The 114,657-nt window shown below is 44.4% G+C and carries 121 protein-coding genes and 2 pseudogenes (2 of these 123 only partly in view); 39 read left to right on the forward strand and 84 right to left on the reverse strand.

The window, feature by feature from the left end; genetic code table 11:
* Both metL and metB read right to left on the reverse strand, forming a co-directional pair.
* Window positions 1-399: the beginning of a bifunctional aspartate kinase/homoserine dehydrogenase II gene (gene metL / locus ACRRSY_RS20155; RefSeq protein WP_432463883.1), read on the reverse strand. The gene continues 2,016 nt to the left of window position 1, outside the view; 399 of the gene's 2,415 nt are visible here — the first part of the coding sequence; it begins with the start codon at window positions 397-399; the stop codon falls past the left edge of the window.
* A 20-nt stretch (window positions 400-419) separates the two neighbouring features.
* Window positions 420-1,586: a cystathionine gamma-synthase gene (metB, locus tag ACRRSY_RS20160; RefSeq protein WP_432463884.1), complete on the reverse strand. Its 1,167-nt coding sequence runs from the start codon at window positions 1,584-1,586 to the stop codon at window positions 420-422.
* A 153-nt stretch (window positions 1,587-1,739) separates the two neighbouring features.
* Between metB and metJ the strand changes: the two genes are divergently transcribed.
* The gene (gene metJ / locus ACRRSY_RS20165; RefSeq protein WP_432455783.1) at window positions 1,740-2,039 is read left to right on the forward strand and encodes a met regulon transcriptional regulator MetJ; all 300 of its coding nucleotides are present in this window, start codon (window positions 1,740-1,742) and stop codon (window positions 2,037-2,039) included.
* Window positions 2,040-2,143: 104 nt separating this feature from the next.
* Here the strand turns inward: metJ and ACRRSY_RS20170 are convergent, their stop codons facing one another.
* From ACRRSY_RS20170 to rpmE, 4 genes are all read right to left on the reverse strand, one after another.
* Entirely contained in the window at window positions 2,144-2,509 is a 366-nt protein-coding gene (locus ACRRSY_RS20170) for a PEP-CTERM sorting domain-containing protein (RefSeq protein ID WP_432463885.1), read from the reverse strand.
* 12 nt (window positions 2,510-2,521) lie between these two features.
* Window positions 2,522-3,622 (reverse strand): ISAs1 family transposase, encoded by a 1,101-nt coding sequence (locus ACRRSY_RS20175; protein WP_432452595.1) that lies wholly within the window; start codon window positions 3,620-3,622, stop codon window positions 2,522-2,524.
* A gap of 44 nt (window positions 3,623-3,666) precedes the next feature.
* On the reverse strand, window positions 3,667-4,026 hold the full coding sequence (locus tag ACRRSY_RS20180) for a hypothetical protein (protein ID WP_432463886.1): 360 nt from the start codon (window positions 4,024-4,026) through the stop codon (window positions 3,667-3,669).
* A 941-nt stretch (window positions 4,027-4,967) separates the two neighbouring features.
* The gene (gene rpmE / locus ACRRSY_RS20185; protein ID WP_432455781.1) at window positions 4,968-5,180 is read right to left on the reverse strand and encodes a 50S ribosomal protein L31; all 213 of its coding nucleotides are present in this window, start codon (window positions 5,178-5,180) and stop codon (window positions 4,968-4,970) included.
* A 205-nt stretch (window positions 5,181-5,385) separates the two neighbouring features.
* Between rpmE and priA the strand changes: the two genes are divergently transcribed.
* From priA to rraA, 9 genes are all read left to right on the forward strand, one after another.
* Window positions 5,386-7,623 (forward strand): primosomal protein N', encoded by a 2,238-nt coding sequence (gene priA, locus ACRRSY_RS20190; RefSeq protein WP_432463887.1) that lies wholly within the window; start codon window positions 5,386-5,388, stop codon window positions 7,621-7,623.
* 173 nt (window positions 7,624-7,796) lie between these two features.
* Window positions 7,797-9,551: an arginine--tRNA ligase gene (gene argS / locus ACRRSY_RS20195; protein WP_432463888.1), complete on the forward strand. Its 1,755-nt coding sequence runs from the start codon at window positions 7,797-7,799 to the stop codon at window positions 9,549-9,551.
* 2 nt (window positions 9,552-9,553) lie between these two features.
* Window positions 9,554-10,120, forward strand: coding sequence for an SPOR domain-containing protein (locus ACRRSY_RS20200; RefSeq protein ID WP_432463889.1), 567 nt, complete (start codon window positions 9,554-9,556; stop codon window positions 10,118-10,120).
* A 315-nt stretch (window positions 10,121-10,435) separates the two neighbouring features.
* On the forward strand, window positions 10,436-10,738 hold the full coding sequence (locus tag ACRRSY_RS20205) for a PilZ domain-containing protein (protein ID WP_432455777.1): 303 nt from the start codon (window positions 10,436-10,438) through the stop codon (window positions 10,736-10,738).
* Between the two features lie 108 nt (window positions 10,739-10,846).
* Entirely contained in the window at window positions 10,847-11,515 is a 669-nt protein-coding gene (locus tag ACRRSY_RS20210; protein ID WP_432455776.1) for an AAA family ATPase, read from the forward strand.
* A complete protein-coding gene (locus ACRRSY_RS20215) occupies window positions 11,502-11,825 on the forward strand; it encodes a replication protein RepA (RefSeq protein WP_432455775.1) in 324 nt (107 codons plus the stop codon). The genes ACRRSY_RS20210 and ACRRSY_RS20215 overlap by 14 nt, the downstream gene beginning before the upstream one ends.
* Window positions 11,826-11,933: 108 nt before the next feature.
* Window positions 11,934-12,464, forward strand: coding sequence for an ATP-dependent protease subunit HslV (hslV, locus tag ACRRSY_RS20220; RefSeq protein ID WP_432455774.1), 531 nt, complete (start codon window positions 11,934-11,936; stop codon window positions 12,462-12,464).
* A 19-nt stretch (window positions 12,465-12,483) separates the two neighbouring features.
* Window positions 12,484-13,815 carry an HslU--HslV peptidase ATPase subunit gene (gene hslU / locus ACRRSY_RS20225; protein WP_432455773.1) on the forward strand — a complete coding sequence of 444 codons (1,332 nt, stop codon included), beginning with the start codon at window positions 12,484-12,486 and terminating at the stop codon, window positions 13,813-13,815.
* Between the two features lie 173 nt (window positions 13,816-13,988).
* Window positions 13,989-14,477, forward strand: a complete 489-nt coding sequence (gene rraA, locus ACRRSY_RS20230; protein ID WP_432463890.1) for a ribonuclease E activity regulator RraA — start codon at window positions 13,989-13,991, stop codon at window positions 14,475-14,477.
* A 26-nt stretch (window positions 14,478-14,503) separates the two neighbouring features.
* On the opposite strand, the gene zapB is transcribed toward rraA, so the two are convergent.
* Window positions 14,504-14,710: a cell division protein ZapB gene (gene zapB, locus ACRRSY_RS20235; protein WP_432455771.1), complete on the reverse strand. Its 207-nt coding sequence runs from the start codon at window positions 14,708-14,710 to the stop codon at window positions 14,504-14,506.
* Window positions 14,711-14,900: 190 nt separating this feature from the next.
* Here zapB and ACRRSY_RS20240 point away from each other — a divergent pair, with 190 nt between their 5' ends.
* Window positions 14,901-15,119 carry a DUF1653 domain-containing protein gene (locus tag ACRRSY_RS20240; RefSeq protein WP_432463891.1) on the forward strand — a complete coding sequence of 73 codons (219 nt, stop codon included), beginning with the start codon at window positions 14,901-14,903 and terminating at the stop codon, window positions 15,117-15,119.
* A 1-nt stretch (window position 15,120) separates the two neighbouring features.
* On the opposite strand, the gene cysE is transcribed toward ACRRSY_RS20240, so the two are convergent.
* The 3 genes from cysE to ACRRSY_RS20255 all read right to left on the reverse strand — a co-directional run bounded on the left by cysE (window position 15,121) and on the right by ACRRSY_RS20255 (window position 17,414).
* Complete coding sequence (gene cysE / locus ACRRSY_RS20245) at window positions 15,121-15,846, reverse strand: serine O-acetyltransferase (RefSeq protein WP_439033359.1); 726 nt, start codon at window positions 15,844-15,846, stop codon at window positions 15,121-15,123.
* Window positions 15,847-15,937: 91 nt separating this feature from the next.
* A complete protein-coding gene (locus ACRRSY_RS20250) occupies window positions 15,938-16,840 on the reverse strand; it encodes a cation diffusion facilitator family transporter (RefSeq protein ID WP_432455769.1) in 903 nt (300 codons plus the stop codon).
* A gap of 46 nt (window positions 16,841-16,886) precedes the next feature.
* A complete protein-coding gene (locus ACRRSY_RS20255; RefSeq protein WP_432455768.1) occupies window positions 16,887-17,414 on the reverse strand; it encodes a Spy/CpxP family protein refolding chaperone in 528 nt (175 codons plus the stop codon).
* A gap of 159 nt (window positions 17,415-17,573) precedes the next feature.
* Here ACRRSY_RS20255 and ACRRSY_RS20260 point away from each other — a divergent pair, with 159 nt between their 5' ends.
* Genes ACRRSY_RS20260 through ACRRSY_RS20275 form a run of 4 tightly spaced genes read left to right on the forward strand, consistent with a single transcriptional unit; the run spans window position 17,574 to window position 20,309 of the window.
* Complete coding sequence (locus ACRRSY_RS20260; RefSeq protein WP_432460270.1) at window positions 17,574-18,260, forward strand: response regulator; 687 nt, start codon at window positions 17,574-17,576, stop codon at window positions 18,258-18,260.
* A gap of 2 nt (window positions 18,261-18,262) precedes the next feature.
* Window positions 18,263-19,600, forward strand: a complete 1,338-nt coding sequence (locus ACRRSY_RS20265) for an ATP-binding protein (RefSeq protein WP_432463892.1) — start codon at window positions 18,263-18,265, stop codon at window positions 19,598-19,600.
* Window positions 19,601-19,626: 26 nt separating this feature from the next.
* Entirely contained in the window at window positions 19,627-20,091 is a 465-nt protein-coding gene (trmL, locus tag ACRRSY_RS20270; RefSeq protein ID WP_432455765.1) for a tRNA (uridine(34)/cytosine(34)/5-carboxymethylaminomethyluridine(34)-2'-O)-methyltransferase TrmL, read from the forward strand.
* A 23-nt stretch (window positions 20,092-20,114) separates the two neighbouring features.
* A complete protein-coding gene (locus ACRRSY_RS20275; protein ID WP_439033333.1) occupies window positions 20,115-20,309 on the forward strand; it encodes a hypothetical protein in 195 nt (64 codons plus the stop codon).
* On the opposite strand, the gene dinF is transcribed toward ACRRSY_RS20275, so the two are convergent.
* The 6 genes from dinF to ACRRSY_RS20305 form a co-directional block, all read right to left on the reverse strand.
* Window positions 20,268-21,611 (reverse strand): MATE family efflux transporter DinF, encoded by a 1,344-nt coding sequence (gene dinF, locus ACRRSY_RS20280; RefSeq protein WP_432463893.1) that lies wholly within the window; start codon window positions 21,609-21,611, stop codon window positions 20,268-20,270. The two genes, ACRRSY_RS20275 and dinF, sit on opposite strands and share 42 nt — an antisense overlap.
* Window positions 21,612-21,770: 159 nt before the next feature.
* Window positions 21,771-22,682: a heme o synthase gene (cyoE, locus tag ACRRSY_RS20285; protein WP_432455763.1), complete on the reverse strand. Its 912-nt coding sequence runs from the start codon at window positions 22,680-22,682 to the stop codon at window positions 21,771-21,773.
* Window positions 22,651-23,673 carry a COX15/CtaA family protein gene (locus ACRRSY_RS20290; protein ID WP_432460274.1) on the reverse strand — a complete coding sequence of 341 codons (1,023 nt, stop codon included), beginning with the start codon at window positions 23,671-23,673 and terminating at the stop codon, window positions 22,651-22,653. Before ACRRSY_RS20290 ends, cyoE begins: the two co-directional genes overlap by 32 nt.
* A gap of 30 nt (window positions 23,674-23,703) precedes the next feature.
* Entirely contained in the window at window positions 23,704-24,228 is a 525-nt protein-coding gene (locus tag ACRRSY_RS20295) for a hypothetical protein (RefSeq protein ID WP_432463894.1), read from the reverse strand.
* Window positions 24,225-24,356: a hypothetical protein gene (locus tag ACRRSY_RS20300; RefSeq protein ID WP_432463895.1), complete on the reverse strand. Its 132-nt coding sequence runs from the start codon at window positions 24,354-24,356 to the stop codon at window positions 24,225-24,227. The genes ACRRSY_RS20295 and ACRRSY_RS20300 overlap by 4 nt, the downstream gene beginning before the upstream one ends.
* Complete coding sequence (locus ACRRSY_RS20305) at window positions 24,353-25,081, reverse strand: SURF1 family protein (protein ID WP_432463896.1); 729 nt, start codon at window positions 25,079-25,081, stop codon at window positions 24,353-24,355. Before ACRRSY_RS20305 ends, ACRRSY_RS20300 begins: the two co-directional genes overlap by 4 nt.
* On the opposite strand from ACRRSY_RS20305, the gene ACRRSY_RS20310 reads away from it, so the two are divergent.
* Window positions 25,074-25,277, forward strand: a complete 204-nt coding sequence (locus ACRRSY_RS20310; RefSeq protein WP_432455758.1) for a DUF2909 family protein — start codon at window positions 25,074-25,076, stop codon at window positions 25,275-25,277. The genes ACRRSY_RS20305 and ACRRSY_RS20310 overlap by 8 nt on opposite strands.
* Window positions 25,278-25,285: 8 nt before the next feature.
* On the opposite strand, the gene ACRRSY_RS20315 is transcribed toward ACRRSY_RS20310, so the two are convergent.
* The 5 genes from ACRRSY_RS20315 to lexA form a co-directional block, all read right to left on the reverse strand.
* Window positions 25,286-26,161 carry a cytochrome c oxidase subunit 3 gene (locus ACRRSY_RS20315; protein WP_432455757.1) on the reverse strand — a complete coding sequence of 292 codons (876 nt, stop codon included), beginning with the start codon at window positions 26,159-26,161 and terminating at the stop codon, window positions 25,286-25,288.
* Window positions 26,145-26,726: a cytochrome c oxidase assembly protein gene (locus ACRRSY_RS20320; protein ID WP_432463897.1), complete on the reverse strand. Its 582-nt coding sequence runs from the start codon at window positions 26,724-26,726 to the stop codon at window positions 26,145-26,147. The genes ACRRSY_RS20315 and ACRRSY_RS20320 overlap by 17 nt, the downstream gene beginning before the upstream one ends.
* 1 nt (window position 26,727) lies before the next feature.
* Window positions 26,728-28,317 carry a cytochrome c oxidase subunit I gene (ctaD, locus tag ACRRSY_RS20325; protein ID WP_432455755.1) on the reverse strand — a complete coding sequence of 530 codons (1,590 nt, stop codon included), beginning with the start codon at window positions 28,315-28,317 and terminating at the stop codon, window positions 26,728-26,730.
* 103 nt (window positions 28,318-28,420) lie between these two features.
* On the reverse strand, window positions 28,421-29,488 hold the full coding sequence (gene coxB / locus ACRRSY_RS20330; RefSeq protein ID WP_432456132.1) for a cytochrome c oxidase subunit II: 1,068 nt from the start codon (window positions 29,486-29,488) through the stop codon (window positions 28,421-28,423).
* 349 nt (window positions 29,489-29,837) lie between these two features.
* Complete coding sequence (lexA, locus tag ACRRSY_RS20335; protein ID WP_432455754.1) at window positions 29,838-30,479, reverse strand: transcriptional repressor LexA; 642 nt, start codon at window positions 30,477-30,479, stop codon at window positions 29,838-29,840.
* Between the two features lie 408 nt (window positions 30,480-30,887).
* On the opposite strand from lexA, the gene ACRRSY_RS20340 reads away from it, so the two are divergent.
* Entirely contained in the window at window positions 30,888-31,592 is a 705-nt protein-coding gene (locus ACRRSY_RS20340) for a DUF3800 domain-containing protein (RefSeq protein ID WP_432460280.1), read from the forward strand.
* On the forward strand, window positions 31,586-32,128 hold the full coding sequence (locus tag ACRRSY_RS20345) for a hypothetical protein (protein WP_432460282.1): 543 nt from the start codon (window positions 31,586-31,588) through the stop codon (window positions 32,126-32,128). Before ACRRSY_RS20340 ends, ACRRSY_RS20345 begins: the two co-directional genes overlap by 7 nt.
* Window positions 32,129-32,548: 420 nt before the next feature.
* Here ACRRSY_RS20345 and ACRRSY_RS20350 read toward each other — a convergent pair whose 3' ends face one another.
* The 7 genes from ACRRSY_RS20350 to ACRRSY_RS20380 all read right to left on the reverse strand — a co-directional run bounded on the left by ACRRSY_RS20350 (window position 32,549) and on the right by ACRRSY_RS20380 (window position 37,566).
* Complete coding sequence (locus ACRRSY_RS20350; protein ID WP_432460283.1) at window positions 32,549-33,052, reverse strand: hypothetical protein; 504 nt, start codon at window positions 33,050-33,052, stop codon at window positions 32,549-32,551.
* Between the two features lie 550 nt (window positions 33,053-33,602).
* Window positions 33,603-34,574 carry a reverse transcriptase family protein gene (locus ACRRSY_RS20355; RefSeq protein WP_432463898.1) on the reverse strand — a complete coding sequence of 324 codons (972 nt, stop codon included), beginning with the start codon at window positions 34,572-34,574 and terminating at the stop codon, window positions 33,603-33,605.
* Window positions 34,552-34,797 carry a helix-turn-helix domain-containing protein gene (locus tag ACRRSY_RS20360; RefSeq protein ID WP_439033334.1) on the reverse strand — a complete coding sequence of 82 codons (246 nt, stop codon included), beginning with the start codon at window positions 34,795-34,797 and terminating at the stop codon, window positions 34,552-34,554. The genes ACRRSY_RS20355 and ACRRSY_RS20360 overlap by 23 nt, the downstream gene beginning before the upstream one ends.
* A gap of 68 nt (window positions 34,798-34,865) precedes the next feature.
* The gene (locus ACRRSY_RS20365; RefSeq protein WP_432463900.1) at window positions 34,866-35,117 is read right to left on the reverse strand and encodes a hypothetical protein; all 252 of its coding nucleotides are present in this window, start codon (window positions 35,115-35,117) and stop codon (window positions 34,866-34,868) included.
* Entirely contained in the window at window positions 35,114-35,515 is a 402-nt protein-coding gene (locus ACRRSY_RS20370) for a hypothetical protein (protein WP_432463901.1), read from the reverse strand. The genes ACRRSY_RS20365 and ACRRSY_RS20370 overlap by 4 nt, the downstream gene beginning before the upstream one ends.
* A 270-nt stretch (window positions 35,516-35,785) precedes the next feature.
* Window positions 35,786-36,870 (reverse strand): IS3 family transposase gene (locus ACRRSY_RS20375; RefSeq protein ID WP_432463855.1). Its coding sequence is split into 2 segments (ribosomal slippage): window positions 35,786-36,621 and window positions 36,621-36,870, totalling 1,086 coding nucleotides; the frame shifts between segments, so codons are not numbered across the junction.
* Window positions 36,871-37,146: 276 nt separating this feature from the next.
* Window positions 37,147-37,566, reverse strand: a complete 420-nt coding sequence (locus ACRRSY_RS20380) for an Lrp/AsnC family transcriptional regulator (protein ID WP_432455742.1) — start codon at window positions 37,564-37,566, stop codon at window positions 37,147-37,149.
* A gap of 185 nt (window positions 37,567-37,751) precedes the next feature.
* Between ACRRSY_RS20380 and lysA the strand changes: the two genes are divergently transcribed.
* Window positions 37,752-39,020, forward strand: coding sequence for a diaminopimelate decarboxylase (gene lysA / locus ACRRSY_RS20385; RefSeq protein ID WP_432463902.1), 1,269 nt, complete (start codon window positions 37,752-37,754; stop codon window positions 39,018-39,020).
* 340 nt (window positions 39,021-39,360) lie between these two features.
* On the opposite strand, the gene ACRRSY_RS20390 is transcribed toward lysA, so the two are convergent.
* The 6 genes and pseudogenes from ACRRSY_RS20390 to ACRRSY_RS20415 all read right to left on the reverse strand — a co-directional run.
* Window positions 39,361-39,675 carry a transposase gene (locus ACRRSY_RS20390; protein ID WP_432460286.1) on the reverse strand — a complete coding sequence of 105 codons (315 nt, stop codon included), beginning with the start codon at window positions 39,673-39,675 and terminating at the stop codon, window positions 39,361-39,363.
* Window positions 39,676-39,777: 102 nt separating this feature from the next.
* Window positions 39,778-39,918, reverse strand: a pseudogene (locus ACRRSY_RS20395) (IS256 family transposase); the annotation flags it as partial.
* Window positions 39,919-40,003: 85 nt separating this feature from the next.
* Complete coding sequence (locus ACRRSY_RS20400; RefSeq protein WP_432463903.1) at window positions 40,004-40,468, reverse strand: hypothetical protein; 465 nt, start codon at window positions 40,466-40,468, stop codon at window positions 40,004-40,006.
* Window positions 40,469-40,472: 4 nt separating this feature from the next.
* On the reverse strand, window positions 40,473-41,834 hold the full coding sequence (locus tag ACRRSY_RS20405) for a hypothetical protein (RefSeq protein ID WP_432463904.1): 1,362 nt from the start codon (window positions 41,832-41,834) through the stop codon (window positions 40,473-40,475).
* Between the two features lie 486 nt (window positions 41,835-42,320).
* The gene (locus tag ACRRSY_RS20410; protein ID WP_432455737.1) at window positions 42,321-43,226 is read right to left on the reverse strand and encodes a bifunctional helix-turn-helix transcriptional regulator/GNAT family N-acetyltransferase; all 906 of its coding nucleotides are present in this window, start codon (window positions 43,224-43,226) and stop codon (window positions 42,321-42,323) included.
* 415 nt (window positions 43,227-43,641) lie between these two features.
* Window positions 43,642-44,118: pseudogene (locus ACRRSY_RS20415) on the reverse strand (transposase); the annotation flags it as partial.
* A gap of 179 nt (window positions 44,119-44,297) precedes the next feature.
* On the opposite strand from ACRRSY_RS20415, the gene ACRRSY_RS20420 reads away from it, so the two are divergent.
* Together ACRRSY_RS20420 and ACRRSY_RS20425 are read left to right on the forward strand one after the other, a co-directional pair.
* A complete protein-coding gene (locus tag ACRRSY_RS20420; RefSeq protein ID WP_432463905.1) occupies window positions 44,298-45,185 on the forward strand; it encodes a hypothetical protein in 888 nt (295 codons plus the stop codon).
* Between the two features lie 8 nt (window positions 45,186-45,193).
* Window positions 45,194-45,754: a hypothetical protein gene (locus tag ACRRSY_RS20425; protein WP_432463906.1), complete on the forward strand. Its 561-nt coding sequence runs from the start codon at window positions 45,194-45,196 to the stop codon at window positions 45,752-45,754.
* A 146-nt stretch (window positions 45,755-45,900) separates the two neighbouring features.
* On the opposite strand, the gene ACRRSY_RS20430 is transcribed toward ACRRSY_RS20425, so the two are convergent.
* The 8 genes from ACRRSY_RS20430 to ACRRSY_RS20465 form a co-directional block, all read right to left on the reverse strand.
* On the reverse strand, window positions 45,901-46,467 hold the full coding sequence (locus ACRRSY_RS20430) for a class I SAM-dependent methyltransferase (protein WP_432455732.1): 567 nt from the start codon (window positions 46,465-46,467) through the stop codon (window positions 45,901-45,903).
* A 50-nt stretch (window positions 46,468-46,517) separates the two neighbouring features.
* A complete protein-coding gene (locus ACRRSY_RS20435; RefSeq protein ID WP_432463907.1) occupies window positions 46,518-46,982 on the reverse strand; it encodes a MarR family winged helix-turn-helix transcriptional regulator in 465 nt (154 codons plus the stop codon).
* Window positions 46,983-47,138: 156 nt separating this feature from the next.
* Entirely contained in the window at window positions 47,139-47,936 is a 798-nt protein-coding gene (locus ACRRSY_RS20440) for an MBL fold metallo-hydrolase (protein WP_432463908.1), read from the reverse strand.
* A 576-nt stretch (window positions 47,937-48,512) separates the two neighbouring features.
* A complete protein-coding gene (locus ACRRSY_RS20445) occupies window positions 48,513-48,725 on the reverse strand; it encodes a hypothetical protein (protein WP_432463909.1) in 213 nt (70 codons plus the stop codon).
* Window positions 48,709-49,056 carry a hypothetical protein gene (locus tag ACRRSY_RS20450; RefSeq protein WP_432463910.1) on the reverse strand — a complete coding sequence of 116 codons (348 nt, stop codon included), beginning with the start codon at window positions 49,054-49,056 and terminating at the stop codon, window positions 48,709-48,711. The genes ACRRSY_RS20445 and ACRRSY_RS20450 overlap by 17 nt, the downstream gene beginning before the upstream one ends.
* A 310-nt stretch (window positions 49,057-49,366) precedes the next feature.
* Window positions 49,367-50,014, reverse strand: a complete 648-nt coding sequence (locus ACRRSY_RS20455) for an START domain-containing protein (protein ID WP_432463911.1) — start codon at window positions 50,012-50,014, stop codon at window positions 49,367-49,369.
* Between the two features lie 407 nt (window positions 50,015-50,421).
* Entirely contained in the window at window positions 50,422-51,003 is a 582-nt protein-coding gene (locus ACRRSY_RS20460; protein WP_432460295.1) for a rhomboid family intramembrane serine protease, read from the reverse strand.
* A gap of 122 nt (window positions 51,004-51,125) precedes the next feature.
* A complete protein-coding gene (locus ACRRSY_RS20465; protein ID WP_432455725.1) occupies window positions 51,126-51,533 on the reverse strand; it encodes a PH domain-containing protein in 408 nt (135 codons plus the stop codon).
* Between the two features lie 423 nt (window positions 51,534-51,956).
* Between ACRRSY_RS20465 and ACRRSY_RS20470 the strand changes: the two genes are divergently transcribed.
* Window positions 51,957-52,976 (forward strand): patatin-like phospholipase family protein, encoded by a 1,020-nt coding sequence (locus ACRRSY_RS20470; RefSeq protein ID WP_432463912.1) that lies wholly within the window; start codon window positions 51,957-51,959, stop codon window positions 52,974-52,976.
* 337 nt (window positions 52,977-53,313) lie between these two features.
* Window positions 53,314-53,916 (forward strand): alpha/beta hydrolase, encoded by a 603-nt coding sequence (locus ACRRSY_RS20475; RefSeq protein WP_432455723.1) that lies wholly within the window; start codon window positions 53,314-53,316, stop codon window positions 53,914-53,916.
* A 99-nt stretch (window positions 53,917-54,015) separates the two neighbouring features.
* Here ACRRSY_RS20475 and ACRRSY_RS20480 read toward each other — a convergent pair whose 3' ends face one another.
* On the reverse strand, window positions 54,016-54,501 hold the full coding sequence (locus tag ACRRSY_RS20480) for a MarR family winged helix-turn-helix transcriptional regulator (RefSeq protein WP_432455722.1): 486 nt from the start codon (window positions 54,499-54,501) through the stop codon (window positions 54,016-54,018).
* A gap of 124 nt (window positions 54,502-54,625) precedes the next feature.
* On the opposite strand from ACRRSY_RS20480, the gene ACRRSY_RS20485 reads away from it, so the two are divergent.
* The 7 genes from ACRRSY_RS20485 (at window position 54,626) to ACRRSY_RS20515 (ending at window position 61,119) form a co-directional block, all read left to right on the forward strand.
* Window positions 54,626-55,531, forward strand: coding sequence for a DMT family transporter (locus tag ACRRSY_RS20485; RefSeq protein WP_432455721.1), 906 nt, complete (start codon window positions 54,626-54,628; stop codon window positions 55,529-55,531).
* A gap of 2 nt (window positions 55,532-55,533) precedes the next feature.
* Window positions 55,534-56,127 carry an NADPH-dependent FMN reductase gene (locus tag ACRRSY_RS20490; protein WP_432460297.1) on the forward strand — a complete coding sequence of 198 codons (594 nt, stop codon included), beginning with the start codon at window positions 55,534-55,536 and terminating at the stop codon, window positions 56,125-56,127.
* 333 nt (window positions 56,128-56,460) lie between these two features.
* On the forward strand, window positions 56,461-57,462 hold the full coding sequence (locus tag ACRRSY_RS20495) for a LysR family transcriptional regulator (RefSeq protein WP_439033335.1): 1,002 nt from the start codon (window positions 56,461-56,463) through the stop codon (window positions 57,460-57,462).
* A 74-nt stretch (window positions 57,463-57,536) separates the two neighbouring features.
* Complete coding sequence (locus tag ACRRSY_RS20500) at window positions 57,537-58,562, forward strand: TRAP transporter substrate-binding protein DctP (protein ID WP_432463914.1); 1,026 nt, start codon at window positions 57,537-57,539, stop codon at window positions 58,560-58,562.
* A 55-nt stretch (window positions 58,563-58,617) separates the two neighbouring features.
* On the forward strand, window positions 58,618-59,091 hold the full coding sequence (locus ACRRSY_RS20505) for a TRAP transporter small permease (protein WP_432455717.1): 474 nt from the start codon (window positions 58,618-58,620) through the stop codon (window positions 59,089-59,091).
* Entirely contained in the window at window positions 59,091-60,368 is a 1,278-nt protein-coding gene (locus ACRRSY_RS20510; protein WP_432456131.1) for a TRAP transporter large permease, read from the forward strand. The genes ACRRSY_RS20505 and ACRRSY_RS20510 overlap by 1 nt, the downstream gene beginning before the upstream one ends.
* Before the next feature lie 4 nt (window positions 60,369-60,372).
* On the forward strand, window positions 60,373-61,119 hold the full coding sequence (locus ACRRSY_RS20515; RefSeq protein ID WP_432463915.1) for a M15 family metallopeptidase: 747 nt from the start codon (window positions 60,373-60,375) through the stop codon (window positions 61,117-61,119).
* Between the two features lie 14 nt (window positions 61,120-61,133).
* Here the strand turns inward: ACRRSY_RS20515 and ACRRSY_RS20520 are convergent, their stop codons facing one another.
* On the reverse strand, window positions 61,134-61,847 hold the full coding sequence (locus tag ACRRSY_RS20520) for a PEP-CTERM sorting domain-containing protein (RefSeq protein ID WP_432463916.1): 714 nt from the start codon (window positions 61,845-61,847) through the stop codon (window positions 61,134-61,136).
* A gap of 222 nt (window positions 61,848-62,069) precedes the next feature.
* Between ACRRSY_RS20520 and plsB the strand changes: the two genes are divergently transcribed.
* On the forward strand, window positions 62,070-64,463 hold the full coding sequence (plsB, locus tag ACRRSY_RS20525) for a glycerol-3-phosphate 1-O-acyltransferase PlsB (protein ID WP_432455714.1): 2,394 nt from the start codon (window positions 62,070-62,072) through the stop codon (window positions 64,461-64,463).
* A gap of 6 nt (window positions 64,464-64,469) precedes the next feature.
* Here the strand turns inward: plsB and ubiA are convergent, their stop codons facing one another.
* Both ubiA and ACRRSY_RS20535 read right to left on the reverse strand, forming a co-directional pair.
* A complete protein-coding gene (gene ubiA / locus ACRRSY_RS20530) occupies window positions 64,470-65,309 on the reverse strand; it encodes a 4-hydroxybenzoate octaprenyltransferase (RefSeq protein ID WP_439033360.1) in 840 nt (279 codons plus the stop codon).
* 31 nt (window positions 65,310-65,340) lie between these two features.
* Entirely contained in the window at window positions 65,341-65,895 is a 555-nt protein-coding gene (locus tag ACRRSY_RS20535) for a chorismate--pyruvate lyase family protein (RefSeq protein ID WP_432455713.1), read from the reverse strand.
* Window positions 65,896-66,118: 223 nt separating this feature from the next.
* Here ACRRSY_RS20535 and ACRRSY_RS20540 point away from each other — a divergent pair, with 223 nt between their 5' ends.
* Entirely contained in the window at window positions 66,119-66,520 is a 402-nt protein-coding gene (locus ACRRSY_RS20540) for a flagellar basal body-associated protein FliL (protein ID WP_432455712.1), read from the forward strand.
* On the opposite strand, the gene glpG is transcribed toward ACRRSY_RS20540, so the two are convergent.
* From glpG to prlC, 9 genes are all read right to left on the reverse strand, one after another.
* The gene (glpG, locus tag ACRRSY_RS20545; protein WP_432463918.1) at window positions 66,501-67,343 is read right to left on the reverse strand and encodes a rhomboid family intramembrane serine protease GlpG; all 843 of its coding nucleotides are present in this window, start codon (window positions 67,341-67,343) and stop codon (window positions 66,501-66,503) included. The two genes, ACRRSY_RS20540 and glpG, sit on opposite strands and share 20 nt — an antisense overlap.
* On the reverse strand, window positions 67,340-67,666 hold the full coding sequence (gene glpE, locus ACRRSY_RS20550) for a thiosulfate sulfurtransferase GlpE (protein ID WP_432455710.1): 327 nt from the start codon (window positions 67,664-67,666) through the stop codon (window positions 67,340-67,342). The genes glpG and glpE overlap by 4 nt, the downstream gene beginning before the upstream one ends.
* 211 nt (window positions 67,667-67,877) lie before the next feature.
* The gene (locus ACRRSY_RS20555; protein WP_432455709.1) at window positions 67,878-68,579 is read right to left on the reverse strand and encodes an ABC transporter ATP-binding protein; all 702 of its coding nucleotides are present in this window, start codon (window positions 68,577-68,579) and stop codon (window positions 67,878-67,880) included.
* Window positions 68,580-68,599: 20 nt separating this feature from the next.
* The gene (gene livG, locus ACRRSY_RS20560) at window positions 68,600-69,364 is read right to left on the reverse strand and encodes a high-affinity branched-chain amino acid ABC transporter ATP-binding protein LivG (RefSeq protein ID WP_432455708.1); all 765 of its coding nucleotides are present in this window, start codon (window positions 69,362-69,364) and stop codon (window positions 68,600-68,602) included.
* A complete protein-coding gene (locus tag ACRRSY_RS20565; RefSeq protein WP_432463919.1) occupies window positions 69,361-70,632 on the reverse strand; it encodes a high-affinity branched-chain amino acid ABC transporter permease LivM in 1,272 nt (423 codons plus the stop codon). Before ACRRSY_RS20565 ends, livG begins: the two co-directional genes overlap by 4 nt.
* A complete protein-coding gene (gene livH / locus ACRRSY_RS20570; RefSeq protein WP_432455706.1) occupies window positions 70,629-71,555 on the reverse strand; it encodes a high-affinity branched-chain amino acid ABC transporter permease LivH in 927 nt (308 codons plus the stop codon). Before livH ends, ACRRSY_RS20565 begins: the two co-directional genes overlap by 4 nt.
* A gap of 101 nt (window positions 71,556-71,656) precedes the next feature.
* On the reverse strand, window positions 71,657-72,775 hold the full coding sequence (locus ACRRSY_RS20575) for a branched-chain amino acid ABC transporter substrate-binding protein (protein ID WP_432455705.1): 1,119 nt from the start codon (window positions 72,773-72,775) through the stop codon (window positions 71,657-71,659).
* Window positions 72,776-73,273: 498 nt separating this feature from the next.
* Entirely contained in the window at window positions 73,274-74,359 is a 1,086-nt protein-coding gene (locus ACRRSY_RS20580; RefSeq protein WP_432463920.1) for a mechanosensitive ion channel family protein, read from the reverse strand.
* Window positions 74,360-74,441: 82 nt separating this feature from the next.
* The gene (gene prlC / locus ACRRSY_RS20585) at window positions 74,442-76,475 is read right to left on the reverse strand and encodes an oligopeptidase A (RefSeq protein ID WP_432463921.1); all 2,034 of its coding nucleotides are present in this window, start codon (window positions 76,473-76,475) and stop codon (window positions 74,442-74,444) included.
* A 185-nt stretch (window positions 76,476-76,660) separates the two neighbouring features.
* Between prlC and ACRRSY_RS20590 the strand changes: the two genes are divergently transcribed.
* Complete coding sequence (locus ACRRSY_RS20590) at window positions 76,661-78,676, forward strand: ATP-binding protein (RefSeq protein WP_432463922.1); 2,016 nt, start codon at window positions 76,661-76,663, stop codon at window positions 78,674-78,676.
* 60 nt (window positions 78,677-78,736) lie between these two features.
* A complete protein-coding gene (gorA, locus tag ACRRSY_RS20595; RefSeq protein ID WP_432455701.1) occupies window positions 78,737-80,083 on the forward strand; it encodes a glutathione-disulfide reductase in 1,347 nt (448 codons plus the stop codon).
* A 549-nt stretch (window positions 80,084-80,632) separates the two neighbouring features.
* On the opposite strand, the gene trpS is transcribed toward gorA, so the two are convergent.
* The 3 genes from trpS to ACRRSY_RS20610 form a co-directional block, all read right to left on the reverse strand.
* Window positions 80,633-81,655, reverse strand: a complete 1,023-nt coding sequence (gene trpS, locus ACRRSY_RS20600) for a tryptophan--tRNA ligase (RefSeq protein WP_432454821.1) — start codon at window positions 81,653-81,655, stop codon at window positions 80,633-80,635.
* A gap of 1,009 nt (window positions 81,656-82,664) precedes the next feature.
* The gene (locus tag ACRRSY_RS20605) at window positions 82,665-83,801 is read right to left on the reverse strand and encodes a M14 family metallopeptidase (protein WP_432455700.1); all 1,137 of its coding nucleotides are present in this window, start codon (window positions 83,799-83,801) and stop codon (window positions 82,665-82,667) included.
* Window positions 83,802-84,095: 294 nt separating this feature from the next.
* Window positions 84,096-84,821: a hypothetical protein gene (locus ACRRSY_RS20610; RefSeq protein ID WP_432463923.1), complete on the reverse strand. Its 726-nt coding sequence runs from the start codon at window positions 84,819-84,821 to the stop codon at window positions 84,096-84,098.
* 385 nt (window positions 84,822-85,206) lie between these two features.
* Here ACRRSY_RS20610 and ylqF point away from each other — a divergent pair, with 385 nt between their 5' ends.
* Window positions 85,207-86,139, forward strand: coding sequence for a ribosome biogenesis GTPase YlqF (ylqF, locus tag ACRRSY_RS20615; protein WP_432455698.1), 933 nt, complete (start codon window positions 85,207-85,209; stop codon window positions 86,137-86,139).
* 60 nt (window positions 86,140-86,199) lie between these two features.
* Here ylqF and ACRRSY_RS20620 read toward each other — a convergent pair whose 3' ends face one another.
* The 3 genes from ACRRSY_RS20620 to nudE form a co-directional block, all read right to left on the reverse strand.
* Window positions 86,200-86,610 (reverse strand): c-type cytochrome, encoded by a 411-nt coding sequence (locus ACRRSY_RS20620; RefSeq protein ID WP_432455697.1) that lies wholly within the window; start codon window positions 86,608-86,610, stop codon window positions 86,200-86,202.
* A 136-nt stretch (window positions 86,611-86,746) separates the two neighbouring features.
* Entirely contained in the window at window positions 86,747-87,562 is an 816-nt protein-coding gene (cysQ, locus tag ACRRSY_RS20625) for a 3'(2'),5'-bisphosphate nucleotidase CysQ (RefSeq protein WP_432455696.1), read from the reverse strand.
* A gap of 3 nt (window positions 87,563-87,565) precedes the next feature.
* Window positions 87,566-88,129, reverse strand: a complete 564-nt coding sequence (gene nudE / locus ACRRSY_RS20630; RefSeq protein WP_432463924.1) for an ADP compounds hydrolase NudE — start codon at window positions 88,127-88,129, stop codon at window positions 87,566-87,568.
* Window positions 88,130-88,204: 75 nt separating this feature from the next.
* On the opposite strand from nudE, the gene yrfG reads away from it, so the two are divergent.
* Entirely contained in the window at window positions 88,205-88,888 is a 684-nt protein-coding gene (yrfG, locus tag ACRRSY_RS20635; protein ID WP_432463925.1) for a GMP/IMP nucleotidase, read from the forward strand.
* On the opposite strand, the gene ACRRSY_RS20640 is transcribed toward yrfG, so the two are convergent.
* Genes ACRRSY_RS20640 through gspC form a run of 12 tightly spaced genes read right to left on the reverse strand, consistent with a single transcriptional unit; the run spans window position 88,877 to window position 100,172 of the window.
* Window positions 88,877-89,632, reverse strand: a complete 756-nt coding sequence (locus ACRRSY_RS20640) for a type II secretion system protein N (RefSeq protein ID WP_432463926.1) — start codon at window positions 89,630-89,632, stop codon at window positions 88,877-88,879. The two genes, yrfG and ACRRSY_RS20640, sit on opposite strands and share 12 nt — an antisense overlap.
* Complete coding sequence (gene gspM, locus ACRRSY_RS20645; protein WP_432463927.1) at window positions 89,629-90,102, reverse strand: type II secretion system protein GspM; 474 nt, start codon at window positions 90,100-90,102, stop codon at window positions 89,629-89,631. The genes ACRRSY_RS20640 and gspM overlap by 4 nt, the downstream gene beginning before the upstream one ends.
* Window positions 90,099-91,301: a type II secretion system protein GspL gene (gene gspL / locus ACRRSY_RS20650; RefSeq protein ID WP_432463928.1), complete on the reverse strand. Its 1,203-nt coding sequence runs from the start codon at window positions 91,299-91,301 to the stop codon at window positions 90,099-90,101. The genes gspM and gspL overlap by 4 nt, the downstream gene beginning before the upstream one ends.
* Window positions 91,298-92,281, reverse strand: coding sequence for a type II secretion system minor pseudopilin GspK (gene gspK, locus ACRRSY_RS20655; protein ID WP_432463929.1), 984 nt, complete (start codon window positions 92,279-92,281; stop codon window positions 91,298-91,300). The genes gspL and gspK overlap by 4 nt, the downstream gene beginning before the upstream one ends.
* Window positions 92,281-92,979, reverse strand: a complete 699-nt coding sequence (gene gspJ, locus ACRRSY_RS20660; protein WP_432460319.1) for a type II secretion system minor pseudopilin GspJ — start codon at window positions 92,977-92,979, stop codon at window positions 92,281-92,283. The genes gspK and gspJ overlap by 1 nt, the downstream gene beginning before the upstream one ends.
* Window positions 92,979-93,341, reverse strand: coding sequence for a type II secretion system minor pseudopilin GspI (gene gspI / locus ACRRSY_RS20665; protein ID WP_432455688.1), 363 nt, complete (start codon window positions 93,339-93,341; stop codon window positions 92,979-92,981). The genes gspJ and gspI overlap by 1 nt, the downstream gene beginning before the upstream one ends.
* Window positions 93,338-93,928, reverse strand: coding sequence for a type II secretion system minor pseudopilin GspH (gspH, locus tag ACRRSY_RS20670; RefSeq protein WP_432463930.1), 591 nt, complete (start codon window positions 93,926-93,928; stop codon window positions 93,338-93,340). Before gspH ends, gspI begins: the two co-directional genes overlap by 4 nt.
* 2 nt (window positions 93,929-93,930) lie before the next feature.
* Entirely contained in the window at window positions 93,931-94,371 is a 441-nt protein-coding gene (gspG, locus tag ACRRSY_RS20675; RefSeq protein WP_432455686.1) for a type II secretion system major pseudopilin GspG, read from the reverse strand.
* A gap of 28 nt (window positions 94,372-94,399) precedes the next feature.
* Window positions 94,400-95,617: a type II secretion system inner membrane protein GspF gene (gene gspF, locus ACRRSY_RS20680; protein ID WP_432455685.1), complete on the reverse strand. Its 1,218-nt coding sequence runs from the start codon at window positions 95,615-95,617 to the stop codon at window positions 94,400-94,402.
* A gap of 8 nt (window positions 95,618-95,625) precedes the next feature.
* Window positions 95,626-97,164, reverse strand: a complete 1,539-nt coding sequence (gene gspE, locus ACRRSY_RS20685) for a type II secretion system ATPase GspE (RefSeq protein WP_432463931.1) — start codon at window positions 97,162-97,164, stop codon at window positions 95,626-95,628.
* Window positions 97,164-99,269 (reverse strand): type II secretion system secretin GspD, encoded by a 2,106-nt coding sequence (gspD, locus tag ACRRSY_RS20690; protein ID WP_432463932.1) that lies wholly within the window; start codon window positions 99,267-99,269, stop codon window positions 97,164-97,166. The genes gspE and gspD overlap by 1 nt, the downstream gene beginning before the upstream one ends.
* 18 nt (window positions 99,270-99,287) lie before the next feature.
* Window positions 99,288-100,172 (reverse strand): type II secretion system protein GspC, encoded by an 885-nt coding sequence (gene gspC / locus ACRRSY_RS20695; RefSeq protein WP_432463933.1) that lies wholly within the window; start codon window positions 100,170-100,172, stop codon window positions 99,288-99,290.
* Between the two features lie 255 nt (window positions 100,173-100,427).
* On the opposite strand from gspC, the gene hslR reads away from it, so the two are divergent.
* The 3 genes from hslR to pckA all read left to right on the forward strand — a co-directional run bounded on the left by hslR (window position 100,428) and on the right by pckA (window position 103,522).
* Window positions 100,428-100,823, forward strand: coding sequence for a ribosome-associated heat shock protein Hsp15 (hslR, locus tag ACRRSY_RS20700; protein WP_432455681.1), 396 nt, complete (start codon window positions 100,428-100,430; stop codon window positions 100,821-100,823).
* A 12-nt stretch (window positions 100,824-100,835) separates the two neighbouring features.
* Window positions 100,836-101,717, forward strand: a complete 882-nt coding sequence (hslO, locus tag ACRRSY_RS20705) for an Hsp33 family molecular chaperone HslO (RefSeq protein ID WP_432455680.1) — start codon at window positions 100,836-100,838, stop codon at window positions 101,715-101,717.
* A 179-nt stretch (window positions 101,718-101,896) separates the two neighbouring features.
* Window positions 101,897-103,522, forward strand: coding sequence for a phosphoenolpyruvate carboxykinase (ATP) (gene pckA / locus ACRRSY_RS20710; protein WP_432455679.1), 1,626 nt, complete (start codon window positions 101,897-101,899; stop codon window positions 103,520-103,522).
* A 157-nt stretch (window positions 103,523-103,679) separates the two neighbouring features.
* Here the strand turns inward: pckA and ACRRSY_RS20715 are convergent, their stop codons facing one another.
* The 11 genes from ACRRSY_RS20715 to ACRRSY_RS20765 form a co-directional block, all read right to left on the reverse strand.
* Entirely contained in the window at window positions 103,680-103,931 is a 252-nt protein-coding gene (locus ACRRSY_RS20715) for a hypothetical protein (protein WP_432455678.1), read from the reverse strand.
* A gap of 393 nt (window positions 103,932-104,324) precedes the next feature.
* Complete coding sequence (locus ACRRSY_RS20720) at window positions 104,325-105,734, reverse strand: O-antigen ligase family protein (protein ID WP_432455677.1); 1,410 nt, start codon at window positions 105,732-105,734, stop codon at window positions 104,325-104,327.
* 8 nt (window positions 105,735-105,742) lie between these two features.
* A complete protein-coding gene (locus ACRRSY_RS20725) occupies window positions 105,743-106,531 on the reverse strand; it encodes a tyrosine-protein phosphatase (RefSeq protein WP_432455676.1) in 789 nt (262 codons plus the stop codon).
* Window positions 106,518-106,934, reverse strand: coding sequence for a VanZ family protein (locus ACRRSY_RS20730; RefSeq protein ID WP_432455675.1), 417 nt, complete (start codon window positions 106,932-106,934; stop codon window positions 106,518-106,520). Before ACRRSY_RS20730 ends, ACRRSY_RS20725 begins: the two co-directional genes overlap by 14 nt.
* Complete coding sequence (locus tag ACRRSY_RS20735) at window positions 106,925-107,692, reverse strand: hypothetical protein (protein ID WP_432460325.1); 768 nt, start codon at window positions 107,690-107,692, stop codon at window positions 106,925-106,927. Before ACRRSY_RS20735 ends, ACRRSY_RS20730 begins: the two co-directional genes overlap by 10 nt.
* Before the next feature lie 59 nt (window positions 107,693-107,751).
* A complete protein-coding gene (locus tag ACRRSY_RS20740; protein ID WP_432463934.1) occupies window positions 107,752-108,825 on the reverse strand; it encodes a glycosyltransferase in 1,074 nt (357 codons plus the stop codon).
* Window positions 108,822-109,898 carry a hypothetical protein gene (locus ACRRSY_RS20745; RefSeq protein ID WP_432463935.1) on the reverse strand — a complete coding sequence of 359 codons (1,077 nt, stop codon included), beginning with the start codon at window positions 109,896-109,898 and terminating at the stop codon, window positions 108,822-108,824. The genes ACRRSY_RS20740 and ACRRSY_RS20745 overlap by 4 nt, the downstream gene beginning before the upstream one ends.
* Window positions 109,882-110,892 carry a hypothetical protein gene (locus tag ACRRSY_RS20750; protein WP_432463936.1) on the reverse strand — a complete coding sequence of 337 codons (1,011 nt, stop codon included), beginning with the start codon at window positions 110,890-110,892 and terminating at the stop codon, window positions 109,882-109,884. Before ACRRSY_RS20750 ends, ACRRSY_RS20745 begins: the two co-directional genes overlap by 17 nt.
* Window positions 110,893-111,957: a polysaccharide pyruvyl transferase family protein gene (locus tag ACRRSY_RS20755; protein WP_432463937.1), complete on the reverse strand. Its 1,065-nt coding sequence runs from the start codon at window positions 111,955-111,957 to the stop codon at window positions 110,893-110,895.
* 92 nt (window positions 111,958-112,049) lie between these two features.
* Window positions 112,050-114,347 (reverse strand): GumC family protein, encoded by a 2,298-nt coding sequence (locus ACRRSY_RS20760; protein ID WP_432463938.1) that lies wholly within the window; start codon window positions 114,345-114,347, stop codon window positions 112,050-112,052.
* A gap of 31 nt (window positions 114,348-114,378) precedes the next feature.
* Window positions 114,379-114,657, reverse strand: partial view of a polysaccharide biosynthesis/export family protein gene (locus ACRRSY_RS20765; RefSeq protein ID WP_432455668.1) — the 3' portion only. Its footprint extends 255 nt past the window's final position; the window shows 279 of its 534 coding nt (coding positions 256-534); the start codon falls outside the window, past its right edge; it ends in the stop codon at window positions 114,379-114,381.

Below are 114,657 nucleotides of genomic sequence, written 5' to 3' on the forward strand. Positions count from 1 at the left end.
AGCAGCCAATAATCTTGCTGACCAACGCTCACCATAAGAGAGTAGTTCGTTAATGATAAAGGCATTAATCTCCGCCTCTAGCAAATGAGCAATTTGTCGATGCTCTGCGACAAGCTCTCGCTCGATCACTTGCGCCCTCGATTCACTCAATAAATCTTTAACTAGCTGCGCCTGAAACTGAATCAAAGCAGCTAAGGCTTCCGCAGCGGCATTATCGGCTTGTTTCGCCAAATCAATGATATTCAACAAACGATTGGTGGTTTTACCCGCAGCCGATACCACAATGAGATCTTGCGCTTGCGAATGCTGCGCAACAATACCCGCCACTCGTTTGAAACAGCTGGCGTCAGCGAGGCTACTGCCACCAAATTTATGGACATGTCTATTAACTACCGACATGAAGTTCTCCTGTACACCTTTTAGCCAACCGAAAGATTGGCAAATGCCTGCTGTAAATCATTCACTAAATCTTCAGCTTCTTCTAAACCAACCGATACCCGTAACAATTGCGCCGATATTCCCGCTTCGGCCAATGCCTCAGACGACATTGCCGCGTGGGTCATAGTTGCAGGATGAGCGATTAAACTCTCTACTCCGCCCAAAGACTCAGCCAAAGAAAACAACTGTAAGCCTTTCAAAAATTTCACCATTTGAGTTTCATCTAACGCAACTTCAAAGCTTAACATAGCACCAAAGCCAGATTGTTGTTGTTGGGCTAACGCATGACCGGGGTGCTCTGCTAAGCCGGGATAATAAATCGCAGACACCAAAGGCTGCTGCTGCAGGCATTGAACAATAGTTTGAGCATTGTGTTGGTGAACATTCATCCGTGCTTTCAGAGTTCTTAAGCCCCGCAGAGTTAAATAGGAATCAAAGGCTGAGCCTGTTAAACCTAGACAATTCGCCCACCAGCTCAAGCTTTCTGCCAATAACTCAGTTTTTGCCACAACCATACCCGCCACCACATCAGAGTGACCATTAATATACTTAGTCGCCGAATGCACCACAATATCGGCCCCCAGTAAAATTGGATTCTGTAATACAGGCGACAAAAACGTATTATCCACAACTACCAAAGCCTCCACAGCATGCGCTTGTTGAGCTATTTTTTGAATATCCACAATCCGCAATAACGGGTTGCTGGGAGTTTCTAACCAAATTAACTTTGGTTGCTTGGCGAGGGCGGTTTGCAAGCTCTCGCTATCATTTTGATCGATAAACTCGACTTCAAAGGCCTGCTTCTTCGCCAAACTGTCAAACAGGCGATAACTTCCGCCATAACAATCGTGCGGTGCGATCAACAAATCGCCAGGCGCTAACAAAGCGGTCACTAAATGAACGGCCGACATGCCGGTATTGGTGATCACCGCCCCTGCACCATGCTCTAGGTTGGCAATCGCATCGGCTAATATTTGACGGGTTGGATTACCAGAGCGACTGTAGTCAAACTGCCGCTTTTGCTTAAAATCGGCGAAACTATAATTACTCGACAAATAAATTGGCGGAACCACCGCTCCGTGTTGGCTATCACTCTCAATACCACTGCGAACCGCAATGGTGGCGGCGTGAAGATCTTTTAATGACATGTGTTCACTGACTCCCTTTAATTATGCTGCCACTTTACCACTCCCCGTAAAGACGTCAACACTTCTAGACGTCTAAATGTCTTTGCTCTTGGATTGCTAAGTGGCTTTTCCCCCGTTACAATAGGGTTTCTTTGGTTTGGTGTGTATTCAAGTATGTCGACAGATTGGAATGGTGAGTGGATCAGCCCTTATGCTGAACACGGAAAAAAAAGCGAACAAGTAAAAAAAATAACGGTATCAATACCTTTAAAAGTATTGAAAATACTGACCGATGAGCGTACCCGTAGACAAATTAACAATCTACGACACGCCACCAACAGCGAGTTGCTCTGCGAAGCATTTTTACACGCTTACACTGGGCAACCCCTGCCCGATGATGCCGATCTACAAAAAGATAGACCCGACCCGGCCTTAGAAAAAGCCACCGAAGCTGAATTGGATAAAGAAGATTAAGATTTTGCAAAGCCGCTCATTGAGCGGCTTTTTTGTTAAATACTAGACAAACACTTTTGAATAAGCTCACTTATCTTGCAGGAACAACCGCCCACGGCAGAGAGTTAAGCTCTTGCTTGTACTTTATATGACTTTTTATTTCGTCTAAACATACATAAGCCAGCAATACCAAATGCCGCAAGAAATATCGTGGATGGCTCTGGAACAGATGAAACACTAATGTTATCGAAACTTTGACCGAGTCTGTTATTAAACAAGCCAACTTGTCCTTGGCTGTACAAACTGCTGGTTAAGGTAGTGACCAAAGTACCATTCACAAATGCTGAGTAGGTATCTCCGAACACATCGATTTTTAAATGAATATCACTTTTAGATGGGAATAATGCACCAGAATGCTTTAAAACTGGTGAATTGCCACCATTTACGAATTCGTGCCAGTAAACCCCGGTACCTCCACAGGGCGGGAGCATACTTTGATGGATTTATAACCCAAAGAAGACTCGTGCCCGATAATCGTCGCTCCATCCCGCTTTCTTCAACTTCACTTTGTGACTTGGCGCTCCACAATCGCATTGTTTGAGCATGTTCATCACAAAACGTCTAAATAGAGCTATGTTTTCCACCGCTCCGTCTAAAGTAATGCGAGAGTTATCCTCTTTAAAAACAACATCTAATACGTAATGCTGGCTGTTTTCAATTCGCCAATGCTGACGAATATAGTGGCCTAACAATTTGTGATTCGGTGACATTGAGCTTATGTAATACGAGGTATCTACAGTGCCTTTCCCATTTATCACGCGGTGGCGTTCCACTGCTATGATGCTTCTTACCGTTGGCCATTTCTTTGCTAACTCTTCGGGCAACTTGGCCTTTAGTTGAAAGACGTATCGCTCTTCGCTACGACCATGGTGTTTTTCTTTAATTTCAGTGACGACCTTCTCTTTACCAGCATCAAAGACGGCTTGAAACTGCTCAACAACAGCCGCTCTCAACTTTGGTTGGTTGTTTTTTACTTGAACGACAACATGAGCCTTCTTTTCTGCGATTTTCTCTAGTGTATCGCGCTGACAATGTAGAGCATCAACGGTGACAACACTGCCTTTTACGTTAATAACATCAAGCATTTGGCGCACAACGCTAATCTCGCCGTTCTTGTTCGCTGTCGGTTTCTGACTCAGAACGAGACCACGTTCAGTATCATAGGCTGTAACCAATTGTAATGCTGTTTTCTTGTTATTTCGGTACGAGCCACGCAGTACTTTTCCGTCAAATGCGATGATGGCTCTGTTTTGACTCGTTCGCTGCTCGTTAATCCACAGAGCTAATGCCTCAAGCAAAGACTCCGCGACAACAGAACGCAAAATGCGTGCAATCGTGTGTCGTCTTGGGATCCCGTGTTCAAATGGTCTATATTTCCTCAGCCAGCCCAACTTCTCTTCTCCATAATATTCAATGTCTTGCCAGCCTTCACATCCTGATGCGATAGCACTGATAACAAGGAAAATCACGTCAATAAGGTCATGCTTTTGATTGATGTCAGATCGAGTATCCTCGACGACTGATAAATGTTCAATTATGTTCAAAATAACTATGTAGCTTAGGGTTTAGAGGTATTAGATCATATCTGTTAACAAAGTGCGATCCCGCCCTGGGTACCTCCACCACCAAGACCTCCTGTGATTAAGGCTATTCCGTTAAAAAGCCCCCCATTGTATGAACTACGAAGAACTACACCGCCATCCCATACATCATTAATATCCAATTCAACAGAAAAATCCCTTAAATCTGTCGGTAACAAGCTAAATGCTTGATTCCCTGATGTAGACTGGTATGCACCACCTTTATCATTCCAGCTACCCTGTTCATTTCCCCATAAAGGAGATGCGGCAGAATCAAAATCATCTGTAAATATGACTGCCGCAATGCTTGACCCAGCAACCGACCAGATTAAAATAACCTTAACTACAAATTGAAAATATATTTTCATTGCAAAAATTCCTTTTAATTGTTTAATTCTAAATTACGACTGTTGACACTGCTATATAACGTCCCAACACAATCCTTCAAAAATTCAATATGGTTTTCTCCCTCTAAATAAAGAAACTATATCTACAGATTCATTCCGCTTAAACATTCTCAAAAAAACATAACCTATTGAATTTAAAGTGCATGTCAATAAGAACATTATAATAAGAAAGGTTATGTGAATTTAAAAACATAGAGGCGACTACTTTTACTCAATCACCTTAGATAGAAAGGACGTTGTTGCAGGGCAAACAGCTTCGTAATAACCCCTGAGCTACAAGGTCGTCTAGACAATGCAATTCAGTAATCCATTCGACATAACTACCAAGTTGCTTATTATTCACTTGCAACTACGGTTCTTAGCGAAAATGGAATTATGTTTTAAGTATAAGAATGATACTACTCTACACTGCCCCTGATTTTTCTCTCAGGATGCACGAGCACAGAAACAAGCTCTGAAATCTCTTCAACTATTCTCGATTACGGAATATATGGACAGTCAAGAATTACAAAGGAACGCCCTGAAAAAATATTCCAAATAACGCAGTGCTGTCAGGGAAGAGAGGTAAAGTGACCCTACAAGCAACTGATATTCCCGCACAGATCGGTACAACTTTTTACTACTGTTTCGAAATAAAAGTCTAAGAAAGAGAAATTGAACTGACAAAACTATACCTGCCCAAAAATGGTGGATGGCAACGACAAGCATTATAGATATAGCTATATGGCAAAACCCTAAAACTCAAAAAAGGTAAAGCGACTTTCTGAAAAACGATTTTAGCGAAAATAAATACAAATCTGCTATGAGCAAAATTGCTTTATGTCTCATTCGCATCATGACCAGACACAAAAAAAGCGCCTTTCGGCGCTTTTTCTTTACTGTAAAGCTTAAATAAGGCTGGCTTATTTTTTGCCCAATACAGCGAATTTTTTGTTGAAACGATCAACACGACCACCAGTATCAACGTTACGTTGCTTACCAGTGTAGAATGGGTGACATTTGTCACATACGTCTAGGAACATAGTACCAGTACGAGTCGATTTAGTTTCGATTACGTTACCGCAAGAACAAGTCGCAGTAAGTAGTTCGTAAGTTGGATGGATATCAGTTTTCATGGATTACCTCAATACTTGGGCCGCGTCGCCATTTGATCACCACGATTGGCACCAAACACCACACGAAAGCAACTCTATCAGAGCCTATAAATTTTAGGTGCCGGATCATATAGGATGGCTCCGCGCTTAGCAAGTATTCAAGGTCTATTCGCGGATAAAAAAACACCAGCGACTTCATTTGCCCCATGCATAGTCAAGCTTTAGAATGAGGCAGGTTTTTTCATGGATTCATAAATTTGTGTTAATTGTTCGTGTTGCTTTAGCAATTCCATTGCGTCGACTATTTGATTATCGAGTCTCCGATGACTCGGCAATACCAGTGATCGGTGCTCGGGTCAAAGTCCCCTTTGGTAAAGGTGAAAAAGTTGGCTTGGTGGTGGAGCATCCCGATGACAGTGACATCGATAGCGACAAATTAAAAACCATTAACCAAATTGTCGATCAACAGGCCTTACTTCCCGCGAGTCTATTTAAACTATTAAATTGGGCCAGCAGCTACTATCACCATAGTTTGGGTGACGTACTGAGCCAGGCCTTGCCCAGCCTGTTACGTAAAGGCGAACCCGCACAGGCCAAAGCGATTGTCGCCTGGCGCCTTAGTGAACAAGGCAAGCAAGCTAAGCTCGCAGAATTTAAGCGTGCTCCCAAGCAAGGTGTAGTCATTGGCGCGCTGCAACAACAAGCCGATTTTCAATTAAACGATGAACAAGCCAAACAACGAGACTTCTCGCGTTCTGCGCTCACCGCCTTACAGCAAAAAGGCTTGCTAGAAAAAGTCACAGCACGCGCAACCGTGCCAGATTGGACTCAACAACAGACCAACAAAAGCCAAGCCTTGCAGCTCAATCCTGAGCAAGCAATTGCGGTAGCGGCCATCAACCAAAGCCTATCGAGCTTTCAGGCCTTTCTCATTGAAGGTATTACCGGATCCGGTAAAACCGAAATCTATCTCAATGTAATTGCCGAAGTTCTCGCGAAGGGCCAGCAGGCTTTAGTTCTGGTTCCCGAAATTGGCCTCACGCCACAAACCTTGGCTCGTTTTGCCGAACGCTTCGAAGTTCCAGTTTATGCGATCCACTCGGGCCTGAATGATAGTGAAAGGCTTAGTGCTTGGCTCAAGGCGAAGCAAGGCGAAGCGGGCATCATCATTGGCACCCGATCGGCGGTGTTCACTCCGATGGCCAAGCCTGGCGTAATCATCATCGATGAAGAGCACGATAGCTCCTTTAAGCAACAAGACAGCTTTCGTTACCACGCCCGCGATTTAGCCATTGTACGCGCTCGATTAGAACAAATTCCTATCATCTTAGGCTCGGCCACACCTTCGTTAGAGAGCCTGCACAATGCCCTGAGCGGCCGTTATGTTCATCTACAACTCAAACAACGAGCAGGTAATGCAGTATTAGCCAAGCAACAATTGCTGGATATTCGCCATCAACCGCTCAACTCGGGGCTTTCTCCCGCCTTAGTGAAAGCAATGCGCATAGAGCTAAAGGCTGGTCGTCAGGTGATGCTGTTTTTAAATCGCCGAGGTTACGCGCCAGCCCTGCTCTGTCATGAGTGCGGGCACGTCTGTGAGTGTGAACGCTGCGAGTCATATTTTACCTACCATCAGCAGCCCCGTCACTTGGCCTGTCATCACTGTGGCAGCCAACAACCGGTGCCACATCAATGCCAACAGTGTGGTTCCACCAATCTGGTCACCACTGGCCTTGGTACCGAACAACTGCAAGAGGCCTTACTGGAGATCTTCCCAGAATATAAAGTGGCACGGATCGACCGAGACAGTACACGACGCAAAGGCAGCTTGGAGCAATTGTTGGAACAGATCCATAACAATCACTATCAAATTTTGCTGGGAACCCAAATGCTGGCCAAGGGACATCACTTCCCTAATGTAACCTTAGTTGCCCTACTCGATATCGACCATGCCTTGTTCTGTTCCGATTTTCGGGCCCCAGAACGCCTGGCCCAACTATATGTGCAGGTAGCTGGCCGAGCAGGGCGCGCCAACTTAGAAGGAAAAGTGATGTTGCAATCTCATCACCCTGAGCATGAACTGCTGCAAGACTTGATTAATAATGGTTACCAACACTTTGCGCGCTTTGCCCTTAATGAACGCAAAGACACCGAACTTCCCCCTTTTAGCTTTCAAGCGCTATTTCGCTTAGAAGCAGTGGATGGTCAGGCAGTGCATGACTTAAGCCAGCAGCTCTATCAACTAGCCCAGCCACTACAGCAGGCGAACAGCTGGGTTTTCCCTCCCTGCCCAGCGCCACAAGCACGTCGCGCAGGAAAATTTCGGATGCAACTATTAATTCAAGCGGAACAGCGCACCAGCCTACATCAACTTATCCATCGGCTGTTACCACAATTGGAGAACTTAAAACTCAGCCGTAAAGTTCGTTGGTCCTTAGATATAGACCCTTATGATATGCAGTAATCACACGCCTCTTTACGCAAAGCAGCAACATCAACAACCAAGCGCGTAGCGATTTGCTCCAATCAAATCAAATCACACCGAATTAGCCTAGATAAGAGATAGTTTTCAGCGGCAATTGTCGGTAAAATGCCCGCCTTGTACATTTTATTTACGCGAGATTGGTGTCAACCTACATGAAAGAGCTTATTCAACAACTTCTGGAACAAACGGTCATTGCCCTGAAACAACAACAGGTGCTCCCTGAAGGATTCGAACCTCGGATCCAAGTTGACCGAACCAAGGATAAAGCTCACGGCGACTTAGCGACCAACCTTGCCTTAATGGCCGCCAAACCCGCTGGGAAAAATCCTCGTGAACTGGCTCAGTTGATTGTCGATAATTTACCAAGTTCGACACTCATCGATAAAACCAGCATTGCCGGCCCAGGTTTCATTAATTTCTATCTTAATAATGATTGGCTGGTCTCTCAAATTGAAGCCATGTCGAGCTCTCCTTCGGCGAATGTAAAATTGGCAGAACAAGCACAAACCGTTGTGGTTGACTACTCTGCGCCAAACGTTGCGAAAGAAATGCACGTGGGCCACCTGCGTTCTACCATCATTGGTGATGCGGTGGTTCGCACCCTAGAGTTTTTAGGCCACAAGGTGGTTAGAGCCAATCACATCGGCGACTGGGGAACTCAATTTGGCATGTTAATCGCCAACTTGGAAGAAGTTGAAAAACGCGGTACTGACGCAGGCGATATTGAATTAGCCGATTTAGAAGTGTTCTATCGTGAATCTAAAGCGCGTTACGACAGCGATGAAGCTTTTGCCAAGCGCGCGCGCAACTACGTGGTAAAACTGCAAAGTGGCGATGAATACTGTAATACCATGTGGCGCAAATTGGTCGACATCACCTTGAATCATAACCAATCTGTTTACGACCGTTTAAATGTATCGCTAACTAAAAACGACGTGATGGGCGAAAGCATGTATAACCCCATGCTGCATGATGTGGTTCGCGACTTAAAGCAACAAGGTTTAGCAGTTGAAGACAACGGGGCAACCGTGGTTTACCTCGACGAATACAAAAATAAAGATGGCGACCCAATGGGCGTGATCATTCAGAAAAAAGATGGTGGTTTTTTGTACACCACCACCGATATAGCCTGTGCTAAATACCGTTACCAAGACTTAAATGCCGACCGAGTTTTATATTTTATCGACTCCCGTCAGCATCAACATCTAATGCAAGCCTGGAACATTGTGCGCAAAGCTGGTTATGTGCCAGAGTCGGTGCCACTAGAACATCACGCCTTTGGCATGATGCTAGGCAAAGATGGCCGCCCCTTCAAAACCCGCAGTGGCGGTACCGTGAAGCTGGTCGATTTACTAGAAGAAGCGGAACAGCGAGCACAAGTTATTGTGGCTGAAAAGTCTCGAGATCTGGATGCGGAGCAACAACTAGAGGCCGCCAAAGCAATCGCGATGGGCGCGGTGAAATACGCCGATTTATCGAAGAACCGTACCACCGACTACATCTTCGATTGGGAAAACATGTTGGCCTTCAACGGCAATACCGCACCGTACTTGCAATATGCTTATACTCGGATCCAATCTATTCTTCGTCGCTCAGCAATCGACCTCGACAGCCTTGAGCAAAACATTATATTGGCTGAAGACGCCGAAATCGCTCTCGCACAAAAATTAATTCAGTTTAGCGATGCGGTCAACAATGTAGCCGATAAAGGTATGCCACACATGATGTGTAATTACCTCTACGAGCTCGCGGGTGCATTTATGACTTTCTATGAAGCTTGCCCAATCCTTAAGGACGATGTTGAAAGCGAGGTGAAACATAGTCGTCTGCGCTTAGCAGCTTTAACAGCGAAAGTGTTAGATCAAGGTCTTTCATTATTAGGGATCGAGACTTTGGATCGGATGTAAACATGGCGAAGGACTATGTAGGGCGCAGCAAGCCCAAGAAAAAACCCGCGGCTAGATCTAGCCGCGCGGTCAGTCATCAAAAACGCTTCCCCTTCGCCTTAGCTCTCGCGGTGATCGCAGCGATCGTGGGTTTCTCGGTATTGCTATTTAATATTAAAGGTAGCGCGCCCACACCAGCTCCCGAGCTCAGCGAGTTGGTAAACCCACAGCCCATCGCAAAGCCAAAGGCCAAAGCAAGTCTGCCAGAGCCACCAAAAGAGCGGAGCTATGTTAAAGAGCTAGAACACAAGCAAGTAGAAGTTGAGCCGGCCGCCAAACCAAACCAGCCGGCCATCCCTTACCAAATGCAGTGTGCTTCTTTCCGTAGCCGAGACCGCGCCGAAGAGAGTAAAGCCTTAATTGCCTTTGCAGGCCTGGAAAGTCAAATTAAGCGCACCGAAGGGGAAAATGGCGCCTGGTATCGCGTGGTGTTAGGCCCCTATCCCACCAAGCGAGATGCTGAACGAGATCGGCATATATTACAACGCGCCAAAATCAATGGTTGCCAAATTTGGCATTGGAGCTTTTAAGTAGGGAGCTTTTAAGACATCCAAACTATATACAAGCCAACAGAGATGTTGGCTTTGATTGATACTAAAGCATATATGAATAAAGACGCCCTTATCCACCAACAGCCATAACCTTTAACCATAACGTAAAATCTTGTATAAAGGCCTTAAAGTAGCTAATTATTCAATTACTGCCTGTGCTAAGCGCTTAAAAATATTACTTATTTGACTTATATCCCAACTATGTTATAAAAATGTAGCTATTCTAATAAATCAGTTTTGACTAAAAACGGCAAAATAAGACCAAGACCGTGACTCAAATAGGAACGCGATACTATGAACAACACGGAACTACAGCAACTTGAGCGACGAGGCTCAATGCGACTCGATTTGGAAAACGAACCGGTGCAGCTCATTTTGACCAATAACGAAGACGATGAAGCAGTGATTGAAGCCACTTGTATCGACATCTCTCGCCGTGGCATGTTGATTGTTCATGATAAAGATTTAGCGATTGGCACCAAACTTAAAGTTAAATTTACTGCGAAACATTCCGCTGAAGCGGAAATGAAAGTAAAAGTAGCGCGTTGTCATCGTAAGAACTTCTCTAGCTATAATATGTTTTTGTTAATACTGTAAAATTCTCGTCCAGATAAGCAAACATGTCAGTTTGTCTTATACTTAATAAACTTGTACCACAAAGCCAGTAATTATAATTGGTCGCAAGTTGCAGAAGAGGGATGAACCATGTTGATACTTGTTGGTGGGGAAAAGGGTGGTAGTGGTAAAAGTTGCTTAGCACAAAATATTGCCGTTCACCTGAAAACCGAATTTGACGCAAATATCTTAATGGTTGATTGCGACCCGCAGCGCACTACCTCCGATTGGATCCAAGCCCGCAACGAAGATGAATCCCTACCAGGGATTAACTGTATTCAACTCTACGGAAAAATCCGCAAGGACTTACTCAGCCTAGAAAATGGCTACGATTTTGTGATTGTGGACTGTGGTGGTCAAGACAACTTAGCCATGCGTGCAGCAATGTCAGTCGCAAAATATGTATTAATTCCACTACGACCCAAACGCCGTGACCTTAAAACGCTTCCGCATATGGAAGACATGCTCAGTACCTGTAAAATGGTCAACCCTAAAATGGTCGCTAGTTTTGTAATCACCCAATGCCCATCTCTGCCCAACCAAGCAAATCGGATCCTCGACGCCAAAGAAGTTTGTCGCTCCTTCGGCTTACATGTGCTCGACTCCGTGACCTTCGCTCGCAATCTCTACGATGATAGTGAAGAAAGTGGCCGTTCGGTGTTAGAGATAGAGCCCGAAGGTAAAGCTGCCAATGAGATCAAAGCGATAGTGACTGAATTACTCGCCATCCAGCAAGAAGACTCCCATGAGTTTAACTGATTTAAAAAAGCAACCGCATCGCCGCCGCCAAGCCAAAAAAATAAGCGTCGAACAATTCATTGATGATGCCGAAAACTATGCGCTAGGAAAACCGAGCCTCAATCCAAAAAAAGCTCCCGCCGACAAGCCTAGCAGCACCTTTCGGCACTGTACTTTCACCTTTGATGCCTCCGCAATAAACCAGTTACAATACGCTTCTCAGCAGCATCAACTGGCAAAATCCAAATTATTACGGGTACTATTGAGCCACTTCGCATCACTCAACGATGAACAACAGCAACAGTTGTTGAAATTATTTAATCACAACTAAAGCACCACAGTTTTTGGCTTATACCTTGAAAAATTATCGACGCCCCCCCACTTCATTGAGATAGCCAAGTTAACTCTTATGGTTAGCTGTATAAACTGAGGAAATATCGTGACTACTATCGTCTCCGTACGCCGCAACGGCAAAGTGATCATTGCTGGCGATGGCCAAGTTTCCCTTGGCAATACCGTGATGAAAGGCAACGCAAAGAAGGTTCGCCGCCTTTATCACGGTCAAGTGTTGGCCGGATTTGCTGGCGGCACTGCCGATGCATTTACCCTATTTGAACGTTTCGAAGCAAAACTAGAAATGCATCAAGGTCACCTTACCAAGGCAGCTGTAGAGCTGGCCAAAGATTGGCGAACCGATCGCATGCTACGTAAACTAGAAGCCCTACTGGCAGTCGCAGACAGCGAAGCATCATTAATCATTACTGGTAACGGTGACGTGGTTCAACCTGAGCACGACTTAATCGCCATCGGTTCAGGAGGGCCTTTTGCTCAGTCTGCGGCTCTCGCCCTATTACAAAACACCGATTTAGGCGCACGTGAAATTGCTGAAAAAAGCCTGAGCATTGCCGGTGACATTTGTGTGTTTACCAACCAGTACCATACTATTGAAGAATTAGACGCGAAAGCTTAAAGCTTTGCAGGAAAAAATTATGTCTGAAATGACCCCCAGAGAAATTGTCTCCGAATTAGATAACCACATCATCGGCCAATCTGAAGCCAAACGCGCAGTGGCAATTGCCTTACGCAACCGCTGGCGCAGAATGCAACTCAATGATGAATTGCGCCATGAAGTTACGCCTAAAAATATCTTAATGATAGGCCCAACAGGCGTCGGTAAAACCGAAATTGCACGGCGCTTGGCGAAACTAGCGCACGCCCCATTCATTAAAGTAGAAGCTACAAAATTCACCGAGGTCGGTTATGTTGGAAAAGAGGTTGAGACGATTATTCGCGATCTCGCCGATGTTGCCTTCAAAATGACCCGCGAGCAAGAAACCGAAAAATTTCGTTTTCGAGCCGAAGACCAAGCAGAAGATCGGATCCTCGATGCTCTACTGCCCCCTGCAAAAGACAGCTTTGGTCATGATGAGAAGAAAGAAGACAACTCGACTCGCCAGGCTTTTCGTAAAAAACTGCGTGAAGGCCAACTTGACGACAAAGAAATTGAAATTGATGTGGCTCAGCCACAGATAGGTGTCGAAATCATGGCCCCTCCGGGCATGGAAGAGATGACCAATCAATTACAAGGTATGTTTCAAAACCTATCTGGCAGCAAAGATAGCAAGAAACGTAAACTCAAAATTAAAGAAGCTTTCAAATTATTGGTGGAAGAAGAAGCCGCTAAAATGGTCAACCCAGAAGAGCTCAAAGAAAAAGCCCTGTACGCGGTTGAAAACCAAGGCATCGTATTCTTAGATGAAATCGATAAAATTTGTAAACGCGGCGATGTTTCAGGCCCAGATGTAAGCCGAGAAGGTGTGCAACGCGACTTGCTACCACTGGTTGAAGGCTCAACGGTAAGCACCAAACATGGCATGGTAAAAACCGACCACATCCTGTTTATTGCATCGGGCGCTTTTCAGGTCGCGAAACCTTCCGATCTGATCCCTGAATTACAAGGGCGTTTGCCGATCCGTGTTAGTCTGAATGCACTCAGTGCAGATGATTTTGAGCGGATCCTCACCGAACCTAATGCTTCATTAACCGAACAATACAAGGCGCTAATGGCCACCGAAGGCCTAGACGTTGAGTTCACCAAAGAAGGGATTCGTCGGATTGCCGATGCGGCATGGCAAGTGAATGAACGCACCGAGAATATTGGCGCTCGTCGGCTACACACGGTGATGGAAAAATTAATGGAAGAATTAAGCTTTGTGGCCTCTGATAATTCAGGTCAGAAAGAGATCATCGACGCCGATTACGTCAATAAATCTTTAGACGAATTAGTCGCCGACGAAGATTTAAGTCGTTTTATTCTATAAATACCTCGCAGAGTTATCAATTTGATGACTCTGCTAATCCCCTTTAAGCCCCGTAATGCGGTCTGCAGCCGGGTTATTTTGCTTTTCTAGCTTAGTTATTATTTCTTAATTGAAAACCGCGACTTAGTGTTTATACTGGTAGCGATAACTCGGGCCAATTTAGGATCCAGACCATGGAATATAATACCTCTGAACTTTGTGACCTATACGCAGATACGGTTGATGTCGTCGAACCCATGTTTGCCAGTTATGGTGGCAGAAACTCTTTTGGGGGAGAAATTACCACCATCAAATGTTTTGAAAATTCGGGCTTAATTGCTCAGGTCGTTCAGGAGCCTGGCACCGGTAGGGTATTATTGATAGACGGCGGCGGCTCATTGCGACGCGCCTTGCTCGATGTAACCATCGCCGAAGCTGCAGCCGAAAATGAATGGGATGGCATTATTGTTTACGGTTGTGTTCGAGATGTGGACGCGCTTGAAGATTTAGATATAGGGATCCAGGCACTGGCTTCCATTCCTGTTGGTGCTGACGCCGAAGACGAAACTGGTGATGTGAATATTCCGGTCAATTTTGGTAGCGTCACTTTTTTACCGGAAGATCATATTTATGCCGACACCACTGGCGTGATTTTATCGCCTGAACCACTCGATATCGAATAAGGTCCAAGCGAATTTAAGCTTACAGCTTACTCGGCTTGAACGTCTTCGATACGCCCTAACAAGGCAGTAAGGCGTTCTTGCCAAGCTTGTTGTTCTTGTAACAGATGACTATTCTCATCACTCAGCTTACTATTTTGTTCTTTGAGTTCTTCAATTTCCATACGTAGTAATTCAATACTATCGACTGCAATTTGAACCTTTGCTTCTAATTTTTCCAATACGTCAAAAGACATCAACCTACTCCCGTTAATCTGTTGTTAACCTCACTCTAGATATTCTATCTAAAGTCAGTCCTCATGGATAAATGAACCCTAATCGTGTTCACATATTGATAAAGACTTACTTTAAAGCAGCATACTCTTGTCATCTATGCCCAACAAGGGTAGAACTCTATTTACCTAACTAGTTGTCGAATTTATAAACATGAAATTAAAGAAAGGTCGATACCGACATTACAAAGGTCCGGAATACCAAGTGATCGATACCGTGACCCATTCGGAAACCGAAGAACAGTTGGTACTTTACCGACCTTTATACGGAGAAGGTAAACTGTGGGTTCGGCCCTATCATATGTTTGTTGAAGAGGTCGTTGTGGACGGCAAAACAATGCCGCGCTTCGCTTATATCGCCGCCACCGACTAAATTAGATATTTTGCCCCATATCAATGGCTGGCATCTCACAACCGGGTCTGCCCACCACCTTTGCTGGTACGCCAGCAACCGTGGTGTGCGCTGGCACATCCTCGAGAACGACACTACCCGCCCCCACTTTTGCGCCGCGTCCCACTTCAATATTGCCAAGGATCTTTGCACCCGCACCAATCAATACCCCTTGACGAACTTTTGGATGTCGATCGCCTCGGTCTTTCCCGGTTCCCCCTAAAGTCACCGATTGTAAGATTGATACATCATCTTCAATCACTGCGGTTTCACCCACCACGATGCCAGTGGCATGGTCAAACATGATCCCTTTACCGATGGTGGCCGCCGGATGAACATCCACAGCAAACACCGCCGAGATTTGGTTTTGCATATAACGCGCTAGTGCCAAGCGTCCACGATGCCACAACCAATTTGCCACACGGTAGCCCTGTAAGGCATGGAAACCTTTCAGATATAACAAGGGGATCGCGTAGTATTTTACTGCCGGGTCACGATCTTTCACTGCCACAATGTCAGCCGCCACTGCTTCCAAAATATTTGGATCAGCCAATAAAGCTTCTTCAATAAATTCACGCAACAAAATCGCCTGTACCGTTGAGCTATCCAACTTACTTGCTAATTGGAAGCTCAAGGCCGAGGCCAGCGTATGGTGATTCAAAATCGTCGAATAGAAGAAGCTGGATAACATCGGCTCATCTTCAGCCATTCGGTGCGCTTCATCACGAATTTGCAACCAAACGGTTTCGGCTAACGTTTGTTTAATTTGATAGTCCCTTAGCTTTGCCACTTACTTCACCTTACAAAAACTGTTGTTTCTTTTCTTCTGGCACCACCGACTGGGGATCCTGATGGATCAAGATATCGGCTTCTGGCCACTGCGCTAACAATGCCGCCTCTACCTTATCGGCAATATCATGAGCTTGGTAAAGGGTGAGTTTATCATCTAGTTCCAGATGGAGTTGAATAAATTTAGTCTGACCCGACTGGCGAGTTCTAACATCATGTACTCCCAACACGCCAGCAAGCTTCAAAGCAATTTGATAAACCTGAACTTGGAAAGCCCGAGGAAGCTCTCTATCCAATAAATTTTGTACCGCATCTTTACCAATTCCAAAAGCACCATAGCAAATATATAGGGCGATCAACACTGCAAACAATCCATCGGCCCAATACCATCCATATTGACTAAGAAATAAGGCCACAAGCACTGCCACATTCATAAAAACATCCATCGCGTAATGCATCGAATCGGCTTTAATTAAACTGTTGTTAGTTTTCTTAACGACATATTTTTGGAAAAGTACTAAGGCAATTGTAATCAAAGTAGAAACGATCATGACCCAAATACCTAACTGACTGTGCTGTAAAGCTTGCGGGCGCATTAACTCGGTCGTACCGCTATATAGCAACATGAAAGCCGAACCCACAATGAAGGCAGCTTGCACGATACTCGCGAGATGTTCAGCCTTTCCATGACCAAAACGGTGCTCTTTATCGGGGGGTTGTAGTGCATAACGCACCGCCAATAAATTAACCAAGGACATGCCAATGTCCATGAGTGAATCAATCAACGACGCCAAAATACTAATTGCGCCAGTATATAAATAGGCACCACTTTTTATCAGTAATAAAAACAAAGCTACACAGCTTGCAAGCTGTGTAGCGCGGGTCACTAAACGCTGGTAATTTTGTTTTTCCACTTTACAAATTCACGGGAAAGTTTTGTAAAGTATAGAAGCTGCTCCCTTAAGTGCTAGCTTTAGCGTTTTTGTGTTGCTTTTCACCTTGTTGGTAATTTTGGTGTTTACCATCTTTTTTCATTTGCCCGCGTTTTTCCATACGCTGTTCTGTTAACTGCTGGAACTTCTGTTGTTGTTCCGGAGTCAGTATTTGGTATATCGCATTCTGCGAACGCATCATATGTAAAGCGCGTTGTTGATGCTTCTCTTGCTCTTTTTTAAGTAAGTTTTTGGCTGCGTTTTCATCAAAAGTAGCCGAAGTCACAATCGCCATATGTTGCTGATGCATCATGTTACGCTGAGCTCGCTCACCATCTCGCTGCTTTGTCTCGCCGCTTGGCTTATTGGCCTGCATAATTTCTTTAACTTGTGCTTTCTGCGCAGCAGTTAAATCAAGTTCGCGCATTAAATGCATTCGCGGATGGCCATCTCTATCACGCATACCTTCACCATCGTGTCGATTGCCATTGGCAGCAAAAGCAGCAGGGGCAAGAATCAGGGTTCCAAGTAAGGTAGTCACAAGTAGCTTTTTCATTTTTAAATCCTCGTATGTTTCAGACATTTTCAGTATATAGCGGCCAATGCAAACTAATGGCAAGGAAGTGTAAAGCTATGTAAATGAGCCTATGATAGATCCGCAAAGCCAAGGAATTTTTGTACACTTTAGCTATCAATGATCACCTAGGAATCAACTGTGAAGCTGCTTTTAATTGATGACGACAAAGAACTCACCGAATTACTCGGCGAATTATTGGCCTTAGAAGGATTTGACTGTGAAGTATGCAACGATGGTCTGAGCGGCTTAAAGCAACTGCAACAAACAAGTTATGATTTAGTACTACTAGATGTGATGATGCCTGGGAAAAATGGCTTCGAAGTCTTAAAAGAGCTTCGCAAAGACAGCCAACAGCCGGTATTAATGCTCACCGCTAAAGGCGATGAAATTGACCGAGTCCTTGGCTTAGAGCTTGGCGCCGACGACTACCTAGCCAAGCCATTTAGTGAACGGGAATTATTAGCAAGGATCCGAGCCATCTTGCGCCGCACCCAAAACGCACCCAGCTCTGAAGCACATGGCGATTTAATTTGCCATCAAGACTTAACACTGTCGGTCGCCAAACAACAGGCGCATTGTGAAGATGTTGAACTGGACCTCACCAGCACTGAATTACTGTTGTTGCAGCAACTGCTGGAGCATCCAGGTCAATTATTAGATAAGAATAAGCTGAATCAAACCGTATTAGGTAAACGGCTGCAGGCCTTCGACCGCAGCTTAGATATGCACATCAGCAATCTAAGAAAAAAAATCCCACCAAGAAAAGACCAACTCCCAAGAATAAAAACCGTGCGTGGTAAAGGTTACATGTGGTTGGAGTGGTAAACATGAAACGACTACTCAATAATCTATTTGTCAAAATATTCGTTTCCTTCTGGTTAATTTTGCTGATAACCGCCTTTGTGGCATTTAACATGTCACGACTAGTAAGCACCGATAACGTTGCGGCGCCGGAATGGGCACTGAAAAACTTACAAGACTTCGAACAGCGGATCCAAAACAACCCGAACAAAGCCTTCAATCAACGCCCCGCGCCGCATAGTAGCGGACGTTTTACCATGCCTTTTCTGGTCGATGAACAAGGCTTGGTGGTTAATCATCCGCAAGTGGACCGCGCCATACGCCGCTTTATTGCCAATCACGACCAGGTCAACAATCCACGGATTATGCTCGACCATGAGCGGGTGTTCATTGGTCCAAGGGCAATCACCTTGGATGACAAAACCTACTTGCTTTACCTCGAGCGCCGCCGAAGCCCAGAGCTCATGAACAACCTGCTCCCGTTACGCGGCTCTTCCCCCTGGGTTCTCGCGGGAGTTGCCATCCTGCTAAGTCTGGCACTGTGTTTCTTGCTGACCCGACATATTGTGAGTCCCCTCAAACGGCTACAGAGCGCTGCCAACAAGCTGTCACGGGGGCAATTAGACACCCAGCTGCCAGAAATTAATCGCGGTGACGAAATTGGTCAGCTCTCGGAAAGTTTACAACGCATGGTCGACACGCTGAATCAGGCGATTAGCAACCAACAACGTTTATTAAGTGATATATCTCACGAGCTGCGTTCACCACTCACCCGTCTCAATATGGCGCTGGCTTTACACAAAAAACGCCAAAGCAGTAGTGCCGAAGTAGAACGCATCGAACGTGAATCACAGCGTTTGGCCGAGATGATTAACGCCTTATTATCCCTATCAAGAATGCAAGTAAACGCGCAACGACAGCAAGCTCAGCTCGATGAACTCATGATTGATTTAGTCGATGATTGCAACTTCGAAGCGGAACAACTGAGTAAGAAATTTAAGGCGACATATCCTGAACATTTAAGTTTGCTTTGTTACCCGCAATTACTCAGCTCCGCCTTAGAAAACATCTGCCGCAATGCGTTAAAATACGCCGAACAGCAAGTTACGCTTGAGGCCAACATCGAGCAACAGTACTTAGTCATTGTCATCCGGGATGATGGTCCGGGGATTGACGAGAGTGAATTAGACAATATTTTCCGCCCCTTCTATCGCTGTGGCGAAGCACGCGATCGAGATAGTGGTGGTGTTGGCCTCGGCTTAGCGATTGCCGAATCGGCGATTCGCCAGCATGGTGGCAGTATTAGTGCGCATAATCATTCCGGTAAAGGGCTGGAAGTTAGCCTACGCTTGCCACTACAATAGCGCTTTTGCAACGACTGGGACCGACCATGATTAATATTGTGCTATTTGAACCCGAAATTCCGCAAAACACTGGCGCAATTATCCGTTTAGCGGCCAATAGTGGCTGCAGTTTGCATCTAATCGAGCCCTTGGGTTTCGCCTGGGACGACAAAAAAGTAAAACGCGCAGGGTTGGATTATCACGAATTTGCCGAAGTGAAACGCCATGCCAACTATCAGGCTTTTCTAGAGAGCGAACAACCAGCACGCTTGTTGGCTTGCACCACCAAAGGCAGCGGGTTTCATAGCGACTTTCAATTTGCCGAGAATGACTATCTGATGTTTGGCCCAGAAACGCGGGGCTTGCCCGATGCGATTTTAAGCCAAATTGACAGCACTTATCGATTACGGATCCCGATGTTAGCCAATAGCCGTAGTATGAATTTGTCGAATGCGGTTTCGGTATTTGCCTACGAGGCTTGGCGTCAGTTGGGATATCACAACGCGGTTTAGCAAACCAACCCTGCGAAATGAAAATGAGTAAACAACAGCAATCAACCAGAGAGTGGTTTATTGCTGTTGTATTCCCTCAGCAACAGTGCTGCAAAATCCTCGTCTTGCTCACTCATCAATTGATGGCTGGATTAACATTGACCGGTCAAATCCCGTTGTCGCTAGGTCCCGAAGATTCATCCCACTGGCGTGGCTTTAAACCACCAATGTCGATTTAAGGCCAGTCGATAAGTGTAGGCTAAACTTAAGCCCCGGGCAGCCATAAAGCTGCACATGGCGAGCCACAAAGCATGGTTCCCCCAATCTTGGCTCAACCACCATACTGGGAAAAATACCCCAACACTGGCCAACAACATAGAATTACGCATCATTTTGCCTTCCGCTGTCGCAATAAAGATGCCATCAAAAATAAAGCACCATACCGCGGCCACAGGCAGCACGAACATCCAAGCCAAGTATTGATTAGCGGTCGCTCTAATCTCGCTAATATCGGTGAGAAGATTGATTAAGCTGGGACCAAATAAATAGAAACCAAGACTAAACAACAAGGCGAATATTGCGGCTAACAGTAAACAATCGTTTATCACCCCAACAAACTGGGCTCTATCTTGAGCTCCCTTGGCTTTCCCCGCTAAGGCTTCCACCGCATAGGCGACTCCATCGAGAGCAAAAGAGACAAACATCAGAAAATTGAGCAGTACCGCGTTGGCGGCCACAATATTTTCACCCAGCTGGCTGCCTTGAAACGTCATAAAAGCAAAACAGAGCTGCAAACTTAAAGAGCGAAAGAAAATATCCAGATTAAGACGCAGTAAACGGCTAAATTGATCGAAGGCTAAGCCCCTGAGTGCCGTAGCAATGTCGGTCATACTCAGCCCCAAGCGGGTTAAGGATTGACGGCACAAATATAAGCCCAGAGCAAGACTAAGGTAGTCGGCAATGACAGTGGCTAAGGCGGCGCCCTGCACCTTCATATCCAAGCCCAAGACCAGCCAAAGGTCTAAGCCAATGTTCAATGAATTCCCGACGATGAGTAATACCATTGGAGCACGGGCATTTTGTAAGCCCAGTAAACAACCTAACAACACCAAATTTAGCAGTGCCGCTGGGGCGCCCCAGATCCGTGTTGAAAAATAGTCGGCGGCGTAGTGCAAACTAAGTTCCCCACCACCAGCCAAACTCAAGCCTAGCGACAAAATTGGCTGCTGAAACAACACTAATAAACAGCCGAGTAACACAGCCAGTAAGACCGAACTCAACGCGACCTTCAGCAACGCGGTCATATCAGCCAAACCCACTGCCTGAGCAACCAGCCCGGTGGTCGACATTCGCAAAAAGCCACATAGCCAATATACGAGGCTGATCATCATTGAACCCAGCGCAACCCCAGCCAGATAATGCGCTTGGTCTAAATGACCAATTACAGCGGTATCCACCAAGCCTAACAAAGGAATAGTAATGTTCGATAAAATCATTGGTAAAGCGATGGCGGCGATCGCCTTAAGTCGGACAGATCTCATGACTACTTAGCGTTAATAAACCAAAATTCAGTGTAAAAGTTACCCCGCAGTGGAGCAACTTTTAAAGCCGAATCAAGACAAATAAGCAATCACTCACCCAATCGTCCTAACACTCAACCAAGATAAATCAAGGCTGGCAGCCTTTGACTTTAGCCCAGACTATAACAAGGAAAATAGCCAATGATCCGCGAGCAGGGCCAAAAACAACAACATCAGATACACGATGGAAAAACCGAATAGGCGCATCGCGTCGGTGTGGTTATCGCCGCCATATAAACGCCAAGCGAGTTGAATAAAGCGCAGGTTCAACAGACAACTGAAGGCCAAATACAGGCTGCCGCTCATGCCGACCAAAAATGGTAACCAAGCCACTGCAAACAGCAATACGCTGTACATCAAGATCAACAATTTGGTAAACGCCACCCCATGGGTCACCGGCAACATCGGAATATTCACCTTGGCATATTCTTTACGCCGAGCGATGGCAAGGGCCCAGAAATGTGGCGGTGTCCAAGTAAAGATCAACATCACCAACAATAAAGGCTCAGCCGAAATACTATTATTAACCGCCGTCCAGCCGAGTAAAGGTGGCATCGCTCCTGCTAAGCCACCAATCACGATATTTTGGGGAGTGGCACGCTTTAACCACAAGGTATAAACCACTGCATAACCCACCAAACTGGCGGCCGTTAACCAAGCGGTCAAGGGATTAACCCCAAAGTACAACAGCACAAAACCCAATACCGACAGAGCCGAAGCCCATAGTAGCGCCAAATAATTGGATACTGCGCCAGTGGGCAGCGGACGTCCCTGAGTCCGCCCCATTTTGGCGTCGGCTTCACTATCGATGTAGTGATTAAAAGCCGCCGCGCCTGCCGCCATTAAACCGATCCCAAGATTCCCCAGCAATAAGGCCTGCCAAGGCGGTAAACCAGAAGTCGCTAAACAGGCTCCGACCACCGCCGTTAATACAATCAGCGCCACCACCTTGGGTTTGGTCAGCTTATACAGCGCTCGCCAATTAATATTGATTAAGGGTTTAGACCAGCTTAGGGTATTCAACTTCGCCATAAAGCCTCTCCTTCTCGCGCGGCGCAGTCACGCCGCCCTTTTGATAACACGCCAATAGCAGACTCAGCGCACTCAATAACAACAACGCGGCCACTAAGTTGTGTGCCACCGCCACCAACAAGGGTAGCTGCCACCAAACATTGGCCAGCCCCAACCCCAACTGAGTGAATAATACCAACAGTAAACGCGAGGCGCGGCGACGCTCTAGCGCGCTGCTCGGGCGTAGCAAATAACTCATGGCAAGCAGCAACCAATATAAGGCGGTAACGCCAGCCCATATTCGGTGACTTACATGCACTGTGACCCGCTCGGGATGACTCAATACACCAAATTCATAATTGCCGGTAGGGGAATGAGGCAGGGGATCGAAGGCCTTTAACTGATAAAGCTGCTGCCAGTCTTCATGACACAGCGGAAAGCCCTGACAAGAAATAGCGGCATAATTGGCCGAAGTCCAGCCACCAAGGGCCAGTTGCAGCACCAATATTGCCAAGCCCAAAACCAGCGGCCAGATCCGCGATCGCGATTTAGCAGGCGGATATTTAACCCGGTTATACCAGCAAAACAATAGTGCTAACACCGAGAAGCCCCCCAGCAAATGACCCATTACGATTAAGGGCATTAAGCCCTTGGTAACGGTGAGCATCCCCAAAATAGCTTGAAAACCAATCAACAAGCAAACCAACAAAGCGATGCCCCGCTGTTGTTTGCGCCAGCAAGCGCAGCCCGCTAAAGCCAGCACTAATAAACCCAGCGCACCGGCAAAATAACGATGGATCATTTCATGCCAAGCTTTCTGTCTTTCTAAGGGACGCTCGGGGAAATGGACCGCTGCATGCTGTAATTGTGCTTCAGTTTGCGGCACCGCAAAATGCCCGTAGCAACCAGGCCAATCCGGGCAACCCAAACCCGCATCGGTGAGACGGGTAAAAGCGCCAAGACCAATCACCACTAGGGCCAATAACATTGCAGCCATTAATCCTTTTTGCATTGTCATCCTCCTCTGCTCAGCCCCTCTCTTTTATTGGTAACGGGAGTTTTTAATCAAACGCTGCAGGTCGGAAATAAGCCCCTTTACCTGCGTATAACCTTGCTGTGGCTGATAGCTCATAATGACCCAGCCTGTGGGATCGACCACCAACCAGCGTTGATCGTATTGTGCCCAAGCTTGCTGCTGGTTATTGGCCAAGCTCAATGCAGCAATCTGGGTCTCCTCAACCAAGCTCGAACCTTCATCGAAAGCGGCGGCCTTGGTCAGCAAGGCCAAGCGCTGGGTCTTTTGCTTGGCTATCCCTAAAGCCATCCAAGCCTTGGAGAGCAGCTGGAATTGCTGCAGACAATCCTGCTCACAGGGTTTGGCCACCACCTGCGCAATCGACCACTTCCCCTGCGGATAATCACTCAATTGCACTGGCGGCTCTAGCCATTCGCCATGGCTTAAGGTACCCCGCTCAAACCACCCCATTTTTAGCACTAACCAAGCCAACAGTATCGGCACCAAAAACACCGCCACTAACTTGAGCATAGTTTTCTGTTGGCTGATCATCGCAACTCCTTCACATAACTGCGTTTGATGAAATCAATATTGAACAAGCTGTCAGCCCTGCCATTTACAGGCAGATGCAACAAGAATACTGCCGCTAACTTGAGCACAGTTTGCGATTGGCTGCTCATCGCGACTCCTTTCCGTAGCTACGTTTAAGGAAGTAAATACTAAAGCCGCACGCCACTACCGCCATCAATAGCCATTGCAAGGCATAGGCCTGATGCTTTTGCACGGGCATTGCAATTAACTGTTGCGGCGAAGTGTCAATTTGGCGATCCAAGATAAACGGCAGTAAGTGAATTCCCCATTGCTGGGCAAGACCCGCGAGGTTGAGCTGCTGAGCGCGTAAACCTTGTGGTAATACCTCTAACCACTGCTGTGAATTGGCCAATATCGGTAAGCTAATATAACGAAGTCGATAAACTTCGGCCTGCTGATCTCCCTCGACTGGCCACAGCAGTTGCTGGCGATCATAACTGGCTGGTTGCCAGCCTTGGCGGATCAAAACCTTACCTTGTGCAGTTTCCGCCAATGAATATAAATCGTAACCCACTCGGCCCTGCTGAATTTGATTGTCTAACCATAGGCGCGGACCAAGCACTTTAAGCTCGCCCGGGGTCACTAATTGAAAAGCCTTGCCGCCCTGCGCCACCGCCTCAGCTAAACTAATAATTTGCTGTGATTGCTGCTGATACTGATCTAACAAAACTTGCTTTTGCTCCGCCCGTTGCCATTGCCATAAGCTAAGCTTGAGCATAAGTACGATGAGCGCCACCATCAGCACAACAAACGACAGTAGCCGATAAGACACTGGTTTTTTATTCATCGATGAAGAGAGCTTAGTGATGTTCATAAAAATAGTGATTACCGTATTTATCCTAATTGTGATGCTTAATATGCTGATGGCGCTGCGGGTAATGCTTAAAGGCGGTGATAAACCAATGAGTCATTACCTTGGGCGACGTTTGCTATTCAGCGTGCTAATTATCGCCCTGATCTTACTTGCCCTCGCCACTGGCCTTATTCAACCTCATCCTCGCCCCTACTAAACGGACACTTACAACACGTAAACAAATAGAAATAGGCACAACCACACCACATCAACAAAGTGCCAATACCAACTGGCCGCCATAAACGCAAAATGTTTATCGCCACTAAAATGCCCCTTTAAAACCCGCAGCAGCATCACCGTTAACATCAAGGCACCAAGGGTGACGTGTAAACCGTGAAAACCAGTGAGCAAGAAGAAAGTATTACCGTAAATACCGGAGTCTAAACGCAAGTCTAATTCTTGATAGGCATGTAGGTATTCTTCAACTTGAAAAAACAAAAAGGAAAAGCCCAATACCAAGGTGAGGGCTAACCACAACTTCAAGGGTGTGCGTTTATCTTTTTCTAAACTGACATGAGCGAAATGCAAGGTAACTGAAGATGTCACCAAAATAAGTGTATTCAACAATGGTAAGCCGTACCAACCCATGGCCTCAGTTTGGATCCCCCCAGGGGTATCGAGTAATGGCCAAATGGCTTCAAACTCAGGCCACAATACCGCTGCGGTCATGGCATTATTGCCGGCACCGCCAAGCCACGGCACCGCAATCATTCGGGCATAAAACAAAGCACCAAAGAAGGCACCAAAAAACATCACCTCAGAGAAAATAAACCAGCTCATGCCTTGGCGAAACGAGCGATCCATTTGCGCGCTATAGTGGCCTTGCATACTTTCGCTAATCACATTGCCAAACCAGCCAAACAGCATGCTAATCAGCACCACAAAACCACAGCCCAAGATCCACAAACCATAGTTAAGTTCTGAGCCCATTTGTTGTACTGTAAAGCCCGCCCCCATCGCGGTTAAAAATAAGCCCACAGCCCCCATAATTGGCCACACGCTCTGGGCGGGAACATAATATTTTTCATAAGGCTGCGTCATTGCTCTGCTCTCCATCGGCACGCTGTTGCGCCGTATTGCTCAGCTCCGGCTCATCCGCACTAACCGCAAATAGGGTGTAAGCCAAAGTGATGGTGGTAATGTCTCTGGGTAACTCTGGATCGATATAAAAATTCAGCGGCATCGTTTGCCGCTGCCCCGGGGTAAGCGTTTGCTGTTGAAAACAAAAACAGCTGATCTTTTTAAAATGATTGGCCGCCAAACCGGGGCTGACCGAAGGTACCGCTTGCACCGTGGTAGTCAGGGCACTCTGATTAGTCGCGCTAAAGTCAACCAATAGGCTTTCCCCTGGGTGAACCTTAATTCGATTTACGGTCGCGCCAAATTGCCAATTTAAGGCGCGCGGTACATAGGTGATAAACTCCACCGTGACACTGCGTTTCTGAGGCGCAATAGTGCTTAACTCACTGGCCTGATTGGCGGTTTTACCATTAATCCCTGTCACCTTACAAAACACATCGTAAAGCGGAACCAAAGCAAAACCAAAGCCGAACATCGCCACCACCACCAATAGCAGCCGAAGCACTAAACGGCGATGGGCAGCCATGTTATTTAATCTCCGGCGGCGTAGTAAAACTATGGTAGGGCGCAGGTGATGGCAAATTATCCCACTCTAAACCTTCCGCGCCTTCCCAAGGCTTCGCTGGCGCAGGCTCACCGCTGCGAATACACTTGATCACCAGATACAGGAAGATAAATTGTGACAAACCAAAGGCGAAGCCACCAATACTGACGATGGCATTCACATCGGCAAATTGCAGCGCATAGTCGGGAATACGCCGCGGCATACCACTTAGACCAAGAAAGTGCATCGGGAAAAACAATACATTCACCGATATCAGCGAGCACCAAAAATGCAGGCGCCCCAGCCCCTCGTCATACATCTTGCCACTCCATTTCGGCAGCCAATAATAGGTGGCCGCCATAATCGAGAAGATAGCCCCCGTCACCAACACATAGTGAAAATGCGCCACCACAAAATAAGTATCATGGTATTGAAAATCCACTGGCGTGATCGCCAGCATCAAACCAGAGAAACCGCCAATGGTAAAAAGTACGATAAAGGCCACGGCAAATAGCATCGGCGTTTCAAACGTCAGGCTGCCGCGCCACATGGTGGCAACCCAATTGAAGACCTTAACCCCGGTTGGCACCGAGATCAGCATGGTACAAAACATAAAGAATAACTCGGCTTCCACCGGCATCCCCGTGGTAAACATATGGTGGGCCCAAACCACAAAACTTAAACCGGCAATCGAGGCAGTGGCATACACCATCGATGCATAACCAAAGAGTTTCTTCCGAGAAAAAGCGGGAATAATCGCCGAAATAATGCCAAATGAAGGCAAAATCATGATGTACACTTCGGGGTGGCCGAAGAACCAGAAAATATGCTGAAACAATACTGGATCGCCCCCGCCTGCGGCATCGAAGAACGAAGTGCCGAAGTATTTATCGGTAAGCACCATGGTCACAGCTCCCGCCAACACCGGCATCACCGCAATCAACAAGAAGGCGGTGATCAGCCAAGTCCAAACGAACAAGGGTAATTTCATATAAGTCATACCGGGGGCACGCAAATTCATGATGGTCACAATCACATTAATCGCGCCCATAATGGAGCTGATCCCCATGATATGTACTGAAAACACAAATAAGGCGGTGCTATCGGGACTATATTTGGTGGAAAGTGGCGCGTAAAACGTCCAACCAAAGTTGGGCCCGCCCCCTTCCATAAATAACGAGGCTAATAACATGGTAAAAGCGAAGGGTAAGATCCAAAAGCTCCAGTTATTCATACGAGGCAAGGCCATATCGGGAGCGCCAATCATCATCGGTACCAACCAATTAGCTAAGCCAGTAAAGGCGGGCATCACCGCGCCAAACACCATGATTAAGCCGTGCATGGTGGTCATTTGATTAAAAAAGTTTGGCTCCACCAATTGCAGGCCCGGCTGGAATAGCTCTGCACGGATCACCATCGCCATCGCGCCGCCGGTAATAAACATGGCAAAGCTAAACCACAAATACATTGAGCCAATGTCTTTGTGGTTGGTGGTTAATACCCAGCGCAATAGGCCACGCGGTGCGTGGTGATGTTCTACCTGTTGCGGGTTAAGCTCCGTGGTCGCGCTCATCTAACTCTCCCTTCTATTGCCTATTGCGCCGCGTCGTGTCGTACTTGAACATGGCAACGTCCTTAGTCGTTCCGCTATCACCAATCGATTTATCCAACCGTGGCTACTTGGCCGCGTCTTGTACTGCCGCGACATCCTTAGCCTGCACCATATCGCCCGTATCATTCCCCCAAGCATTCCGCTCGTAGCTAATAACTGCCGCTAATTCTTTCAGACCGAGTTGCTTACCAAAGGCCTGCATCGCGGTTCCTGCCACACCATGCACCACCATGTCGATATGTTGGTTCACATCACCGGTCGCAACTGGGCTGCCTTTTAAGGCTGGAAATACCCCTGGCAGGCCTTCTCCATTGGCTTGGTGGCAGGCGGCGCAAGTCTTCTCATAAACGCTTTTGCCTAAGGACATCAGCTCCTCGTTATCCATGGTCAACGCCACCATGGCCAACTCTTGTTGCTGCTTTTCTACGTAAGCGGCTTCGGCCTGAGCCAACCAAGCAAGGTATTCCTCCTGAGGTTTAGCAATCACCACAATCGGCATAAAGCCGTGGTCTTTACCGCAAAGTTCGGCACATTGGCCGCGGTAAATCCCCGGCTGGTCAATTTTGGTCCAGGCCTCGTTAATAAAACCCGGATTAGCATCTTTTTTGACCGCAAAGTCGGGTACCCACCAGGAGTGGATCACATCCTCCGAAGTCATTAAAAAACGAACCTTCTTGCCGACTGGCAGCACCAGTGGATGATCTACTTCCAATAAGTAGTTATCGCGCTTAGCAAGCTTGCCCTGTACTTGCTTCATATCCGAGGCCAACACGCTGTAGTATTCCAGCTCATGATCAAAATAGCGGTAGTGCCACTTCCACTGCGAACCAGTGACTTGAATAGTGAGATCGGCATCGGAAGGATCTTCCATCGCTAATAAGGTTTTTGTGGCAGGAATCGCCATGCCGATCAAAATGATGAAGGGAATTATCGTCCAGACAATTTCAACTTTGGTGCTCTCATGAAATTGTGCGGCAACGGCTCCCTTGGACTTTCGATGATGAAAAATCGCCCAGAACATCACCCCAAACACCACCAGCCCAATGACACAACATATATAAAAAATAGTCATGTGCAAGCCGTAAACCTGCTCACTAATGGCGGTGACACCAGGGCGTAAATTGAACGACATCGTTTGTTGCGCCCATGCTTGATTCACCCAACATGCCAGCAATACTAGCGGTATCCATCGGCCCACAGCGCTCTCCTTTGCTCGTAGCCAAGGCCGGTCACTTCATTGCAAACATCGCTGCTTACAATAATAAAGTGGCCGCAAAATAAGGGAAAACTCCCTTCCCAAAGCAGCAAGGCTTCGCAATTAAAATACCTTACTGCTTATAAAATAGACGCTTAGTTAAATAATTGTAAATAGAATGTTATAAATATAGACATTTAAAATAAAAGCTGTGAAGTAAACGACAAAAGCCCAAATTGCTATAATTTGGGCTTTAAAAAGAAGGGAACTTAGTTTTAGGGAGTAACTACATCCAGTCTGCGGTACGGATGATCCCCACCGCTAAACCTTCAATATCAACACTTTGATACTCTAAATCAACTTCGATAGTTGAAAGTGCTTCGTTCTCGGGATGAAGGTAGACCATTTTCCCGTCACGTTGAAAGCGCTTCACAGTGACTTCATCGTCTAAGCGCGCCACCACCACCTGACCATTATGCACATCGTTGGTTTTATGCACCGCTAATAAATCGCCATCCATAATTCCGATGTCTTTCATGCTCATGCCCTGCACCCGCAACAGATAATCGGCATGCGGATGAAACAAATTAGCATCGACCGCATAGTGCGACTCAACATGTTGTTGTGCCAAAATAGGGGCACCTGCGGCCACTTGTCCAATCAGCGGCAAGCCGATTTCTTCTGGCTCGTCATTCGCGGCATTAGCAGGTAAATGGTCTTCGCTAATACGGATCCCGCGCGAAGCGCCGGGGATCATCTCAATCACCCCTTTTTTAGCTAAGGCGCGTAAATGTTCTTCGGCAGCATTGGCCGAGCGAAAGCCCAGCTCTTTGGCGATTTCAGCGCGAGTTGGCGGCATGCCTGTGTCTTGAATGTTACGACGGATCAATTCAAACACTTCGGTTTGACGGGGCGTTAAGGGTTTCATAATCTACCTGTAAGTTTATACAGCACACTGTTAGTATATACAGCATGATTAATGAAGCAAGGTTTTATCTCGAATCAACAGCTTAAGTGTAGGTTTCAGTTTCATTGGAATTCTTTCCGCTACTTTGAAACTACACCCCACATTTCGTGACATCCATCGCAAATAAGTAGAAATTGGGATAGAGAAGGATACGAGGAGTAGAGCTAACTCATTTTTGGACAATTTGAGCTAGGGAGTAGCCTCTCTCTGATGAATTGACTTAGAAAAAGTAGGGGGGAAGCATCAATAGTAAAGAGCAAAAACTGCCCCTCCACTCATACAGAAATGAAAGAACTCTGCAATTGATTATGTTGCGTTTTTTATGAGATTATTCTTCATCAATCATAATGTTTCGGTACAAACCTAGAAATGGCAGTCTACAAGATATTTTGTGATGAAAGCTGTCACCTACTTCACGATGGCAGTGACGTAATGGTGCTGGGAGCTTTTCATTGCAGTGCGGAAAAAGCAGAGAATTTAACTCGAAGTATCAAAAGCCTGAGGCACAAACACAACTACAAACCGGAGCTGAAATGGAGCAAACTGAACAAACATCAGTGGCCTCTCTATAAGGACTTGATTGATTTAATCTTGGATGATCAGGAGGTTAACTTCAAATCTACCGTTGTCCTAAATAAAAACTCTCTTGATCACAACCAGTATAACGCAGGCTCTCATAGCGATTTCTACTACAAAATGTTCTATTACACTTTGAGAGACTTCTTAAAAGTCGACAATGAATATCGTATATATCTAGATTACATGGATACGCTTGGTGCTGAAAAAACACTGAAAATGTGTGAGGTTTTGCAAAACGGTACTCACTGGCAACTATCAGCTAAAGCAACAATCGTTCAATCGTACGAAGTACAATTAATTCAACTTTGTGACCTTTTGATTGGTGCAATTGCATACAAAAATAGAAATGACATCCCCAAGACTAGCGGAATAAAAAAGCGATTTGTCTCTTACTTAGAAGAGAAATTATGTTCTTCTTTAGATTGCGGCACTCCTCCTTGGGAAGACCAATTCAACATATTCAGGTTTAACCCTAGAAAGGGGGCAAAATGCTAAGCGAACCGATTGACTTGTCTATTGTTGACGCGACTCAAATCATCAATCACCTGTATGAATTCTTTCACAGAGACTTTATATCAACCGATACATACCTAGCGGGCGAGATCTACATCAACCCTCAATGTCATCGAAAAACGGATGGTAAAGAAGACACATTTTGGCACCTAACCACTAGAAAAGAAAAAGAAGTCGAGTGGGTAAACGGTAGACGACATGTTAGGATATTAGAACGCTATCCCGACTTTCGAAGAGCGTCTCGTCTGGAGTGGGTTCGACAGATAATCACAAATCATCAAGATGCTTCGATTAAGCTGTTTTATCACAAAGAGACCAACTCAAAGAAAAATATTCGTTTGTATCTTTGGGCTAAGGATGACGATTTTGTCGTTATCCTCCAAAAGCTAGGAAGAGCCAGTTCTTTTCTAGTAACAAGTTTCTACGTTGATCATCAACGCAAGAAAAACGACTATCAAGTGCGATACAACAACTATATCAATAACGAGAATGGGCTACGCGATTATTCCTGGTTCTAAAAGGAATTGGAGGGGATTGGTCGCCTATTGTAGACCGGGCGATACGGTCACCTCTTTCTACTCAATAGTAGGTGAGCAGCGTAATTATGGTTAACACCTACTATTTAGTCAACGATTATTGTATGCAGATATACACATGGTTTGCCATGCATCTCAAAAACTTCAACTCAAGCCATTGAATTTAATAAAAATTAAGCAAACATCAATTACTGCGTACTATTTTTCTCTAACACGCTAGTTTTGTCAGCTATCCTTTCCAACAGTTGTTTTACGCTTCGGAAATGTAGGGGTGGATCCTGGATTTTGCCTATCGCATTAGCTGAAATATAGCAAAAACAGATAAGCACAATGTGAATGAGTTTCTAATCTAAACAACTTTGGGGCAGAAACTCGTTAGGACTTGAAGATACAACGTTCCGTTTAATTGGGTAAATCTAAATGCTTTACACGCACCGAATACTGCTGGTACTCCCTTGGTGTAATAAAATATGGCTCTTCCCAAGGTTTTTCAGTTGCATTACTCGATACTGATATAGCTGCCACTTGAGCATATGGTAAGTAATTTATCCAAAAGAAAAGGCCAATGCTTAAACTCATTATGGAAAGCATAAAGCAAAGCACTGCCAAATTTTCGTTGAACTCGAGTAAAGAGTCATGTGTTTCAATTGATTTTGATAGAGCTTCCAACTTTGCAGATGCGATTTTTTGTTTCAGTTTATCTTCAGGATTAACTAACTTTTGTTCTTCATAAAAACTAACTTCAGCTTGGGCAATTGCTTTATCTAGATATAGCTTACTTTCCTGAGCAGCCATACCTTGTAACTGCTGAACGATTATAGCTGTCATCAAGAACACTATAATCGCTATAGACGCCTTTAGAAAAAATACATGGATACCTTGCTGCGAAAAAATCTTATCGTTCACAATTATTCCTCATAGCTTCGCCAAAACCTTACTCCATACACAATACAAAAAGAAAATGGCGAGAAGTAAATTAGAGCCAGCAGGCCATCAAAAATGTTGAAAATATTCAATTTGATACAGGTTATGAATAAAACCATCTTCAGCGAACTTACTCTGGAGGTCAAAACATTTTAAGTCTAATACAGCCATAGCTAACTCTATATATGCTTTGTACAAACTACCTAACATAGTTAGATAGAATCTTAAGTAAAGAATAGTTGCCATACATCAGCACGTAAATTGAAAATAGTATCAATAATGTCTTTTTCTGAATTAAACATAACTGTTAAGGCTTAAGACTTGTCGACAGAATTATGATGAAGCAATGTACCTCATCGGCTTGCTTTTTCTCATTTTTGATATTTTTCACTAAAACACAATGGGGTATATATTGTGTTACACGTCCAGCCCAAAAAACGTGTGAGTGACTTTGCTAAACTAGCACTTAACGGATCAGCGTAAGGTATTGCAAAAGCCTATAGTCAAGCGGCCAAATTCTTTCACCCACTAATTATTGATTGCTAAGCTCAACTCTCTTGGCTGATGGTTTGAGTAGGTTGAGATTTTCTCTGTACTTTTGTCCTTGACGCACATTCAATTGCTTTAGCTTCGCTACCAATGCACTTGCCGAGTTGAATGCTTTCAGGTACTCGTCATACGAACAAGCATTGTCTTTAAACAGTGCTTCTAGGTTATACACCGCACTTCGAACTCGTTTCTTTTCCTCTTTTCCAAAACTTGGCCGCTTACCGTTCACCCCAACTCGGTGAACCTTTTGATGCATGCCATTACTCAAGACTTCGTGTTTTGCTTTATTTGGCTTGACACCAAAATTCTTCAACATACCGTATATGGAAGCTATAACGCTGCTTATCTCTGCTTTCTCAATATAGTCTTTAGACGAGACCGTTATATCGTCAACATAACGAGTATAAGTAAGGTTCTTAGCTTGAAGTAAAGCAACTAGGACTGACTCTCTTTCCCACATAACTAGGTTTGCAACATAACTACTACAAACGCCCCCTTGTGGAACAGTGCCATTTAGAGTGACTAACCCAGTGAGAAGGCTAGCCACTTCTTTAGGAAAGTGGAAAAGACGCATGAACATCTTTTCGACATCGGACTCACGTATGGTAGGAAAGAAATTTGTAATATCTTCACATATGATAATAGTACTCTTGGTATGTTTCTTTACGTTTCCGATATAGGAACGCCCAGAGATAGCACCTTGGATGTAGTCAGGATAGGAAACATTCTGGAACAGCCTTACCTTTAGCGTCTTATGTACATTTTTCAACGAGTGGTAAGCGTCATAAGTAATACGCTTGTCGCCATTTGCCTTTGTTTTGATTCTAGCAACCCGATAGAAACCTGATGTATTTTGGGCAAGATAGCGAATACGAGGGATTGGAAGTTGGAGCATTCTTGAAAGCGCCTCTATACTACCAATTGCTTTCAAGTTATATGTCGGATTCGGCATCATCGATAAGTTGATACATGAGTGACTCAAGCTTATTTGTAAGCTCGTCACTGAACGGTACGTCTTGCTCCTGCGATGCTAGGAACATGAAGACTGAAGTTGGGATGTCTAAAGCTTGGCACAAATCTTCAACCAGGCCTAAATTAGGTTCTCGCTTACCCTGCTCTAACAGAGTAATGTACGAAGCACTTTTACCTATTCTATTTGCCAAGTCTTTTTTCGACATTTTTCTGTGCTTTCTGCACTTCTCTAACGTATTTGAAAAATTCATAATAAAAAAATTAATGGTTTACTTTACGAACTGAAAATTGAGAGAACTTTATCAAGTAATTCAGCCCCCCTATGGATTACGCTTAACAAAACCCCGAACGTTTCCAAAACCTCACGCTTGGTAGTTTTCGTCTGCGAAATCCCAGAGAGTTCAGCGTCAATCTGCTCGATTAGCGCCTCAACTTCTGACTTCGTATTGCTATCTATATCATCATGCTTTTCACGTAAAATCTGTTTAAGAACTTCACGTGACTTCTTTAAAACTTGTGTATTCATCTAATTACCTTTTTATTCGTTGTTGGGAAATTCCCCTCCAAAAAATTACCGAACCGAATAAAATGATACAGATAGCGTAAACCACAATCTTCAGAGCAATTTTGCTCTCCCCCTCCATACAATTCTCTATCAGCCTGTAAGCCTGTAAGCCTGTAAGCCTGTAAGCCTGTAAGCCTGTAAGCCTGTAAGCCTGTAAGCCTGTAAGCCTGTAAGCCTGTAAGCCTGTAAGCCTGTAAGCCTGTAAGCCTGTAAGCCTGTAAGCCTGTAAGCCTGTAAGCCTGTAAGCCTGTAAGCCTGTAAGCCTGTAAGCCTGTAAGCCTGTAAGCCTGTAAGCCTGTAAGCCTGTGAGCCTGTGAGCCTGTGAGCCGATATTCTGTCTGTGCAACGTTACGAGTCAAGCCTTTACCTACATGGAATCAATCTTCTGCATTTAGGTTAGGTTTACGTCATTACGAGCTGTGGGTGCGACCGGATTATCACTAAGATAATCGGCATTTCTGCCAGTTACGATTCGAAAAAAGTTATTAGTTTTAAAGAGCATCAGGACGAAACATCCTGTCGAGCTTTAAGATAACTTAAAATTGACAAATAGTCAATTTTTATATTATTTAAGCTTAAGTGAGGAATAGGGTAATCCTCCCATTATTAACCGCATTTATTCGTAGAATTCATGCTGCCGTTTTTAGTGGTGGGAACCCTCCATTTGCAAGGTGTGGTCGTTGATGATTGTAGAACCATAACCATTGGGTCGCCCGCTCTTGAACCTCTTCAAGTGTGTCAAACAAATACTTACTCACTAAGCCAAACCTCATAGTACGGTTGAACCTTTCTATATACGCGTTTTGTTGTGGGTTCCCTGGCTGAATATAATCGATTCGAATGTCGTGGTTGTTGGCCCATTTAATAAACGCATGGCTAATGAACTCAGGACCATTGTCGCAGCGGATCGCAACAGGTTTGGTTCGTTGTTCGATGAGCTGCTCTAAGATCCGAGTGACTCGTACTGTGGGCATTGAAAAATCAGGTTCTGACGCCAGACCTTCACGTTTGTAATCATCTATCACATTGAATAAACGGTACTTCCGGCCATCAGATAGCTGATCATGCATAAAGTCCACGGACCAAACTTGGTTTGTTTTAATCGGCTCTTTAAGAGGCTCTGGCGTATGGCGATTCAGGCGTCGTTTTGGCCTAATACGTAAGTTTAGAGCCAATTCGCAGTAGATCCGATAAACCCGCTTATGGTTCCATGTATACCCTTTAACGTTCCGCAAATGGTGAAAACACAGGCCAAAGCCCCAGTCAGAGCAGTCTTCACTGTTGCACAGCGTTACTAACTCTTGAGCTATCAACTCATTCTCAGGTTGAAGCTTCGATTTATAGCGATAGCAGGTCTCGCTGATCCCAAACCAATAGCATGCACTTTTAATGCTGATGTGATAGTTCGCCACCGAACGCTGAGCCATCAATCGACGCTCACAGGGCTTCACCACTTTTTTGCCATCGCCTCTGAGATCACCTCTGCTTTAAGGCGTTCTTCCGCATACATCTTTTTAAGCCGTCGATTTTCATCTTCGAGTTCTTTCATCCGCGCCATAAGGGATGCGTCCATACCACCGTATTTCGAACGCCACTTGTAAAAGGTTGCGTTGCTCATTCCATGCTCACGACAGAGCTCAGGAACAGGTGTACCAGCCTCAGCCTGCTTGAGAATAGATAAGATCTGACTGTCCGTGTAACGTGACTTTTTCATGTTGAATCTCCTGTATTTACTATACGAGAAAATTCTACTTTTGCATGGGATTAATTTTCGGGGGGATTACCATGCAGGGCGAGCTTTCTTTTTGCTTAGCTAAGCTTTGCTCGTTGAAGCTTAATGACGTCGCCGTAGGCGAAAGCTTTTACCCCGTTGCCAATAACCCAAAGTGGGATACCCATACTTTTATCTTAATAAAATCAACTAATTAACGATATTAATTATTAAATGAAATCAAGATTAAAAAGAGGTTCTCGTTAGCAGCCCTTGAAATTAAATAATTTTTTGTAATGCGGTGAACGTTTGTAACTTGTCAAGACTATCGAGTTGACTGAGTTGTTCTCGAATATCATTCACTCTGCCCATCGAGCCAGCTTGGATATAAAGTATTAAATCCGTATCCCCGGTTAAACTATGGGCTTGTTTTATCTCTGGAATATTATTGAGCTGGGTCATAATTGCATTGAGAATAAAAGGACGAAAGGTGAGCTGAAAGTAGACTGATATCAGGTTTTTATTGTCTGGCGATTTTAGCTTGAGGGTAAAAGCCTCAATCTCTCCACTTTGATGCAATCGTTGTACGCGATCATTAACCGCCGTACGTGACAAACCAATTTTCTCTCCGATACTAGCAATCGAGCGACGTGAATTCTCTGCTAATAAATTCACAATTTTCTGATCAAATTTGTCCATCTTTTCACCTATTATTTCATTACACCACCCTCATTGATACTGTAAAACAAAAGGCGTTATAGCGACATTAAATTTGATAAAATCACGCTAAAAACGACAATCTATCACCTCTTTTAGATAATTTAGTAGCTACTTTTTCTCTTTTGCCACGTTAGCCTAATAGCGACTATTTACAGGAGAGAAATATGGTTAATTTAACCCAGCAGTTAAGCTATCAACAGCAAACACTTTTTTTTGAAAACTTTTCAATACAAAAACTTGCCGAGAAAATAGGTACTCCCTTTTATTGTTATTCACAACGCGCCATTGTAGATAATATTAAACAATGCCAAACAGCGTTTTCTGACCCACGTTTTCATATTCATTACGCCCTTAAAGCAAACAGCAACTTATCTATTTTAAAGATCGTTGCCGCACAAAATTTATCGGCAGATATTGTTTCTATAGGGGAGATGCAACGGGCGTTATTAGCCGGATTTTCATCACAACAAATTATATTTTCAGGTGTTGGTAAAACATCATCGGAAATACAACAAGCAATGCAGCAGGGTGTGGGGCAGTTTAATATCGAGTCGGCAGAGGAACTTGAGTTATTAATTCAGCTAGCTGCTGACGCCAATCACACGGTTAATGCCATGATTCGAGTCAATCCAGAAGTGTCGATATCCACGCATAAAAATATCACCACTGGCGCTAAAGGTAATAAATTTGGTGTGCGCTTAGATCAGGTTTTAAAGATGTTACACAGTGCAAAAAACACCCAAGTGAAGATCCAAGGGCTAGCCATGCATATTGGTTCACAAATTCAGCAAACAACACCATACCTTGCTGCAATCGATAAATTACTGTTGCACATTGAGATGTTTAAAACAGAAGGATTTATATTAAATAATATTGATTTAGGGGGAGGGTTTGGCATTAGTTACGGACAGGAAAAATCATTAACTTTTACCCAGTTTTCAGATGTCATAATGCAGAAATTAAAAGACTGGAAAGGGAAAATCTATATTGAACCTGGACGCTCAATTATTGCCGATGCGGGTCTGCTCATCACGCCGATCACGTATATCAAACACGCAGAGCCGCGTCCTTTTGTGATCCTTGAAGCTGCAATGAATGATTTGATGCGTCCCGCTTTATACCAAGCGATTCATCCGATTATTACCGTTGCACAAAAACAGGGAGAGCAACAGTATGATGTCGTCGGGCCTGTCTGTGAAAGTACTGATACTTTTGAGAAAAAGGCTAAATTACCCGCATTATTAACACCCGGTGAATTGGTTTGTTTTTTATATGCTGGCGCCTATTGCGCGGTAATGAGCAACAGCTATAACAGCCGCAATATTATTAGCGAGGTATTGGTTAATGGAGAAGAAGCAAGCTGTATTCGTACAGCAATAAAACAACAAGATTTACTGCAGTTTGAAACACAGCCCTATCAATTGTTGTCATAAGCTTTACTTGATGCGCCTTTGTTACGCAAGCAGGGCGCAAGATATTCTAAAACAATACATTACGATATTGACCTTTCTTGCTCTCGCTTTAATTTGAAAGAGCAAAATTGAATTATAGCCATCGTCAAATGCGCGAATGCGGACATCCAAACTTTAATAAACCACTTTGCATCAAAAAAACGAAATGACACAGTAAAAAATGGAAAAAAAACGATTCAATCACTAAATCTGCGAAGGGTTTACTTAGAGGAAAATATTTCACTACCAGCAGTGACTTTTGGGTATGAAAAATATTAGCAAGTCACTAATATAGTAGCTAAAATCATTTGAACTGTTAGTTTTAGTGGTACATTCGTCGTAAGTGATTTTTCCCTGAAATCCAAGGTTTTCCGGTATGCTCTGCAAATAACGCCAGCTCTTCGAGGGAGCCAACCGCACCGTGATAGGTTTTAACAAAATCATTAGCTAAACGGAGCCATGTTTCGTTATCTAATCCAAGTGAATGAAGCAAAGCTGGCACTTGCACAGATATCGCTCCGCGCTTATCTGGGCGCATTATTCGCCCTGTCCAATCAACAAGTTCAAGGTAATCTACTAGTGAGAAGTTGATGCCTTGTGGTTGCTTTTTATGCTCAGCACCAATCAACTTAAGCAACGGTTTCCGGCTCTCTTTAGACGCCTCCTCAGCATGCTGTAATTTGTTATGAATGCCTTCAAAAACAGTAAAATTATCGACACAGCCACTTTAAAGCTGTTCAAGATGCTGCTGAAGCTCAGCTTTTAAAGCCGCTTCAGTGATCTGTTTGATGAGAGGAGTTAAAAAGCCATCTTTGCCTGTCAGGTCTTGCTCTGACTGAAGAGCTTTAAAGGCTTGCTCTAGATCGAAGTCTTTGGTCATATGTCATTCCTGTTTTATATACTACTGAAATGACACAGATTTCTAAACACTACCAAAGTAATAATCCTAATAGAATTAACTGTATTCAGGAAATACGCTTTAATTTCTCTAAAAGCCCTTCTTTAAGCATATATCGAGGTATTAACCAACTTTGTGGAGATCGATTTGATACGTGATCAACCCTTGATTTATTCCAAAAGTTATAGCCTGGTAAGTTTTCTGAACAGCAGTGCATCATTGAGCTAATACCTATACTCTCACCGCTAAACATTCTGTTCTCTGAATTAGAACTTTTATCTCCTTCATTTCCCCAGTAATTGTCCTCTATAGTCTCAGTGAACCAAGCTATTGATTCAAAAGGAAACTCTATTTGAGATATTTTATTCTCTTTGGTGAAAAGGCTTTTATATTTCGACCAGAAGACTATATAGTCTTCATACTGTATAAGTTTGTGTGTTTCATTTTCAAACATAGGGTAATCTATTTCGAATAAAACCCTAGAATTTTTAGGGAGGTATAAAGGGTCTAATATCGGTATTTTTTTCATCATAAACTTACTCGATTGGGCTTAGATTGACAGATTTCACTATGGGGGAACGACCTGATTTAGAAGACTGTAGTTCAGTCAAAGAAGGTAAGTCTTTCTCTATACTTAAAGTTTCTACAACACCAAAGCTTCCTCCTCCATTCGCTGTATTTGCAGTTAATCCATTTCCTGTAAACTCTGCGTTTGCCCCTATTTCCGTTCTTACTTCATGCCGAGCTAAAAATTTATCAGCCTCATCAAGTGGCATACTTGAAGCGTATTCATTAATTTGCTTAGGGTTAAACTCCTTGCCACCGACTTCCCAAAATCCTTTCATTTTATCTGCATACTCAGCTTGATAAGCCGAATTCATTGTACTTAAAAGTACATCTTTATCATGACCTTCCACATGGTTGGTAACAACGCCGTCCATATTGTCCCATGTTGGTACCACTGTATTTTGACCAAAGAGATCTAGATGTTCACCTCGATCAATAATATGCATTACATAATCTTTATTCGGGTCATACCATGAGCCGTTACCAAGTACTTTATAGATTAATTCAGGGTCTGAATCGGCAGCTTCGAGTTGATCAAAAGAGGTCGTCCAAGTGGGTACTAATCCGCTTTCACGCTGATATGATAACGGAGCGTCAGACGCTCTATTCTTTGGCTGAATACTAACTAAGAACCGATCATTAGCCGTTGCTCCTGAATTCGCCATTTTTACTAGCTCATCATCACTATACTTAGGCTTGTAAGCGGGCTCACCAGCATCCATACGTTTTTTAATATCTCCCCGAGCCTTTTCCAAGCGTTTTTCTGCTTCGGAAAAAGACCTGACCTTTCCATCATCGGGGGACTTAGCTTGTGTACCTCTGGGCTGATCCGATTTCGCCTGTTTAATTTCCTTTGTACCGGCTGGCTCAGCAATTTGCTGCTCGTTTCTGCCACCTTGACCTAACGGTTCTAGAGTAGGCGTTTTTCGAGTAACGACTTTTTCGGACAAGGTAGCAACCGGAATACTACCTTCCATACTAGAGGGCGGTGGCGGCGCAAAGTTTGCCCCTTTGAGCACCTTAACCTCTCCGCTCACAATACCATTACTTAGCCAGTCAATTTTTTGCTGCTCACTTTTGTGGCTAGCCATGTAATCGCCAGACACTTGAAAGTAAAGTTTGTTTAAGTTGAACTGATAACCCCACATAGGGCTATGCTTTTGTAGTAAGGACTGCGCCCAATAAATATCGATGCAGTGATTAACCTGCTCCCCTTGGTTTTCCGTGTGGGCTGCAAGCCTTGGTAGAAACATATAAGACTGACCAAAAGCATCAACTAACAGCGTTCGGTTAAACTTAGATCCCTCGAAAGGATTAGCGTTTGGGTGCATGATAGCCCCCCAAATACGCCATCGATTTTACTGCCTTAAACATGCGGTTCCTTGCTTGCTTACCTGATAAGAATTGACTAGAGACTCAATAAGAATGTGATGCTATCAGGCTAGTAACAAGGGAGTCAATATAGATGTTGAAATACTCATTAAGCTTATCGCTAGTGATGAGAAAAATTTTCTGAAAATACGAAATTTAGTTTGGCTTGTTTAGGTGTTGAAACACGTATTGGGGCAAAAGCGTGTTTCGCTATAACACGCTTCTGAACAATTTCGATTTATGGATGGAAGCAACAATCTTTCAAGAATCTAGTAAATGCCTAGGATTGTTAGGCCTTACCAATGCCGCCGTTTAAACAGGTAGCATTTTGATAGAGTTAGGATATTTCTGAGCATGGCGATTTTGACATAACAAATTAGCTTCATGTAGTTAAGACGAAAATTTATGCATTGGCTCTTTTGGGAATAGAAGCAGTTCAATAACACTTATATTATTTTTTGCATGATTACTTCACATGCATCATGCCCAGTAGTCCCTCGTGGGCCATCTAAGTATTCAAAACCTAGTTTTTCATACAATTTAATAGCCTCTTTTAAGCATTCGGTCGTCTCCAAATAACACTCTTGATAACCTTGCTCTCTCGCTTGTTTAAGGATAAGTGCGACAAGTTTCTTAGCTAAACCGTGTCCTCGTGTTTGTGGTAAAAAGTACATTTTTTGCAACTCACAGACATATTTTTCGCCGGACAGTGGTGAAAATCCCCCACCACCAACGATTTTGTTATTATGTTCAATTACCCAGTATGAAGCGCCTTCTTGGTCGTACACTGAATATAAATCATCTAGAGTTGGGTCAGAGACACTATAACCTTTGTCGGCGGTAAGGCCATACTCCTCGGACACATTTCGAATCAACTCTGCGACTTCTGAATTATCTGCTTTACAGAGGGGGCGTATGACAAAATTATTTAACCCGCATATTCTCGTCAGTCCTTTGAGGTAAATTTCAAAACCTAATTTCACTTGCTGTTGTTCTTGTTTATCTAAAGAAAATAACAATTGCTCGAAAAATGCATTTTGCTGTCGATCTAATTGTAAGAGCGCTTGGCTACCTTGCTCTGTTATATCAATTAGATGACTACGTTTATCTCTAGGATTATCTAAACATTTTACTAAATTAAGCTTAATAAGTGCTGATACTGTGCGACTAGCGTTTGACTTATTGACATTCAGATTTTCAGCAAGTTGACTTATGGTGATTTGAGTTAACCCTATTTCTCCCAGCGCATGGGCTTGAACTGGAGTAAGAGGGACATCGCCACACTGTTTATCTAGCATGCCTAATAAACGTACTGCGTGACGAGAATAGTGTCTTAGTTGGTTGACGTTCATTACTAACACCTCAATATAGTTGCGTATCGCAATCATATTGGGACCGCTATGTGATTTTGTCAATATAGATTTGGTAATGAGCATATTGCTAATCAATTATAATTTTTGGCTCAACTAACTCGGATTGAAGGGACAAAATTATCGGGACAGCCACTTTAAAACTGCTATGCATTTCTTGCATAAAGCATGATATGAGTGCTTTCAGGAGTATTTAGACAGCCATTCTAACTATCCAATGAGCATCCGTCGATGTCATCAGCTCAAATCAACGTTGAAGAGCCAACTTGTTCTTAAAAACGCTAAATATTGGGGCTTTAGTCAATGCGAAGCGATTCATGAGGGCGAAAGACTTAGTGATTCGAGATACGCTAAATACCTACTCAGTCGAGAATACATGAAGCCGTAGTTTATTAACCTACATCCAGCCAGCGCTTGGCAGCTGCCATGCCTTTAGCCCATGCTTATAGCGCTCTAGTGAATGCCCAGCCCCAACCACGCTGGCAAAGTGATGCTCTAAACCATTGCTCAAAGCTAACCAGCTTTCCTCATCGATTTGTAGTCGTTGCAGAATAGGCGCGTGTGCATTATCGATATAACCGCGTTTATCTTCTCTGATGACGCGGCCGGTGAGCTCTACCAATTGCAGATAATCTTGTAGCTCAAAGGGTAAACCTTTGGGCATAATTTCTATGGGATTGCCGACAAAAGGCATTAGCGGCTTGGGTTGCTGACCTTGTTTGGCTTGCTGAATGCGCTGTTTGATACTGGTGTGGTCCGAGGTTTCAGGCGTGCTCGCCATATTTGAGCGAACCGGGTTTAAATCCACATAGACCATACATGCGGCAAGGGCGGCTTCATCTAAAAGCGCTTGAGATTTAAAGCAGCCTTCCCAAAGCGACAGTCTTGACCGAGGCATTGCAATAACTCCAAGAACCACTATTGATAGTTTAGGTAACCAATGACTAAATACCAGTTGGATCAATTGGGATGGATGTCTTTTATTCTCTCTGTTATTTACTTTGCTACAACCACTAACTATAATTTTATCAATATTAAGAAAGGGTAAGTTCCATGGTTAAAAATAAATTTCAGTGCTTATCACTACGCAAAAAGCAAACTAGAGATAAATGTCTAACAAAATTGAAAACCTCAGAAATGAGTGAAATTGATTTGTACATACTTCATGGACCAGAGCTTTTCTCACTATGGGTCGCTAAACAAAAGAGCCGAGGATTTTCTCAAAGTGCAATAAGTCAACAATTGGAAGCTTTAGGTTTACCTGAACTAGCACAAAATTTATTCGTGTCCTCAACAAACTTAGTGAACCAGTTTGGTGGACAAATTATTGATATGAAGACTATGGGTATTTTGGCCTTAGATCTGCGTCGAGGTGGTAGCATATTAGGTAAATACGAAATCACTAAAAATGGCGCTAAGAGCTACATCAGCTTTAAAGGCAATCACAAACTAAGAACGGTGATTAAGGGCACCCGCTACTTATCTACTAATACAAAAATACTAACCTTGGGTATCGGTCTGCAAGGACTAAAAGCATCAGCTCGTGGGGGAGTACTATTAACCATCTTATTTTCGGTATCACATCACACTTTGGAGCTCGTTCTCCAAAAAGATTATGTAATGACGAACTGGATCGTGGATGTCTCTTCTGACGTACTAAAAGCATCGATAGCTGCTTGTGCAGGTGTTTTAATCGGAGCGGCATTCATATCAACCCAAGTAGTCATTATTCCAATTGCAATTGGTCTAGCGGTCGTATTCATTGTGCAAAGTACTTTAAACGCAACTGAGAATAGACTTCAAATTAAAGAAAAAATAACGGCCAGCCTCAATCAAGCTGTCGAAGCGTCAGCCGAAAAAGATATACAACATTTGGAACAAAAAATAAATACTATGAAAACTATAAATGAAATGAATTATTCTGCTTATAAATTCTTTTAGGATAAACAATGATAAAGCACTCCCCTCGAACAGCATTAACTAGTTCATTATTTTGTTTCGCTATTTGTCTCATATCTATCGTTATGCTTTTCAGCACCAACATGCTCAATTTTTTTAACCATCAAATCATAAATAATTACCAAGTAATTTATCTCGATGCTAAATACAGCGGCTTTATTGGTAGCTCTATCGTTACTTTATCAGGAGCACTGTTCATGCTTTGGCAATATATTTGCCTAAAACGTTCAAACGAAAGTCTAAGAGCTAAGCACCAATCAGTAAAAGTTCTTACTATAGTCGTGATTATTGGTTTCCTATTTATTTTCCCTGGCCAGTCACTAGAAAAATCCCGTCTAGAATCTCAAGCTGAAGAAAAAGGTTATCAAGCTTGTCCACCATTTACCTTATTAATAAGTTCCGTAAGTATTGATGCATGGGTAAAAGACTTTGAGCTATGTAATGACCCTGAGGTAGGTAAACTGGCTAGATATGGTTACCCTGAAGAACCCGAAAAAATAGCTAAACTACTATCTAAACGTAAACTGGAAAAAGCGCTAACGAATTACTAACAAATTATCGAGACAGCCAGCGCTTGGCAGCTGCCATGCTTTTAATTCGTTGTTGATTGTGCCCACGCTTATAGCGCTCTAGTGAATGCCCAGCCCCAACCACGCTGGCAAAGTGATGCTCTAAACCAAGCCTCCTTCAAATTCATCTATTTCGTGAGTAACACACTCATCCCGCCCTTTTTTCGAGGAGACTCAATTGCCTTCAAACCTACATCTTCCGCAATCGATAGATATTGCATAAAAGCTGACTTTTTGACATGAAAAAATGGCTCTACTATTAGAAATTGGCCATCATCGCTAAGTGTATTGGCGACCTCTTCAAAAAGACTTCTCTGGTTGGGAACCTCATGAACCATGTAATAAGCTAGAACAAAATCCGCTTTAACTTCAGATTTAAGTGCCAGACTTGATGGTTCACACTGATGCAGTTCAACACGTTCATTCAAAATAGAGCCATCCAGCTTTTTCTTTAGTTTAGCGAGCATTTGAGGTTGTAGATCCACCGCAATAACTTGACCAGTCTCTCCAACGAGTTCCGCCATTGGAATTGTAAAAAAACCTGGGCCACACCCAATATCTATAACAGTATTCCCTGGTCGAATATAATCTGATGTTATCTTTTTGGGTGATTGAAATAAGCGGCGAGCCACATTATCGAGTGCAAAAGAGTGCCTGTGATTACAAATATGTAGCTCATTTCTTAACAAGTTCATCTTTTTTCCTTTAAGTGTTTAGCTGGTATACACATTACTTAAAAAAAGGGTTACTCCGGAGAGTTAACCCTGCGAATGAGGAAATCTTCCGTTCTTTCGAGAAACTCAGAAATCACTTTAATATCCTCTTTATCTAATTCTTGTATGTAGTTAGCAAACCCGCCATCCATCTTTTCATGCCACTCTTTATGAGCAACAAAAGCAATTTCCCCTTTACTCGTTAATCGAACAATGGCTCTCGAAAGATTGTCTGGAGCAGGGCTTTTCTCGGTAAAACCTTTCTTCTCCAGTTTTTTTAGAGCTTGAGAAACCGCGCCTTTTGTTATCCCCAATGCGTTAGCAATGTCTGTGACACTTAAGTCCCGATGATCACCGATAATCTCTATTAAGTGGATCTCTGAGTTCGAAAGTATTTCGTCGGTACCAAACTTTCTTGGCGCCTTTTCCATCTGCTGAGCAAGCTTCATTAAAGACTGAAACTTACCATTTAAAAATAACATTGATTCTTTGTTCATACCCTAAGCGTATAGCAACTTAACACTTGATTCAAATAAAATTTGCGATTCAGCCACTTTAAACCTATTCGCTAAGATGGATGCTTTAGTTTTCCTCACCGTCACACCAGCTGATGTAATAACTCAAACAGGTCCAATTTAAATGCATTCTACTACTTAAACTTTAACCGTCAGCGTTGCTCCATCTTCTGGGATGATCACCTTGTCAGTTAGCCCTTCAAAATCTAGAGTACGTCTCAGTACATTTCTATCTATTGAGCAGTGATTTAATGCTTCCATATGGTTTGCGATAACTTTACTAGGTGATAAACGAATAAACTCCAGAACTTCATCCTTCGACATCAACAGTGGCTGACCAACATCCATTTGAGCCTGACCAGCCGCCACCACAGTGATATCTGGTTTCAGATCTCTCAAGGCTTTTTTGACATCTGCGGTTAAGACCGTATCGCCACTAATATAAATGCTTGGTTCATTAGGTAATGCTAGGAAAAAGCCACAACCGTTAGCCATTACTTTATTAATCCAACCATGCCCGTGTTGAGCGGGAATTGCCGTAATTTCCCCACCTAAATATGCCGTAGGCTGCCAAGGCAACAAGCCATTAGATACCGTCATTCCATACTTTTCCAAATAAGCTTTATCTTTATTAATCGTGGTTACAGGAACCGATTTCTCGACTAAGAAACCCTCACCTTTTCGATCTAAATGATCAACGTGTTGCAGTGGCTTAAAACCGAACGTTTGACTATGAGTGATTAATGCATGAGTTACTTTCTTTAGAATAATCTTGGCATTTGAAGGTAAATCTACGGTTGGATTGTTTTGGGCTTTGAATCGGAATACCGAAAATGGCGGCAATGAACCTTTTTCACCGAGCATAGGATCAACCAATATATGATATTCACCAGACTCAATGACAAAGGTTGCGCTTCTCAAGTGGTGGATTTTCATTCTTATTTTTTACTCTTATACATAACAAGTATGCCAAATTATACAATACTAGCCCAATAGACAACGACCGCTTAATTAGGAGTATTTTGACAGACATTCTAACTAGCAAGTACTGCTTCATCGAGTAATGCTTACGATTTAAAGCGGCCTTCCCAAAAGCGACTGTCTTGACCGAGGCATGGCAATAACTCCAAGAAAACACTACTGACAGTTCAGGCAACTAATGACTGAATACCAGTTGGGATCAATTGGGATGGATGTCTTTTATTCTTGTTTATTCTCTGTTGGCCTGAGCAACGACAACCTAATGAGACTTGCGTGCTTCGATACTTATCCACGGCAAGCCTTCAGACTATCACCTTCATTTCGTATCTTTTGTGCTCACGGGCTCTACAGAAGATTGTTCTTTAAGTTGATCCTTAAGCTTAGCAATTTTCTCATAGGCAAAGAAAATCCCAATTTGCGAACTTATAAAAAAGACGTAAAATAACCCATCCTTTTTCGAGGGTTCACTATTACTCCAATACCAAAATACTAACAATGCAATTAATATGTTTACGATAATTCTAATGACCATCAATATAGTTCCGAAGTAAGCATTACAGTTCTATTATTAATTTCTTTTCTGACTTTATTTAACTCAGATTTATTAAATGCAACTGTCCCCCAAATGACTAACATTACAATTCCACCTTTAGCCAACTTTTGGTTACTTCTCGCACTATCAATTAACTCTTTGACGCCTAATCCTGAGGCACTAAGTCCAATGTAACTAGCAAATGAATTCATGAAAGTCTTTATCTGCTTGTAATTCATCATTAGTCATCGACCATATCCCCCATTGCGGATTTAAATATGTAGCATCCAGAGCTTTTGTGATTAACTTACTTTTTAAAATGGGACTAGAGAGTGACCTAATTAAAACCATCGCATCGACTCGTTGCTTCTGAGTCAAATGTCGATATAAAATTGTTGCACAGATAGAGTCAATTTCCAGCTGCCCTCCTCTTTTAAGAAGTTCCTTTTTAATTCCAATAATTTCTGATAGAACTGATAGCTGAGCTGCTCTACTGGCAGATAAATTATATGGCAAGTTGGCTATTGAAATTAATTTAGTCATAATTCACCTTGTTAATGATTAACCTATACAGCCACGAACAAAACTGAACAGATGGTATGCACTTCAAATTCAATGAAAATACTTTCAATCACAAACAATGATATCACTTCAAGTATGATGTTTAATTAATACTACTTTGCTAGTGTACGCTCTATTCTGCACCCTAGTATCTTTTTAATCAATAGCAGTGAGTGTTCTTTATAACTAAAAGAAGAGACTCGCCTAACTTGATAAAAATATGTTATATATCAGAAACTTTCACCATTAAAGCAAACTCAACATGACTCCGACACACAATAATAACAAGCCCTCAATAGGCATACTGCTGTAATGAAGAGCTTTCGATCAGCTTGATTAGTTGATGCAGAGAAGCAGTCGTTGAAGCAATCAGTTGTTGGTTATAAAATAACGCCGGAACATTGCCATTGGGATCGAGCCAAGCCTTATAATTTACCAACACTGCACCCGATGCTTGTTGCAGTAAGGTCCAAGTGGCCTTGGTTGCGCTCACTCGAACCCACTGAGGATTCGGCGGGTAACGGTCTGAACAAGCGCTCACCCGGATTTGAATGCGCTTCGGTTCAAAGTTGGTGGCAACACAGGTAATGAGTTCTCGATCCGTAAGCGGCCAAGGACTTTTGATGATGGTGCGTAACAAAAACTGTTGATTGGAATATATTTCCAAGGTTTCAATTGCTTGTAAGTGTTCGAACCATTGAGCGGTGCGCTGCAGATCAGACAAGACTCGAAACACCAATTGTAAATTTTGCTCAGTAGTAAATTGTGCTTCTACCTGTTTATAGGGACTATGTTGGTATTGGCTTAACTCGATCTTAAAGTCCGCATTGATTAAGCTTTGGTCTGCCGCTTCTCGCTGGGAGACTGAGCAACTGAATAAACCCAACAACGCCAACATCATGGTTAAACGCGGTACGCTTACAAATAGCTCTCTACCCATTATTCATCCATTATTGTGTACGTCCTGATTAGCCACTATAGCAGTTTAAACGCACACTCGGTGCCATCAACACTCAGCAATTTTTAAGCCTCGCACTTTCAAGCCATTTGGCAAAAACACGCTTATATTAATTATGGTGCTGAAGAACTTGTGATTGGCTTTTTTGATAGTCATCTGCGGTAAGCAGCACAATTCTGCGAAAAAATCTGGCAGTCAAGTGACATGCGTTTAGAAAATATCGAGAAGCTGCTGTCAAAAGCTGACGAATAGTTATACATCGCCAAACACCAGAGGAGATACCGGATCATGCCAACCGTAATTTTTGCATCTTAAAATAAAGTTGGCCGTTCAATCGTGTAAAACATTCACCAAAAATAAGACTAAGCACATTTTTAGCGGCTTTCCATTTAACCGCTCTCGGCTTGCTTACCCATTGCTCTTGGCTTTAACCGACAATAGATAATCGCACCCATAGCCCCCATCGCATGTCCTAGATGGTCAATGTTCAAATCCAAGCTCACACTGGAATGACGGTAAAATGTTGATTGCAGAGAAAACAACGCCATCAGAAATACAAATAGCAATATTGCACTCCCCCACTCCTTAAAACTTAAGCCATCTTCATCAGTAAAATATGCCGCAGCCAAACCAAATATCCCGCCAGATATTCCACATACTGAAACGGGTTCGGAAAAGAATAAAATCGATGGAATAGACGCCACGCTTGCCACACATAACACGGCAAAAAATCGTCTAGCCCCCACCCTTCTTTGGTAGACAGAAGCAACGCCCAAGCCAAGCACATTTGAAAAAAGATGTAAAAGATCAGCGTGGATCAACAAGTGAGTCATCGCTTGTATCGGCCAAATTTTATTGTGTTGAAAATCGTTATTAAGTGAGAGTAAGCGATAAAGATTGTCGTTAACCGTGATAAAACCAAAATCGCTTGTCACCAGAAATACCAACATCAATAATAGGCCTGAAAACATCGCCGCCCAAACAAGGCCAAAATGTTCCCTGTAGGATATGGGCTTCGCTTTCAAGCTATTCGGCGATGGTTTTAGCGCCACTAATCCACCCCCATAAATAAGGCAGGATACAAGAAATAAAATCATGATATTACGGGGATATTCCCTTCGATATACTGCTGTACCTCGGGCGTTATTTTGGCAATTTTTTCGACGCCTTTTAACTGAGCCTTCACGGTAATTTTTCGGTTATTTTTAAATTTGAATTTAATGGGCCGCTGCAGTAGACCCTTTCCAATTTTTACATTCTCAATGTCGTCGTAGGTAAAGAAGTCATAGCCATTAAACTTTCCGAGTAGACTCAACTTATGAAAATAGATACCCGCTTCGGTCACGGCTAAAAAATAGCTTTTCATGCTAAATACAGCCAAGGGACCAATCAAAAAGAACAACCAGATCTTTGGTGGCTCTATGGCTTGAAAGAAACCAATGAATGAATCACTTTCTTGCAAACACGATTCTATATGCTGCTGCGCCTGTTCTTTGTTCACTCGATTGCCTCCAATTTTATATGCGCTTCAAAACATCTGACAATGTATAAATCCATTGTTGACAGCAAATTTGTCTGACAACTCTCCACTAACCATCTCAAATAAGCATTCTAACTTTAACATAAAATCACTACTTATCAGACAATTAAAAGCTATGTTACGTCCTTCATCAACCGTAAACATCCGCCCCCTCTGCAGCTGTATAAAGATAGTTGTCACTTCACGCCATTCTTTAATGGCAAATAGCTCATTAATAGCTAGGCTTTTAGGAGGACGAACCCTCTACTGAATGTACACACTCGCCCCCATGCAAGAACACCAATAGGGGCCAAGGATTGGGATTTAATTAGACCCTAACCGTGCTTGGGGTATCGCCCTAAACAGCAAGATATTTAATGGCATCAACCATCGGGAGATAACAGCATGAACTATCACTTTAAAAACTTCGTTTTTGAAGGAGGTGGTGTGAAGGGCATCGCCTACCTTGGCGCACTCGAAGTGTTTTCAGAGAGAGCCATTATTCAAGATATTCAGCGGGTAGGCGGAACGTCTGCCGGAGCAATCAATGCGGTGCTGGTGGGCTTGGGTTACACCAACGAAGAAATGAAGCAGGTCCTGTGGTCTTTAGATTTTAACAATTTTATGGATGATTCCTGGGGCATGGTTCGAGATACCGAACGTTTAATAGAGCAATTTGGTTGGTATAAAGGCGACTTCTTTCGCAATTGGATAGGCCAATTGATTAAACAAAAAACTGGCAATAGCGAGAGCACTTTCGCAGATATTGAAGCGATGAAAGACAGTAAAGGCTTCAAATCTATGTACTTTATGGGAACCAACCTATCAACATCGTTTTCTGAAGTATTCTCAGCACAGCATACGCCAAGGATCTGCGTTGCCGATGCAGCGAGGATTTCGATGTCGATCCCACTATTTTTTGCCGCTAAGCGTAGTATCCGTGGCGATGTTTATGTAGATGGCGGAGTACTCGACAACTACCCCATCAAGCTGTTTGATCGCCAGAAATATGTAAACCACAACTACCATGAACCCGATTACTACAAATCAATCAATTCACAAATCACCACCCTGCAACGGCCTATCTCTAACTATGTGTATAACCGGGAAACTCTTGGCTTCAGGCTCGATTCAAAACAAGAGATTGCGGTATTTCGCGATCACGCGGCGCCTAGTCAGCAAAAAATCGATAATTTCTTCGATTATAGCTGGGCACTGATCCATACCATATTAGAAGCACAGCAAAATGCGCACTTACATAGTGATGATTGGGCTCGCACCGTGTACATCGACACCCTAGGTGTTAGCACCACCGATTTTGATCTATCCGATGAGAAGAAAAAAGCCTTAGTCGAATCGGGTCAGGTGGGTGCGAGTCAATACCTTGATTGGTACGACGGCAACGAAAACAAACCGAATAAATAAGTTCTAGTGATACTCATTCCACTTAGAAAGGCACGCTTTAACGCTGAAGGGCGTCAATATAACAAGGCTCTAAGGCGAAATAAATGAGACCTGTTCATCGAATTGCCAGAGACCGTTAGCCTCCAATCTCTAGCGTTCGATGGATAGGCCTCACCCCAAGTAAAACAAGCGAAGGCCAAAGAGTCTTAAAATACTGCTCCCACTTCTAGCGACCAAGCCAAATTCGCGAAAGATTATCGCCATAGCGTTAATAATCACTCCCATTTTTGAAGACTAATCATCAAGGAGAAGATAGTTTAAGCTAAACACCATTATTTCATTCAAGGTGTGTCAGCAGATGAGTAAACAAGCAGTTATCATGTTACATGGCGTCGGCAGCAGCGGCGAAAACCTGCAAGGCCTGGTCAATTATTGGACCGAAAGCCTACCCAATACCCTAGTCATTGCTCCCAATGCTCCCTTTCCTTTTGACCAGGGCCCTGGCTACCAATGGTTTAGTGTGACAGGGATCAGTGACGAAACCCGTCCATTACGGATTACCCAAGCACGAAAAAGCTTCGATCTGAGCATTCAAGCCGTACTAGAAGAACATCAACTAGATCCACAACATGACCAAATCATCCTTGCTGGATTCTCTCAAGGATCAATTATGGCCTTGGATTTACTGGTAAGTTCCCGCCTACCAATTGCTGGCGTGGTGGCCTTTTCTGGCCGATTATCTTCCCCCGAGCCTTATTCTAAGAGCCAAGAGCAAGCTGTATTGCTGATCCATGGGCAAAAAGATCCGGTAATCGCCTGCTCCGAAAGCCAAATTGCCGCACAACGCTTAAGCGACTTAGGCTACAAAGTAGAAACCCAATACGAACCCGACACCCTACATAGCATTTCTAACGAGGGTGCAGCGAAAGCCGCCAAATTTATTGCTCAGCGTTTTAGCTAAGCAAAATCGAAAAACCAAAGTATCGCACTTCACTATGCTGAAAATAAAACGGAGCGTTGACCACAAGCCGGCACCGTTTTTAAGCGTTGTTCAGGCTGCTTATAAACCCTCTGAGAGCAGTAGCTTTTTAAGTAAACCAGCGAGTTGTTGTTGCTCTTTTGGATCCAGCGGACTCAGCATTTTGTTCATATTGGCAACATGAGCGTTAAGTGCTTGGTCGAGCAAGACTTGGCCCTGTTCAGTGAGTCTCACCTTGCAACTACGTCGATCCTGCTCACTGGCAATCCGCTGCACCAAGTTACGTTGCACCAGCTCTTCAATACGTTTGCTTACCGCACCAGACGAGATCATCAGCGTTTGATAAAGCTGAGTCGGCGTCACGGCTTCGCCACTGCGGCGCATCGTTGCCATAATATCGAACTCAATATTGCTTAATCCATACTGGTTAAATATCTGGTCTAGCTGGTGTCGCCACTGACCGTGAGTTCTACCTAAGCGTCCCACCACTCCCATGACCGAACAATCTAAATCAGGTCTCGCCACTCGCCATTGAGCGAGGATCTTATCAACTTTGTCTTCCGGCATATTTATCTCTCTGGTAAAAATCTTTTGTAAAAGATACTTGATTAAATCAACGGCATCCATTACTTTTAAGAAAGTATCTTCCAAGGAAGATAATTAATCATATTATTGCTTATCGAGGTCCATCATGAGCCCCAGTCAATCACTGAAGAATATTATTTTATCCGCCATAGCACCCATTATTTGGGGCAGTACCTATATTGTGACCACAGAGTTACTTCCCCCGCACAGCCCACTGATTGCAGCCTCTCTGCGGGCACTTCCCGCTGGCATTTTGTTAGTACTGTTTAGCCGAGCCTGGCCTAAGACGGGCTGGTGGTGGCGCATTGCCAGCCTCGGCTTGTTAAATATTGGTCTATTTTTCTATTGCCTATTTTTTGCCGCGACTTATTTACCCGGTGGTATGGCGGCTTTGGTGATGTCAATTCAGCCACTATTGGTGATTGGTTTAAGTTGCTTGCTATTAGGCAACCGGATCTCATCGGCGCAACTTTTTGCTTGCGGATTAGCCATTGGCGGGGTCGCACTACTCGTTCTCAATAACCAGGCTCAGCTTAATTTGGCTGGCATTTTGGTGGCGACTCTTGGCACCATCAGCATGGCTTTAGGCGTGGTGATGACCAAGAAATGGGGGCGCCCCAGCGGTATGACCATGCTTGGATTCACTGGCTGGCAACTCTTATTTGGCGGTTTAATGTTATTCCCTATCGCGCTTTGGCAAGAAGGTTTTCCCAGCCAACTCTCGACGAACAATTATCTAGGCTATAGCTATCTAAGTTTATTCGGTGCCATGATCGCTTACTCACTTTGGTTTCGTGGGATTGAAAAACTGCCAACGGTAACGCTGTCATTTATCGGTTTTTTAAGTAGTGTATCGGCCTGTTTTCTAGGTTACTTACTGCTCGACCAAACGCTAAGCTGGCCACAGCTGGTTGGCGCATTCGCGATTTTGTTATCCATTGTATTGGCGACGCCTCGTGCACCTCGCCAAGCAAATCCTCTCAAGTTTCAATCTCAAATATGTAAGGAGTAACAATGAAAATTTGTATTATTTCTGGTAGCCAACGTGCTAACTCATACAGTTTAAAGGTGGCTAATTACCTGGAAAAACTAAGCCTCAGTCATTTTGAACAGGCCAGTGTTTTCGATTTACATCAGCTCAACTTGCCGTTTTGGAATGAAGGCTTTTGGAGTGGTAGTGAAGAATGGCAAGCTTGGCGACCCATTGCCGAATCCCTGAAACAGGCCGATGCTTTTATTTTCATCACGCCAGAGTGGCATGGCATGGCAACGCCCGCACTCAAGAATTTTTTACTATTATGTAGCGACCAAGAGCTAGCCCATAAACCTGCACTGCTCGCCAGTGTATCCGCCAGTATCAATGGTGTTTACCCAATTAGTGAACTTCGCATGACCGGTAACAAAAATAATCATGTTTGCTTTTTGCCGGACCAGCTAATATTTCGCAACTGCGAAACGCTATTTAAGTCTGATTTATGTTGTGAAGATGCTCAGTTGCACCAGCGTAGCCAATATAGCATGCAACTACTTGCGGCATACGCCCAAGCGCTCGCTCCGGTGCATCGAGAGATGCTAGAGCTTGGTGAAACATTTCGTTATGGGATGTAGTGAATGAATCACCTCGCGACCATGCCTTACTTTGAGTGCCGTTTTTGCAGCGTTTTGTTCATATCTGATTAAACACCGAACAGTCCTGTTTATCTTACTTGGTCAACCAAACCATTCATGGTATCGATAAACAGGCTCGCCTCACTGATACCTTCTCACCCTCCACCAGCACTTGCTTTACCAGCTTACCCGTCCCCTTTGGCTGCTCAAGTAAGCAGAACCATGATTTAGCGATCTCACTTTTAATGATTTTAATCACTTATTAAAGCGGTGTATGGTGAGATGGCAAAACCATATGCTGATGCGCCAAACAACATGGCCACAGAAAATAGAATGGCTCAATCGATACGCAAAACAACATCACTCAAAGAAGAAAGTACCGCGATGAAACAACTAAACCCTAGAGCACTTGAATTTTTAAATGCAATCGAGCGCTACGGTTCGCTGCGAAAGGCAGCTGTCAAACTCAATGTTGATCCGTCGGCGATTAGCCGAGCACTCAGCCAACAAGAAGAGAAACTCGGTGTCAGTATTTGGGATCGTGCCAATAACAACAATTTAATTACCCCTTCTGGCCAAGAGCTACTGCACTACTTTAGAAGAATGCAAGCCAGCGAGGCCGTCACTATCTCCAAAATTCATGACTTACTCGGCTTACGCGCTGGCGAGGTAAGGCTCGCCATTGGCGAAGGTTTTATCACCGACCTCATATCAACCTCACTACAAAGCTTTCTCAATCAATATCCAGGAATTCAACTGAGCGTGCAAATGGCTGGTGCCAAGGAGGCCATTCAACTGCTAGAAGACGACCAAATCGACTTTGCGGTTACTTATGCCTCGGTGAATCAACCCAGCTTTTTATGCCATATCGAAACAATTCACCCCTTAGATATTATTGCCCCAATCCACCACCCTTTAAGTCAACTCAAACGCAAAATTGACATTCGTGAAGTGGTCAACTTTCCCCTAGCCCTAATCGATCAATCTACAGGTATGGGTCGCTTAGTGAATATTGCTGAAGAGACTGGCGGGATTTCTCTAGTGCCTCGTTTACGAACTAACTCGGTCGCGGTGTTAAAAAACTTTGTCTCTTCTGGGGCAGGGATCACTTTTATGCCTCGCTTAACCGTTCAATCAGAAGTCAACGAGGGCACTATTGCGGTTGTCGAGACCAATCACGATATTTTGTCACAAGCCAAAGCACGGGTACTCAGTAAAAAAGAGCGTGAGCTTACCTTACCGGCAAAAGCCTTGCTCACCCATTTACAAAACTCAACTCAGTTTCTTAATCACGATGCGCCGCAAGATATGTTGAGTTTTTTGCAACACGAATGATATTGATTGATCAACAACACAACATATAAGGTGCTTATACACCCATAAATTGCAATATGAAAAAAGGAATCGACATGTTTAGCAGTTTAACTACTCCGGTAACAAAGCGTTTGTGGTCAGCCAGTGCCGCGTTAGGTATTGGTCTTCTATTCAGCAGCGTACTGTCTGCTCAAACCATTAATTTAAGCTATAACGGTGCGCCCGATGCAGACAAAAATGCAGTACACCTATTTGCGAGTAACTTAAAACAAATTCTCGCAGACAAAACCCAGGGAGAACTTCAATTAAAGCTTTATCCCAATAGTATGCTCGGCGAAGAAGAAGAACGCATGGAACAGGTGATGAATACCCCCAGCCTGAACATTGCTTCTTTTGGCGGGATCTCACCTCAGTTCCCTGAAATCTTTGTCAGCGCCATCCCTTTTATGTTTGGCACTTTCGAGCAGGCTCATCAGTTTTTTGATCAAGGTGAATACTGGAAAAGCGCCCAACAAGAATTTTACAAGCGCACCAATACTCACCTGTTAGCCGTCGTTGAAGAAGGAGGGTTCTTAGCCTTTACCAACAATAAACGTCCAATCCACTCTCCTGCTGATTTCAAAGGCTTACGCTTCCGAGCCATGGACAAAAGCCAGGTCGCATTATACGAATCATTTGGCGCTTCTGGCACACCGATCCCATGGACCGAAGTCTATATGGGCTTACGTACCGGCGTTGCCGATGGTCAAATGAACCCACCAATGTATATCATTTTGGGGAGTCTGTTCGAAGTACAACAGTACCTAACACTGGCCAACATTCAATACTCCGATCAGTTCTTAGTGGCCAACGATGCACTACTCAAAAGCCTTACCCCTAAGCAACGTAAAGCTTTAGAAGAAGCGGTAAACCAAGCCAATGGCATGAACCGCGAAGCTGTTGAATCACAAGTCGAACAGCGAATTCAATTCTTGGCAGATAAGGGGATGCAAGTCTATCGTCCTAGCGCACAAGAACTGGCCGCATTTAAAGAAATTGGTCAGCCCTCTTATTTAGCTTGGCTTAAAGAACAAAACATCGATACAAAATGGATCGATATGGCCCTAAAAGACGCCCAATAAGGTCTCCCTTCCCCAGTAGATGAGACGCCTTAGGGCGTCTATATCGGATATAAATATGAAACACGCTATTCTTGAACGCTTCGCCAACTTGATGTTAGCCATTGCGGTCATCGCTTTTAGTTTAAATTTACTCACATTATTCTACGGCGTTTGTGCACGTTACCTGCTAAATAGTGCGCCAATATGGACCGATGAATTCTCACGGTTTGTCATTATAGCAACGGTTATGCTGGCTGCAGGAGCAGTGTACTTAAGAGATGAACACATGCGAGTCTCCATCATTGAGCGCTATCTTCCCGTAAAATTAAATCGAGTTTTGCATTGGTATCGGTGGTTACTGATATTGACGATTGCAGGCTTTTTTAGCTACACCAGCGCCCACTATGCCATCTCTCTATCTCGTTTTCATACGATGGGCCTAGGCATTAGCAAGACGATTCCTTCGTTAAGCCTTCCAATTGGTTTTGCCGTACTTTTTGTTTTGGCGCTACTTCGTGGCCCCTACCCAAATAAAGGAGCGCTCTCGTGATGCTCGTGGCCATGTTATTGGTTTTTTTGATCCACGTATTACTGGGTCTGCCGCTGTTCATTAGTCTGATATTGACGGCGATTACTGGCTTTTACTTTGTTGACCTGAGTTTATTGCCACGCATGCTACCCCAACAGTTTTTTAGCGGTATTAATGTGTTCTCCTTAATGGCGATCCCCTTATTTATTCTCGCGGGTAATTTAATGAATGCCGCAGGTCTGACGCCGAAGTTGATGGATTTTGCTAAATCTTTAGTCGGCCATTTACGGGGCGGTTTAGGCTATGTAAATGTGGTCTCTAGCATTTTCTTTGCTGGCGTCAATGGCTCGGCCGTAGCAGATACCTCTGCACTCGGGTCACTGTTAGTCCCCGCAATGAAAAAAGACGGCTACTCAACCGCTTATGCTGCAGGTTTAACTGCCGGTAGCTCCTTAATCGGACCGATCATTCCCCCCAGTATCTTTATGATCCTTTATTCATCGGTGACCAATACCTCGGTGGGTGATTTATTCTTGGCTGGAGTGATTCCAGGCATTTTATTAGGATGTGCGTTTTTGGTAATTAATTATTTTTACGCCAAAAAAGCCAATTTAAGTATTTCATCGCAGCGCCCTTCGGTGAGCCGAGTGCTTAAAGCCTTAGTTGCTGCAGGCCCAGCCCTCATTGCCCCACTGATCATAGTAGCCAGCATTGTATTTGGCTTTGTCACCCCGACCGAATCCGGGGTCTTGATTGTGGTTTATGCCCTGCTAATCGGCCTGATCAGCCGACAACTCACGATCAGCGGGGCGATGCTGGCCTTAAAAGAGACCGTGATATTAAGCTGCGCTATTTTCATCATCATTGGCGCATCATCGGTGGTTAGCTGGTTACTCGCCTATGCGCAGGTTCCCAATCAATTTGCCAGCGCATTACAACCCTTTGCTGAAAACCCGACATTGGTACTATTGCTGATTAGCTTAATCACGTTTATCACGGGAATGTTAATGGAAGAAGTTTCGGCATTAATGCTACTGACGCCTGTATTTACTCCCATCGCACTACAAGCTGGGGTTGACCCGATCCACTTGGGGATCATCATTACCATGAATATTACAATTGCTTTAATCACCCCCCCCATGGGTGCTTGCGTTTATGTTGCAGCAGCCGTCAGCAAATTAGATTTACATGAAATGTTTAAATCCATTTGGCCCTTCGTGTTAATTGCGCTAATGGTGTTATTGCTGTTAATTTTCATTCCGTCGCTAACTCTTTTCCTTCCCAGTTTATTTAAGTAATCTCATGAATCATTTCGTTACCAGAACTATTCCAGAGCAAGCGCTACCGGATTGGAAAGCGCTCCAAGAAATCCAAATTTGTGACAATAACGAGCCACTCGAGCCAATGAGTTTGTCTTCATCGATCAAGGTTTATCCGGCCTATCATAAAATGCAAATTCGCCATGCAATTTCAGAGTGTTTTGTTCGCGGTTCAGTCTTCGAACGTCTGATAGAAGCTGAGAAATTACTCCCAACTGGTATTCATTTGGTGATATTAGATGCTTGGCGTCCATTTCCAGTTCAACAATACTTATTTGATACGCTAATGAACTTGATGGAGCATGCGAATCCTGAACTCAGTCCGCAACAATGCAATGATAAAGCGAGAAATCTAGTATCGCCCCCCAGCACCGATCCCAAGGCTCCAAGTCCGCATCTAACAGGCGGATCGGTAGATGTGACCTTGTGTGACCAACATGGTCGTTTGTTAAACATGGGAACTCTGTTCGACGAAGCCAGTGACGACTCATGGACCGCTGCACTCGAACGGCCAGCTTTAAGTAAAGCGCTACAGTTGGCACAGCAAAACCGACGTTTACTTTACCACGCGATGACTAACGCTGGTTTTAGCAATTTAGCCAGTGAGTGGTGGCATTATGACTATGGAAACCAGTTGTGGGCTCTAGCCACACAGCAAAGTTGTGCCTTTTTTGGAGCCACTCGACCCAGTGGTATCGAGCGGCTCTGGCAGCAACAACTACAACGATAAATCGATTTTAATCCCTATGCTGCGATGCCCTGCTTGCAACAGAACGCATCGCTTAACTTTAAGGGCTTCATTCGCTGACGACGAAGCCGATAAAACATGCCTCCGACAAGCATAAATAATAGCAGGCTGGCGGGCTCATCCACCGTGGTGGCGGCAGCCACAATTAATACCGGATTGATATCGATCCAATAATAATCATTTTCATTTTGCACCAAAGGGCTTAAGAAAATAGTTGTGATTTCTGCTGGGGTTAATAAGGTAGAGCGATTCAAGCTTGGATTCATGAGGTAATTACCCGAAAGATGAGGTAAACCTAGGTTATGCCCTAATTCGTGCGCCAGCAGCTCGGCGCCACTCCAACCCGCAGCAAATGTAGATTCAACCACAAAGTCATTGCCTCGGTATTCACCGCAGCCAACGATACTTGCCGAGGTGAAACTGCCACAGGCGCTAATCGTATCAATGAAATAGAAGTTCACCACATTGGCGGGGCCTTGGTGCAAACTAAATAACTGGTTCACTTCGCTACTAGCCGTGATATCCAAAAACTCAGGATACACCAGCTCGGTGGCAGTACCGATACGAATATCGATGATTTTGCTACCAAAATTGGCTTGCGAATAGATGGCATCTAACTGCGCCTCTTTCGTCGTAATAAAGGCCGCATGCACCATATTTGGCAAGACAGCGAGAAAAAAAACAGCAATGATTCTAAGGGAAACGCTCATGACAATCCTTTGACTGATATATCGAGTTAATAAAATGTTAACAGCATTACACATAATAGTGCTGCTGACCGCATTAAGCCAATCATACGGAGCTTTTAAACAAAGCTCTAGCGCACAAAACACTTGACTTAGGTCAACAGATTTCACAGCTAGTTGCAGCCAAGTTTTAAGAAGTCTGCTACCCTGCAAGGTGTATCCATTCACCAACATAAGTTCTTTTAAATGTTACACTTGCCCTCTCCAATTTTGGCGATTTTACGTTCAAGCATTCGCTTTTTTACCCGCGGGAAATTTATTCCTGAAAATCCAATCGACGAGTTTTCTTTAGACTTGAGCCAACCGATCATTTATGTGATCCCCAGCGCATCTTTAGCTGATGTACTCACCTTGCAGCTCGCCTGTAAAGTACTGGGGCTACCAGATCCCTTGACGCCAGTCAGTTTCGCAGGGGAAATTCATCAGCGAGTGGCCTTTTTATGCGATCGACAGGGCGAGACCTCGGAAGCGACTATCAAGCAATTCACTCAGGCATTACGCGCTCATCACAGTGAACAAAACCACGATGTGCAATTAATGCCTGTAAAATTATTTTGGGATCGCTATCCTGGTCGGGAAAGCGTTGATGATTTAATGAGTGGCAAAACCAAGCGGCCCGCGGGTCCAATCAAGAAAGCTTGGCAAGTCGTGTTTAAAGGTCGCGAGAATTTAGTTCGCTTTAGTCACCCGGTTTCCTTGAAACAAATGGCACAACGCCATGGTGCCGACCAAAGAATTGGCCACAAGCTGGCAAGAGTGGCACGGATCCACTTTAGCCGTATGCAGATGATTGCCACTGGTCCGAAGTTGCCCATCCGTCGTCATATGTTTGAACAATTACTCGCCTCGCCGACCATTCGCGCCGCCATCAGCGACGAAGCCAAAAACAACCACAAAAGCCAAGCTGAAGCCAAACAAACGGCTCTCAGATATCTTGAAGAAATTGCCGCCGATTTTTCCTATCGTAACCTGCGTATGGCTGATTCAGTGCTAAGTTGGGTATGGAATAAGATCTATTCAGGAATCGAAGTAAACCACGCCGAAAAGGTTCGCCAGCTGGCACAAGAGGGTCATGAAATTGTGTATGCCCCTTGTCATCGCAGCCACATGGACTATTTACTGCTCTCCTATGTGCTGTACCACCAAGGCATGGTGCCGCCACACATCGCCGCCGGGGTAAATCTAAACTTTTGGCCTGCGGGGCCCTTTTTCCGCCGAGCGGGCGCATTTTTTATTCGACGCAGCTTTAAGGGCAACAAACTGTATTCAACCGTATTTCGTGAATACCTTAGCCAACTATTTAGTCGCGGCTACTCGGTGGAATACTTTACCGAAGGAGGCCGCAGTCGAACGGGTCGCTTATTACCCCCAAAAACCGGAATGCTCGCCATGACCGTACAAGCCATGATGCGTGGTTTGGAGCGCCCGGTCACCATCGTACCGGTTTATTTTGGTTATGAACACGTGATGGAAGTAGGCACTTACTACAAGGAACTCAAGGGAAAAACCAAAGATAAGGAATCCTTGCTTTCGCTATTTGGCATGTTAAGCAAGCTGCGTAATTTTGGCCATGGTTACGTCAATTTTGGTGAGCCAATTAACCTCAATCAACAACTCAATCAAATTGCACCACAGTGGCGAGAGAGCCATGAAGAGGGCTTGAAACCGCAATGGTTGGTTCCGGCAGTGAATCAAGTGTCTAAGCAACTCATGGAAAACATTAACAGTGCCGCAGCGGTGAACGGTTTGTGCTTAAGTGCCATTATTTTACTGGCTGCAGAAAATCGCGCTCTGCCGCGTAATCAACTAGCTAAACAAATCAGCCTTTGTAGCAGCCTGATCCGTAATGTGCCCTATAGCACTCATGTTACATTGCCAGACTTAGATGCAGATTCCCTATTGGAACAAGCCATTAGTTTGAACAAATTTGAGATCCGGGAAGACGATTTAGGCAGCATCATTGGTTTGGATGAAAAGCAGCAGGTTTTGTTAAACTTCTATCGCAATAACATCATTCACCTATTGATCATCCCAGCCTTTATTGCCGCCGTGTTATTACAGCATCGCAGCATTGGCCGATCTCAACTAGTCAGCCTACTCGAACAACTTTATCCGCTACTTAAAGGAGAGCTGTTTTTACACTATCAAGTAGATGATATTAGCCAGTTATGCGAGCGTTATTTAGCTGAATTTGTCGCTTTAAAGTTAATCAGTGAAAACGGAGAGTGTTTTAAAATAGACAGCCACCGTCGTGGCCGTTTGCTACTACTGGCGCAGATTGCCCAAGAAAGCTTACATCGCTATGCCATTGTGGCGGCTTTATTGGCAAAACGACCGCACCTGACTCGTAGCGAGCTGGAACAACAAGCTTTAGCCGCCGCTCAGCGCTTAGCCAAGCTGCACCATATCAATGCACCGGAATACTACGACAAACGCATCACCAGTAGTCTGTTGGCTCTATTCCGCGAACATGGCTATAACCAAGTGGAGGTGGCTGAGAACCTATTTGGCAAACTAGCGCCACTATTAGCCGATGGCGTCTATGATTCGATCAGTGAATTACTCGATCTCGAGACTTAATTTAGTCTAAGCGGCAAACCACGCCAGCCATCCATAGTGGCTGGCAATACCAATAAATATCACCAAACCAACATAATTATTATTGAGAAACGCACTAAAACAGGCTTCCCGTTGCCGATAACGGATTAATTTCTGTTGATAGACAAACAAAGCCGCCGCCGCTAACAAACCAATATCGAAGGCTAAGCCTAATTGCTTTAAATAGGCGATCGCGGCAAAACAGCACAAACAAGCCAACTGTAATAAACCGATTATTAGTTTGTCAAAACGACCAAATAAAATCGCGGTCGACTTTACCCCTATCTTCAAGTCATCTTCACGATCCACCATTGCATACTTAGTATCATAAGCAATCGTCCAACAAATGTTGGCTAATAATAACAACCATGCCTCAGGTGCAATCTGACCACTTTGGGCGGCATAGGCCATCGGAATACACCAACCAAAAGCCACCCCCAAAAATAGCTGTGGTAGATGAGTAATCCGCTTCATAAAAGGGTAAATTGCCGCCAATGCTAAAGCCACAACCGATAAGGCAATGGTCAGCAAATTTTGGGTCAGAACCAATAGAAATGCCAAAGCCACCAGGCCAATAAACAAGCCAAGTGCCTCGCGTTCAGAAACCAGCCCTTTGACTAAAGGGCGCTGAGCGGTGCGTTTAACGTGACCATCGACCTCACGATCGGCATAATCATTCATCACACAGCCAGCCGATCGCATTAAAAACACGCCTAATACAAAGACCAGCAACACCGACAGTTTAGGTGGTCCTTCAGCCGCCAACCACAAAGCCCACAAGGCAGGCCACAATAACAATAAGGTACCGATGGGTTTATCGGCGCGCATCAGCTGCCAGTATGGGTGTACTTTGATCAAATCAAGCACGATCAACTCCTTGATAAGCTAGGCTGGCGGGTAAAAAAAACTCGGCCACGAGTAGCGGTGCACCAGCTAATAGAAAGCGAGAGCGTCGCCCCCACAGCGGCTGCTTTGGCCCAACACTTTGCTGAAGCGCAGAATGCGCATCAACTTGGCACAGCTCTAAAGTTTGTCGCTGACCTTTGTCGGTAAACAATAACTCTCCTAAAGAGTTGTTTTGCAAATAACTCACCGCTGCAGCCTCTCCCGCTAAAGAATCCTGCGGAACGACGCTACGTGCATATACCCAAGGTAAGTCATCACAGCACAGTAAGACCTCTCTGACCCAGTAAGGCCCCTCACAATCCAAAGCCTGCCGTTCAGCCTCGGTAATTTCCAAATAGCCTTCAAATAACACTTGGATGGAAAAATGCTGGCAATGCTGGCGCAAACGTGCGGTGAGCGAACCAGGATAAAGTAACCAATCAGCTAAAGCAGTTGATTCTAATTCAACATTTTGTGGCTGTTGCCAACGACCATCGGCCTGATAAGGATAAGGCTGTTTTGAGTTCACTGGTATTACTATTGTTGAATAATGGCCTTATTATCCGGCAATTGACAGATTAAAGTAAACTCCCGATTCGCCCATTATGCTATTCTTGCGCGGTCACGTTTGCATTTCCTTTAGGCTCTTTTCAGCAACGATAAATTATTGACTAAATTTAGCTGCGCAGCTTGACCAAACGCTCGATAGCACAAACAATAAAGCTAGGACTATCAAGGAATCAAAGGATCGTATGAAATTTAGCCAAGCATTGCTTATAACATTTAGTTTGTTATTCTCCACCGTCATCAAGGCCGAAGAAGCGGGTAATCCTAGCTATGCCTATTTTGCGCTAGAACCGGATATTATTACGAACTACATTAGCACAGGGAAGAAGCTAGGCTACGTGCGAATCACCGCCGACATCATGGTAGAAAACGCAGGGGATTTAGCCAACATTGAGCATCACGCCCCGCTGATCCGCGACGCGATCATTGAAATTTTAGGCCATCAAGCCGAAGAAGATGTAAAGTCCTTAACTGGCCGAGAACAAATTCGACAGATGTGTGAAGAGGCAGTGAATGACCTCTTAGTGCAAGAAACCGGTAAAAAGCTGGTCAATAAGTTACTGTTTACTAAATATCTTTATCAGTAAACTTATCAAATACCGCCTGAGCACAACCCACGAATAAGCCAAACAGATGGGCCAGATTCGCCGTAGATGGCCCAATTACATCCATAAAGCCAATCACCAACCAGACCAACATAAAGCCCACAATTGAAGGGCTTAACTGCAGCCCAGCTTTAGGACGTAGCCACCCCGTAAACCAGCAATACCCCAACAATGCATACACCACCCCAGATAAGCCCCCAAAATACGGTCCGGAAGCCAGTAGCTGTGCCACATTGGGGATCACTGCTGCGACAATCGTAATCAATAATAACTTAGAGCTTCCTAATTGACGCTCGATCTCTCCACCTAATTGCCACCACCACAGGCCATTAAACACGATATGAACAATTGAAAAATGTAAAAAAATCGGTGTGATGACCCGCCAAAACTGGGTTGAAACGAGCATACTCAGCTGAGGAGTAATGGTCAGGTGTTCAATAAAATAACGATTAAAACCGAAGCTCATTAGCGTATAAATCACGGCTGATATCAGCAATACCAGCAGTGTCACCGGACCCGCATGAGCCAAAAAGGAGTTTTTAATCACCCCCGAGCCACCATAAGAAAATGAGGCTTTGCGACTGTCGGCCATAGTCCATGAAGCCGCATGATATTTTTCAGCATTCGGATTAGCTAAAAACTGCTCTAATTCAATTTCCGCACGTTCAAGCTGAGACTCATCGTTCAGCATAATCGCCACCCCTCGCTCCGCGGGTGCTAGTTGACACTCAATATGCAACACTGCCATATAGTCTACATAGGCCTGTGCCGCGCGAGGATTCGCCAGGACGATTAATTGCTTCACTCTGCTTCACCACTGGTGATCGGAGCCTTTACACGCCATGCTTCAAAGCCTCCCTGCAAGCTATAGACTTCTTCAAATCCTTGCTCTAATAAATACTGTGCCGCCCCCTGACTAGAAATACCGTGATAACACATCACAATTAGCGGCGTATCGTAGTCGGTATTTGCTAATAATTGATTAAGGCTACCGTCGTGAAGGTGAAAAGCATTCACTGGGTGTGCTTGAGCAAAAGACTGCGGATCACGCATATCTAATAGTAGCGCCCCAGCATTGCAAATTTTATCTTGAGCGCCATTTACGTCGATTTGTTCAAATTGTTCCATGATGATCCACTGCGAGCTATTTTGCCCACTTTAACTGGTTTACGCACAAAGAAAAAGAGACAAAACGAAGGGGATATAATGCCAACCGTTTGCTTGGGGCGCTGCAGATTCGGCATTCAGAATAATCAGTACTCATCTTTGTCACTAGCATGTTCTCGCATAAAAAAAGCAACCCGAAGGTTGCTTTCGCTTTGTGTATGAACAACCGAGCCTAGGCACCTAGATACGCCTTACGCACCTCTTCGTTCACCAATAAATTATCGCCAGTGTCTTCTAACACAATACGACCATTTTCCAGAACATAGCCTCTATCAGCCAGCCGCAGCGCTTGGTTGGCATTTTGCTCCACTAAAAACACCGTCATCCCACGTTGGCGTAATTGTTCCACGATATCGAAAATATGTTGAATAATAATCGGAGCCAAACCTAAAGAAGGCTCGTCCAATAACAGTAAGCGAGGATTACTCATTAAAGCACGTCCTATCGCCAACATCTGCTGCTCCCCTCCCGACATGGTGCCCGCCCGTTGATTGACTCGTTCCAATAAACGCGGAAACAAGACATACATTTCTTGGATCCGTTGCTCGGTTTCCTGTTTACTCGCAAAAAAGGCCCCCATTCGAAGATTTTCTTCAACGGTGAGGCGCGAGAATATTCGTCGTCCCTCAGGAACCACCGCGATATCACCACGCATAATGTCATGGGTTTGGCGGTGGGTAATATCTTTACCATCAAACCATATCTGACCACTGCTGGCTCGAGGATCACCACACAAGGTCATCAATAAAGTGGTTTTACCCGCGCCATTGGCGCCGATCAGACTGACAATTTCGCCTTCATTTACCTTCACACTAACATCATGTAAAGCTTGAATCGGGCCATAGTGAGTCGATACATTTTTTAACTCTAACATTCGTCGTCTTTGCCTCGCCCTTAAAACTCACCCAGATAGGCTTTAATGACCTCAGGGTTGTTGCGGATCTCTTCCGGTGTCCCATTCGCTAAGGGACAACCTTGGTTAACCACGTAAATCCGATCTGAAATACCCATCACCAATTTCATATCGTGCTCAATCAGCAATACCGAGACCGATTCATTGGCCCGCAGATCCATGATCAGCCGATCCAAATCATCAGTCTCCTTAGGGTTAAGGCCTGCCGCAGGCTCATCTAGCATCAAGATTTCGGGACGGGTTACCATACAACGAGCTATCTCTAAACGACGCTGTTGGCCATAGGCCAGATTACCCGCCTTACGGTTGGCGAATTCAGTTAACTGAACTTTGTCTAACCAATATTCAGCAAACGCTAAGGCCTCCGCTTCACTCTTCTTAAAATTTGGAGTTTTTAATAAACCGGCAATAAAGTTGGTATTCAAGTGACGATGTTGGGCCACCAACAGATTTTCTACCACCGTCATATCTTTGAAAAGACGTACATGCTGGAAGGTACGCACAATGCCTTTACGGGCGATTTGGTGTCCGGCCAAACCTTGTAAGGCTTCGCCTCGATATAAAATTTGTCCACTGGTGGGTTTGTAGAAACCGGTTAAGCAGTTAAATACCGTGGTTTTCCCCGCACCATTGGGACCAATCACCGATACCACTTCTTTCTCTTTGAGCTTCAGCGCGACATTATTCACCGCCAATAAACCACCAAAACGCATGGTGAGGCCATTCACCTCAAGCAACTGACTCATGCCTTAGCTCCCTCTTTTAACTGAATATGAGGTCGAGACATTGGCAATAAACCTTGGGGGCGCCACACCATCATAAATACCATCATTAAACCAAACATCAGCATTCGGTACTCATTAAACTCACGCGCCATTTCTGGTAACACCGTCATGATAATCGCGGCTAAAATCACTCCAACTTGCGATCCCATTCCCCCTAAAACCACAATTGCTAAAATAATCGCAGATTCGATGAAGGTGAACGACTCAGGGCTAATAAAGCCCTGACGGGCCGCGAAAAAACTACCAGCAAAACCGGCAAAAGCAGCACCAATGGTAAATGCGCTGAGCTTAACCACCGTTGGATTTAAGCCTAAAGAACGGCAGGCAATTTCATCTTCACGTAGTGCTTCCCAAGCCCGACCAATCGGCATTCTTAACAAGCGATTGATCACAATCACCGTAAGCACGACCAAAAGTAGCGCCATCAAGTATAAGAAAATCACCTTATATTCTGAGTTATAACTAATACCAAAGAAGTTATGGAACGTATCAAAACCTTCACCTTTTAGGCGACGGTTAAATTCCAAACCAAACAAAGTTGGCTTCGGTACACCACTAATACCGTTAGGTCCGCCAGTTAACTCGGTAAGGTTATTCAGCAATAAACGAATAATTTCCCCAAAGCCGAGGGTCACAATGGCTAGATAATCACCGCGTAAACGCAATACCGGAAAACCTAATAAGAAACCAAACAGTGCCGCCATGCCGCCGGCAATTGGTAGGCAAGTCCAAAAACCAAAACCATCGGCACTCAGTAAGGCATAGGTATAGGCTCCTACCGCATAAAAACCGACATAACCTAAATCGAGTAGACCGGCTAAGCCCACCACGACATTCAGTCCCAAACCCAACATCACATAGATGAGGGTTAAAGTCGCTAAATCCACCGAACCACGGCTAACAATAAAGGGCCAGATGATCGCCCCAGCTAAGGCGAACGAGACCAACAAACGATAAGCCTTAGGACTTTGCTCGGGACTCGGCAATTTAAAATTAAACTTATTCGCCGAGCGTCTTAACTTTGCTTTACCAAACAGCATGGGGTGAAATAGCTGACTAAAAAATACCACCGCCGAACCAATAAATAGCCACTTTAGATGTTGTGGCTCGGCCAACGCCAGATTAAGTCCACTGCTACTAGGTTCCATTCGGATCCCTAACAGCCATCCAGCCAACAACATAAAGGTAATGGTGGAGATTAATGCTCCGGAGAGATTGAGCTTACTCATACTTTCTCAACCTCCGGTCTTCCTAACAGGCCCGTTGGCATGAACAGTAACACCAGGCACAGCAAACCAAAGGAAACCACATCTTTATACTCGGTACTAAAGTAACCAGCAGTAATCGCTTCAGTAATGCCTAACAACAAGCCTCCAACAACCGCTCCGGGTATCGAACCAATACCGCCTAATACCGCCGCAGTAAAGGCTTTTAAGCCAGCCATAAAACCGATATAGGGATTGATAACACCGTAATAAATCCCCAACAACACACCTGCCACCGCCGCTAAGGCTGCCCCAATCACAAAGGTTAAGGAAATCACTTTATTGGTGTCGATCCCCAATAAATTGGCCATACCAATATCTTCAGAACAAGCACGGCAGGCACGTCCCATTCGCGAATGGGTAATAAAGGCCGTTAACCCGATCATCGTGAGGAAAGTCACCACAAAGATCACCACTTGCATGTAGGAAATGGTTAAATTGAAGCCATCGTCAGGGCCAAATGTCCAGCCGCCAGTAATCAGACTCGGCATCGCGATATCACGACTTCCCTGAGATAAACGCACCAGGTTTTGCAAGAAAATAGACATCCCAATCGCCGAAATCAAAGCGATCAAGCGGTTACCACCACGCACTGGCCGATAAGCCACCTTCTCAATGGTCCAACCATAGGCGCTGGTAATAATGATGCTAATGGCAAAAGCACCAAATAATAAAATCGGCAGAGAATCCAAGCCCATCAGCGATAAGGCGGCTAATACGATGAAGGCGACATAACTGCCTATCATATACACTTCACCATGGGCGAAGTTAATCATGCCGATAATGCCATACACCATCGTGTAACCAATGGCGATTAAGGCATAGGTACTACCAACCGTTAGTCCATTGACTAACTGTTGAAAAAAATAGAAAAATTGCTCAGACATAACGATCCCAATCTAATGGCTTGAAGCCATTAATTAAGTGTCTTTTAAAACAGAAGAGACCAGCTAGCGCCGATGACACTAGCCGGTCTGATATTCACAAATTACTTAGCGATAGACGATGTGCCGTCGGCATGCCATGTGAAGACACCAAAATCGAAACCTTTAAGATCGCCTTTGCTATCCCACTGCAGTGGTCCCATGACCGTGTCAACAGTATTAGCGCGAAGATAAGCCGCCACAGCGTCTGGCTCATCACCCGCACCATTCACACCAGCAACAATAGATTGCATTGCCGCATAAGCAGTCCAAACGAAAGGACCGGTAGGATCTTCTCCTTTCGCCACCAAGGCGTCCACGATTGGTTTGTTGGCCGGTTCTAAGTCATATTTTTTCGGTAAGGTAACTAACAAGCCCTCAGAAGCTGCGCCAGCAATAGCAGAAATGTCTTTGTTACCAACGCCTTCAGGCCCCATGAAAGTGGCATCTAGGCCTTTTTCTGAGGACTGACGCAGGATCAAACCAAGTTCTGGGTGGTAACCACCGTAGTAGACAAAATCAACTTTTTCTTTCTTCAGCTTAGCAATCAGCGCTGAGAAATCTTTATCACCCGCAGTCACACCTTCAAAAGCAACCACATTCACACCCGCCGCTTCTAACTCGGTTTTCACTGAGGTGGCGATCCCTTCACCATATTGTTGTTTATCATGGATCACTGCGACTCGTTGTGGTTTAACGCTAGTCGCGATATAACGTGCGGCCGTTGGTCCTTGGTCACTATCGAGACCGATGGTTCGAAAAACCAACTGATAGTCGCGAGTGGTAATGTCTGGGTTAGTCGAAGCGGGCGTAATCATTAATACACCTTCATCTTCATAGACATCTGAAGCAGGTTGAGTCGCGCCAGAACACAAATGACCCACAACATATTTAATGCCATCGTTAATAATTTTGTTGGCAACCGCCACCGCTTGCTTCGGCTCACATGCGTCATCGTAGACAACAGCTTCAATTTTTTTACCTTTTAAGGCCCCCGCTTGGTTAAGTAAATCAACCGCAACGCCAACCCCGGTAAATTGCATATCGCCATATTGTGCCACTGGCCCAGTTACAGGCCCCGCAACCGCTATCTTAATTGTATCGGCAGCATGAGCTACTGATACCGCGCCAAATAGGGCTAGCGAAACTGCCAAGCCGGAAGCTGATTTTGTCCATTTAGTCATTAGAAACTCCATGTTAGCTTTTTTGTTATCTATTGTGTGTTTGCAGGAGTTCGGCGCATCAACCCTTGGATGCTATTCTCACCCCGTTGGCTGATGTTTTACCCTATACACAAGGCCTTTAACAAGTCGACGTTCCTGTAGCCCCCCTAGCGGCAGAGGATTTGACAACTTATTCAACCACAGCTATCAATTCATCCAGACCACATGCAGATAGTTTTGCTACATAAGCAGTAAAATGAGCTACAAATAGATCTAAATTAAGCATTTTAGTCTTATTTTTTCTAAATATGCTGCAAGCCTGCTAAATAACTAATTTTTGAAGAGCTTTATTGGATTTTTACAGCATAAAAATACCGTCAGAGTGTTTATCACCACTAGATTAGGCTATTTTACCGTTCTGCTTATTGAAGATTTAGGCTAGTAAAAAGAATAACTATGCAGCCGAATGAAACATAAATGAATGCAACTGCATTCATTTATGAAGCAAGATGACTGAATTTACTTTGAATTAAGTGGTTCATTATTTGCAAGGTGCAGGGTTCGCGTAGGAAAAGCAAACTCGGCACCGTTGGCAAGCACAATATCAACCACCTTATTCAACACATCTTGTTTTACCTGATGATAAAAAACCCAATCGGTAGTTTTAGTAAAAGTATAGATAAAAAAGTCGAGAGAAGACGCGTTAAAACTATCGAAGTTCACCATCAAAGTTTCATTGGTATCAATCTCCGGATGTTGACGTAACATCGCTTCCACATCACTCACCACTTTGCCTAGCTTCGCCGCATCAGCATAACGCAAACCGATGGTTTCTTTAATTCGACGATGGCTCATCCGGCTGGGATTTTCTACCGCGATACTAGAAAATACCGAATTAGGCACATATAAGGGACGCTTATCGAAGGTACGGATCTGCGTCACCCGCCAACCTATTTTTTCAACCGTTCCTTCAATGCTGCGATCTGGTGAGCGGATCCAATCACCGACCTTAAAGGGCCGATCAAAATACACCAACAAAGCCCCAAAAAAGTTAGCGAGTAAATCTTTAGCGGCCATACCGACAATCAAACCGCCCATACCGCCAAAGGCTAGCACCCCGGAAATACTGAAGCCTAGGGTTTGAAAAACGGCTAGCAGCAATATAATAATCACACTGGCACGACACAACTTCGCCACCGCCTGTACCGTCGTTTTATCCTTACCTTCGCTGATCAACTGCTGCTCTGCACAACCCACAAAGCGCATCGCGACCCAAGCCAATAGAAACACCATCATCACTTGGCGCAGCACCGGGATCATCGGCAGTAAGTCCGATCCTAGAGCCTTGGCAAACGCGGTTGCCACTAAAGACAAGCCCACCACCGCGATCATCCAGTTAATCGGCTTCCATAATGAAAACCAAATTGCATCGTCCCACACGGTCTTGGTTTTAGTGGTTAAACGGCTTAAACGTCCCGCAAAAATACGCCAAATAACAAAAGCAACTAAGGTCAGTCCCAACACAACCAATACGTCAAACCACCAATTCGAGGTCGCTAATACGGCTTGTTCGTGTTCTAACCACAGCGCGATATCTTCAAACATAGCTTCATCCAGTTCTAATCTCAGACAAACAAAACGCGGCCTAAGCCGCGTCATAAAACTAACTTAAAACATCAAAATGAGGCTAAGCAGCAATCCCCGAATGACGAAGTAAGGCATCTACCTTAGGTTCTCGCCCTCTAAAGGCCTTAAACAGTTCCATCGGTTGCTGCGAACCACCTTTCTCCAGAATGTTATGCAAGAATTGTAAACCCGTTTCAGCATTGAAAATGCCTTCATCTTCAAATTTTGCAAAGGCGTCAGCAGATAAGACCTCGGCCCATTTGTAGCTGTAATAACCCGCGCTATAACCACCAGCAAAAATATGGCTAAAGCTATTTTGGAAACGATTGAAACTCGGAGGATTGATCACCGAAACCTGTTGGCGCACTTCATCCAGACGCTGCTGCACACTGCGACCCTCTGCGAGTTCATAATGTAAACGGAAATCAAACAATGAAAATTCGAGTTGGCGCACCATCGTCATCGCCGACTGGAAATTACGTGCCGCTAACATCTTATCTAACATCTGCTGCGGCAAGGGCTCGCCCGTCTCATAATGCCCAGAAATAAAGGCTAAAGCCTCACTCTGCCAACACCAATTTTCCAAAAACTGGCTCGGTAACTCAACCGCATCCCAAGCCACACCATTAATACCCGATACCGCCGCTTCATCCACCTTGGTCAGCATATGGTGAATGCCGTGACCAAACTCATGGAATAAAGTAATCACTTCATCGTGCGTGAATAAGGCTGGTTTATCGCCCACTGGCTTATTAAAGTTACAGGTTAAATAAGCGACTGGCTTAACCAACTGTCCATCCACATCCACTCGGCGGTCGATACAACCATCCATCCAAGCACCGCCACGTTTATGTTCGCGTGCATATAAATCTAAATAGAAAGAACCGCGCAGCGTTCCACTATCATCACTAATGTCAAAAAAACGAACGTCTGGGTGCCAAGTATCAACTCCCTGCCGTTCACTTACAGTCACCTTAAATAGGCGATTCACCACCTCAAACAGACCACTCAATACTCGATTTTCGGGGAAATAAGGGCGTAACTGTTCATCGGAAATAGCGTAGGTATGCTGTTTTAATTTTTCTGAATAGTAGGCTATATCCCAAGCCGCTAACTCATCAACCCCATGATACTGTTTGGCAAAAGCTTGCAACTCGGCTAACTCTCGCTCCGCCTGCGGCTTAGAGCGTGCAGCCAAGTCTTCTAAAAAGCCTAATACCTGCGCTGGAGATTCAGCCATTTTAGTGGCGAGTGACTTATCCGCATAACTGGCAAAGCCAAGCAGCTGGGCTAACTCATGACGTAGTGCCAATTCTTCATCAATTAGTCCGCTATTATCAAATTTCTGCTCAGTGCTTGCTTGTTCAGAAGCGCGAGTACTAAAGGCTCGATACATTTCTTCACGTAGCGAACGATTGTCGGCGTAGGTCATCACCGGTAAGTAACTCGGGAACTCCAGCGTGAGTAGATAACCCTCTAAATCTTTTGCTGCAGCGGCTTGTTTGGCGGCAGCCAAGGCCGAATCCGGTAGCCCGACTAATTCGCTAGATTCGGTAATATGTTTTTGCCAAGCCAGAGTAGCGTCTAATACATGATTGGAAAATTGTGATGAGAGTTCCGACAAGCGTTTCACTATTTCACCGTAACGCTGTTGCTGCTCAGCCTCCAATCCAATACCAGATAATTCAAAGTCTCGTAGTGCATCTGTAACCGATTTTTGCTGGGCTAAATTATAATCAGCAAACGCTTGGCTGTCGGCTAAGCTTTTATAGGCTTGATAAAGCCCCTTGTGTTGGCCAACAAAGGTGCTGTACTCAGACAGTAGCGGGAGGCAGGACTCATAAGCTTCGCGTAGCTCCTGACTATTGACTACCGAATTACAGTGGCTAACCGGTGACCACAAACGACCTAAGCGGTCATTCACTTCATCGAGAGGCAAAATAAAATTTTGCCAAGTAGGCGTGGCTTCTTTTAACACCGAATCGATCGTCGCTCGGCATTCTTCAATCACTTGCTCTACCGCAGGCTGCACATGCACTGGCTTAATCTTGCTAAACGGGGGTAATCCGGGTAAATCAAGTAAAGGGTTACTCATAAAAGATCCTTAAAACTGAAGATATATTAGCTATAAATAACATATTTTGGGGTTAATTATTTGTAAATCAACCCACCCTCACGATTTGGACGTTTCACATAGCCTCGATTTAGACTATGATTTCTCAAAGGAATAATATGCTTTCTTGGTTTAACGATACTTAGACCAACAGGACTCGCTTATACATGGATAATAACTCTCAATCCACAGAGACTAGTGATCACGGGCTGTGGAAAAAGTTAGCTTTAAATAAAGGAGCCAACAGCCTTTCCTTGCGCATGTTATCCTACATTCTTATCTGCTCCACCCTGCTTGCTCTGATCATCACCCTGATTCAACTTTATTACGATTACAAGCAAGATGTGAAAGTCATTGAGGAAAGTATCGATCAGATTGAAGTCAGTTTTCTACAACCAATTGCAGCCAGCTTATGGAACCTTGATGAAGAACAAGTCGAGGTACAAATTGAAGGCATTATGAACTTGCCTAATATGCAATATGTATTGGTCAAAGAAATCTTAGGTTCTTCTGAAGTCCCACTATTAGCACGTGGACGTTCAACCAACCAATATGATCTATCTCAGGAATTTGATCTTATTTATCAAGACGAGATGGTTGGAAAGCTGTTTGTCGCCGCCTCTTTGGAACAGGTGTATGAGCGCTTATGGCAAAAAGCGATGCTGATCCTCATTAGCCAAACCGTGAAAACCCTCGTGGTATCCATCGGTATTTTATTCATCATTTATTACGTGATTGTTCGCCACATCAATACCATTGTGGATTACACCCGCAACCTAGACCTAGACAATCTAGGCGCACCACTAAAAATTAATGCTAACGGTAAACAACGCAACGATGAGCTGGGCGAATTGGTCAATACTCTCAACCAAATGACCCGAAAAATTGACCACGAATTTGCCCAAAAATTAAAAGCCACCGAGCAATTAGCTCATGAGCGAGACTTCTCCGCAACCGTCATCAACTCAAGTAATGCGGTGATTGTGACCTTAGACAATCAACTCAACGTATTAACCGTAAACCCTGCTGGTGTGCTACTCACCGGCTTTCATCAAGAAGAACTAATCGGCCAAAACTGGCTGAGTGTATTTGTCGACAACGACCGGCGCGACAAAATTGAAGCCGATCTCCGACAGTTAAGGGTGATCCAAGATCAAGAATTAACGCTCACCGATCAGGTGAACAATCAATATACTTTACTATGGACCTTTGTTCCCTTTTACGAAGGCAATCATGTCTCTCGCATGATCGCCTTTGGCTATGATGTGACTCCACTAAAACGGGTTGAAAAAGAAATAAAAACCCTCAACGATGAGTTGGAACAAAAAGTAAAGTCACGAACCGAGCGTTTAGAGGAGAGTAATCTCCAGCTCGCTAGTGCTTTCGATAAACTTAAAAATGCACAACAATCCTTAGTGGAAGCCGAGAAAATGGCCTCCTTAGGTGGCTTGGTGGCTGGGGTCGCTCACGAGATTAATACCCCAATAGGTATTAGTGTCACTGCCGCATCTTACTTACAAGAGCAAGGCAAACAACTCGAAAAGAACATTGAAACTGGCAAGTTAAGCCGTCGCTATATGGAAGAGCTAATCAGTAACTTACAGCAATCGACTGAGTTATTGCTGAACAATTTACGTCGTGCCTCTGATTTGATTAGTAGCTTCAAGCAAGTTGCCGTCGACCAAAGCTCCGAAGCCTGCTACACCTTTAATCTCAACGAAAATGTTAATCAGGTGATCACCTCTTTAGGCCATAAAATTCGTCGTTCTGGTTGCACGATCAAAGTGGATTGTCCCAGCGATTTAGAACTTTATAGCTTCCCAGGCAGCTTTACTCAGATCTACTCAAACTTAATCCTCAACTCCATTAAACATGGCTTTGAGGAATGGGACGGCGAAAAACAAATCAATATTCACATCTACCGGGAAGGTGAACAACTCCATCTCGATTATCAAGACACTGGTCGTGGGGTGGAGAGTAGTATTGTAAATCGTATTTTCGACCCCTTTGTCACGTCTAAACGCGGTCAAGGTGGTAGCGGCTTAGGTACTCACATCGTTTATAATCTCGTGGTGCAGTTACTGAAAGGCCATATTTCCTTCGATAGTAAGGAAAATGAAGGGGTTAAGTTCTTCATTCGTTTGCCTTATCAATCGCAAAAACAGGTCACAAAAGCTGATTAACATCTGATACAGCTACAGGCTATACTGCTGCAACATATCTGTCCTACACGGAGTTTCTCAATGAAAGAATATGATTACCTATGCATTGGCGCAGGCAGCGGCGGTATTGCCTCAGCCAATCGCGCCTCAATGTACGGCCAAAAAGTGGCGCTGATTGAAGCTCGTCATGTAGGTGGTACTTGCGTGAACGTAGGTTGTGTCCCTAAAAAAGCCATGTGGTTTGGTGCCCAAGTCGCGGAAGCTATTCACCGCTATGCACCTGATTACGGCTTTGATTTACAAGTGAATCAATTTGATTGGGCAACCTTAGTTGCCAGCAGAGAAGCCTACATCAAACGAATTCATGGTTCCTATGACCGCGTATTGGGTAACAATGGGGTCACACTTATCAATGGCTTTGCAAAGTTTGTAGATGCGAATACCGTGGAAGTGAATGGCGAACAAATCCGTGCCAAACACATTCTCATCGCCACTGGCGGTCGTCCTTCAATCCCCGCAATCCCTGGCGCCGAACTCGGCATCGATTCCGATGGATTTTTTGCTTTAACAGAGCAACCTAAACGAGTCTTGGTACTCGGAGCAGGTTACATCGCGGTTGAATTGGCAGGTGTTTTACACTCACTGGGTAGCGACACTCATTTAGCGGTGCGTAAGCACGCGCCCTTACGTAACTTTGACCCAATGCTTAGTGAAACGCTGGTCGAAATCATGGCGGAGGACGGCCCAACGCTGCACACCCATAGCGTACCACAATCCATCGAAAAACAAGCTGATGGCAGCTTGAATGTTAAATTTGAGAATGGCAACAACATCGAAGTGGATTGCGTTATATGGGCGATTGGCCGTGAACCCGCCACCGATAATATCAACCTAGCCGCGGCTGGCGTTGAAGTTGATCAACGCGGTTACATTCAGGTCGATGACTACTCAAATACCACCGCAGCGGGCGTCTACGCTGTCGGCGATAATATCGGTAAGGTAGAACTCACCCCAGTTGCCGTCAAAGCCGGACGTTTGCTCTCGGAACGTTTATTTAACGGAAAAACTGAAGCTAAAATGGATTATCAACTAATCCCTACTGTGGTCTTTAGTCACCCAGCCATCGGCACTTTGGGTTTAACCGAACCTGAAGCGATTGCTGAATACGGTGCGGATAATGTCAAAGTCTACAACTCAAGCTTTGCCGCGATGTACACAGCGGTCACTCAGCATCGTCAAATGACCAAGATGAAACTGATTTGTGCCGGTGAAGAACAAAAAGTGGTTGGTCTGCATGGGATAGGTCTAGGCATGGACGAAATTTTACAAGGATTTGGTGTTGCCATGAAGATGGGCGCAACCAAAGCCGACTTTGATGCCTGTGTCGCGATCCACCCCACCAGCGCAGAAGAATTTGTTACTATGTAGATCAGGGTCTGGAAACAGTACCCTGTAGAATTGACGATTCTGGAAAGCCTACTAATACTTAGACCTATAGAAATATCTATTGGTTTGGGGCTAGTATGGTTTTCGTCGTTAATTCTTTTGATTTTGAAATTCCCAACTGTAGTGGCATAGTGAATTTGGCCACCTGATTAAAGGTGGTTGCCCATCGTGAAGCAAATGGAAATTAACCTTGGTTAAAAGTAAATTTGAATAGCCTGATATACTTTTACCAATCCACAAAAATCAAGAAAAATAAAAAGTAATGCAACGTACGACGCCTCCCCAGCACAAACTAAAACATGACTACCTTTAAAATACACCTCGCCAGTATGATATCGAATGCATTTCGCAAGTTGCGAAACGCACCTTGCGTAATTGTCATTTCTTTAAATTTTCAGTGTCTTACAGTAAAAGTTTATGCAAATCACAAGCTGGCTTTTGCTGCTGTATATAACTCTAAATCACGAAAAACGTCGCCGGCTACAAAGTAGAGAAAACCAACCTTTACATCGTTACTCATTACGCCTGTGACTAAAATAGATTTAGGCCAAATATGTCTTTGATATCAAAGAGCACTTTATCTGTCTTTTCTCGAGAAAGCTGACTTCCAGCCTTCAAAATGTCGATTAGTTGTGCCTTGTCATTTAAATACATAGCTCTTCTCTCTCGAATGGGCCGGAGCATTTCTTGTAAGCATTCTTCTAATATTCGTTTCGTCACGCCGTCACCCAGTCCCCCTCGTTGATAGTGTTGCTTTAATTGTTGGACATAGCTTTCATCTGGATGAAAAGCATCTAAATAAGTAAACACCACATTCCCCTCTATCTTGCCGGGGTCTTCAACCCTTACATGGTGAGGGTCGGTATACATAGACTTAACCGCTGCAGTGATTTCCTTTTCACTAGCTCCTAGATTAATAGTGTTCCCCATAGATTTAGACATCTTATTTTTTCCATCGGTGCTAGGTAAGCGTGGCGCTTTACTTAACAATGGTTGACATTCATTGAGAACATTGCGCCCGGCTAACGCGTTTATCTTCCGCACGATTTCATTAGTTTGTTCAAGCATTGGTAATTGGTCGTCACCAACGGGGACTAATGTTGCGTTAAACCCAGTGATATCCGCGGCTTGAGAGATGGGGTAAGTTAAAAATCCTGCAGGGATGGAGCGCTCAAATCCTTTATTTTGAATTTCACTTTTAACTGTGGGATTACGCTCTAGTCGACTAATAGTAACTAGGTTGCTGTAATACATAGTGAGCTCGGCAAGCGCTGGTAATTGTGACTGCAGACATATGGTTGTTGCTGATGGGTCTATCCCTACAGCGAGGTAATCCGCCACCACATTTAGAATATTCGATGACACTTTTTGAGGGTGAAGGGCATTGTCTGTCAGGCCTTGCATATCAGCAACAAGAATGGTTTGTTCATGGTGAGCTTGTAAAGCGACACGCTGCTTTAAAGAACCAACGTAATGGCCTAGGTGTAATGGGCCCGTCGCTCTATCACCGGTTAAAATAACCTCTGATTTATCAGTTTTCGGTTGTGTATTCATTGGTATATCTCCTCGTCAAATAAATTGGCCACTGGAGATACAAAAGAGATGACAATCTTAGCTACCTACCAGCAGCATAAGAATGTAAGAATTCTGTGCCGCTCTAATGAGAGCGCCACCAAAGAATGGATAATGTAGGCATTGAAATATTATTCATAACGAGAATCTAGCAATAATCGAGTTAGGAGACAAGCGTTTGAGTGCTCCCCTAGCATATGCTGTAGGCAACTAGTTAGCTTTACTCTTGTTAGTATGTCGACATTTAAGATTGTAAAGCATTTCAGGGCCACTTCGAGCAAGAAGAAAGATTTCAATAAATTTCGTCTACCCTTCCTGCGCAAAAAAAACTTTGTCCTCTGGAAAATTCTTTCCTGAATCTTGCATCTCAACAAAATTTTTGTGATTTTTGCTATATTTCTGGAAAAGCCTTAGAAGCCTCGTCTACTCTAGCTTTACAGAACTTTTCCAGAATTTAAACTACAGAGTAAACATGTACTATGTAAATTCAAGGGACTAAAACACCGATTAGCCTTTGATTCGAAGACCCTTCAACGAATCAAGGCTAATCTGGCTTGTATCGTCAAGTCGCGCACCTTTATAGAACCTTAGTGAGTGACTCTGATATCTTAGCTCAAAGATAAAACATCAAGTTTCGCTAAATCACTGAGACTGCTCCTCTGCACGACTTCCATGTCGTCGGCTCTTGATTGATTCATGATTGCGCTCACTTTACCGACGAGACTTCGCTCGGAAGCGGATGAAAAGCGGCCAACGGCTACCTGTAACGAGTGAATCACAACATACTAAAAGTGGCGAAATGCCCCCTTAAACAATGGCGATCATCGACTAGGAGGATGATTCCAATAACCGAACACATCAAATAAAAAAATCTAACCAATAGACTAAAAAAGAAAAAGCAAGTCTAGCGACTTCTCTTGTAGCTACAACGAATCAGGAGGTCATCCATCATAACCTCCTTTTTGTATGCTCAAAATTAAGCGCTAAATAGCTAAATAAGACACGACAAACGCGCTAAGCTCTGCTTAATTGGAAACAACACATCTGCGCCCAATTGCATTGCCCGCTCCGGTGACCAGCCGTAATCCTCATCAGGCAAATCAGCGTTATCTTTAAATGGCATTTCGATGGTATAAGACAATGTCTTAAACTGTTCGCCCAACCATGCGGCGCCAATCTTTAAGTTAGCCTCTCCCGGCTTGTTCTTGGCATAACCATGTTGATCTTGGAAGTCTGGTGAAATCGCCATATACGCTTGCTTAAAGGTTTCTTCTAGCAACTGATGCCGCGCATCATATGAAGGGACCCCTTCACACCCTGCCACAAAATTGTAAGGCACAGATTCATCTCCATGAATATCAAGAAACAGATCGCCCCCCAATTCCAACATCTTTTGTCTTGCTAAAAACACCTCTGGGCTATGTTCCATGCTTGGATTTTGCCATTCACGGTTCAAATTTATACCAGCGGCATTAGTACGCAAATGACCTCGCACTGAACCATCTGGATTCATATTCGGCAAGACATAGAATACGGTTTCTTCCAATAGCTTTTTAGCCAAGGGATTATCTTCGTCCAATAACGTGGCGAGCATCCCCTCAACAAACCATTCTGCCATGGTCTCACCTGGGTGCTGCCTCGCCATCACCCAAACTTTGTGCTTGGCCTGCTCGGCATCACCAATTTGCAATAAACTCATATCCCGACCATCCAAGGTTTGCCCTAGGGTACTAAGTCTCACCCGAGGATCTTGTTGTATGGTTTGCAATAGATCCAGATGGCGCTCGTAGCTATAAGGTGCAAAATAAGCGAAATAGACACTCGATTGCTCAAGCGCCAAAGAAAATTTTAATTGCTCACCATCATAATCGGTATCGATGCGAAACCATTGTTGGCGATCATAAGATGCGACGACCTGATAACCTTGCCAACCCTGTGGATAAGCCGACTGACTGGCGTTGATAATATGGAATTGATAAGACTGCGCTTGCTCAGCTTCAAAACGAAAATGAAACCACTGAAAAAACTCAGATTGGTTGTCATGTTTGATTTCAAGTTGGATATCTTGCGGATCTTGTAAAGCGATAACTCGAATGTTACCACTATCAAAATTATCAGTAATGTACATCTCTACACCTTCATGCTGAATAGGGTCCTAGGAGTTGCCCAGTATAACTGGCAATGCCTAGAGGCTGTTTATCTTTTGAGATTATTTTTACAAGGAACCGTCATTTTTTATATCAGGAACAGCACTATGGCATCACCTGACGAGAATAACTGACAGGCCCGAACTAAAAGGCTCGTCTAGGGTCTTTTGATTTTCATCACCAAGAATAGATCAGCAATGATGCCAAATATATTTAATACCAGTCCTTTTGACGAAACCATATGAGTTAGTAGCCTTCTGAACAAAGGCCACAGATTAGCGGCTGAGGTCTTTATTTTTGGTAGCGTCCATCTCCTGAACTTCGATCCTAAAGTAGCGAATATCCAATTGTTTCGCATAAGACATGCTGCCATCAAGCGTGACCAACTGTCCCTGAGATACCACTCGCTGATTAAAGTCGATCCCCTGTCGAAACACTTCTTCACCGCCTTGGTCAATAAATATCATCACCAAGGCTTGCTCAATCGGCCCTTCAACCAACAACTGGTAACTCACGCCAATCTGTTTCCCTTGGTTTTCCGACTCAACAAAAAAAGCCGAACGAACATGTTGTTGATCGATGGCGATCAAACTATCAAAGGCAAATACACGTAATTCGGGGTGATTCTCTTTATTTAGTTCGAAGTTATACTTTCGTTCTAATTGTAAAGCTTGGTTCAATTTCAAGTTTTGCTGTTCAACCACATTAAAATCACTTAACAAGCCTTCATAATCGTGTCTCAAATCATGGTAAGTCGGTAATAGAGCGACTAAATAAAATACCGACGCAAAACTAATGACCACCAGCGCGGCACTAATCCAACGATACTTTCTAACATGTCGATAGGCTTTCTTATAATGTTGATGGCGCGCCTTATGGTGCTCATATCGAACTTGCAGACTCACCTCTGAACGGTGACTGTGTTGCTTTGGAGAATGAAAATCGACACTATCAGCAGCGTGAATAATCTCAGCCTGCTGTTTTAGCTCATTGGTAGACATGATCTCTTCCCTAAGATTGCCTAAAAGTGGCTTATGAATACTAACAAATATTGTTAGCCTTAATTTATATCTCAAAAATAACGGCGAGATACGGATCCTGATTAATTTTAACACTTAAAATTAACAAGCTAAACACTCCCGCTAGGGCAACCACCAGAGCATTCAGCCTCAAAGTAATTGATACCAGAAAGCGCCCCTTTAACATAGCAGTTAAAATAAGAATTATCAGTAATAAACCTACATCCGTGACAACTGCTTACATTTGCTCTTGATTTTCTTTTATCCTTTCGCCACATGTTGGTACAGCTATCGGCACAAAGCACTACACTTTATAGCTTGAGTGAGTACAATGAGCGCCAAATTGATGAAATGGTAAGGGGATAGGATGGCAATTCAATGGTATCCAGGGCATATGCACAAAGCCCAGAAACAAATCAAAGAAGTGATGCCAAATATCGATTTGATCATCGAAGTATTGGATGCTCGGATCCCCTATAGCAGTGAGAACCCGTTGGTTGCCACCCTACGTGGTGATAAACCCTGTATCAAAGTGTTAAACAAGAGTGATTTAGCCGATCCCGAGATCACCCGCCAATGGCAGCAATACTTTGAACAAGAGCAAGGGGTGAAAGCGATTCCCTTGTGTACTATTCAGGGGAATCAGACGCAAGAATTACTAAGCTTATGTCGTAGTATGTTACCCAATAAAGGGGGCGTTGATAAGCCAATCCATACTATGATTTGTGGGATCCCTAATGTCGGTAAATCGACTTTAATTAACGCCTTAGCGGGACGAACCATCGCTAAAACCGGCAACGAACCTGCGGTAACCAAGGCTCAACAAAGGATCCGTCTAGAGGGCAACATCATCCTCTCAGATACGCCAGGGATCCTTTGGCCAAAGTTCGACAATGTCGCCAGCGGCTACCGCTTGGCAACAACCGGAGCGGTCAAAGATACAGCCATGGATTATGATGATGTCGCAGCCTTTGCTTGCGAATATCTATTAGAAGCCTATCCCGAACAGTTAAAAGCCCGTTATAAACTTGAAGATTTACCTGAGTCAGAAATTGTCTTGATGGAAGAGATTGGTCGCCGCCGAGGCTGTTTGGTTCGTGGTGGTCAGGTCGACTACGTGAAGGTTGCCACCATCATTCTTAACGAACTACGCGATGCAACTATCGGTCGAATTAGCTTGGAAACGCCAGCGATGGTGGCAGTTGAAAAAGTTGAAACGGCCAAGCTAGTCGCCGAAAAAGAAGAAAAAAAGAAAATGATTGCCGAACTACAAAAGAAAAAACGCCGTAAACGACGCTAATTATTCTGGCAATAAAAAACCACCGTTCACGGTGGTTTTTTATTGCTTAACAGGCTGGCCTTATTGGGTTAAATAGGCAATCGCGTCTTTAATTTCATCTTCACTACAATCACCACAAGTGCCCTTGGCTGGCATCACACCATTAAACCCGTTCCAAGCGTGGTTAAATAAGGTCTCGTTACCTTGAGCAATACGAGGCTCCCAAGCGGCTGCATCACCTTTTTTAGGTGCTCCGGCAACACCAGTGCTATGACAAGCCGTACAATAAGTATTAAAAACAGTGGCCCCATCTCGAGGACCGCTTGCGGCAGCAGGGGCTTTAGTCACGGCAAGTTCGCCATCTAAATAAACGGAGCCGACAGGTTTAATCCGCTCGATTATCGCTTCATCAGACATATCAGCCGCAAACGCACTGGGTAATATGCTTAAGCACAGTGATACCAGCAATGTTTTCCAATTCAAAAGCTTCACCTTTATCTCTCCTCATTGTGCCTACTGTCTGCAGTATTAGGCATCCTTGTCATTATTGGCAAAATTATACCCGCTATTCCCCTGAGGTTAAACCATTGTAAAAACGAATATAAGAACTATGTATCTTAGATGTTACTTAGCTGGGGTTTTTCAGAATATCTCGCCACGGCAGTTGTCGGTCACCCAAAGAAATAAAATTAGGATTCTCTAAGGATTCGCGCTGGTTATAGCTTAGGTCGCGTAAATGTAAATCCAACAATCCGCCACCCGCTTCTTCTAAGATGATCTGCGGCGCGCCAGTATCCCATTCGCCAGTTGGGCCGACTCGAATATAACAATCAGCAACGCCCTCGGCGACCAAGCAACTTTTTAAGCTAGCGCTACCTAAAGGATAAAGTTTGTAATGATAGTTACAATTTAAAATCGCTTGCAATAAAGCAGGGCGCTGCACTCGACTGGTGGCAACCCGGATTTGCTCGGGCGGACTATCGTAATGACGACTACGAATTTTGGTTCGTTTACCCGCCTGCTCTTTAAACGCACCATGCCCCTTGACTGCTGCATACAATATTTGCACGATAGGTCCATAAACCACCCCCAATACCGGTTGGTTATCGTGGATCAAGGCAATTTCGGTAGCAAAGTCACCACTCCCAGAAACAAACTCCTGAGTACCATCTAAAGGGTCGACTAGCCAATAAGTTTGCCAAGTTTGACGCTCTTCTAGAGGAATATTCGCCTGTTCTTCAGACAAAATGGGGATTTCTGGAGTTAAGCTGGAAAGCTTATTCATAATAAAATGATGGGCTGCGTAATCAGCTGAGGTCACGGGTGTTTTATCTTGTTTCACCTCGCTGACATAATCACCTTTCTCATAAATGCTACGGATTAACTCACCAGCACCACGTGCAATTTCAATCACTTCTGATAACACACTGACAGGCTCAAACATCCTCTAGCAATCCACCTTATTTTTCTTCAACCATTTTTCTAATAACAACAATGATGCAACACTACGCGCTTCAGAAAAGTCTTCACGGCTATATACACTGTCTAAGTCTTGCAAAGAAACTTTAATCATGTGCAACGGTTCTGGTTCATCGCCAGGTAAAATACTCGGACGAAGCCCCTGTGCCACATAAACCGACATATGACTGGAGAAATAACTCGGCGCCACCGAGAGTTCGGTAAGCAGCTGAAATTCACTCGCTATCAGGCCAATTTCTTCTTGTAACTCTCGATTGGCGGCAACCAGTGCGGTCTCTCCTGGATCGATCAAGCCTTTTACAAAGCCTAGCTCATAACGCTCTGTTCCGGCGGCGTATTCACTCACCAATAACAGCTCACCTTGCTCAGTGATAGGCAGTACCATGACCGCGCCGCGCCCCGAGCCAACCAAGCGCTCATAGGTCCGGTATTCGCCATTACTAAACTCAAGGTGTAATTCTTCAATTTTGAAATAACGACTTTCAGCAGTGATGGCACTGTCTACTAATCGGGGCGGATGATGCTTACTCATCGCGGTTCCTGCTATCATTGACGTAGTATCATTGTTACATTGCTGTTAGAAGCACTCAAGGATTTGCGAACAAGAATGTTTAACTGGAGCCAAATAGATACCGTTTTGCTGGATATGGACGGCACTTTGCTAGACCTCCATTACGATAATTATTTTTGGATGCATTATCTACCGATCGCAATTGCTCAGCAAAATAAGATCAGTACAGAACAGGCCCGTGAACAACTAATGGCTGATTACGAAACCGTTGCAGGCACCTTAGATTGGTATTGTTTCGATTACTGGAGCAACAAAACCAACATCGATATACGCCAGCTTAAAACCGAGGTAGAGCATAAAATAGCATGGCGCAATAACGTAAAACCCTTTTTAAACGCTTTAGCACAAGCAGGCAAACAACGTATTTTACTCACCAATTGCCATCCCGATGGTCTCGCCACCAAGGTTAGGGTGACCGGTTTAGATCAATACTTGGACCAACAGTTTAGCGTGCATCAATTTGGTTATCCCAAAGAAAAACCTGAACTATGGCAAGCACTGCTTGAGCATCACCCCTTCGAGCCAGAACGCACCCTGTTTATTGATGATAATGAGAAGCTGCTTGAGCAAGCCAGCCGCTTTGGCATTAAATTTCTATTAGGGATCCGCAACCCCGATTCACAGCAAGCGAGCAAGTCTTTTAAACACTTCCCATCCGTTGACGATTACCAGCCGCTCACCCAACAATTGGTAAGCTCAGGCCCGATGTTAACGAGGTAAACGCCCCTGCTCTTTGAACCGATAATATCCCTGTGGATCGACTCTTCCAATATATTTAAGATTGTTACTTAAACCACTGGGCATTTCCGCTCCGGCTTTAATTTTGCCTTCGGTAGCCCAACTCGAGGAAGTCAGTGAAGCGAACCACTCAAGTTCGACTTGCGAGTCACGATGATTCAACTGAATTGTCGGCTGTCCTTGCTTACAAGCAAGCTCAGCCTTCGCATTTGCTAGCTGTAATTCACCTAAGGGCGAATTGATCAATGGTGCCAACCAACGCAGCTGTCCCTGTAATTGTTCACACCATGGACTACCTTGGCTTGCTTCTGTCAATTGCAGTTGAAGTTCGCCGTCAACCGAAACTGGAAGCCCCAACGGTAACTGTTGCATCAGCCAGCTTGCTGGCGCGTTAAGCTGCCAATCTTTGACAAACCATCCCGACAGACCAAGCCCAACTAAACCCTGTCCTGCGAGCTCATGATCGTTCCCCAAACTCAACTCAGCCATGAGTCGGCCGCTCAATAAGGCACTCGGTTTCACCTGCCAATGCACTTGTTTTAAACTCAGCTGAGGTAAATTAATACTCGCCAACTGACCATCCCACACCGAACCGCGAGGCTGATTCAAGATCACTTGTTTGGGAATTGGAAGGTAATTGAGGACCACCGACAAGGGCATGGTGACCACCAAACTAACCAAATAAACAGAAATCAATAACAGCGCTAATCCAAGATACTTCTTCATTCTGCCTTACCTAAGCGTAAGCGGCGCACACCAACCGTACCGGCTTGCTTCCCTTCATCTAAATCGATACTTTCAACAACGACACCGTAACGTTGACTAAGCATATTCAACCACCCCAACAATTGATTAAAAGGGACATTTTCAATCCATACTTCAACTTCACTATCGCCCTTAGGTTGAATTCGACTAATGCTAATACGCTGTTGACGGGCGATACTACTGACCGCTTGATTCACTTTAATTGTGCCAGCATTGGCTTGCGTATGGCCATTCGCTAAAATCACCGCACCTTGCTGTTGCGCCCACAATAGGGTTTGCTGTTGTGTCGCTAAACGCTGTTTCGCAGCTTGGTTTGCTTGCGCCACCGGCGACCAAACACCCCAATATAAAACGGCGACAAAACACAAGATGCTAGCCAGCATCACTAAGTTTTGCTCACGCTTATTTAAACTTTGCCACCATTGTTTCATAAAACCTTCCTTATGATCAGCGTTCCTACAACCCCACCCGCCTTGTTACTTAACGTACCTTGCTCGCTCGCATAGGGCTTTAAAGCTTGGCGAAACTGTTCAAAACTTTGGAACGATGGTGCCTGAGCTTGTAAACGGATTTCGCCCTTCTTTTGCTCATAACGCAAACTCAATGGCTTAAAATCATCAGTATTACCGAAGGCTGATGACAGCTGAGTCATCATCATTAAAAAGTCTTGCTGAGGCGCTTGATCAAGTGCAGCTATAGCTTTGCGAAAGTCACTGCGGATCCGACTATCTCGGATCCGTGAGACCTGAGGAAATACCTTCTTATAAACCTGACGAAGATTGGCATCGACAGTGGCTAATTGTTGTTCGGTATTGTAGGTATCAAGCAGCTGACAAGTGAGCGCTAGCGCAAAACAAAGCCCAGCGGCTATCGCAGCTTTCTTCCACTGTGCCCATAACTTAGTCACTGGATTTTCGGTAGCGTAGCGGCCTTGTAATAAATTGAAACTTGCCTTTTTTGCACCGTCGGCCAACAACTTCATCGGTAATTCTGGTGAAGCGGCCTGCCACTCAATGCCCGCAACTTCGATATCGGGTGCCGGACTATAGTGCTTAATCAGCAATTGCTGGTCATCTTTGACTAACAATGGTAAAGCAACACTTAACCAGGCTTGGTCAATACACATGCCACGCCCATCGGCAAAGCGAAATAACCACTGCTGATTAATCTGCAACGCACTGACTTGCTCCGTCTCTGGCTGAGGTAAACAAAAGCTATCCACATGCCACGCCTGACTAGAAATATTCGCATCTTCCAGCATCTCCAGCCAATCCGACATTTGCTGCTGACTCACACAAGCAACGTCAACCCCATCTTTAGCTTTAGCCAAAATACAAATATGTAAATCGTCGGGATCTTGAGCGAGTTGCTCTTCCAACATAAATGGGACAACTTGTTGCCAAGAACGCTGCGCCGACTTCGGCAAAATTAAATGATGTTGTGTCACATCACAGGCTGGCACCAACACCGTGACTCGCCGATGTTCGGCTTTTTCTTGTAATGAACTCAACGCCGCACTTCCGCTAAGCTCTCCAGCGGCAATCACTTCTTGTTCGTTATCAGACCAAACCATCCAGTTGATGACATCTTGGTCGCTACTGGGTAAGCGGATTAACAGTTGCTCGTTCACTGTGCGCCTCCGTAAGTTCTGCGGATCGACTTAAGATCGGCCTTGCCACTGCGCTGAATAACGCTGGTCATCTGTGCTTGTCCTTGTTCATTTTCTATTTGCAGTTGTGCCATAAAATAATTTGAATTTAATGTTAGCGACGACTTAACCCCTGACGCACTCAGAGAAATGCCTGATAAAGCATTATGTGCCATCATTTCATCTAAACTACGATAGCCTTCATCTGGTCGGTCATTCAAGACCTGTTGCGCGCTACTGCTATCTAAATCCGGATAAAACAGCGCTTCGAGCAATTGCGGTTGATCGAGTGCAATTGTGTTCACATTAATCGCCAAAGTCGACTGCGGCAAAGCGCAAATATAAGGTGAGACTTTGCGATAAATCGCAGCATTTACGCCATATACCGCTCGAAATTCGCTGCGCTCAACCATCGGCATATTCGCCGGTAAATAAGGCGGAATTAAACCTTCATATACACCGTCTTCGGCGCCCTGCGCCAAAGGAATTGTATCCGCATCAATCCAATCCCGAGTGGCATCCGTGATCTGCTCAGCGAGATAAGCGTCCACGCCCAAGGCCACTAATAAACCGGTAAATTGCGCAGCCACCTTGGGCGGCTGTCCATCCGTTTTATTCGGTTGCCCTAGAGCATTTAAATTAAAGCAGGCCTGTAAATCATGAATACTGCCCTTAATCACCGAATCTTCGACAGGGAACACCATTCCCTCAGTGGCCCAGTATTGCCCCAGATGCACCCTATCATCATCTTTTAGATCTTGTTTTAAGACTTTAATGGCAAACGCTTCCGCCCCCGATAATAGCCAATGAGCACGTATAGATTGTTGTAAGTTGCTGGCTCGCGCTAGGTCGAGCTGCAAGCGCTGACTAAACTGTGCAGCCACCACCACCATCACCGCCAAAATAAGCATGACGGTTAATAATGCGACCCCGCGCTGGCGCTGAGCAGAGAACCCTTGCATTATTCGGCACCCTTACTGGATTGATCGTTAGATGAACCGTTATCGCCAGTCTTGCCATCATTGGTATTGGTATTTTCTTGTGCTTTGCTCGCCACAGCGGCTCGACTACCTGCTGCGGTGATATAAACCCTGCGTAATTCACCATAGTCTTTCAATCGCAGTGTCACTTCCACACCACTGGGCAACTGACTCCCTTCTGGCGGCTGCTCGCTCCACCCCTTAGAACCATAGAAACGAAAACTCAAACCCTCGACATCGTCCAGCAATACCATTTCTCGCGGCTCGTAGCCCACAACAACATCGGGATATTGATAAAAACGCTTAATTAACTTTTGATCTTTTATCAAATATGCAACTCGCTGCAAATGAGAGCGATTGAGCACCGAAGAGGGGTTCCGCCAGCCTAAGCTGACCATTTCAATCCCCATATCATCGCTATCCAGCAGATACTTACCAACCACAAGCAGCGCTCGCTGTTCTTCCGTTTCATCCCGAACAGAGCGCGGCGCGATTTGGCTAAAATCACGCTGCATCAAGAACATAGCTCGCTGTAGTAGCCTTAATCGTTCACCATGGCGTTGCGAAATCTGATCACTATGCAAAACCCCTTGCAAGACTTGATAGGCCGCTATCGATAACATGGCAAAAATAGCGATAGCCACCAACATCTCTAATAGCGTAAATCCACGTTGCTTCATTAGCGGCTCAAATAACTAGTGACTTCAGCCAGCGCTGATTTTTCTTCGGCGCTGCGATAAACCGACAGAGTTACCGCGATAAAATCACTATCACTGGTTGCAACCCCTTGCGAGCGCCAATACCATTGCTGACCAGCAAACTCGGTGTTGCCCTTTCGGCTCGAGGTGCCCGGCCAGGTCCCGCTGAGTTTCAGTTCGGCCATTTGATTGTCGGCCACCCATAGGGCGAAGGTCTTATCTTGAATATAATTCAGACTAAGCAGATTCTCTGAAGCACTTTTCATGACCGCTGTGCCAGCGATGGCCAATACGGCCAACGCAACCATCACTTCGAGCAGCGTCATCCCTCGTTGCGCTTTCATTGGCTTGACTGCCGATCAATACTTAATTGGCCCAAATCATCACTCTTTACCTGCCAAGTAGATGGACTTTCGCCAAATATAAATTGCAAACTAAAAGGCGTGACTTCACCACTACTCAATAACAATATTTGTGGCACGATTTTTTGCTCAACGTCTTCGGTGATGAAGTTTTCTTCAAACAAAGGATTATCGGTAAAACCCAATTTTCCGCTACCATAACCCTGATTTAACTGCTGCTCGTTTTCTAAACTCAGTGCTAAGGCGTAGGGCTCTTCAAATTTCTCTTTTTTAAAGATCTTATCGTCCAGTGCCACCCAGCGTTGCTTTTCCATTCTCACGAACTGGTAATGCTCAACATCAGTGTAGATCCCATAATCGTAACCCGTTAACAGGGCCTGTTCTTGAGCATATTGCACTAAAGCAGCCAAATGCTTGGCTTTTTGTTCGAGTATTTTCTGCTCACTGGAACCCGACACCGACATCACCACCGTATAAATACCAATCGACATCAGCAGCAATACCAAGATCACTTCCAGCAAGGTAAAACCTTGCTGGCGGGTTTGAGGATTGCAAGCAGAAGCAGCCAAAATTACTTATCGAGATCCCAGTTACCGATATCGTCTTCGGTCCCTTCTTCACCATCTAAGCCAGCACTAAAGATATCAATACGACCATGCTCACCGGGACTCACAATAATGTATTCATTGCCCCAAGGGTCTTTCTGTAAACGGCGTAAGTAACCATCTTCTGGGTAATTACGAGGTTCCGGAGATGATGTCGGTTTGCTTACCAAAGCTTCTAAGCCCTGTTCCGTTGTCGGGTAGCGGGAGTTATCGAGACGATACATATCGAGAGCATTTTCCAGAGCCACGATATCCGTTTTCGCCTTTTGGATATCGGCCTTTTCTTTATTCCCTAATAAATTAGGGACAATCAAGCCGGCTAAGATCCCTAAAATAACAATCACTACCATGACTTCTAGCAAAGTAAAGCCTCGGCTAGTTCGCGGTAAGCACATCGATTTTTGCATTCTATTTACTCCGAAAAACGGGTAGGTTCTAAAGCCCTACCATATTATTAAGTTCCAAAATTGGCATTAAGATAGCCATCACAATAAATAGCACGATACCCGCCATGCTAACGATCAAGGCGGGCTCAAATATCCCTAAAGCTATGTTTACTTGAGTTTCAAACTGACGGTCTTGGTTGTCAGCGGCACGCTCCAGCATTCCTTCTAACTCACCGGAGCGTTCACCGCTGGCGATCATGTGTAACATCATCGGCGGGAACAGCTTCGTTGCCTCTAACGACTGATGCAGGCTCTCTCCTTCACGTACTTTGGCAGCAGCATCAAGTACCTGCGCACGCGCAAAATCGTTAGTCAATACTTCGCCTGCAATGCCCATCCCCTCAAGTAAGGGAACCGCGCTGGCGTTAAGAATACTCAGTGTTCGAGCAAAACGCGCCGTATTTAGACCTTTAGTGACTTTACCAAGCACTGGTATCGACAGTAAGCGATGGTGCCAGTTCATTCTAATTTTATCCTTCTGCAACATCCGCTGCCAAAGGACCATTGCCAAAACAATAACAATCACAAAAACTAAACCGTAATCTCTCACCAAGTCGCTGATATAAATTAAGAAACGGGTTGCCGCTGGCAGCGTTTGTCCCATATGCTCGAACTGCGCGACGACTTTAGGCACCACCGAAACCAGTAAGATGGCAATCACCGATATACACACCAGCGTTAATACCGCTGGGTAGATTAAAGCCTGCATGGTTTTCATGCGCATCGCTTGGCGTTGCTCGGTATAATCGGCCAACCTTTCTAGAACCTTATCCAGGTGACCCGACTTTTCTCCCGCCGCCACCATGGCGCAATACAGTTTTTCAAAGACCTCTGGGAAATCGCCCATACTGTCGGCGAGGCTGTAGCCCTCTACAACTTTAGAGCGAACCCCTAAAATAACACTCTTTAATTTGGGTTTGTCAGCCTGTTGCGCCACCGCTTTCAAGGATTCCTCAATCGGCATTGCCGCCGCAACTAAGGTGGCTAACTGTCTCGTCAACAAGGCCAAATCGCTGGTGCTAATTTTCCGTTTGAAGCGAAATCCAGCAGCTTTAGCCGTAGATTTTTCGGCGACTTGTTCGATCTTTAGGGGGGTAAGTCCTTGCTCACGCAAATAAGCGCGCACTTGACGCGCGGTATCGGCTTCATGTACTCCGTTAGCTTTTTTACCTTTCTGATTAAAGGCTTGATATTCAAATGCCGGCATAACCCTAACTATCCTTCGCGGGTGACCCGCAATACTTCTTCTAAGCTAGTAATCCCCTGCAGCACTTTGGCAACCCCATCTTGGCGAATACTTGGGCAACTCTCTCTAACCGCAGTTTCAATTTCCTGCTCACTGCTACCCGCATGGATCATATCGCGTACCTCGTCAGTGATCGGCAACAACTCATGGATCCCAGTTCGACCGCGGTAGCCAGTATGATTACAATGCTCACAACCCACTGGACGATATACGGTAGCATCTTTTGCTACGCCTAATAACTGGTGCTCTCGCTCACTCACCACATGCGCTTCACGGCATTCGACACAAAGCGTTCGAACCAAGCGCTGGGCTAACACGGCTAATAAACTAGAAGATAATAAGAAAGGCTCCACCCCCATGTCGCGTAAACGGGTTACCGAACCAATCGCGGTATTGGTGTGCAAAGTAGACAACACTAAGTGGCCGGTTAAGCTGGCCTGCACTGCTATTTGCGCGGTCTCTAAATCACGGATCTCACCAATCATCACCACATCGGGATCTTGGCGTAAAATCGCCCGCAGCCCCCGAGCAAAGGTCATATCTACCTTAGTATTCACCTGAGTTTGGCCAATGCCCTCAATATTATATTCAATGGGATCTTCTACGGTTAGGATATTACGGTCTTTACTGTTAATTTCACTTAAACCGGCATACAGCGTGGTACTTTTCCCCGAACCAGTTGGCCCCGTCACAAGAATGATCCCGTGAGGTTTTAACAATAATTCACTAATAATCTCTCGATGCGGTGCCATTAAGCCTAAATTGGCTAAATTCAGGCGTGCATTATTTTTATCCAGCAGTCGTAATACCACCCGTTCACCATGGCTTGATGGCATGGTTGAAACCCTAACATCCACTGCTCGGCCAGCGATTCTCAAGGAGATTCGACCATCTTGGGGCACCCGCTTTTCGGCAATGTCTAAACGCGCCATGACCTTGATCCGTGAAACCAATAAAGCAGCCAACTTACGATGTGGTCGCAAAATTTCACGCAACACGCCATCGATACGAAAGCGGATCACTAAGATGGTTTCGAAGGTTTCAATATGAATATCACTGGCCCCTTCCTTAATTGCCTCACCTAACATCGCGTTAATTAGTTTAATAATCGGCGCATCGTCTTCGGTTTCGAGTAAGTCTTCATTTTCGGGTAATTCTTCGGCCAAGGTGTAAAAGTCCATATCGTTGCCGATATCTTCCATTAACTGGCGAGCTTGTGAAGAATCACGCTGATAAGCTTCGGTCAGATGCTGCTCAAACTGTTCGTCCGATAGGGCTTCACAGACAAATTCTTGCTTTAAGACCCGACGAATTTCCTGCAAAGCGGCTAACTCAATTTTAGAATGATGAAATACCCGCCAACCACTTACGGTTTTTTCTAACATCACGCCGAAGTTTTTGGCAAACATATAAGGTAACTGCCAACCCTCAATCCCCTGCAAGTGCGGAGTATCGGAGACCAAGGCTTTTTCATCTTCGACATAATTAAGTTCAGCTTTTACATCCATTACTCAGCACTCACCTTCGTAGACTCTTCGCTATCTGAAGTTGCTGCGCCGCTCGCTTCACCCGCTTTCTTTTGCTCGCGTAATTGTTTTTCTTTTAAATAATCAATATATTCTTGAACTTCTGGAGAAACGTCATCCACCGAATTAAATTCAGGTAAAACGGGTACTTTTGTTTCGGGCATTAAGGCTACACCCAACTCTTCACGTAGCAATTGTTGCGCTCGAATTTGGCTATATTTGCGAGAGCTAATATTTTGCATGGTTGCCGCATCACGAATGATGGTCGGACGAATAAAAATCATCAGATTACGTTTGGTCTTCTTGGAATTGGTAGAGCGGAATAAATGTCCCAATATTGGAATATCCCCCAGCAAAGGCACCTTCGACTCACTTTCTTCGATTTGGTCGTCTAATAGACCCCCTAAGATAATGGTATCGCCACTGTCTACCAATACCGTGGTCGAAAGTTGACGTTTGGCAAACACGATGTCCACCGAGGTTTGCCCTTGCACCTTAGAGACTTCTTGCTCAATGGTTAGCTGTACTGCATTGCCCTCATTGATTTGTGGCGTGACTTTCAATTTCACCCCGACCTCTTTACGATCCACCGTAGTGAAGGGATTATCATTTCCGCTACTTGAGGCAGAACCGGTAAGCACCGGAACTTCTTCACCCACGGTAAAGTAGGCTTCCTGATTATCAAGGGTGGTGATCGATGGTGTCGCGAGTAAATTAGAACGAGAATCGGTCGCAGCCGCTTGTAGTAATACTCCCCAATCGGTGCCATAGAAACCAAAGGCAGCCCCGGTGACCTTAGATAAGGCGCTAGCCAAAGTAGAAACATCACCATCGGTATCTGGGTTTACAGTACAAGTGCCATCATTACACACCGTACTCCCTTTGGTCGGTTGAGCATCGTAAATACCCGCGCCAAGCTCAGAAATTGACACGCCTACATTATTAAACTGGGTCCCACCGGCAGCAGTGGCCCATTGAACCCCAAGACTCACGCCATCACCTTCCGCCACTTCTACAATGATCGCCTCTACATTGACTTGCGCGCGACGAATATCAAGCTGGTTAATCACCCCTTCTAGGGTGCGCATAGTATCGGGTTGGGCGGTGATCACTAAGGCATTGGTATCCTCGTGAGCTTCAATCGAAAAATTACCACGAGCATTATTGGCAGAGGCCTTTTTACTGCCCCCCGCAGCTTCGGCGGCCACCGTCTCACTAACCCCTTTCAGCACATCCACTAAGTCGGTGGCTTTGGCATACTTCAAATAAAATACGCGAGTATTGCCATAGGTTTCGAGTTCACTATCTAACTTACTCACTAAGCTGACCACCCGCGCACGCGCGCCTGGCTCTCCAGATACAACAATGCTATTGGTTCGCTCATCGGCAACCACTTTGGGTATCAATAAACTAGCCGCTGCTCCCTTACCACTTTTATTGGTGGTTAAGGATTCAATAATGCGTACCAACTCACCGGCAGATGCAAATTTCAGGCGAATAATATCCACTTCCTGATCACCCGCTTTATCCACCCGACGAATAATTTCAACTAAACGATTCACCACTGCGGCGCGACCGGTTAGCATAATCACGTTGGAAGGGTCATAGTGCACAACGTTACCGCCACCAGCGTTATCATTCAGCTGGCGCAGCAAGGGGGCAAGTTCTCGAACCGAAACATTTTTAACAGCAACCACCCGAGTCACCATTTCATCACCCGTGGCTTGACCATCCCGGTCCACCACAGGGATCGCCCCTGCCTTAGCATCTTTAGAGCGAACAACCTTCACCACGCCATTAGGCATATCAATAGCGGCAAAGCCATAAACTTCTAAGACATTGAGGAAAAACTGATAATACTGCTTCTCATTCAGTAAATCGTAACTCCGAACATTCACCTTACCGCGCACAGCAGGATCGACAATGATGGTTTTATTGAGATTACGCCCCACCGTGGTAATTAACTCATTAATATCGGCGTCTTTAAAATTAGCCGAGAACTCGGTGGCACTCACCACTGTGCATAGCCCTAATCCAATCAGGCCAATCAATATGTGGTGAATATAGCGTAACGCTTGCAACTTCATCTAAAAATATCTCCGGTACTATTCATTCGGCAGGCTGAAGAAAATATCCTGTAGCTGGCCATCTCGTTCTACGGTTATCGTAATATCCGTGAGATCCGCCATCTCTTGCATCACTTGCATTGCTTGCGCGTTATCGCGCAGATCAAATCCATTTAGCGCAACCGCTAAATCCCCCGCTTTTAATCCAACTTGCTCAAACACTCCCTTATTTTTACCTGGATTCACTCGATAGCCAGTTAAAGCACCATCTCGTCGCACCGGGGAAATTCTGATGTAATCAGTTAACTTAGAAGGATCTTTCAAGACTTCTTTCACGTCCACTTTAAGCTGTTTTGCTGTTGCAGTACTAGAGCCAGTTGCTTTAAAGCGAAGATTAGTGCGAGCAGATGCAACTTTATTGTCGGGATCTAATAACAAACTTTCGTAAACCCCACGGTGCAACAAAATAACCCGATCGACTTGGATTTCTTTAATCACCGCTTGCGTACCTTGGATCGACTCATCTAAACCATAGGTTTGTTGCTTACCTTTATTTTCAATAATCGCCAGCGATTTGGCAGGGTCACTACTCGCAACCAAACCGGAAAGTGTTAATTTTAAAGAGGTCTTCGGTGCTTCGGTCGAAGCTGGTCGAGCAATCACTTTAGAGGCTTTTTTAGCCTGATATTCACCAAACAAATTCAGTTTAAGCAAGCGAGTCAAATCGACTTGTTGATGGTTACCAAGGGTATCTACTGCTTGTGGAACCCAGCGAAAAGACGGCGTCTGTCGAGGGAATAACAACCAAGTAATCGTGGCTAACTGATAGGCCGCAATACATAACAAAAGCACAGTGACGACGACACTACTCTTTCGTGATGGAACATAGCGAACAAGCTGAGCTGAGAGAGATTTAATATCCATTTATTCTTATAATACATCTGACATCGCTATACGATTATCCAGGTTCCTTATGAAATATCCAAGGTAAGCCGCCAAGCACGGAAGTTATTCATTCTAAAGAGACTTGGCAACAGAACAAGTGCTGTAAGAACAAAAGTTGCGTTGTTTTGCACTTTTATTACTTTTATGTTGTATAACGCACTAAACTGGGCGATAGCGAGCGTCCATAAAGCTGATATAATTTAACAACTAATAGACCAGCAAGCTAAACTTTTTATGAAACCTCAAACATCTAAAGACTCAGCAACGCGCATCGACAAATGGTTGTGGGCCGCTCGTTTTTATAAAACTCGTGGACTCGCTCGCGAAATGGTGATGGGCGGAAAAGTCCACTACAACCAACAACGCTGTAAACCAAGTCGCAACGTTGAAATTGGTGCCACCATGAGTCTATGGCAAGGCCAGCAATATATTGAACTGGTAATATTACAAGTCAGTGACAAACGCGGCCCAGCATCTCAGGCTCAACAACTCTATCAAGAAACCGAGGACAGCCTCAAGAAACGCGAACAACAAACATTACAACGTAAGCTGTTAGCACAAAATACTAGTCCAGAACGACGCCCCGATAAAAAGCAGCGTCGTCAAATAATTCAGTTTAAACAAAAATAGTCAGGTCTAAACATGAAGCAAGACATTCTAAACCGTTATATATTCGAAGATTATAATCTGCGTGGTGAGTTAGTTCAGCTACAGCAAAGCTACCAAGAAATCGTCGGACAAAAAAACTACCCAAGCCCCATCCAAAACTTATTAGGTGAGTTGCTTGCCGCAACTTGCTTACTGACCGCGACGCTAAAATTTGAAGGTGACATCACCGTGCAAATTCAAGGCGATGGCCCGGTTAGCATGGTTGCCGTGAGTGGCACCGAACAACAACAAATGCGCGGCGTAGCGAATTGGAAAGGAGCCATCGACCCTCAAATCAGCTTTAGCGAACTGGTGGGTAAAGGGCACATTGTAATTACCATTACCCCAACCCAAGGCGAACGCTACCAAGGGATCGTGAATATTGATCCTGCAGGAGTGGCAGCCAGTATCGAAAGCTACTTTCAGCAGTCAGAACAACTCAATACCCGCATTTGGTTATTTACTGGGATCCATCAACAACAGCCTTACGCGAGTGGCTTATTCCTACAAGCTCTGCCAGCCAGCCAAGCAGAAGATAAGGAACACTTTCAACTGATCGCCACTTTAAGCGATACCACCACGGCGGCAGAGAGCTTTGAATTGGACGCGGAGCAATTACTCTACCGTCTATATCATGAGCATCAAGTTAGATTGTATGAGCCACAACAAGTCAGTTTCAAATGTAGTTGCTCAACACAGCGCTGTGAAACTGCATTAATGAACATAGACCATCAAGAATTGTTAGATATTTGTCATGAACGTGGACATATTTCCATGCATTGCGACTACTGCGGGCATGAGTATCAATTCAACGAAGCCGACATAGAAAACTTTTCTCAAGACAAACTATCGACAAACCCAAGCAACCTTCACTAAACTAGGCCAAGGGAATGCGTGTTTCATCGCATTTCCTGATCACAATAAATATAACCATAATAAAATGTGCTGGTAATTTGACGCCCTTCTCTTTTTACACCCGTTAAAGAGCTAGAATCAAAACCATTACTAACAAAAATATAATATAAATCTTACCTCTCTACCTACAGGAGACTGCTATGCTAGACGTTGCAGAAAAGGATCAGGTGATCAACCTGACGCAATACGGCATCAAAGACGTGTCGGAAATTATTTACAACCCTTCTTATGAAACACTCTACCAAGAAGAAACCCGACCCGAATTAACTGGTTACGAAAAAGGAATTGTAACTCAGTCTGGAGCCGTTGCGGTTGACACCGGGATCTTTACCGGACGTTCCCCCAAAGATAAATACATCGTGTTAGATGATTCCACCCGAGACAGTATGTGGTGGACTTCTGAGCAAGCTAAAAATGATAACAAACCGATCGATCCGGCAGTCTGGACCGATCTCAAAAAAATAGTAGCCGACCAACTCTCTGGTAAACGCCTATTTGTGGTCGACACCTTTTGTGGTGCCAACCCCGATACGCGTTTAAAAGTGCGTTTCATTGTAGAAGTGGCTTGGCAAGCCCACTTTGTGACCAATATGTTTATTCGTCCAAGCGCAGAAGAGCTGGTCGATTATGAGCCAGACTTCGTAGTGATGAACGGCTCTAAAACCACCAATCCTAACTGGCAAAAACAAGGTCTTAACTCCGAGAACTTTACGGTTTTCAATATGACCGAGAAAATGCAAGTCATTGGTGGTACTTGGTACGGCGGCGAAATGAAGAAAGGCATGTTCGCCATGATGAACTACTATTTGCCACTCAATGGCGTCGCCTCGATGCATTGCTCTGCCAACGTGGGTGAAAAAGGTGATACAGCGATTTTCTTTGGTCTATCAGGAACTGGGAAAACCACTCTGTCAACCGATCCGAAACGCCAACTCATTGGGGATGACGAGCACGGCTGGGACGATGAAGGTGTATTTAACTTTGAAGGTGGCTGCTACGCAAAAACCATCAAATTGAGCAAAGAAGCTGAGCCTGATATTTATCATGCGATTAAACGGGATGCCTTGTTAGAAAACGTAACCGTGCGCAATGATGGCAGCGTAAACTATGACGATGGGTCGAAAACCGAAAATACTCGCGTTTCTTACCCGATTTACCACATTGAAAATATCGTGAAGCCAGTGTCTAAGGCCGGACCTGCGCAAAAAGTAATTTTCTTAACTGCCGATGCATTTGGCGTGCTACCACCAGTTGCCAAACTCACCGCAGAACAAACCAAGTATCATTTCCTATCTGGCTTTACCGCCAAATTAGCGGGTACAGAACGTGGGATTACTGAGCCAACACCAACCTTCTCTGCCTGTTTTGGAGCGGCGTTTCTAACTTTACACCCCACCCAATATGCTGAAGTACTGGTCAAACGGATGGAAGCGGCTGGCGCAGAAGCTTACTTGGTGAACACCGGTTGGAACGGTACTGGTAAACGGATCTCGATTAAAGATACACGAGCAATCATCGATGCAATTCTCGATGGTTCTATTGAACAGCAAGCCACTAAAATCTTGCCGATCTTCAATCTAGAAGTCCCCACAGCATTGCCGGGGGCAGATAGTGAGATCTTAGATCCACGAGATACCTATCAGGATCCATTGCAATGGCAAAGTAAAGCTGAAGATTTGGCCCAGCGTTTTATCAAAAATTTTGATAAATATACTGATAATGCCGAAGGAAAAGCTTTAGTCGCAGCGGGTCCACAACTCGACTAATCAATTCACATTGATTGAACGATAAAATGCCAGATGGTGATACCAGCTGGCATTTTTATTTCCGTCAGTTGGAACGGGTTTATCGCTCTGGCGGCAAGACGAAAAAAGGCTAGCGAAAGCTAGCCTTTGATTATTTTCATAGCGTACAACGACTCATTTAACTAGCAGACGCAAAACCACTCCCACCAGAACCTGCACCACCACTACCAACACCAGGCATACTCGGTGGCGGTGGTGGCGTCAATAAACCTACAGGATTCAGCGCAGCAGGAAAAAATGGTGCCGAAAGCCCAGCAGGCGGTGCGGGTAAAGGCTGAGGCGGATCGGCAGCAAGCGCTAGTCCTGCCGCCATCATTTGCCCTGCCGAGACTAAGATCAGTAGCCATTTTGTTAACCGTATTTGCCTCATAAGTCCTCCTTGAACTAGCGTGGCATAACTACAAATTTACTTACTGTTGAAATAGCATCAAGCTCAAAAAAGCTCTACGGTCACGATTTCAACACCAAATACACTTCTTTTACAAAATCCATGCAAATAACAATCCAAATAATTTGCAAAGAAAAATCAATACGTTATTAAAATAAATTTTTCTGTTTTGTGAGCCATGTAAAATAAATTGACAAACTTAGCTGCGGTTATTTCGAACGGCTAACCGCCTCACTCTGATCGACGTAATAAATGCAGCATAAATCGTTCATCCATTCTGAGAGGCTCGACTGATAACAGTCATTACCACCATTGATCCTCCGTTTTCCAGTGACTCATAACATTTTCCTCAACTGTATAAACAGCGAACAGCGCTTATACATCCCTTAGATGCCCTTCTGTCGGCATCGTCGCAGCAACCATTCCCAGGCATAATACAATAATGAAACTAGCGGCATTGGCAGGGGCCTGAAGATTAAAATCGACACTAATGTGGATCAACATCGCCACAATCGCCATCATGCATCCCAACGCTGTGGCCCGCATGAGTGGGTCCATTCTTTTTCTGATTGCGATCAAACATCTAATTAGAGTCCAAAGCACCGCTGCGCCTAAAACCGCCGTAGCAAACACACCGTACTCAATACTAAACTGCAGATAGTCGTTGTGTGCATGATCGTAAAATTGAGCTAAAGGCTGAGGCGCGTAGTTTTGAAACAAGGCATAAAAACTACCGGCACCGCTGCCCGTGATAAAAAAGTCTTGAAGCATGTTCAAACTCCAATCAAACACCGCGACCCGCTCTTCTTCTGCCAATACTGTCGAACTTAGTCGCTCTCTTAGATTGTCTAAACCAAATAAGGAACTCACAATCAATACATCGATCAACAAGACACTCACAAAGAAGACGGTTAACGTACGTGGCCGCTTCCGAAACAAAACCAGAGCAAAACAAGCGCCAATAATAGTACTCACAAAAAAAGCACTATTGCCCATCCGCGAACGCGACATAACCAAACCAATCACCATAATCACCATGCAGAGCCTGATCAACATTTTACGACTCATGAATGCTTCAAGAATGCGTTTTAAGGACTGCTGCCAGCTGCTACTTTGTTGGGCATTCAGCTCCGACACGACGAGGCTTAAACTCATGCACAAACATAAAATAAGATAATTCGCAAAGTGGTTTTTATACACAAAGGAACCCGTCGCATGGCTTGCCGTAGGGATCTCAAATACTGGAGATGCCGCAACATCACTTAAAATGAGCATGGTGCCGTAAAAAGCTTGAAAGGTCCCACTCACGACAAAAGCTAGCATCAGCACTTGCATGCGTTCGCGGCAATTCAATAACAAACAACAATTGACCGCGAGTAAGAGATAACTGCAGCCCATCACTAAATTAACCAAGGTCCGATTGGGATCCAGTGACAACGGTGCCTCGCTGAGCGGCTCAACGCTAACGCTTGCAAGTTCACGAAAGCTGGCGGCAGCACCGCTCCACAAGCTAAGCATATCAATAGACAAGGGAAGTAACTGAGCCAAAGCCACCAACTGCAAGATCCCTAAACCGAGTAACAAAAATCGGTTGGTTTTTAGCCACCCCCAAGGAAGGGCCTGGCGCCAACAGTAAACCAGTATCAAACTTTGCAGAGCAATCAATCCTTCCATAATCGACCAAGCCCAAGGTCGATTGCTGGCTAATGGAATTGGCAGCCACACCACTAACAACAGTAATAGGCCAAAAGCAAATCGCTCTGTTTTGGGAGAAAACATGTCCATCAAGGCTCCTAGGCTTTACGACTAAAAATATCAGGCTCAATCAGTGATGTGACGGTCGTTGCCAGTGTTCCTTGACAGCTAGCCGCAATCATTCCGGGGGTATCAATAAACAAACGTTGCGCTCGCGGCTGCCCACAAAGCAAACTCACCTTATCGTAAGCTTGACTCAAATTTGGCTGACGCTTCTCCAATCCATGGCAATCACTCGCGACCACGTCAACCAAATCATCCTCTAGCATTTGAAATGCTGTTTGTTGAGCCGTCTGGCGAAATTCTCCCAACAATGCACCGGCTGTCACTTGAAATAAACAGCCTAAACGACGCCATTGGCTGACCAGATTAATTTCATTCCATACCCCACGATTTCGCTCGGGATGAGCGATTAAGGGAGTGATATTTCTCGCCGTTAACCACTTAATAAAATTATTAAACCCTTGTGGAACATGTCCATGGGGAAGCTCCAGTAGCAATACATCTTTATCTTTAAAGCGTCCCAATAAAGGCAACTTTCCCTGTTTATGCCAAAGCATAATTTCTGGGCACAGGTGCACTTCGGCAGCGTAATATAGTTGCAAAGGAAGTTGCTGAGCATGAAGCTCTCGATTTAATAGCTTGTAGCTATGGCGGATCGATTGTGGGGTATTATCAAAAACTCCCGGTAAAATATGTGGGGTAGCCAGCATCACTTCTATGCCATCATCTACTGCAGCACAGAGCATTTTTATACTTTGTCTTAAGTCTTTTGCCCCATCATCAATTCCGGGTAGAATGTGACAGTGAATATCAACGAAGCCCATGTTGCTGCTCCTTTTTTTGCTTAAGAAGAAAGAGGTAATGAAGCAATAACCAGCTGGTCAGCGCGCATAAAATACCAAATAAGTTACTGATTAAATCGGTCCACGAAAACTCTCGCGTAGGGATAAAACGCTGTAAATTTTCATCCACTGCAAAAACCAATATGAGCAGTAAAATAAAACGACGAACGCGCTCTCGGTGCGCTTTTCCAAAACGACAAAAACCAAATAACAAAGCAATGGTACACAGGTAGGAAAAAATAAGATGAGTCATCTTGTCGCCACCTAAAGCTATTTCCAGTCGCCAAAGGGACAAAGAAAACCAGCCAAGAGATTTAAGCACACTGCCTAAAACCACCAGCGAAACAACCGTTACTGCTACCACTTTTAAATTAATTACTGCCATGACGATTGCGCCTTACAAAATTCGGCTTGAGCAATCGAACCTTGATAAGTCAGTAGGTAACAAATCCGATCTCTCACCAGTGCCGAAGGTATCTCTCGCTTTAGTTTGCGATTGATCGCTGGATTCTCGAGTAAACTCACTAGCGAGCTTTCTACCACTTGCTGCTGAAGCGGATCCAATCGCTCCCAATTAGCAATCCCTAAATTAACCATACCGAGCAAACTTGCCTTGGTTTTTGGCGCCACCGCGACACCTTGCGCCAAGTAAGCAAACCAAACCGCTGCTGGCTCTCCCATCGCTTGGCGGTTACTCGCAAGCGCAACATAAGTATCTGGCCACGTCGGCCTTAGATTCGCCGCTTGCTGATAAAAAGAGTAAGCCTTAGCCAAATTTTGAACTCGCTGTTGCGCTTTATTATCTTCACTTGAGATCACTAATTGATAAAAATTGCGCCACTCGACCTGCTTGGCAGCAAGGGTTAAATAAAGTGGATCATCATGACGCCATGCCAACATTTGTTGAGACACGAGCTCTGCAATCAGAACGTTTTGTTCGCTAAGTGAATGGCTATAGTCTTGCAGCCATCGCTCATGCCAGTTACGTAACGCATAGGAATAAACGTTGGCCAAACCTAACTGAAACGCCAATACCAACACCGTTAGCGAAATCGCGACCATTGTCGCCAAGCCGAAATAACGCCATAACATTCGCCCAAAATAAACTGCGCTTCTTGCTTGCATTTCAATAGATGCTTCCATTGCATCTCCTTAAATTATTAACTCCCGCGTACATCGTTCGCTCACCTGAAACCATACGATTAACTGAGTGTTTGCTCTGATAGCGCTAAGGTGTCAGCCGCAATTTGCCGATATAGACTTAATAATCCGGCATAATTTGCTAAAGAAAAATGTTTGCGGATATGCGCTTTGGCATTGTGAGACAGCCGTTGGTATTCACTCGTATCGGAGAGTAACTGCTGACAACGTTGATACAGTTCTTCTATGCTGTCACATAGATAACCCGTTTCGCCATCTACGACGCAGTCCACCACGCCATGAGTTCTGATTGCGACCACTGGTAATCCAAAATACTGGGCCTCAATGGGAGCCACCGGCATTCCTTCCCAATGCGCAGTTGAAACATACAATCGAGCCGAGCTGTAATATTGAAACAAAGCCTCACGCGATAACCAGCCAGAGACATAATCAATCCCATCGGGTTTCGGTCCACCAAGCCAAACGAGACTATATTGATGACTGGCTAAAGCATACAGCGCCTTAAAGTCGTCAAAGCCCTTTTGTTTACAGATCCGGCCCACCGAGATAATGTCAGCCTGCGAGCTGGTCACCGAGGAAGTTAGATCCGAGAAATTCACCCCATTAGAGATAGTATGCACCCGCACCTTAGTGCTGAATCCCTTGGCCAGTTTTGCTTCAGATCCGCCACAAGCAACGATACAGCCAATCAAACTGAGTCGTTTTTCTATCCAATAGAATACTTTTTGTTTTAAGGGAGAAAACTCCTCCGATAAAAAGGCAAAACAATGGGGGGTGTAACAGAGCTTGTGCGCGCTCAACCCAAATGCGATCCGTCCCAAGAAACCAGAGAACGAAGAATGCAGGTGGATCACCGAATAATTCTTGGTCTTTACACGAAATAGCAGATAGCAAAAGACTTTCACTAAAAAGAAACGCTCTCCCCGCTCGTAAGGTATCTCAATTAAACCCACATCAGGGAAACGCTGTGCAAGATCCTTCGGAGTTTCATCCTTTTTGCTATACAACAAATCAAACTGGAGTTGCTTATCCTCAGCGGATAAATATTGAATTTGGTCAGAAATAACAGAGCATACCCCGCCGGCAAGGCATTCAGTAAAAATAAGCACTTTCATGATATTAAGGTCCTTTTACTCATCCAATAAAAAATCCCGCAACGCAGTATGTAACTCAAACAAACCACTACCAAAGGAGCATAACTCTGAGAAAGATGAACCGACAAACCAGTCACCATCACTAACATGCAAAGCACCACAAGATTGGGCAAATAGAATTTAATTTTGTTCTCTTTTAAGCCACCAATGTAAAAAGACAGCTCAATAAATACGCAGGCAAAAATAACCAGTAGCAACAGGAAGTCGCTGCCACTAGGGGGCAAAATTAAATAGATATATTGAAACACTAAATAAATAGAAGGGATCGCTAGCAGAGCGGCCAGCACAAAAAATATCTTAAATACCGTAGCACTGAAAATTTTGGTATTAAATTGGGCAAACGCTGCCTGTATGAAAATCGACCAAAACACAACAAACTGTAATAGAAGACTATAAAAACCAAGCGCTTCCATTGAAGAAACTGCAGCAATAAAATAACGCTGAAAGAACATCAAAAAAGTCGATGAGAACTGATAGCTTACCGAGTTAAGCGCCGATTTAATCACTGGCAAAGAAACATATGTTGTGGGCCGATGGTTCAAATAAAACATCAATAGGAACAAAAACATAAAAATACCAACAAAATAATCAAAGGCAACAAGCGGATGATTAATTGATAAGCAGACCATAAGAACGGCAATAATAAGAGCAAAAAGCTGGTACTTTTGGTAACGCTCTTGTTTCGAAAACGACACCATTGAATCTAAGTAGACATCAACAAACTTCACAAAAAATATAATTTTAAAAATATCCCAAGCGAATAACAAACAAAGTAAATAAGCAAATAACAAAACGACTAATAGACTAAATCGAATACTCTTATGCACCTGATAGGCACTCTGATTTTCGCGACTCGAAAAATATCCCGCTAAAGAGAAATTCTTACTTGATAACATCAATACAATCACAATTGATGAAGCAAAGCTTAAAAATAAAGAGTACTGTCCAACATAACTTAAGTCGTAATGCCGAATCAGCATCAGCGGGATCAGCCACTGAATAATTGGATTCATAAAACTAATCAGCGCGTTCATATTTCATCCAAGAAAAATACATCATGATATAAATTGAAACAGAAGATAAATGACGCATGTAACTGCCGAGATCGGGTTCAAATAAGAGTAGAACCAGTAAGTGACTTATAAATAATAAGCCAAACAGACGCAACTCTATGCTCTCGATTTGAGAGAACTTAAAAAAAGACACGAGTAAAATAAGGATATAAATCTGAAGGTAGAGCGAGTTTCCGGTGAAAACAAAAAAAATCGGGAAATTAAAATAAACCAAGCTAGAAAAATAATTCCCCATAAAAGCCTGCGCTGAATCGGGAGTCAAAGGGTTAAAATAGATCGTTTCGTGTCCCGCTCCTCCCATCGGTCTTAAGGAATTAAAAATATCTCGGGTACCTTGCACCTTAAAAAAGATATCCTCTGGAAGCAAAAATAAAGAGAATAAGACAAGCAATACCACCAGCGCTTTATATTCAAAGTTCAAGCGTTCCATTAATAACAATAAAGCAAATACGGCGATGATCAGTAAGTAATAATTACGAACCAAGCCATAGCTAAGGTACAAAGCAAAGATCAGTAATAAGGTATAAGAGAGATTCTTAGATTTGCGATACACAAAAAAACAAGCAATAACTAAAATAGAAACCAAGGTTTCTTTTTGGGGCCGAGATAAGCCAAGAACCAAATGAGGCATCAATAGCACAGAGCCATAGGCTAATTCGTCCCAGCGCCGAACAAAAAATGACATGGTGGCAATATAGGCAATGCCTGTAACAAACACTAATAGACTAGATAAATGCTCACCAAGGAACTCAAACACCAAAGTCGTATAATAATAGGAACCATCTTGTGAAGACGGAGACGTGCTACCACTCGCCATCTCCATAATCAATTCAGAATCGCGAAAATATTTTTCGGGCAAAATAGCCTCTCCCCAGAGGAAGACCACTAAAAAAGCCACCAACCATAGTGAGAAAAATAGATACTTGTAGTATTTACTCTCTTTACGAATATACATTTATAAACTGGCTCGAATCTGATTAAAAAAGTCCATTTCATTCATTGCTCTCAGCTTAGCGACTCGCTCTTCTACCTCTACACTATTAAAATTGTATGCGTTATCAACGTACTCTGAGATATTCAAATCTTGATATGCACCAAACCCCTTCCTCTCATAACTGAGATGAAAGGTTTTAAAGCCTGCTAATAGCGATTCAATGGCACCATGCAAACGAACTGAAATCACTAGCGCTTGCGGGTATTTTGTTAAGGCCTCCTTCACCGAAATAAAATCACTAATCCCGTGTTGTTGGTAAAAATCACCATCGTTATTAGAATTGACCTCACTTTGCACCGCATAAACAACGCTCTCGAATTGCGCCAATACTGGCTCTAGCTCTTTCAAAAACTTATGGTTAACCGCTTTGCCACGGCGTAAATCCCTTAAGATCAAGATACAAGTGGAAGAGTGAGGCAATGTTGAAACTTCTAGCGAGTCAAATTTACGGATCAACTCCGAAACGGCCATATCTTTCACTCGCGTGCTTTGGAGATTAATATTTTTAAGCTCTGCGACGGTTTTATCATCGCGAACAAACACTTGCTCAGTATTGGCCAGTAAGCGACTCAACCACGCAGAATAGACATAGCGCAGCGGACCAATACTCTGCGAGAGTAGAATATGCGGCTGATTAATGTTGCTTTTAACCCAAGCAATTTGTGAGCAGTGCACAATCAGCGTTTTTAGGGCTTCGCTGAGGGAACCAAACCTTAAATATCCGCCACCAACGGAGTAGAAACGATCACAATGTTGTAAGGACTGGTATTGTTTTGCTGAATAGCGCCCAAACAGCAGAAAGCCAATAACTTTCAATAATACCGCGACGTGCCCCAGTATGCCGCTACGGGAAAATTCATTACCAAGCACCTGGTAATCGCCGTTAAAACTATCGGGATCACTACAAACAATGATGATCTCGGTATCTTGGCCATGTTGCTTCTTTATATATTGGCAAGCTAGCTCAACCAGCAAACCATCACCCGAGTTTTTAGACGAATAGCAATTCATCAAAGCGACTTTCATTCGGCTTTCCTTCCCTTTAAAGCTAAGGATGCGCTAAACCAGCGAACCTCAATTGTTGTTTACATCCATAGCACGAGGCTAAAACTAAGTTCTTATGACTGTGTGGCCTTACCGCTCTGATTTTGATATCCGTAGTATTGGTAATCCCCATATTCATTTTTCTGTTTAGGACTGGCTTTATTAATCACCACACCATCGATGGCAATATCATGTTTTATAAGACTTTCTAAACTACTATTCAGTTGCTTTATATTGGTGCTTCCGGCTTGAACCACCAACAATGCGGCTCCTGCTAAGCGGCTGAGTAATAAACCATCGCTCACCGCCAATAGCGGGGGCGAATCAATAACAATCTTGTCATAGCGCTGCTCTAACTGTTCAATCAACATCGCAAACTTATTTGAGGCTAATAGCTCCTGAGGATTCGGGATCAACATGCCACCAAATAAGGTATCAAGACCCGATTTTTTATGATGATAAATACAATCACTCAGCTCTGCGCCCATCACCAGATGATTGGTGAGGCCCAACGGATTTTGATTAAAACCAAAACGCTCAGACAAGCTAGGTTTGCGTAAATCAGCTTCAATCAGCAATACTTTTTCCATGCCCGCCATTGCCATCGCTAGGTTCATGGCCGTAGTGCTCTTACCTTCGCCAGGTACCGAAGAAGTAATGCACACCCGTTTACGCTGGTTGTTGACCAAATTAAATAACAGGGAAGTTCGAATAGTGCGGATCGATTCACTAAAATATCGCTGCTTTTCGTCAAAAAACACCTGACTATCCATCAGCTTATTCTTATATTTTTTAGCGTTGATTTTTGGGATTGCACCGAGCGGATGTAAGCCCAGCTTTTCTTGGATGTCGGATGACTTCTCGATAGTGTTATGAAAAGCATCCGTAATTAACACTAAGACCATGGAAAACAGCAAACTGGCCAAAGCAACTAAGGCAATGATGAGACCTTTATTGGGCTTCGCTGGATCTAAAGGGATGACCGCGCGATCGCTAAACCGCGCCACTGCCGACTGAAAATCATTGGTCGCTGCAGTCTCTTTCTGTCGATTCAAGAACAGGTCATAGAGCTTACGATTACTATCAACCTCACGCTTAAGCGCGTCATAGGTCGCGCGCTTCACCGCAATCGCTTGGAACTGAGTTTTCTTACTGGCTAATTCTGCTTGAATTGAATTTTCTTGCTTAACAGCCCCTCTTAACTCTTTTTCTATCCCCGTGGCCAAATCGTTAAGCACCCGACCAGCTCTCTCTCGCACTGCCGCTAACTGTGCTTGGGCTTGGATCATTTTGTCATGTTTCGGACCATAACGCTTACTCAATTCAGAAACCAAACGTTCCGCTTCAATCTCAGCGACACGAACATCACGCAATTGCGGGTGATTGGAAATGACAGAAATCGAAGACAGTTCAGCTAAACCGGCGTTCCGGTTATCTTGTAGTACATAGTAGAGTGACTCTGCGGCCACTCGGCGATCTCTGGCATCGCTGAGCCGGCGACTTAAATCATTTAACTCATTCGAAGCCAAACTATCGACGCCGCTCACATCAACCAGTCCTTCCGACGTTAAAAAATCGGCTTGGCGACTCTCTGATTGCTCGACCAATGCTCTCAGTTTATCTAAACGAGTCTCTAACCAAGTGCTTGCCTCTTGATTGGCATACAATCGAGATTCTCGGTTATTTTCGATATAGGCTTCCCCAACAGCATTTGCAACTTGCGCAGCCAATTGAGGATCCTCGGATTCGAAGATGATTTTTACCAACTGAGTTTTTCGTAGTGGGCTAATACTTAAACGCTTACGAAAATTCTCCATCACCGTTTGCTGCCTTTTTTGGAGCAGCATCTGTTCACTGAGCGGCTCTCGTAATGGCAATAAACTCAGCAACAAAGGCGAATGAGCGCCAAGATTATACAGCGTCTCGAGAGGATTCTTCAGTTGCATCCAGCCACTGTCGGCTTGCTCTCCATTTAATTCAGGGTACTGCTCTAGCTGTAACCCTTGGATCACTTTTTGCGCAATGGTACGGGATTTTAATAGTTCAAACTGGGTGAGATAGTATTCTTGTTTAGAGGTATCAACCCCAATCACGTCTTCAATCGAGACCGCTTTTCTTTGCTCCGCTTCGATCAATAGCACCGCCGAAGCTCGATAAACCGGGGTAATCGAAAATGTAATCAAGGCGGCAAGTAAGGCAGCCAAAAAAGTAAAACCAATAATCATCCAAGCCCGTCGACGTATTACCGAAAAGTACTGGCTCAAATCAATAAACTCATCTTTATTCACTGGTCGCTGCAAAGAATTAAGTCCGAGCCTGGAAGCTGGGTTGTCTATATGCAGGACGTTGCGTTGGGCTGTGTGATTCACCATTAGACTTCCTTGTTAATCCAGTATCTTGTCGTTAAAAAAAGCTAGCCTTGACGACGATAATATCTCCGGGCTCAACCTTGGTATTGAGACTGACCTTATTTTGAGGGCTGCCACCATTTCCAGTCGTCACATTAATATTTGATTTAGACGCTCGCTGGGTAAATCCACCCGCTAAAGCCACCGCTTTTTCTATGGTTAAACCTGGCTGATAGGCGTAACCACCGGGTTTCTCGACTTCTCCATTAATAAAAACTTGTCGGTACTGGACAATATTCACCGAAACTTTAGGTTGAATTAAATAGTCACCTTT

The sequence above is a fragment of the Agarivorans sp. QJM3NY_33 genome (assembly GCF_050870865.2).
Classification (GTDB): Bacteria; Pseudomonadota; Gammaproteobacteria; order Enterobacterales; family Celerinatantimonadaceae; genus Agarivorans.

Excerpts from the sequence above, each read along its gene's own strand:
- metB (WP_432463884.1), bottom strand. The coding sequence starts at position 1,586 with ATGTCATTAAAAGATCTTCACGCCGCCACCATTGCGGTTCGCAGTGGT.
- metJ (WP_432455783.1), top strand. The coding sequence starts at position 1,740 with ATGTCGACAGATTGGAATGGTGAGTGGATCAGCCCTTATGCTGAACAC.
- ACRRSY_RS20170 (WP_432463885.1), bottom strand. The coding sequence starts at position 2,509 with ATGCTCCCGCCCTGTGGAGGTACCGGGGTTTACTGGCACGAATTCGTA.
- ACRRSY_RS20180 (WP_432463886.1), bottom strand. The coding sequence starts at position 4,026 with ATGAAAATATATTTTCAATTTGTAGTTAAGGTTATTTTAATCTGGTCG.
- rpmE (WP_432455781.1), bottom strand. The coding sequence starts at position 5,180 with ATGAAAACTGATATCCATCCAACTTACGAACTACTTACTGCGACTTGT.
- priA (WP_432463887.1), top strand. The coding sequence starts at position 5,386 with ATGAGGCAGGTTTTTTCATGGATTCATAAATTTGTGTTAATTGTTCGT.
- argS (WP_432463888.1), top strand. The coding sequence starts at position 7,797 with ATGAAAGAGCTTATTCAACAACTTCTGGAACAAACGGTCATTGCCCTG.
- ACRRSY_RS20200 (WP_432463889.1), top strand. The coding sequence starts at position 9,554 with ATGGCGAAGGACTATGTAGGGCGCAGCAAGCCCAAGAAAAAACCCGCG.
- ACRRSY_RS20205 (WP_432455777.1), top strand. The coding sequence starts at position 10,436 with ATGAACAACACGGAACTACAGCAACTTGAGCGACGAGGCTCAATGCGA.
- ACRRSY_RS20210 (WP_432455776.1), top strand. The coding sequence starts at position 10,847 with ATGTTGATACTTGTTGGTGGGGAAAAGGGTGGTAGTGGTAAAAGTTGC.
- ACRRSY_RS20215 (WP_432455775.1), top strand. The coding sequence starts at position 11,502 with ATGAGTTTAACTGATTTAAAAAAGCAACCGCATCGCCGCCGCCAAGCC.
- hslU (WP_432455773.1), top strand. The coding sequence starts at position 12,484 with ATGTCTGAAATGACCCCCAGAGAAATTGTCTCCGAATTAGATAACCAC.
- rraA (WP_432463890.1), top strand. The coding sequence starts at position 13,989 with ATGGAATATAATACCTCTGAACTTTGTGACCTATACGCAGATACGGTT.
- zapB (WP_432455771.1), bottom strand. The coding sequence starts at position 14,710 with ATGTCTTTTGACGTATTGGAAAAATTAGAAGCAAAGGTTCAAATTGCA.
- ACRRSY_RS20240 (WP_432463891.1), top strand. The coding sequence starts at position 14,901 with ATGAAATTAAAGAAAGGTCGATACCGACATTACAAAGGTCCGGAATAC.
- cysE (WP_439033359.1), bottom strand. The coding sequence starts at position 15,846 with ATGGCTGAAGATGAGCCGATGTTATCCAGCTTCTTCTATTCGACGATT.
- ACRRSY_RS20255 (WP_432455768.1), bottom strand. The coding sequence starts at position 17,414 with ATGAAAAAGCTACTTGTGACTACCTTACTTGGAACCCTGATTCTTGCC.
- ACRRSY_RS20265 (WP_432463892.1), top strand. The coding sequence starts at position 18,263 with ATGAAACGACTACTCAATAATCTATTTGTCAAAATATTCGTTTCCTTC.
- trmL (WP_432455765.1), top strand. The coding sequence starts at position 19,627 with ATGATTAATATTGTGCTATTTGAACCCGAAATTCCGCAAAACACTGGC.
- ACRRSY_RS20275 (WP_439033333.1), top strand. The coding sequence starts at position 20,115 with ATGAGTAAACAACAGCAATCAACCAGAGAGTGGTTTATTGCTGTTGTA.
- dinF (WP_432463893.1), bottom strand. The coding sequence starts at position 21,611 with ATGAGATCTGTCCGACTTAAGGCGATCGCCGCCATCGCTTTACCAATG.
- cyoE (WP_432455763.1), bottom strand. The coding sequence starts at position 22,682 with ATGGCGAAGTTGAATACCCTAAGCTGGTCTAAACCCTTAATCAATATT.
- ACRRSY_RS20290 (WP_432460274.1), bottom strand. The coding sequence starts at position 23,673 with ATGCAAAAAGGATTAATGGCTGCAATGTTATTGGCCCTAGTGGTGATT.
- ACRRSY_RS20295 (WP_432463894.1), bottom strand. The coding sequence starts at position 24,228 with ATGATCAGCCAACAGAAAACTATGCTCAAGTTAGTGGCGGTGTTTTTG.
- ACRRSY_RS20300 (WP_432463895.1), bottom strand. The coding sequence starts at position 24,356 with ATGAGCAGCCAATCGCAAACTGTGCTCAAGTTAGCGGCAGTATTCTTG.
- ACRRSY_RS20310 (WP_432455758.1), top strand. The coding sequence starts at position 25,074 with ATGTTCATAAAAATAGTGATTACCGTATTTATCCTAATTGTGATGCTT.
- ACRRSY_RS20305 (WP_432463896.1), bottom strand. The coding sequence starts at position 25,081 with ATGAACATCACTAAGCTCTCTTCATCGATGAATAAAAAACCAGTGTCT.
- ACRRSY_RS20315 (WP_432455757.1), bottom strand. The coding sequence starts at position 26,161 with ATGACGCAGCCTTATGAAAAATATTATGTTCCCGCCCAGAGCGTGTGG.
- ACRRSY_RS20320 (WP_432463897.1), bottom strand. The coding sequence starts at position 26,726 with ATGGCTGCCCATCGCCGTTTAGTGCTTCGGCTGCTATTGGTGGTGGTG.
- ctaD (WP_432455755.1), bottom strand. The coding sequence starts at position 28,317 with ATGAGCGCGACCACGGAGCTTAACCCGCAACAGGTAGAACATCACCAC.
- coxB (WP_432456132.1), bottom strand. The coding sequence starts at position 29,488 with ATGTCGTTCAATTTACGCCCTGGTGTCACCGCCATTAGTGAGCAGGTT.
- lexA (WP_432455754.1), bottom strand. The coding sequence starts at position 30,479 with ATGAAACCCTTAACGCCCCGTCAAACCGAAGTGTTTGAATTGATCCGT.
- ACRRSY_RS20340 (WP_432460280.1), top strand. The coding sequence starts at position 30,888 with ATGGCAGTCTACAAGATATTTTGTGATGAAAGCTGTCACCTACTTCAC.
- ACRRSY_RS20345 (WP_432460282.1), top strand. The coding sequence starts at position 31,586 with ATGCTAAGCGAACCGATTGACTTGTCTATTGTTGACGCGACTCAAATC.
- ACRRSY_RS20355 (WP_432463898.1), bottom strand. The coding sequence starts at position 34,574 with ATGATGCCGAATCCGACATATAACTTGAAAGCAATTGGTAGTATAGAG.
- ACRRSY_RS20360 (WP_439033334.1), bottom strand. The coding sequence starts at position 34,797 with ATGTCGAAAAAAGACTTGGCAAATAGAATAGGTAAAAGTGCTTCGTAC.
- ACRRSY_RS20365 (WP_432463900.1), bottom strand. The coding sequence starts at position 35,117 with ATGAATACACAAGTTTTAAAGAAGTCACGTGAAGTTCTTAAACAGATT.
- ACRRSY_RS20380 (WP_432455742.1), bottom strand. The coding sequence starts at position 37,566 with ATGGACAAATTTGATCAGAAAATTGTGAATTTATTAGCAGAGAATTCA.
- lysA (WP_432463902.1), top strand. The coding sequence starts at position 37,752 with ATGGTTAATTTAACCCAGCAGTTAAGCTATCAACAGCAAACACTTTTT.
- ACRRSY_RS20400 (WP_432463903.1), bottom strand. The coding sequence starts at position 40,468 with ATGATGAAAAAAATACCGATATTAGACCCTTTATACCTCCCTAAAAAT.
- ACRRSY_RS20405 (WP_432463904.1), bottom strand. The coding sequence starts at position 41,834 with ATGCACCCAAACGCTAATCCTTTCGAGGGATCTAAGTTTAACCGAACG.
- ACRRSY_RS20410 (WP_432455737.1), bottom strand. The coding sequence starts at position 43,226 with ATGAACGTCAACCAACTAAGACACTATTCTCGTCACGCAGTACGTTTA.
- ACRRSY_RS20420 (WP_432463905.1), top strand. The coding sequence starts at position 44,298 with ATGGTTAAAAATAAATTTCAGTGCTTATCACTACGCAAAAAGCAAACT.
- ACRRSY_RS20425 (WP_432463906.1), top strand. The coding sequence starts at position 45,194 with ATGATAAAGCACTCCCCTCGAACAGCATTAACTAGTTCATTATTTTGT.
- ACRRSY_RS20430 (WP_432455732.1), bottom strand. The coding sequence starts at position 46,467 with ATGAACTTGTTAAGAAATGAGCTACATATTTGTAATCACAGGCACTCT.
- ACRRSY_RS20435 (WP_432463907.1), bottom strand. The coding sequence starts at position 46,982 with ATGAACAAAGAATCAATGTTATTTTTAAATGGTAAGTTTCAGTCTTTA.
- ACRRSY_RS20440 (WP_432463908.1), bottom strand. The coding sequence starts at position 47,936 with ATGAAAATCCACCACTTGAGAAGCGCAACCTTTGTCATTGAGTCTGGT.
- ACRRSY_RS20445 (WP_432463909.1), bottom strand. The coding sequence starts at position 48,725 with ATGAATTCATTTGCTAGTTACATTGGACTTAGTGCCTCAGGATTAGGC.
- ACRRSY_RS20450 (WP_432463910.1), bottom strand. The coding sequence starts at position 49,056 with ATGACTAAATTAATTTCAATAGCCAACTTGCCATATAATTTATCTGCC.
- ACRRSY_RS20455 (WP_432463911.1), bottom strand. The coding sequence starts at position 50,014 with ATGGGTAGAGAGCTATTTGTAAGCGTACCGCGTTTAACCATGATGTTG.
- ACRRSY_RS20460 (WP_432460295.1), bottom strand. The coding sequence starts at position 51,003 with ATGTTTTCAGGCCTATTATTGATGTTGGTATTTCTGGTGACAAGCGAT.
- ACRRSY_RS20470 (WP_432463912.1), top strand. The coding sequence starts at position 51,957 with ATGAACTATCACTTTAAAAACTTCGTTTTTGAAGGAGGTGGTGTGAAG.
- ACRRSY_RS20475 (WP_432455723.1), top strand. The coding sequence starts at position 53,314 with ATGAGTAAACAAGCAGTTATCATGTTACATGGCGTCGGCAGCAGCGGC.
- ACRRSY_RS20480 (WP_432455722.1), bottom strand. The coding sequence starts at position 54,501 with ATGCCGGAAGACAAAGTTGATAAGATCCTCGCTCAATGGCGAGTGGCG.
- ACRRSY_RS20485 (WP_432455721.1), top strand. The coding sequence starts at position 54,626 with ATGAGCCCCAGTCAATCACTGAAGAATATTATTTTATCCGCCATAGCA.
- ACRRSY_RS20490 (WP_432460297.1), top strand. The coding sequence starts at position 55,534 with ATGAAAATTTGTATTATTTCTGGTAGCCAACGTGCTAACTCATACAGT.
- ACRRSY_RS20495 (WP_439033335.1), top strand. The coding sequence starts at position 56,461 with ATGGCTCAATCGATACGCAAAACAACATCACTCAAAGAAGAAAGTACC.
- ACRRSY_RS20500 (WP_432463914.1), top strand. The coding sequence starts at position 57,537 with ATGTTTAGCAGTTTAACTACTCCGGTAACAAAGCGTTTGTGGTCAGCC.
- ACRRSY_RS20505 (WP_432455717.1), top strand. The coding sequence starts at position 58,618 with ATGAAACACGCTATTCTTGAACGCTTCGCCAACTTGATGTTAGCCATT.
- ACRRSY_RS20510 (WP_432456131.1), top strand. The coding sequence starts at position 59,091 with ATGCTCGTGGCCATGTTATTGGTTTTTTTGATCCACGTATTACTGGGT.
- ACRRSY_RS20515 (WP_432463915.1), top strand. The coding sequence starts at position 60,373 with ATGAATCATTTCGTTACCAGAACTATTCCAGAGCAAGCGCTACCGGAT.
- ACRRSY_RS20520 (WP_432463916.1), bottom strand. The coding sequence starts at position 61,847 with ATGAGCGTTTCCCTTAGAATCATTGCTGTTTTTTTTCTCGCTGTCTTG.
- plsB (WP_432455714.1), top strand. The coding sequence starts at position 62,070 with ATGTTACACTTGCCCTCTCCAATTTTGGCGATTTTACGTTCAAGCATT.
- ubiA (WP_439033360.1), bottom strand. The coding sequence starts at position 65,309 with ATGCGCGCCGATAAACCCATCGGTACCTTATTGTTATTGTGGCCTGCC.
- ACRRSY_RS20540 (WP_432455712.1), top strand. The coding sequence starts at position 66,119 with ATGAAATTTAGCCAAGCATTGCTTATAACATTTAGTTTGTTATTCTCC.
- glpE (WP_432455710.1), bottom strand. The coding sequence starts at position 67,666 with ATGGAACAATTTGAACAAATCGACGTAAATGGCGCTCAAGATAAAATT.
- ACRRSY_RS20555 (WP_432455709.1), bottom strand. The coding sequence starts at position 68,579 with ATGTTAGAGTTAAAAAATGTATCGACTCACTATGGCCCGATTCAAGCT.
- livG (WP_432455708.1), bottom strand. The coding sequence starts at position 69,364 with ATGAGTCAGTTGCTTGAGGTGAATGGCCTCACCATGCGTTTTGGTGGT.
- ACRRSY_RS20565 (WP_432463919.1), bottom strand. The coding sequence starts at position 70,632 with ATGAGTAAGCTCAATCTCTCCGGAGCATTAATCTCCACCATTACCTTT.
- livH (WP_432455706.1), bottom strand. The coding sequence starts at position 71,555 with ATGTCTGAGCAATTTTTCTATTTTTTTCAACAGTTAGTCAATGGACTA.
- ACRRSY_RS20575 (WP_432455705.1), bottom strand. The coding sequence starts at position 72,775 with ATGACTAAATGGACAAAATCAGCTTCCGGCTTGGCAGTTTCGCTAGCC.
- ACRRSY_RS20580 (WP_432463920.1), bottom strand. The coding sequence starts at position 74,359 with ATGTTTGAAGATATCGCGCTGTGGTTAGAACACGAACAAGCCGTATTA.
- prlC (WP_432463921.1), bottom strand. The coding sequence starts at position 76,475 with ATGAGTAACCCTTTACTTGATTTACCCGGATTACCCCCGTTTAGCAAG.
- ACRRSY_RS20590 (WP_432463922.1), top strand. The coding sequence starts at position 76,661 with ATGGATAATAACTCTCAATCCACAGAGACTAGTGATCACGGGCTGTGG.
- gorA (WP_432455701.1), top strand. The coding sequence starts at position 78,737 with ATGAAAGAATATGATTACCTATGCATTGGCGCAGGCAGCGGCGGTATT.
- trpS (WP_432454821.1), bottom strand. The coding sequence starts at position 81,655 with ATGAATACACAACCGAAAACTGATAAATCAGAGGTTATTTTAACCGGT.
- ACRRSY_RS20605 (WP_432455700.1), bottom strand. The coding sequence starts at position 83,801 with ATGTACATTACTGATAATTTTGATAGTGGTAACATTCGAGTTATCGCT.
- ACRRSY_RS20610 (WP_432463923.1), bottom strand. The coding sequence starts at position 84,821 with ATGTCTACCAATGAGCTAAAACAGCAGGCTGAGATTATTCACGCTGCT.
- ylqF (WP_432455698.1), top strand. The coding sequence starts at position 85,207 with ATGGCAATTCAATGGTATCCAGGGCATATGCACAAAGCCCAGAAACAA.
- cysQ (WP_432455696.1), bottom strand. The coding sequence starts at position 87,562 with ATGTTTGAGCCTGTCAGTGTGTTATCAGAAGTGATTGAAATTGCACGT.
- nudE (WP_432463924.1), bottom strand. The coding sequence starts at position 88,129 with ATGAGTAAGCATCATCCGCCCCGATTAGTAGACAGTGCCATCACTGCT.
- yrfG (WP_432463925.1), top strand. The coding sequence starts at position 88,205 with ATGTTTAACTGGAGCCAAATAGATACCGTTTTGCTGGATATGGACGGC.
- ACRRSY_RS20640 (WP_432463926.1), bottom strand. The coding sequence starts at position 89,632 with ATGAAGAAGTATCTTGGATTAGCGCTGTTATTGATTTCTGTTTATTTG.
- gspM (WP_432463927.1), bottom strand. The coding sequence starts at position 90,102 with ATGAAACAATGGTGGCAAAGTTTAAATAAGCGTGAGCAAAACTTAGTG.
- gspK (WP_432463929.1), bottom strand. The coding sequence starts at position 92,281 with ATGCAAGGGTTCTCTGCTCAGCGCCAGCGCGGGGTCGCATTATTAACC.
- gspJ (WP_432460319.1), bottom strand. The coding sequence starts at position 92,979 with ATGAAGCAACGTGGATTTACGCTATTAGAGATGTTGGTGGCTATCGCT.
- gspI (WP_432455688.1), bottom strand. The coding sequence starts at position 93,341 with ATGAAAGCGCAACGAGGGATGACGCTGCTCGAAGTGATGGTTGCGTTG.
- gspG (WP_432455686.1), bottom strand. The coding sequence starts at position 94,371 with ATGCAAAAATCGATGTGCTTACCGCGAACTAGCCGAGGCTTTACTTTG.
- gspF (WP_432455685.1), bottom strand. The coding sequence starts at position 95,617 with ATGCCGGCATTTGAATATCAAGCCTTTAATCAGAAAGGTAAAAAAGCT.
- gspE (WP_432463931.1), bottom strand. The coding sequence starts at position 97,164 with ATGGATGTAAAAGCTGAACTTAATTATGTCGAAGATGAAAAAGCCTTG.
- gspD (WP_432463932.1), bottom strand. The coding sequence starts at position 99,269 with ATGAAGTTGCAAGCGTTACGCTATATTCACCACATATTGATTGGCCTG.
- gspC (WP_432463933.1), bottom strand. The coding sequence starts at position 100,172 with ATGGATATTAAATCTCTCTCAGCTCAGCTTGTTCGCTATGTTCCATCA.
- hslR (WP_432455681.1), top strand. The coding sequence starts at position 100,428 with ATGAAACCTCAAACATCTAAAGACTCAGCAACGCGCATCGACAAATGG.
- hslO (WP_432455680.1), top strand. The coding sequence starts at position 100,836 with ATGAAGCAAGACATTCTAAACCGTTATATATTCGAAGATTATAATCTG.
- pckA (WP_432455679.1), top strand. The coding sequence starts at position 101,897 with ATGCTAGACGTTGCAGAAAAGGATCAGGTGATCAACCTGACGCAATAC.
- ACRRSY_RS20715 (WP_432455678.1), bottom strand. The coding sequence starts at position 103,931 with ATGAGGCAAATACGGTTAACAAAATGGCTACTGATCTTAGTCTCGGCA.
- ACRRSY_RS20720 (WP_432455677.1), bottom strand. The coding sequence starts at position 105,734 with ATGGACATGTTTTCTCCCAAAACAGAGCGATTTGCTTTTGGCCTATTA.
- ACRRSY_RS20725 (WP_432455676.1), bottom strand. The coding sequence starts at position 106,531 with ATGGGCTTCGTTGATATTCACTGTCACATTCTACCCGGAATTGATGAT.
- ACRRSY_RS20730 (WP_432455675.1), bottom strand. The coding sequence starts at position 106,934 with ATGGCAGTAATTAATTTAAAAGTGGTAGCAGTAACGGTTGTTTCGCTG.
- ACRRSY_RS20735 (WP_432460325.1), bottom strand. The coding sequence starts at position 107,692 with ATGGAAGCATCTATTGAAATGCAAGCAAGAAGCGCAGTTTATTTTGGG.
- ACRRSY_RS20740 (WP_432463934.1), bottom strand. The coding sequence starts at position 108,825 with ATGAAAGTGCTTATTTTTACTGAATGCCTTGCCGGCGGGGTATGCTCT.
- ACRRSY_RS20745 (WP_432463935.1), bottom strand. The coding sequence starts at position 109,898 with ATGAACGCGCTGATTAGTTTTATGAATCCAATTATTCAGTGGCTGATC.
- ACRRSY_RS20750 (WP_432463936.1), bottom strand. The coding sequence starts at position 110,892 with ATGTATATTCGTAAAGAGAGTAAATACTACAAGTATCTATTTTTCTCA.
- ACRRSY_RS20755 (WP_432463937.1), bottom strand. The coding sequence starts at position 111,957 with ATGAAAGTCGCTTTGATGAATTGCTATTCGTCTAAAAACTCGGGTGAT.
- ACRRSY_RS20760 (WP_432463938.1), bottom strand. The coding sequence starts at position 114,347 with ATGGTGAATCACACAGCCCAACGCAACGTCCTGCATATAGACAACCCA.